Raw genomic sequence first — 115,343 nt, forward strand, 5'->3', positions numbered from 1 at the left:
GCGCATTCCTTGTCGCTTTTGCCGTTCACCTGCAGGCCGATCGCCTTAGCGATACTTCTGAACTTCTCCGGTACATATTTGGCATTCTCTTCTTCTACATATGGCAGTAGCATCGCATTGCACACCCCATGCGGCAAATCATATACTCCGCCAAGCTGATGCGCCATGGCATGTACATATCCGAGTCCGGCATTGTTGAAAGCCAGGCCTCCAAGGAAAATTGCGTAAACCATCTGCTCACGCGCTTCAATATCATGGCCGTCTCTCACCGTGCGGGCCAGATTGGCAAATATAAGCTCCACCGCAGCCAATGCCGTTGCATCGGTGACCGGATAAGCTCCTGGCGTCACTAATGCTTCAATAGCATGAGTCAGGGCATCCATTCCTGTTGCCGCAGTAAGCGCGGCCGGCTTGTCGACCATAAGCTCAGGGTCATTCACCGAGATGGTGGCAATGCTGTTCTTATCCACCATAACCATCTTCACCTTGCGTTCCTCATCCGTAATGACATAATTGATCGTCACTTCGCTGGAAGTTCCGGCGGTAGTGTTCACCGCAATAATAGGCAGCGATTTATGCTGTGACTTGTGTACACCTTCGTACTCTGCGATATGTCCTCCATTGGTAGCAACGATGCCGATGGCTTTGGCTGTATCCTGCGGCGAACCACCGCCGATAGACACCAGATAGTCGCATTCATGCTGCTTCAGGAAATCAACGCCGTCATGGACATTTTTACAGGTCGGGTTAGGCTTGACTTCATCATATACGACATAATTAATTCCTGCTTCATCCAGAACAGCCAGCAGCTTGCCGGCGATTCCGCTCTTGACCAGAAACTTATCGGTGACCACAAGCGCTTTCTGCAAATTCAGCTCTTGAATGTACGGGCCGATTTCCTTCAGACAGCCTTTTCCCATAATGTTGATAGAAGGAACATAATAAACATGAGTACTCATTGATTGACCAGCCTCCCAGGCAATTTATATACAGCGTTTACAAGTTAACACTCTTTCCTCTGCAAGCTTGGTTTCATTCGGCTGTGGCACTTCAGGCTGGTCTCTGAAGATTCGCAGCGGACCGGCTCTGGCGCTCCTCTAAGAGGCATGCGCTTTCAAAGGAATAATGATATCCTCATCGTATCGCCCCCGATCTTTGTTGTCAACATTTAAAATAATAATTATGTTGTTTTTATTTGTTTATTGTCTGTTTCGCGAAGGTTATAATAGAATTAATGTTGTTTCTCCTTAGTTTATTGCAAAACACAGATCGTTAGGTCTATATTTATAAAATAGTTCTAACTCCGGAAAGGTGATTATATGCTCGCAGCTGAAAGACGCAAAAAAATAATAGATTTGGTGCATCAGGATAAAAGAGTTCTGGTCTCTGATTTAAGCCGCATGTTTGAAGTAACGGAAGAAACGATCCGCAGGGATCTGGAGAAGCTGGAAAAGGACGGCATTTTAAGCCGCACATACGGGGGGGCTATGCTGAACAGGCATACCAATGAGGATCTGCCGTTTGTCACCCGGGGCGCTATCAATACTGATATCAAACGCAACATCGCGCTTAAGGCGCTTGAGCTGATTAATGACGGTGATACGTTGATGGTCGATCCCAGCTCGACTTCCTTTGAATTCCTCAAGCTGCTGGGCAACAAAAACAATCTGACGGTCATTACGAACTCCATCAATATTTTGCATGAGTTCGCCAGCTCCGGTATGAATATTATTTCCTCCGGCGGATCTTTGCGCCATCGTTCACTCTCTCTTGTGGGCCCAGTCGCCCATGACACAATCCAGCGCTACAATGTCGACACTGCCGTGATCAGCTGCAAGGGTATTGATATGGAACGCGGTATCACCGATTCCAACGAACCGGAGTGCGAGCTTAAGAAATACATGCTGCGGCAGGCCGAAAAGGTTGTGCTGCTCGCCGACCATACCAAATTCGACAAAACCGCCTTTACACAGCTTGTTCAGCTTAGCCGAATCGACGTGCTGATCACGGACCGCAAACCGTCAGAAGCCTGGCTCAAGCGGCTCGCGAAGGAGCATGTTGAGGTGCTGTACTGACCTCTGCGGGAAGGCCTGGACGCCCAGGAAGATAGTTGTGGCAATAGGAGACGTATGAAAGCAATGGAAGAGTAAAAAGTGGCAATACGAGGATATTACTGGGGCAATAACAGGGCTACAATAGGGGTGTTATAAAAAATAAGAGCGGCACTTCCCTCCTTTAAGGATGAGAAAGGCTGCTCTTATTGGGATAGTTCATGCTTAGAGTCGGTAGTCTGTACACGGTAGGGTTTAGACACGACAGAGCGGAGCTTCATTTGCCGCATGTACACACTCACGGTGCGTTCGGTAACGGTATAGCCCTCTTGGTGCAGCAGACGGGTGATCTTCGGACTTCCATAACGCTTTTTATGATCGGCAAAATGATACTGGATTCGCTCCATGATCGCTGCTTTGCGGAGTTTCTGTGTGCTGGTTTCTCCCGTCCGCCACTTGTAGTAACCGCTCCTTGAAACGTGTAGGGTGTCGCACATCTTCTCCAAGCGAAACTCGGAGCGATGGTCCTCCATAAACTGGAATCTTAGTTCCTTGGTTTGCTGAAGATGTGCACCGCTTTTTTTACAATCGCCAGTTCTTCTTCTGTATCGGCAAGTTTGAGTTCTTTCTCCTCGAGCTGACGGGTCGCCTCTTTCAAATGTGCTTCGAGTTCCCGTACCCGGTCCATACTCGCCACCGGTTCATTCTTTAGCTCCCGATATTGACCCATCCACTGATGCAGCGTACTTTTCGGGATGTTAAGCTCTTCCGCTAAGTCACCCAAGGTCTTCGTCTGTTCTTGAATGAACTTCACGGTTTGCTTTTTGAATTCTTCGTTATACCGTTGTCTTTGTTCTCCCATGTGAACACACCTCCGTTGCTATCATTATCGGTCCGTCCGTTAACGGGTATCCACTATTTATTCTAATTGCAGCGCAATATGTGCATGGCGGCGGTTCTATACAATGCGTACCGGACTCCAGTGACGTTATTTCGGAAAATACCTTGTTTCCGGTCACAAAGCGGACTCCAGAGATGTTATTTTTCATTCCCAGCGCCATTTCGCCGTTTTTTCCGGGAATAACGGCTATACGGTCCATAAGAAAGACATTACGGCCTATTATTATAGAATAGCGGCTTTACGGTCCGTTAGCCGGTCTGGTAACGCAGAATGCTGTATCGTTTGAGCTTAGACAACAGTTGCATGAGTTGCGTCAGTCGTATCAGTCGCATCAATTTACGTTAGTCACGCCTTTCACATCAGTCACACTTCTCACATCAGTCACATCAGCCACCCATTCACAGCATCTAAAACGTCAGACAGCAGCCTCGTCTCACTACCTACCCAATCTGCCTGATTACATTACCTCTCCCTTAGACAGCATGATGTTAAGAATTGTCGTATCCGTTGCGGCAAGGCCTTCCTGGACCAGCCTCTCCATGTTGCGGATCGTATCTTCCACCTCTTCAAAAATCACCCCATCCCTATCGGTGGGCGAAATATTGTTCATGGCCAGTGTAGCTGCCTGAATTGCTGCATTGGTAGCTGTGGAGATTTTCAGCGCGCAGGTGGATTTCGCACCGTCGCATATCATGCCTGACAATGAGGCTATCGTATTCTGTATCCCGTGCTTAATCTGCTCCAGGCTCCCGCCCATCAGAAAGATGATCCCGCTGTTGGCCCCTACTCCGCCTGCGATGCCCGATCCGCATAGCGGGGACAGACGCCCGATATAATGTTTGACATGGACGGTGATCAGATTGCTGAGGGCCAGTGCCCGCGCCAGCGTCTCCTCGTCTTTGTTCATGAGCCGGGCGAGCTCAATCACCGGCAGCGTACACGCTATGCCCTGATTCCCGCTGCCTGCCGTTGTCATCACCGGCATTGCACTGCCGTCCATCCGCGCATCGGAGGCTGCAGCCGTAGCAGCGATAACCTTGTTGGCCACATCATTGCCAAACAGATTGACCGCCGATTGCTGCAACATTTTTTTACCCACCTGCAGTCCGTAATCTCCCCGTAATCCCTCATCGGAGATGGCCTTGTTCATTACCGCACCTTCCAAAAGAAACTGAAGGCTGGAGAAATCGGCGGTCCGGACGAACTCAAAAATCCCGTCCAGGGAAACCGCATAAACCTCAGGGTCCAATTCCTCGGATCCCTCACAATCCGCCTTGTCTTTTGGCAGATCAAGTGCGATCCCGTCCTTGGACAGAAAGATCACATGCGTATGCTCTTTGGCAATAATCGCTGTAGCTGTGTGGCTCTCACTGTGTACCCGCGCCTCAATATACAGTTTCTCGGGCGTGTTTTTCAGCTCCACTTCAAGCAGCTTCCGGTCAATGATCTCGTTGGCTTTACTAAGCTCTGCCTGGGACAGCCCTGACAATATCTCGAGCTTCTTATGGGACCGGTGAATCACCGCCCCCAAGGCAGCTGCAATGGGCAGACCGTTTTGTCCGGTACCGGGGATACCTACCCCCATAGCATTTTTAATAATATTCCCGCTAAGAAACAGCTGAATCGACGTGATTTCTTCCTGAACCAGCTCCGCTGCTAAGGAGACTGCATAAGCGACGGCGATCGGCTCCGTACATCCCTCCGCCGGAACTACTTCCTTTTTCAAAACATCCAATAAATTAACCATGTTCGATATCACCATTTCCTCTTGTTGTCGGAGCATTTCTTATATAGTACAGGAATATTGCCGAGAGATCGACCTTTCTTCTCTGGAAATTGTCCGTTCATGCCATTTCTCTGGCGGTCTTAACCTGTTTGCATTGCAAAAAAGCAGCAAGCCCCAATACCGCGATGGTATTAAGTCTTGCTGCCTATTGTTATCCTATGTGCTTCCAGAACTTCTTATTTGCTCTCCACTGCATGGCCGCCGAATTCGTTGCGCAGTGCGGCGACCACCTTGCCGGTGAACGTATCGGTTTCAAGCGACCGGTAGCGCATCAGCAGCGCCATGGCGATGACCGGTGTCGCTGCCTGCAGGTCAAATGCCGTTTCCAGCGTCCATTTGCCCTCACCCGAGGAGTGCATAATCCCTTTGATCTCGTCCAGCTTGGCGTCTTTGGAGAAGGCGCGTTCTATCAGCTCCATCAGCCATGAGCGGATGACGGAACCGTTGTTCCACACGCGGGCAACTTCTTCAAAGTTGAAGTCATAACCGCTTTTCTCCAGCACCTCAAAACCTTCGCCGATTGCAGCCATCATGCCGTATTCAATCCCGTTGTGCACCATCTTCAGGAAGTGGCCGCTGCCGGACTTTCCGGCGTACAAATACCCGTTCTCCACAGACGTATCACGGAACAGCGGTTCGACCACTGCCCAGGCTTCCTCGTCTCCGCCAATCATATAGCAAGCGCCATTGCGGGCGCCTTCCATCCCTCCGGAGGTTCCTGCATCCAGGAAATAGATTCCCTCCTTGCTCAACGCCTCATGGCGGCGGATCGACTCCTTGTAATGTGAATTTCCGGCCTCGATAATGATATCGCCTTTAGACAGCAGCGGTGTAAGCTCAGCAATAACAGAATCGACAAACTGATGCGGAACCATAATCCAGGCAACCCGCGGGGTTTCCAGCTTATTAACAAGCTCGGCGAGACTTTTCGCCATAGCTGCACCTTTAGAACCCATCTCCTCCACCGCAGCGGCATTCACATCAAACGCTACAACTTCATGATCATGCTCCAGCAGGTTCTGGCCCAGATTGAAGCCCATTTTTCCTAAACCGACTAATCCTACTTTCATTAGATATCCCTCCGAAAAATATTAATTGGATCTTATAAAACCAAGTGCGCAAGTAGTTACAAAGGGTCTAATCAAGCACCCGGCCGGATGGCCACAGGATCGGTCTCATGAACATCATTCGGCTCATGCTGCTCCGCAGGGAGCTCTTCATCCAACCACCAATGATCCTCTCCAAGCAGCTCATCGGCTGCATCTGGTCCGTAGGAGCCCGCAGCATACGAATGAAGCGGCAGAGTGCCTTCCTCAGCGGCTTCAATAATCGGCTGCACCCACTGCCAGGACAGCTCGACTTCCTCCCAATGGGCAAAGAAAGTAGCATCTCCAAGCATAGCATCGTAAATCAGGTTCTCGTAAGCTTCCGGCAGATCCGGATTGCCGGATTCATGCTTGATGCTGACCGGCTCCAGCTGCCCGTGCTGGCGCGGATTTTTGGTGTTCAGCTGCAGCGAGATGCCCTCGCCGGGACCGATTTCGATCACCAGCAGGTTAGGATCAAGATCCAGCTTCCCTCTGTTTTTGTTATGCAAATCATTAAACGGTTCTTTGAACTCTATAACGATTCTTGTTGATTTCTCTTTCATCCGTTTACCGGTACGGATATAAAACGGCACCTCACTCCATAATGGATCATCAATCCAAAGGCGGGCCGCGATATAAGTCTCATTCTGCGAAGAAGCTTCAATACCCGGCTCGGAAGTATAGCCGGCTACCTCATTGCCCCGGATTTCACCAGCGGCATATTGTCCACGGACCACATGCCGGTCCACATCTTCTTTCAGCAAGGGACGCACCGAGCGGATCACATGCCGCTTCTTGCTGCGGACATCTTCCGGCGTACTGCCCTTGGGAAGCTGCATCGCCATCATCATCAGCAGCTGCAGCATATGGTTCTGGAACATATCGCGCAGAGCGCCGGCTTTGTCATAATAACCTGCCCGTTCCTCTACCCCAACCGTCTCAGCGGCTGTAATCTGAACATTAGCGATATAGCGGTTCTGCCACAACGCTCTCAGCACCGGGTTCGAATATTTCAACACTTCTAGATTCTGGACCATCGGTTTGCCCAGGAAGTGGTCGATCCGGAAGATTTCCTCTTCTGTAAAAGCTGCATTCAGGCTGTCATTCAGCTCCTGCGCCGATTTCAAATCTCTGCCGAACGGTTTCTCGATGATCAGGCGTTTCCAGCCTTTGGTGTCACCTAGTCCGCTTGTGTTAATGTTGCCGGCAATCGGTCCGAAAAATTCAGGACCCACAGACAAATAAAACATCCGGTTCTCCGGAATGTTCAGCAGTTCCTCACGGCGCTGCACATGCGCCAGCAATTTCTTATAATCCTCCGGACGTCCAACGTCCAGGACGCTATATTCAAAAGCCAGCAGGAAATCCTGCAGCTCCGCCGATTCTTCTACCTTCCGCCGGGAAAAGGTGCGCAGCGAATCCAGCACTTGCGCTTGGAAGGTTTCGTTGCTGAGCTCTCTTCTGCCGAGACCAATGACCGAGAGAGGACCGGAAAGCTTGCCATCTGCGAACAAGTTATATAATGCAGGGTATATTTTACGTTTTGCCAAATCTCCTGTGGCGCCAAAAAGTACAAAGGTTGATGATTCCACTTTCATTCCTCCCGTTGTTATCAAATGTTTATGAGGTTACTTATTATTACTCGCAAACTTTTATAACACCCATCATACGACTGCAAAAAGTATCCGTCAACCTCATTCTGACATTTACGAAAAGTACTTATTTTCACGAACTTATCACTATGTTATAGTAAGAAGGATATTAATAATAACTGTTAGGGGTGGGAAAGGCTATGAAGCAGGATTTCAAACCGTTGCTCGCCAAGGTGGAACATGCCTATCATATCATCGGGAAGAAATGGGTTAATCTTATCATCCACGTTTTAATGGAGGGGCCCAAGCGCTTCAGCGAGCTGCATGCCATCATCCCGGATTTAAGCAAACGAATGTTGAATGAACGCTTGAAGGAGCTTGAAGAGTGCGGGTTGCTAAATCGTGTGGTCATCCCGGACCGCCCCGTAAAAACGGAATACTCGTTAACGGAAAAAGGGCAGGAGCTTGGAGCAGCACTCTGCCATGTGGAGGTATGGGCGATGAAATGGTTGTAGCTCCAGCCCCCTACCGCAAAAAAGAGGAAGTACCCAAGCCTTAAAGGCTTCTGGTTCTCCCTCTTTTTGGGTTACTATTGCTTGTAAATGTCTTTCAATTTCTAAATACTGTTCAGAATGTACTCTGCCAGCACGTCTTCCGCCGAAAGCGTATTGCTATAGACCTTCAGTTCGTCGATTAATCCTTTGAACGGTGGATTCCAGTAATTAATGCCCAAAGTAAACACGGCATTCTTATTGGTAAACACATCCGGGAAACCCGTGCCGGAGAATTTCTCCGATCCGTTGATGTACACTTTGACTTCACCTTCACGCACTGTAAAAGCGACATGTGTCCACTCATTCAGCGGGATTAGCAGACCGGTCAAAGCATCATACCAGGCCGTTCCTGACCACAGCAGCGTCTGTCCGCCGGCATTTTGCAAGACCAGGCTGATCCAGCTGTCCGTGGTGCTTGCACCGAAAAAGGTGGTCGTGAAATCCGTCAGCTGCGCAGGATTTAACCACATGGAGACAGAGTAGGTGCTGCTGTTCAAAAGCCCGTCAGGCAGCCGGATCCCGGATGCACCATCGAAGACAGCCGCCTGTCCGGCAACACCTGTCCCATAGGTAATACTGCCGACCGTTGCACTGTCCACTTTGTCACCAGTTACCTTGCCCGCCGCAGACAGCTGCAGCGAATCCTGCAAATTGCCGTCAAACGCATAATAGGCTATTTTCCCGTCTGTAACCTTCACTTGATAGCTGGACGTAACCGTGCTGCCATCTGTCGCCTTTGCAGTAATACTTGCATCCCCGACCTTCAGAGCCGTTACTACACCTGTAACTGCATCGACAACTGCGACTTCGGGAGTGCTTGAGCTCCACTCCAGCTGCTGGTTGCCGGCATTGGCAGGCAGTATGCTGACCACCGGGGTATAACTGTTGCCTACAGCTACTTGTTGAACTGCTGTACCGAAGGATATCGAGGTCACCTTCGTATCCGTTTCCGGCTCACCATTCACCAGCCAGCCCACGGCTTCCTCTGACAATGCTTTTTCATAGACCCGGAACTTGTCAACCAGACCTTTGTACGGGATATCCCAATAGTTGACGCCGAGGGCAAACACGCCGGAATCATCTGTAAATACGTTGGTAAATCCGCTTTTCGTCGATTTCAGCACACCATTCACATACATTTTGACTGTACCGGCATCGTAGTTAAAGGCCACGTGAGACCATACACCTGCCTTAATCTGCAGGCCCGTATCCGCATCCATCCAGGCCTCGCTGCCAAACCACAGCCGGGTGGTTGCGACACCGTTGCCGTATGGAAGCAGACTGATCCAGTTCGTATCGGACTTTGCTCCGAAGAACGCAGTCGTAAAGGCGGTCAATTCATCCGGATTCAGCCACATGCCCACGGTATAGGAGCTTCCGGAAATCAGGCCGTTTGGCAAACGGATGCCGGAGCTGCCATCCAATTGTGCTGCCTGTCCGTCTTCACCGCTTACATAAGTGATCGTACCGCCGGTGTTGTTCACCCGGTTCCCCGTTACTGTCCCCGCTTCAAGCCGTCCGCCGCTTTCCTCGAGATTGCCCTCAAAGTCATAGGCGCCAACTAAACCGTCCTCCAGTTGACTGCCGCTAAGTGCTACAACACCTACTGTGAAGGTTTTGGTAGCGCTCGCATTGCCAAGCCGAATCGTAGCCGTCATTTCCACAGACATGTCACCGCTGCCAACCTCCGGCCGTGTTACCTTCCCGTCATTTTTAACAACAGCTTCATTTGATGAAGACCAGGAAATCACAATACCGCGTACACCTTCGCTCGGCAGGGTTAGATCCTTGTACACTTTACTTGTGTTGCCAAGTGTCAGGCCGCTTGTAGCATTGGCCACCAGTTGCTCATCGCTCAGTGTTTCCAGCGCACTGCCCCAGACGGCAACACCTTGATCCGACATGGCAGTGAAGGTCATGACATGACCTTGGCGCGTGGAATCCCACAGCTTGACGAATACACCTTTGTACAGCCGTTTAACGGCAGTGCCGTTCTGTGTCTCGTTGATGAGCAGATCAGCATAATAATCGTCTTTCAGTTTCCAGGTCCCGGTCACCGGTCCTATAATGGTTCCGTCTGCCAGGAGTTCAATACCAACGCTTGATTTAATTTTGGCACTGATATCCTTGCCATGGTTGATAAACTGGTAGGCACCGGCAATGTCTTCCGCCGCTACTTTGCCGATAGTTTCGCCGGAATAACGGTGCGGCGCGGCCACCGGCCAGCCGTCCTCGTTCATAAACATCTGATGTACGCGAAGCTCATGAGCTTCGCCCCGGTAAGGGAACCGGGTATGGAAGAAGTTAAACGTCTTCCCGCTGTCTTCATCGTAATATACCGAATTGTGGCCGGATGAGACATAGCCATAGACCGGGAATTCCGGATCGCCATTCACGTTGGTGAACAGGAAGTTGCCCAGCAGCTTGTTGCCGTATGCCGAGTGGTCACCATCTGTGGTGAGCACAGCATCCTGCCCTGCTGCATCCTTGTAAGGTCCGCTTGGGCTGCTCGAACGGAACTGCCGCATACTGTAGCCGCCATCTGCCGCAAGACCGCCATAGGTTACATACAGATAGTAGTAGTCAGTCTTTTTGTCGAACATTACATACGGGCCTTCACCGGATTTATAATTGCCTCCCGAGATTTTGGTTCCAAAATAGCGGTCGATGATTCTGCCGTCCGCTGTCATCCCGTCTTCTCCGGGATACTTTGGCCCCCCGGTTGCAGGATCAACCTCCAGCACGAAAATCCCGCCCGACCATGATCCGTAGGTCATCCACAGCTTGCCGTCCTTGTCATAGAACAGCGTAGGGTCAATGGCGTTTGTGTACATTTTATTGTTATACGTACCGTCGGTATTAAACCAGGCCGGATTCATTGCCTCCAGTGTTCCATCATCTATCAGCGCCTGAATGTTGGTATTCGTCCATTTTTTGTTAACATCACTGTTCGCATCATAAGCTTCGCCTGCCGTGAAGCCGGAATACAGCACGGTTCCCCCGTAGGTGTAAGGTCCTTTAATATTTTGCGAAACGGCGTAGCCAATGGCTGAACGAATATAGGTGGAGGAAGTGGAATAATACATCATATAAGCGCCCTTGGTTCCATCCTCGTTTACATAGTCCGTATTCCAGAAAACATCAGGTGCCCAAACGGAGAAACCGCCTTTGCTGTCGGAATCGTTCTCCCCGGCCCAGGCGAAGGATTCCGCCAGATTCGCGGAAAGATCACCGTAGAGTACATTATCCGGCGTTTTATAGCCGTTGGTGAAAGTGCTCCAATTCATCAAATCTTGCGACTCAGCCGCCTCGATATGCGAACCGAAGACATAATACGTATCGCCGTCCTTCACAACTGAGGGATCATGCACAGATACATTGCTGAACACCGGCGCGGTCGCTTCCGGCGAAACCACCGGTGTCGCCGTTGGTGACGGCGTTGGTGTCACACTTGGTGTCGCACTTGGCATCGGACTTGGTGTCGCTGTTGGTGATATCGGGGTCCCTCCCCAGCTGCCCGCAGTCGCCGTAGCCGTTGCCGTTGCCGCTGGTGTTTCCAGCTTGATCAGGGAACTGTAGGCCGGGTCAAAAATCACTTTGCCGCTGCCTTGGACAGTAATCTGCTCCTTCACGCCGACCTTCAGATTTTTGATCTCTGTGCCCGCTTCCACACGCAGTCCCGTCTTACCGTTAAGCGTCATGTCCGTGATGCTGCCTCTGTTTAATACCAATGTCGGCTCACCCAGTGCATTCACGACTACCGAGTCGAAGCTGCCGCTAAGCTGTACCACCGAATTTTTGGACAACGTCTGTTCCACTGTAATTTTACTGAAGCCCGTCCCGGTTGCAGCTGCATCCTCCTCAAGCTTGACGCCGGACTGAACAATGACGTCCGTTACAGAGCTGCTGCCTTTGGCTATGACGCGCAGCTTCCCGTTCTTTTTGTTCACCTCCAGCCTGGAAGCCGTTGAATTGCTCATGACAACGCTGTTTTCACCGCCGCCAGTGACAACTATTTTGCCTTCGACCTTTACGTTGTCGAGGGTAATGTCCCCTTCAGCAATGCCTTCGGTGAGATACAAGTTGCCCGCAATGCTGGCGTTCTTGAGCTCCACTCCGGCGGTGCTGACAATAACATTCCGGGCAGTCAAATCGCTGTAGGTTCCGCTCTTAAGGATGATTTTCCCGGACAGCTTACTGATTAACCGTAGTGCCTCAGCTCTCGTTACCGCTCGTTTCCCCTTAATGCTGCCATCCTCATACCCGCTGAGGAAACCGTCTCCCAGCAAAGTAAGTACAGCTTCCCTGCTCCACTCCGGCAGCTCCGCGGCATCCTTCGGCGCTGTAGCAGCGGCCGAAGCATCAAGCTGGAACAACCGGTACAGCATCACGGCCGCTTCCTGACGGCTGACCGTTTGGTTGGGACGGAAGGTTCCGTCGCTGTAACCCGACAAAAAACCGGCTGATACCGCTTTCATAACATCGTTATAATAAACGCTTCCTTCCGCAACATCACTAAACCTGTTCTCGCTCAGAGTCAGCAGATTAAAGACTCTGCCTACAAGTGAAACCCACTCTGCACGGGTGATGTTCTGCTCCGGTTTATAAACACCGTTCCCATAACCCGTGAGCAGACCATTATCTACCCATGTCTGAAAATCATCCTGTGCCCAGTGGCCTGTATAGTCAGGCGCTGAGATTTTGGCGGTAAGCTGCCCCGCCTTGCTGTTATCGTTCACAGTCCCGGAAGCCGCCATGATCGGCGAAGGTACAAGCAGCAGCAGCGCAAGAAACGAAGACGTTAGCTTGCCAGTCATCTTGTTCAAATGTGAGATCCTCCGATTCTAAAAAATAGTCATGCCTGGCCTTGCGATTACAATATCAGGAAATTAGCGGACTACTTTCTGGTATGCGGCACCTCCCCTTTTATCACCTACAAATAAAACGCTTTCATGTAGTCATTAAAAAAATGTTCTGCCGTAAGGTTTAGTTTATTTTAGATAAATTAAAACTAAAATATCATAAGCCGGCTTGAACGGTTTTATTTTAACGGTACAATCGACAATTAGTCAATTAGAATTTTATATTAAAATAAATCGTTTTATATTTATGTTGATTATAAACTTCAGCAAAATAAAAAATATGAAATGAAACGCTGTGATAAGCTTCAGGCTAGCAAACGAATGTATATCACTGCTACAGGAGTCGTTGACGAGGGAGTGCTTATGATACAATAAGAACACTAACGAAAGCCAAAATGTGGAGGTGGAAGTTCGTGTCAAAGTTTGAAACAACCGGGGTCATCACGGCGAATGTGTACAAGGTAAGCCCGGAGCAGAAAGAACAGCTGGAGCTTCTGGCAGAGGAACGGCTTCAAAAGGCACGTGAGGAGGCAATACCGAATATTCTCAAGCGGTACGAACAGCGGCAGAAAGAGATCCGGCAGTTAAAGGATTCATCGAAGAAATAAGCAAAAACCGATGAAAATTATAGATCAAGTCGGCATTAAATGATAACGGAAACATTTATGTCGTCGCTATATCAAAGAAGCCTGTAGGCACAAATGCGCATGCAGGCTTCTTTGATAACTATCCATGTACAGAATCCAAAAAATGCGAAGACTGCACTCCGCTTACTTACCGCAAGCAATGGAGGTCCTTGGGCTAATTCACTACGGTAATCCGCAAGGCCATATATTGCTTATTAGGCAGCTCGATGCGGTAGTCTCCTCTTACTAGCTCCTGCACAGCAGTGATGGTCATATTCCACGTATCGATAATTTCAAGCCGGTAATCATGATCGGGTGGCAAAATCAGCTTCTTAAAAGCCGGCCGCTGATTGCCGTAATAATAGAGATAATATTCGCCTGCCTTCCCTGCACCTCCATCCAGCATGGGCATGGGGAGCGGGTCGATACCCTCTTCAGGTCCCTCCTCCATGATACTGCGGAGGAAGGAGATCCGCTCGGCACTGTCCCCGTGAAGTTCTCCCCCATGAGACCACCATAAAATATCGCCGGGATGCACATAGGTTTCGCCATGTCCGGCATATCCGCCCCGCACCGCCGCCTCCCAAAAACGCCGCACTAGCTCCTGGGCTGTGATATTGCCCCAGTCATGGTTGATATTGCCCTCATAACAACATTCATCAACAAGTACCGGCTTGCGGTAGGTATTGCGCCATTCCTTGACCCGCAGAAGATCAGGATGCTGAATACTGCAATGAGTCACCCACGGTTTGCCGTGATCATAGAAGCCCTGCCAGTTATGATTGGAACGCAAATGCTGGTATGGATCAAGCTCCTGCACCAGCTGAAAATAATGATCCCAGTCTTCCGTTTTTTTCGCCCGCATCAGATCATGTTCATTGGCCATCGACCACCAAATATTCCGGAAAGCCGCCAGCCGTGCAACGACATAACGCAAATAGAAGTCATCACTTTCACGGTCCATTGAGGAGAAACCCCAGCGGTCATACGGATGGAAAAGAATAATATCCGCCTCAATCCCCAGCTGCTGCAAATCCAGAATACGCCGCTCCAGATTGGCAAAAAAGACGTGATTAAATCTGCGGAAGTCCCAGCCCCCGGATACAGAGCCCTGAAAAGCATAGTCCGCTGGATCAACCAGATTATAGTCATAATGCTTGGGGAAAATGCACATGCGGATTTTATTGAACGGCCCGGACTTCAGCGTTGCCAGGGTCTGTTCCTGCAGTTCTTCCCTCTGATGAGTCCAGGCATAGCAAGTGGTGCCGAAGGAAAAATGTGGTGAGCCATCCGCATAGGCAAAATGATATTGATTGCTCACACGTACCGGCCCATGGTTACCTTCTCCAGCTTCCACGCAGACAAATTCTCCACTGATACCATTCAGCTCCGCGATGTTGCTGCGGGTTCTATATGTCCAAGTCCCCACGGTGTCAGGCATGAAACGGACTTTATAGCGTCCTTCGCCATCATAGAAACCATCTGGCCGGAGCACACGGTTGTTGTATTTAAACTCGGCGGTCAGGTCAACATCCACAAATGGATTGCCGCTGCAAGGCCCGTTCAGTTCCAATTCAAACAAACCCCAGCGTTCAGCTTCCCGTTTCATTCACAAGCCCCATTTCCTCTTATTACCTGCGCCATTATCCTTCCAGTGCTTTATATTCAAAAAAGTCAAAATACGCCTTTTTACTCTGCTGGTCCAGGTCCTGGGCGCAGACTCCTGCATAGGAGCCGGTGAACCCAAGTTTGCCGCCGTATTCATCGGACAGTGTGCCGAAATCAAGCGGTGTGCACATCGCTGTCCAGGCCTCTCCATCCGGGGAAGCGTAAAATACGATATCCCGCCTGTTGATCTCTGCCTTGAGATAATAGCGCTCCCAACCCTTCACCGAGATTTGCATGGAGGAGATTTCATCGTATTTACCGGCTCTGCACAGCACAACGCCAAGGCTTACGCCGCGGATCTCATCGGCCGTTACCCGCAAATAATAATAGTCACTGTCATCGTAATAAAGTACCAGTCCCGCCATTTCCATCATGCTAACAGGCTTGAACTCCATACAGGTGGACACCCTGCAGTCAAAATGCTGGATCGGGCGGGCGATCAGACTCTGATTATGCAGGGAGGCCAGCGATTCTCTGCCAGTCAGTCGCAGAAAACCCGGACGCTCCGTCAAGCTGACCCATGAAGGATCAAAAGGAATACGAAGTCCCTGATAGGGATACCCCAGCTCTTCGCCATCGAACTCATCGCGTTCCGGCAACGATTCAAAAGGATGCGGTGGCAGATCCGGCGCCTCTGTCACAAGAGCAGGCAGCTTCCCGCCATGCGCCAGCCGCAGCCAACCGTCTTCGGTCCATACACAGTGCTGGATCGCCGTCTCTCTGCCGAGCGGATTCATCGTCCCCGTCCCGGGAATCGGGCGTGTGCACAAATGGGCCATATACCATTCGCCATTCTGTGTTTCCACCAGTGACCCATGACCGGCCTGCTGGAAGGGATAGGTCAGATCATGTGCGGTCGTCATTATCGGATAATCGGGATCCGTTTCGTAAGGTCCGGTCAAACTGCGGCTTCTCGCCATGGTGACCATATGGTTCACACCTGTGCCTCCTTCAGCAACAAGCAGATAGTAATAGCCATTGCGTTTGTACAATTGCGGACCTTCTGTAACACCGGTCGGCGTCCCTTTATAGATTTCGTGCACCGGACCGGTCAGCTTGCCGGTTGAGAGATCATATTCCTGCATAATAATGCCGGAGAAATTGCTGTGGCTCTTGCGGAAATCCCAGCGCATATTGAGCAGCCATTTCCGGCCGTCTGTATCATGGAACAGAAAGGGATCAAATCCGCTGCCGTTCAGCCGGACCGGCTCACTCCATGGCCCCCTAATATCGGGCGCTGTAATGAGGTAGTTATGCAGATCCTTATACACGCTCTTGCGGGATTTCACATCCGTAAACAGCAGATAATACAACCCGTTATCAAATGAAAGCGCCGGTGCCCAAATGGAACCAGAACTTACGTTGCCGCGCAGATCAACCTGCGAAGACTCCGTCAGTACACGGGTAAGCGAGTGCCAGTGAATCAGATCGCGTGAATGGTGGATTTCAACACCCGGGAACCATTCAAAAGTGGATGTAGCAATATAATAATCATCCCCAACCCGTAAAAAGGACGGATCGGGATGAAAACCAGTCAATACCGGATTCACAATCGGTTGCGCCATAAATTCTAAACCTCCAGGGATGATTGGATTGTCTATTTAAATTTTGGATTTACAGTTAATATTGTAGCGCTTGCAGCGGTTGAAAGTTATAATGGGTTATTATAAAATGTTTGTATTTTGTCATGATGGAGGGGCTATGAAGCAGCTATTCGAACCTGTTATTTTCACGGACCACAAGTCACTGATCTGGGACTATCAGCTATACACTGATGACTATTACAAGGGCTACTACCACTGGCACCAGTGCTGCGAGATCATGTATATCCACAGCGGTCAGGGCAATGTTGTCGTCAATCAGCAAATGTACGATATCCGCTCCGGCATGCTGTTTTTTTTCCAGCCTTATCAGCTGCACCGGATTTATTCGGAGGTCTCTGCGGAATACCCATTTGTGCGCAGCATTTTCTATGTGGATCCGCATACCGCCGAGAATCTGCTGAAGGACTTCCCCAAGCGCAAGGCGCTCTTCTCTGCCTTATGGCAGGGCAAGAACACCTATTGCGGATTTGATCTCGGCAGTCAGAATGAGGCCATACAATGGATTTATAACCAGTATGATCAGTGCCGGACCCATTCCCCAGTGGAAGATTCCGAGGATATTACAATGCTGCTTACGCAATTACTGAGCTGCCTGGGAACCGGCGGCAACATGTTGATCCAACCGGAGGAACGGCGGAATCTCCGCTATTCCGAGCAGATCATGAACTGGATCGAGGAGCATTACCAGGAAGAGGTGAACCTCGAGCAGCTCGCAGCGGAGACCCATTTGTCGAAGTCTTATGTCTCGCGGATCTTCCACCAGGAAACGGGAAGCCGCCTGGTCGACTATCTGACCGCCCGGCGGATCAAGCAAGCCTGCCGCCTGCTCAGCACAACGGACATGCCTGTGGAGCAGATCGGTATCACGGTCGGTTTCCCGAACGCCTCCTATTTCAACCAGTTGTTCAAAAGAGTCCTCGGCACCACTCCCCTAAAATACCGGAAGAGTAATTAACGGGTATCTTCGCTCACAAAAACAATATTGCGCGCATATTCATTGATCAGCATTAGGTCTGTGCGCGCCTCTCCTATCACTTCGCCATTGATCTGCAAATTGATAAATGATACACCGTCTACGCCCCGTTTTCCATCGTATCCATAAATACGGGAAGGTTGGATGTCAGCGCCGTCGAAACGTACATTGCGGAACGTAATATTTTCGATGCCCGAGCCCGGTTCCGGATTGTAATCCTTGTTCATCACCACACGCAGATCCAGCAGCTGACCCTGCTCAATCCGCTCCACCCTGATATCGCTATACAGGATATTCCGCACCGTATTGCGATCCCCCACATTAATAGCCAATGCTCCCCAATAATTCTCCTGAGGTTCATGATGCTCCAGAATATCGATATTCTCGAACACAATGTTCTCGATCAAATCCCCGCTCCGCCGGTGATCTCCATGGGTGCCAATCATCAGCGGATGAGCCACATCGGCCCATAGAATGGAGTCCCGTACACTAATGTCCCGGCTGTCTCCATAGAAATCCCATCTGGAGCCGTAAATGGCGATGCAGTCGTCGGAATTCCGCATGAAGACATCACGGATGTCAATATCGCTGCTCGCCATGATGTCGATTCCGTCGCTCCAGCCCCGTGTGCTGAATGACTTCAGGTTGTTGATCGAAATCTTAGCAGACTGCCCGATAAACACACTGTAATGCGGCGGATCAATGACGGTAATTCCTTCCACATTCACCCGTTGCGAGAAGACAATTCGCACACCGCGAAAAGCCGAAAACCGGTGGAAGTCCGCCAAATAAATGACACCCCGCCCGTGGATGGTTACATCCTCTACTCCTTCACACACCAGTGAACCTACTAGGATTGACCCTCCGGCAAGATATACGGTCGTTCCTGAGGGCACCGGAAATACCGTTTCTTCGATGTAATGGGTGCCTGATGCAAAATAGAGTGTTTGCGGCATTCCGCCTTCGGCCTCTCTGGCCGTTGCGAGCAGGCTTAACAGATCGGGGGTCCGGTGAATGCCAGGCTGAATCAGGTGCACGTTGGCATACCCAGGCTGAGGCACATTTTCCTCCTGCTCATTCGCGAACAGATGCAGATTACGGAAACGGTCGCCGTTAATTTCCACCGAAAGCTTTTGCGGGCCGTTCAACAGGAAAGAGAGTTTGCGGCCATCCTGCTCAAATTTGATATTTCTTGCTGCCGGAGCAATGTTCACATGAGTAATTTCTGTATAGAGGCATGTGATTTCCACTTCAGCCATACCCTGCAGATCAAAAAAAGCGAGCGATGCCGGGCGGACCTGATGCATGTCCACTTTGACCTCGTAAATCAAAAGCGGCTGCCATTCCCCTCCAACCGGACGAACCTTAACCCTGAAATCCTCCCTGAGCGGTATGTTATTGGGAGCGTTATAGATTTGCACTTGGTTCATTGACCTGAGTCCCCCCTGTAATTTTCCTATTTATATTATAAAGTTCAGGGACTGCACAAAAGTTTGGCAACGTTATAAGAAAATGTTTGTATTTTGTCGCTTTAGCAGTAGTTGTGGAATTAGCGAGTGATCTTTATCCAGCTATGATCATGACAATATTTCGATATTTTCGAATATCAAATCACAACTTTGACCGTACGGATAGCGATATACTGGGGGCACATCTAATCCAATGGAGGAATCGCAATGAGTAAAACGTATTGGCAGGAAGTCATGGACAGACTCGATACTAAGGTAACGCGCATGGTGGAGCAAATCGGCGGCAAATGTCCGCATTTCGCCGGAGCAGACGGCAAATTTGACGATATCGGCTCAGACTGGTGGACGACGGGCTTTTGGCCGGGCCTCCTGTGGATTATGCATGATATGACCGGAAAGGACCTGTACAAGGAAGCCGCCTGGCATTGGGACGCCACACTTGAGGAATGGTTTGTTAAACCGACCGTTGAATTACATCATGATGTAGGTTTTCAATTTCTGCCGACAGCCGTAATTAAGCATACTTTGACCGGAGATGAGGATGGGCTGCGCAGAGGACTTGAAGCCGCCAATTTCCTCGCTGCACGCTACAATCCGGTGGGCAAATTCATCCGTGCGTGGAATGAGGATAAATACGGCTGGGTGATTATCGACTGCATGCTGAATATCTCTCTGCTGTTCTGGGCGAGCAAGGTCAGCGGCGATCCGCGGTACAAGCATATTGCTGTGAGCCATGCCGAAACGGCGATGAAATATGGCGTCAATGAAGACGGATCGACCAAACATATTCTTTCCTTCGATGCGGAAACCGGAGAATACATCGGGAACTTTGGCGGGCAGGGCTATTCCGCCGAATCCTGCTGGAGCCGCGGGGCAGCCTGGGGACTTTATGGCTTCATCAACACTTACCGCCACACCGGGGATGAGCGTTTTCTGGATACGGCCAAGCGGATTGCCCATTATTTCATCGCGGCATTGCCTGAGGATCACGTGCCGTATTGGGATTTCCGTCTGGAGGATGACAAGCGGATGTTCAGAGACAGCTCGGCTGCATCCATCGCTGCCTCCGGATTGCTGGAACTCGCTGAAGTTGTTCCACCCGGTGAGAAGAGACTTTACGCTAATGCTGCAGAACGGATCTTGCGCTCGCTGACAGAGAACTACGCCACCTGGGACCAGCCGGAGCATGAAGCCATTTTGCTGCACGGTACGGGCAGCGGAACCTCCTTCATCGACGTGTCACTGATTTATGGAGACTACTACTATGTGGAAGCTGTCTCGAAATTGAACGGATGGCAACATCGCATTTTCTAAGCTTGAGAATGAATGATGTGACAATAAGAAACGCCTTGCTCTCCAAAGAGGACAAGGCGTTTTGTATTGACACTTATAGATTATTGTTGCTGTGCAGTAGCTTCGCTGATCAGTTTTTCCGCTTCCATCTGGGTTAACTTTCCAGCTTTCACCTGTCTCTCGCAATAAAGCTTTATTGCAGCCAGCAATTCTTCTTTGGTGTCATAGGGACCGATGTCTGATGTATTCCCGTTGTCATCAGAAATTGTCATTTCGTGAGCTGTAGATACTTCTATTTCTCCAGGGTTATACGACAATATCATGTCATCTTTTCCATCCACCGATTTTGAAACCTTTACACCCTTCTTAATATCCTCCAATATCCCCTCATACATAGCTATGGCCTTATTAACCTTCTCAGGTGTCCATTCATACCAGCCATCGGTCGGATTCCAGCCTTTTCCGCCAATGATGGATTTCAGCGATTTCTTTTCTTCCGCAAGCCATGCTTTATATTCTTCATAGGTCCACCATACAACCTTTGGCTGTGGATTTGCTTGTTCATAGGCTTCTTCACTCGTCCACGTTTTCCCGTCATCGGTGCTGATTTGAACTGCCCCAGTTTCATCGCTATAGGAATAAGCAGTACCAGACGACTGACCCGCTGCACCTGCCTGACCCTCAGAATCATCCGAATAGGCGAAGTCTTCATTGTCTGCAATACCGAGTTCCTTTCTTTTCTCTGCGAATTCCTTCTGCAATGCTTCCTTCTCGGCTGTTGTCTTGCTGAACTCTTCCGTGCTCCGCTTTTTGATTCCGGCCAGTTTGCCATTCTTATAGACTGCATATACATCTACAGTTCCATCCATCATAGACTGGCCGACTCCCGCCTGTTCATCAAAGAAATCACGGACTTCTTCATTTTGATACATTAACTCATGGCTTTTGGCATCATAGACCAGGCCGTAGGGTTCATAAACTGCCATCGAATTCTCTTCAAAACCACTGCCGGAAACAGGCTTAGCCGCACTGGTTGCAAAAGCAGTAACGGTACCCGCAATCAGCAGCAATGCCGCAGCAGATCCAAAGACTGTCGTTTTTTTCATTTTCATAATCGCGATAATCCTCTCTTCAATTGAATTTTTACTGAAGCTGTTAAATAACGGAATCGCCTTGCTTTTCTTCTCCTCCATCCCAATCAGCGTCATGGCATACGCCGCTTTTATGGGTTCTCCGAATGTCCTCACAACGGTTTCATCACAGGAGAGTTCAATATCACGATTGACCAGGATATACATCACCCACACCATAGGATTGAACCAGTGCAGACACAGGGCAAATGTCAACACCAGCTTTGTCAGAGCATCAAAACGCCGGATATGCACAAATTCATGGGTAAAAATATACCGCAACCGCGTTTCATCGGTCCAATCCATATCTTTAGGCATGAGAATTACAGGCTGAAAAACCCCATAGGTCAATGGCGCTTTGATTTTATCAGATTGTCTGATTTGTACCTGCCGGCGCAGGGGATGTTCCTGCAGCCATCGAGTGGCGAAATCATTCTCGACCGGCAAAGAGGTTTGAAATTCTCTGCGGCATTTAATATAGGTCACGATAAAAAACAGGGCAAAGGCACACATTCCCAGCAGCCCAATGACCGCAAGGAGTGGAATGGATGCTGGTGCTGGTGCCGAAGCTGGTACTGAAGACGCGACATTTCCAATGGACTCCGCTGTCCCAGAAAAATTCACATTATGTAAGATTCTTGTTGCTTCTGCAGGAGGCGGGGTTGATGATGTTGTCTTCAATACCCGTTCCAGCCTATCTAAGCCTGTGTAGAAACTGAAGGTAGACGGGATCGAGAACGGAATAAGCAAGCGGCAGAGCACCACACCCCAAAGTACAAGAAACGTTTTCTTCGGCAGCTTATGCAAGGTCAATGCACGAACAACCACGATCGCAATAATGAGTACAGCCGCAGTAAGGCTCATTTGAAAAACATCCATAAGCCAGCTCATTTCAGTTGCTCCACTAGCTGCTTGAGTCTGGCAATTTCATTAGCGGATAGTTTTTTCGTGTTCAAAAGAGAAGCAAACAGCAGCTCTGTGGAGCCGTCAAAGACCTTGTTAATCAATTCAGCCGTTTCTTGTTCCTGTACCTGTTCTTTAGGAAGAATAGCCCGGCAGAGGAAATTAGGTTCAAGCCGTTCTATGGCGCCCTTGTCGATACATTTTTTGATTACGGTGTAGGTGGTGTTCTTGTTCCAGCCCACCTGCTCACTCAGGATTTCAGCAAGCTTCTTGGCGGTTATGGTGCCTTCCTTCCATAAAACATCCATGACTTTGAGCTCAGAGTCAAAAAGTTTAATTTGAATGTGGATCATCTCCTTTCAGACTATTGCAATAGTTTGTAACACCATACTACTACGATCGTCTACAATAATCAAGACTATTACAGTAGTTTCTAAATATTTTTTCTCTTACAGGATTTCCAAATCTCAAAATAACAAAAACGGTTCCCCGGTCATGATCTAACCGGAGAAACCGCTTATTCTGGTGTTTCTCTATATCAGGTACCCGCTTGTTGCTGGAGCCCTCTGCTTATTGTTCATCCAGCCACAGGATAGCTGTTACCCCGCGAGGGTAATATTTGCTGCCGGTAATTTCCCCGGAGATAATCTGGTCGCTCCAGCTCCAGATGGAAAGCTGCGGATGTGTGAGCCATTCCACATGCGCCCGGTCCGCTTCCCGGCCGGCTTCACTCCATTCCAGCCCAAGAATTTGTCTGGCGATGAATTGGCAGAGATACACTTTGCTCAGCCAGCTGTTGTTGCTGGTGGAGGAGATTTTCCAGCCGCCGTTCTCGAACAGGCAGACACCCTGCACAAGAACCGCCTCGAGATGCCGCTCCAATGCCGCGATATAAGCGCCGAACCGGCCTCCGCGTTCCAGTGCTTCCTTGCAGCCTGTGAAATACGGGAAGACCAGACCTTCAATAGCCGGGATGATCTTCGAATCATTCCCTTCCCCAATCACTGCCGGGATATAACCCTCTTCTGTCACGCTGGCAACAATCGTTGCTGCGCAGCGTTCCGCTTGAACTCCGGCTGTTTCTGACAGTTCTGTGTTTCCATTCTCCCGGAAAATCTTCTCCATGGCCAGATAAGCCGCCCAGCACTTCCCGGCGAGATAGATGTTGTTGCGGGCCTGGCCAAGCGAAACATCCAGGCTGTCATAGGTGGTAATTTCGGCACCACCCATTGTGCGCGAGCTGTCGAGGCCCATAATTCCGTTCCTTTGCTCCGGGTCCGGATGATCACGGTTCAGCATACTTTGCAGGCAGCTCTCCAGCACAGTCAGATTCCGCTCCATCCAGGAAAGATCGCCTGTATGCTCCAGGTAGACGGCCGACGTAAGAACCCAGTTGACCAGCTGTTCATGAGTCATATGCGAGAAGCAGCCGTCAATGCCGTACATCTCATAGGCGGAATAGCCAGGACGTGATACAGCATTTGCCACCCCCATATCATGGGTAAAGCTGAGACCTCCAGGGTACTCCGTTTGGTCGCCAGGGAAGCGGACCGTATCGACGTAGCTGAATCTGTCCACGAACATATCCAGCTCGTTGCGCACCGTCCATGGATTCATCTTCAGTTCATAGAACAGCTGATCGACGGTAAGGTCGAAGGTGTTCATCATCCGGTATTCGCCTTCATTTACGATCCAGAACGGCTTGCCCTTGTAGTCCAGCAGCTGCGTCGAGCCGTAATAGCTGCGGATAGCGTGAGCCAGCATAAAGGTCTGATCCCTACTAAGGCCTGTATTTTCCAGAAGGCTGTTCGCCTGCAGCGCCTGCTGCTTCAATTCATCAAAATGCGACAACGCATATTCAGCCACGGACTCCACATTGTTGAAATAGCGGTTGTAGTAATAGGAAGCATCCATACCGGAGGTAACGTAACCTGACCGGTGGAAGCTGACAGCGAAACGGTAGGTCTTCCGGACGCCAGGCGGAACATCCATGACAAGAGCTCCTACCCGGCCAAGGCCAAAGGTCCAGTTCTCCTCCAGCTCCGACAGCAGAATATCCTCCAATTTGAAATGCATGGCCGACCTTGCCGTTCCCTGCTCTGCGGCAATCGCCACAAATCTTCCTTGCCCGACACCGGCAAGCTCTGCGGAGCAGTCATCCAGTCTTCTCATCGCACTATAGGGATCGTTGCCCTGGAAGCCAAAGAATGCACGCCGCTCAACTTCACCGGCAGTGTTATCTACTTCAAATTCCACCAGCAGCGCCGGCAGCAAAATCCCCTTCAACTCTTCTTCTGAGGCCGTCTCGGGGTCCGGCACGGACCGCACCGGCGAATAAATGCGGAAGGTCAAATCACCGACCTGCCAGCTGTCTGTAGTCAGCTTGAAATCCCGGACAATTTCCCCGTCCGCAAACGGAAAGAGGATCCGCGGTTTAGACGGTTTAGGATCAGGATTCTCGATATCGTAGCGCTTGCTCTCATCCTCCCCGTCATGCTCGTGAAACGGCAGTGTATCAAAGCCGCTGCCATCCTTCCGCTGCAGTCCGATAAATATATTCTGTCTGGGCGGCTTCCCGGCTTCCAGATCAAAGCCGCCTCCCGCACCCTTAAATCCTAATGTAAAGCTGGCAAAAGAGCCGATCGGTGAATGATGGGCGTTGAAAAACTGATTCTGCGGCATATCGTAAAAACACTCCCTCCAGGCTGATTCCCGGCGGCGGCCGGGCTCTATCTCTATGTTATCTATGCCGCCCTGGGTGCGACAGGGCCAAAGCCGCCTATTATTTGGGCAAATCAATCGCCTGGAGCAAGCTATGCTATAATAAACCCATATTCTATTCGAAAATGAGGATGGCAATGAAGTCAAATGATCCCGGCATTCAGCATTCCCTGGACGGCCGGATGTCTCCGGACATCCAGGCAGCTTTTCATATTTTTGCCGCCCACTGGCGCAAAGTAAATACGCAGTGGCAGTATCCAGTACATACCCACCCAATGTTTGAAATCAATATAGTTCTGCAGGGCAGGCAGCAAATGACGGTCGGCGGCCGCTCTTATGTTCAGGAAAGCGGAGATATTCTATTCATCCGCCCCGGTGTACAGCATTCCAGCCTCGGCGCGGATTCCGGCAATGAAATGACTTATTTCTGCCTGCATTTTGATATTGATGATCTGATTCTGCGGCGTTCCCTAATGACGATGGATACGGTCAGTCTCAGCGGGAGCAGCCCGGAGCTGCGGTCTATCCGTTCCGCGCTGGACATTATCATCAGCAGGGTGATTCTCTCCGAAGCCAGCGATTCGCAGTTGAACCGGTTAATGATACTGAACGCCTCATTGCAGCTATTCACCGCACTCAGCGGCTGGGTCTTGGCCGAAATGCCTGTTGCTTCTGGAAGCGCACTTCCGGGAGTCACGGAGAATACCGTTGCCCTGGCGAATGCCATCGAAGGCCTGTTGCAGGAATCCGTCTTCACGGCAGAAGCTACAGGCAGCCGTGGCGACGGTATTGAAGGCATCGCAGCACAGCTGGGTTATAGCCCGAATCACTGCAACCGGGCCTTCCGCCAGATCTACGGGATGTCTCCGAGACAATATCTCTCCGATCTGATTATCCGCCATGCCAAGCTGCTGCTGCTTGACAACAGCCTGTCCGTCGAAGCGATTGCCCATCGGCTCGGTTATCGCGACGTCTCCCATTTCAGCAAACAATTTAAGCGCTGGACCGGTCTGCCTCCAATGGGCTACCGCAGGCTTACAGCTGATCCTAAGCTGTCAAACGATAAATCAAGCTAAACATCAGGAGCGCCTCAACAATATAATTATGCTTAACCTTTGGTAGCGCCTGCGGCGATACCTTTAACAAAATACTTTTGCAGCGATACAAAAACAATCAGCACAGGCACAACGGACATCGCCGTTCCGGCAAAAATCATATCCCAGCGGGAGGAAAATTCACCGATATAGCGGTAGATTTCCACGACCATCGTTTTGGCTTCGCCTGAAGGAAGCACGAGCATCGGGAGCAGAAAATCATTCCAGATCCCCAGACCGTTAAGCACAACCATGCTTGCCGTAACCGGTCCCATAAGCGGGAAGACAATTTTCCAAAAAATCCCGTAACGGGAGCAGCCGTCAATCTCTGCCGCTTCCTCAATTTCCTGCGGAATGCCTTTGACGAAGCTGGTGTAGAGCAGGCAGCCAAAGCCGACGGCCCCGGCCACATAGACCAGAATCGGACCGGCAAGACTTCCGTACAACCCGAACATTCTCAGCTCTTTGAACAAAGGGATCATGTATGCCTGAAACGGAATCATCATCCCGGCCAGGAAATACAGGAACATAAATTTGGTCCAGCGGACATTTCTGCGTTCGATGGCGTAACCTGCCATAGGAATGATCAAGACCTGAGCAACGATCGAAACCAGTGTTAGAATCAGACTGTTCAGGATCGCCCGGGGAAATTCGGTTTCTGTGAGCAGATATTTAAAGCTGTCCAGATATAATCCCTTAGGGAACGCAATGGCATCCTTCATGATTTCAGCGTTGCTTTTAAAGGCAGACATCAGGTTAAAGAAGATCGGGAAAAAGAAAATGATCGCCAGCAGCAGCGTTACAATAAACAGGGAAATCTCCCAGAGTCTTTTTTTCGTATGAATCGTCATATTACATCTGCACCTCACGTTTCCGGAGGAATTTAACCTGGATGACCGTAATAATCATAATGATCAGGAACAGCACCATTGCCAGCGCCGTACCAAAGCCCTGCCTTAGTTCGCCAAAGCCGACTTTATAAATAATATAGGTCAATGTCTCGGTATCAAAGCCGGGGCCCCCATCGGTCATTACTGCAATCTGATCAAAAATCTTCAGCGCACTGATCATGGAGAGCACCATACATACGGTCATCGATCCGGCTAACAGCGGGAAGGTAATGTGGCGGAATTGCTGCCAGCCGTTCGCACCGTCAATGCTTGCCGCTTCATTCAGCTCAGCAGGAATGCCTTGCAGCCCTGCCAGATAGATGATCATGTAATACCCCGCGCCTTTCCACACCGTGGACAAAATGATCGAAATCATCGCATACTTCGGATTCCCGAGCCAGTCTACCATCCAGCTTCCCAGCCCGACACTATCCAGAATCTGATTAAACACACCAAAGTTGTAATTCAAAATCATGGCCCAGACAAACCCCATTACAATCCCGCTGAGCAGAGTAGGGAAATAAAAAATACTTCTGAACAGATTGCGGAACCAGCGCACTTTATCTACGAGAATGGCCAAGGCAATAGCGGCGATATTCTCCAGCACGACCAGGCTGACCGTCATAAGCAAAGTATTCTTCAGCGCGTTGTGAACGCGGGGGCTATGCCAGATTTCCACAAAGTTAGCGAACCCGATGTACCTCACATCTTCGCTGATGCCATCCCATGAGGTGAAGCTTAAATATATACTTCCTACAGTAGGAACAATAACGAACAATGTATAAATCAAAAATGATGGCAAAATAAACATGAATGCGTAGGACTGCCACTTCTTCTTTTTCTTCGGAACGGCTGCCGCCAGCGGCTTGTCTGCTCTCTCTATTGCTGTAGCCATAGTTACTCTCCCTCCCGGAGATGCGCCGGTGAAGAGGAGTGGTTCACCTTATACGAAGGCACTCCTCTTCCGGACGCTCTTTCTTTACTGTTGGTTAGCCTTCACTTGTGCATCGTATTCTGTATCGGCTTGTTTCATATAACTAGCTACATCTTCATCATTCACAACCAAATCCTGCAGCAATTTATAGTACCAGTTGCGGAACTGCGGCGGAATCTGGTTATCCCCCCACCAGTTGTTGATCGCCAGGGATTTGGTAACGTTAGGATCAGCAATCAAATCCAGGGCTATCTTCATTTGCTCGCCCGTCTCGTAGGTTACCTTCTCTTTAGTGGATGGAATGGCATTGACGCTGGCCAGATACGGTGAATATTGTTCAGGTGCAAAGAAGAAACGGATAAAGTCTTTAATGGCTTGTGTTTTGTCGGCGTCTTTGGCGGCTTCAGCGGACAGAGACCAGCCGGCAGGTGACGGAAGGCCAATTACGTTCACTTTGCCTTCGCGGTCAGGAATCGCATAGAACCCGAAATCGAAGTTTGGATCGGCCTCTTTAATTTGTGAGAACATCCATGTGCCGGAGTAGAGCTGAGCGGCTTTGCCGGAGACCAGAATAGATGCCGTCTGGTTGTCACCGGTGCTTAGCCAGCCCTTGTCGACGTAATTCTTGAACAGGTCTTTAAAATCCGTCATGGCCTTAACCACATTGGCATCTGTAAAGCTGACTGTTTTGGCCGTACGTTTGGAGTTCCAATCCGGATCCTTTGAATACACATCGTCGATCAGGAATTTATTCACCCAGAAGCCCATGTGGAAAATATCCTTACCGCCAACCACCAGCGGGGTGATTCCGCCAGATTTCAGCTTTTCCTGGATCGCCAGGAACTCATCATAGGTTTTGGGGAGTTCAGTAATTCCGGCATCGGTATAAGCTTTTTTGCTGTAAATAATGCCTTGTGGCACGTTGACGGACAGAGGAGCGTTCCAGACCTTGCCTTCTACTTGCGGAGGATTATCGAATAAATCCAGCAGGTCGGTTGGCAGCTCGACAATTTTTCCGGCATCGGCAAATACCTCGGTATCACGCATTTCCACCAAATCCGGGAATTCGCCTACCGCATCTTTGGTTTTCAGCCAATCGAGATAAGCGGCGGAGGTCGTTTCGCTGAGATCTTTAATCTTCACATTCGGATTAGCTGCCATAAAGGCTTTGACCGAATTGGCAATCGCCTGTTTCGTTGCAGGATCACCGGCGGCGTATCCGATGGTGAAACTAACCTCTTTCTTCGTATCCGTCGCTGCCGCGCTCGGAGCATTGGATGCCGCCGACTTATCACCGGTATTGGCATTCCCGTTATTATTGTTGTTGCTGCCGCAAGCCGACAGGATAGCCGTTGCAGCGAGCAGCGTCACAGACAGCTTTGTCATTGTTTTTGTAATCATCTGTAGGACAACCCCCTAATATTTTGTTAGCATCATTACAGGAAAACACTTCGTACCTTCGTACAAAACTGACTATGAATTTTGGAACCTGCTGTGGAACCGGAAGTAGGCTTCAGACTGGAAACTGGGGTTTGATGTGCGCATCATCTTTTCGAAAGCGTTTCCTTGCTACTAGCATAGCACCCGCCGATTCGGGTTAGAATGAAGTTTCTTAAGGCTCATGTGCGGTAAATTTAAGAGAAATAACCAAGCAGCAATGGCTGGTCCATTCCCAAAAAACTCAAAAAAACAGAGGTCCGGGGACCTCCGTCTGTATAAATAGGCTACTTTATAATCAAGTTTCTTCAAGATACTTGCCCTTATTAAGGCTGGTTTTCCTTTACCTGCCTGTCGTATTCTGCATCCGCTAGCTTCATATAATCTCTTACGCTGCCCCCCTTCACTACCATCTCCTGCAGCAGCTTGTAGTACCAGTTGCGGAACTGCTGAGGGATAAGATTGCTGCCCCACCAGTTGTTGATCTTCAGTGATTTGATCACCTTCGGATCCTTGATCAGGTCCAGAGCTGCCTTCATTTGTTCACCCGTATTATAGGTAATCTTGTCTGTGGTTGAGGGAATCACGTTCAGCCGGGCCAGGAAGGAGGAATATTGTTCGGGGGCAAAGAAAAACCGGATAAAGTCTTTAATCGCCTCTCTTTTGTCAGGGTCACCTGCGGCTTCCGCCGACAAGGACCAGCCTGAGGGAGACGGCAGTCCCACAATATTTATGTTGCCTTTACGGTCTGGTACAGCATAAAAGCCATATTCGAAGCTTGGATCAGCCTCCTCTATCTGCGAGAACATCCAGGTTCCGGAGAAGAGCTGTGCCGCCTTGCCGGATACGAGAATGGAAGCCGTCTCGTTATCTCCGGTGCTGAGCCAGTCTTTATTCACATAATTAGTGAACAGATCCTTAAAATCACTCATCGCCTGAATCACATTATCATCTGTGAAGCTGACGATTCCCGCAGTACGCTTGGAGTTCCAGTCCGGGTCCTTGGCGTACACCTCATCAATCAGAAATTTATTCACCCAGAAGCCCATGTGGAATATATCCTTACCGCCGACAACCAGGGGAGTAATGCCGCTCGATTTCAGCTTTTCCTGGATGTCCAGGAATTCATCGTAAGTTGCCGGCAGCCCGGTAATCCCGGCAGCGGCATAGGCTTTTTTACTATAGATAATCCCTTCTGGCATGTTTATGAAAAGCGGTGCGTTCCAGACCTTGCCCTCTACCTGCGGCGGGTGATCGAACAGTTCCACTAAATCGGACGGCAGCGGGACAATTTTGTCGGTAGCAGCAAAGGCTTCGGTATCACGCATTTCAACCAAATCCGGGAACTCGCCCACCGCATCCTTGATTTTCAGCCAATCCAGGTAAGCGTTTGAGGACATCTCGGCAACATCGTTGATCATCACATGGGGATAGAGCTGCATGTAGCTTTTGATCGCCGCCGCAATAGCCTGTCTGGTTGCCGGGTCACCGGCTGCATAAGCGATGCTGAATTGAACCTTTCTCCCGCTCTCTGCTTCAGCATCGTCAGCTCCTGTAACGTCAGCCCCATGATTCGCAGAATTACCGTTATAGCCATGATTACTTTCACAAGCTGTCAGAATGCCGGTGGTCATTAGCAGCAGTAAAGACAGCAGGTTAAACATTTTTTTACAGAACATAAGCAGGGACCTCCCGGATGTAATGTGGGATTATTCGCTAATCGGAAACAGCAGTGTAATGGAGGTCCCTATATGCTCACGGCTGCTGACGGACAATCCGTACGCCTCACCGAAGCTGGATCGGATACGCTCATGCACATTTTTCAAACCAACATTTTTGCTGGGGGCTTCGGCGTCATTCAATGATTGGGTAATACGCGCCAGTTCTTCCCTGTTCATGCCGATACCATCATCGTACACGGTGACCGCAAGGACATTCCCCCGACGTTCCACCGTGATGCCTACCTTACCTTTTCCTTTTAGCCGCAGGCCGTGCTGAACCGCATTCTCCACAATGGGCTGCAGCGAAAGTTTCAGAATCTGCCAATCCATCTGAATGTCAGCAGCAATGTCCAGATGAAGCTCATACCGGTTCTCAAAACGGACGGAAATAATATAAAAGTAATTCTGCAAATGCTCCAGCTCACTGCCAAGGCTTACACGGTCTTCCCCGTAATCAATGACATATTTCAGCTGGTTGGAGAGGGCAAGAATCATATCGGCTACTTCCCCGGCTTCCTTGTCCACCGCATTCATACGGATAACTTCAAGCGTATTATATAGATAATGGGGGCGGATCTGGCTTTTCAGCGCATTCAGCTCTGTTTGCTTCTGCTTGATCTGGGCCACGTACGCCTCATCAATATAGACCTGCAGCCGCTCCACCATCCGGTTGAATCCATGCGCCAGCCGGCCCATTTCATCATTGGTGTTCACGCTGACCTGAATGTCCAGTTTGCCCGATTCCACCACCGTCATCTGCTTTATGAGTTCACGGATCGGAGCGGCAAGCCTGCGGGAAAACCAGACCCCCATAATAATCATTACAAAGGCACAGATCAGAATGGCGATGTATACGGTGGTTCTGGCAGACAGAAGCTGCTCGAACAAGCTGCCCCGGTGGATCTTGGCGATTAACTTTCCCTGCAAAAAAGGGATATCCTCACTGAGGATAATCATTTCATTGTTCTGCTGAACTGGCTGTGCGATGACGTCTGAAGTCTCTTTTTGATTGCTGAAATAGACTCTGCCTTCACCGTCCAGCAAATACAGTTCATCCTTCTCCCCAAGATTCAGCTCTCTGAAGAACTGCTGGAACAAAGCGGTATCGATATCGAGAAAAAGTGTTCCTACAACCTTCGGTTCTTTAGTCACACGCCCTGAGGTATCAATCAGACTGCGCCCGATGGTGAACACTTGTCTTTGCGACTGGAAGAAATAGTTATCTATATGTGTAGGAAAGATTTCTACCTTCGAGGGGTTCTCTTCCATCTTCGCCAGCCATGCCGGGATTGGGACCGGTTCCCCGGATAACGAGCGGTTCTCTTTCTCCTGGGAATATATCTTGCCGTCAGACTGGCGGACAAATTGCACTCCTGTAATATAAGGATCGCTGAATAGCAGCGTCTTCAGAAAGGAGTCGATCGGAATGGTGTTGATCTGCTCCCGCTCATTGACATTGGTCGCCTGGTTCTGTGTATAGCTCTCAATAAAACCTTCATAACGGCCGGTATACATCAGCTTAGAGGTTTCATTATATTGATTAAATGCGGTATTCAGATTGTAGCTCATATACAGTACCATCTGCTGCAAATTACTGGTAGTATAGCGCTCCACATAGCCGGAGAAGGTCTTCACGGAGAAGAAGCTGAGTGCAAGCAGCGGTATCAGCCCGACCAATAAAAAGGAAGCGGAAAACTTCACGAAAATGCTCTTGGATCTGCGTCCCCAGATCAGCACGAACACCCCTCTTTTCTCTAAGAAAAATATCTGTTAATTTCTGACTGAATGTTTATATTCCTGCGGCAGCTTGCCATATTTCTTCTTGAACATATCACTGAAATGCCGGGCATTATTATAACCCACCAGTTCGGCAATTTCATACACCATCAGGTCGCTCTGCAGCAGCAGGCGCAGCGCATGGCCCATTCTGACTTCTGTGAGATAGGATTTGAAATTTTGCCCGGTATGCTTTTTGAAGAAACTGCTGAAATAATATGGATTCATATAAACCAGTGACGCTGTTAACTCCAGAGTAATGTTCTCCGCATAATGCTCCTCCACATAAGCCTTCACCTGCATGAGCTGCGGCATCTCTTTCCCGCCAGCCTTACAGGCCAGCTGTTCATACATCTTATTGACGACATCCTCAAATGCCTGCTGCAGCTCAGCATAGGTTGGCACATCGGTCAATTTCTCCAGCAGCGGCTTGTCGTCCTGAACCAGCAGCCCGGCGTCCACACCATAGCCGGCAAGCTCCTGCTCCAGCTGAATAATGGCATTGTAGATATGGGAAACCGCCTGATTCCGGCTGTCTCCTGACAGAAGCTGTACCGCTTCCTGCAGTTTCCCGGAGCTCACAGCAAGCTGCTCCTTATCCAGCGATTTAAGCGCTTCCGAAAGTGAAGCTTGTAGGGAGACCAATTCGGATAATGGGAACGGGGCTTCCTGGCGCTCCGCAATATCCGGGATAACCCGGTTTAATCCGGCAAAATATCGGGCCTTGAGGCTTTTGAGCGCACTGCGGTAAGATTCCACCGCCTCTTCGATGCCACTCACGGACTTGCCGACACCGATAGACACCTGCAGCTTCAGAAAGCTGTTGATTTTGTGGTGAAGATCTTCCATCAAGCGCTGCGGCTCCCCTTCATGCTCGTGTTGAAGCAGAATCCCGAAGCGCTCTCCTTTGCGGAACACATAACCGCTGCCCGCCTCTTCTACGGCTTCCTTGATAATGTTGGACAAAGCGAATTCTACCAGCTTGCGTTCGCGTTCCTCCCAGCGGGTGGGCATCCCGCTATATTCGTCAATCTCCACGACACATACGGTGGCATAACGGCTGATGGCTATATTGCCCATTCGTGCCAGTGCCGCCGCCGCTCCTTTGCTGCCGTCGGTAATCTGTTCGAGCAATTCTTCAATGGTTACGGAATGATTCTTCCGTTCATAGGATTTGAGCATTTCCTTGTTCCGCTCTTCTTCCGTTTCCTGGCGGATTACGGCGACGGCTCTGCTCACGACCTGCTCCAGCTGACCGGTGTTCACCGGCTTCACCAGATAATCAAGAGCCCCGTACTGCAGGGCTTGCCGGGCGTACGAAAACTCCTGATAGGCGCTGATAAACACCACCTTGATCGGAAGCCCCGACTCATGAATATCGCGTATAATATCAATTCCGGTAAATCCCGGCATGCTGATGTCGCTAATTACAAGGTCGGGATTGCAGGCAGCTATCATTGATTTCAGCTCAATGCCGTCACACGCTTCTCCGACAATATCCAGACCAAGCGCATCCCAGGAAATAAGCTTCTTGAGCCCGCGCAGGATTACCGGTTCATCATCCGCCAGCAGCACCCGAATATTTCTGTTCATCGCTTTCCCTCCGCTTGTATGTTCGTTCACTAGTTCCCATCTTAGCAGACTAGCTTCCCCTATTGTACCAGTGTCATTATAACCAGATTAATCCACCTATACTTTACCACGGAAGAAAGGAATGCCGGGTGCAGCTTTTTTAACAGATAAGCGCAGTTTTTTAAGATGTCTTAAGCATCTATATGGAGAGCTTACGTGGTACAATACGGCTATAGCGTATACATATAAAGAGAACGGAGGTTGATCCTGCTGATCTATATTATTAAATTCGTCTACAGCTTTATTCTGCCGCCGGGCCTGTTTGTACTGTTGTTCGCTGCGGTAGCCGTGTGGTTATGGCGAAAAAACCGCCGCCCCGCCCTGGTACTGCTGGGCATCACGCTGCTGCTCTACCTGTCCATGACCAGCCTGGTTGCCGATCCGCTAATCGGCAGTCTGGAGCGGAAATATAACCAGCCAAACACCGTTGACGGCGACGTTATTGTGGTGCTGGGCGGCGGTGCTTCCTCCGGCAACCGTGATCTGGACGGTGAAGGCAACCTGCTGGGACCGGCGGCGAACCGGCTGCTGACTGCTGCGCGGCTGTACCGCGAGACCGGGCTGCCGATTCTATTCTCCGGCGGACAGGTCTATGCCGATAGCGGGAATGAAGCTGACATCGCCAAACGCCAGTTCATCGGGTTAGGAATCCCCGAGGCTGATGTACTGGCGGAGAACCAGTCGCTGAACACAGAGCAAAATGCTGTAAATACGGCTGCGCTGATGAAGGCTCACGGCTTTAGCCGTCCCGTGCTTGTAACCTCAGGCTTTCATATGGCGCGTGCCATGCTGGAGTTTGAACATGCCGGGCTATCTCCGCTGGCCTTTCCCACTGATTACATTGCCAGCCGGGAATCTTCCTTCTATCCCGGCAAGTTCTCCCCTTCCCCCGGTTCAGCGGAGAACACCGGAATCGCACTGAAGGAATATCTGGGGATTCTGGCAGCACATTTTTAAGAGCAGACACAAAAAGACAGCGGCCCAAGCTTCCCCGGGCCGCTGCTTTTTCTGCTTCATTCTATTTAATCAGATCGCCATACTTCGCATTGACCATTCCGGCGAGTTCATCCGGTGCAAGCTCAATCTGCATACCGATCTTACCGCCACTAACCGCTATGCTCTCCAGCTCCTCCGCGCCTTGCTCGATATAGGTCGGATACAGCTTTTTCATCCCGACTGGCGAACAGCCGCCCCGGACATAACCGGTCCATTTCAGCAGATCCTTCAGCGGGAGCATTTCAATCTTCTTCTCACCCGCAGCTCTCGCGGCTTTCTTCAGATCGAGCTCTTCGGCAACCGGAATGACAAACACATACAGGTTTGCTCCGCTATGCGAGACCAGCGTCTTAAAGACGGTTTCCGGCGGTCTGCCAATCTTCCCGGCTACCGCAGTTCCGTGGATGGCCCCATCCTCATTATCATAGCTATGTATTTCATAGCCAATTCCCTTGGCATCCAGCATCCGCATGGCATTCGTTTTGGTTATTTGCATCCTTCATCAACCTTTCCGGCAGCCCCTCTTAGCTACCGATTTTTTGCAGCGTAATTGCTTCTATCTATTATATCATGGACATTTACTTCATCAATAACATCAACCTTAACAAGTTCATGAATGACTTCAAACATTAACAACACCAATTATCAAAAACACCAAAACAGATAAGGTCCAACCTGTAAAAATCATCTACCGCCTAATCAAAAATGCTTAAACATTTGTAGCGGGAATATCACCCGCTAATTATGAATATATCCTTCTTTTGAACTATGTAGCGGGAATCCGTACCGTTAATATTGATGAATATTAAAATTCTATTGTTATAAGAATTATTAGCAGGCGAAATTCCCGCTAGTTACTCCAATCAGATTGTTCAGTTTTACCTAGCGGTAACTTTTCCCGTTAAAAAAGATCGGTGTTATGAGACAGTAGTTTGATGTTATACAACCGCTCATTGCATGCCTTCCTCCTAACCGCCTCCGTGTGGCAAAAAACCGCTGCCGAAATGTGCCAGCGGCTTCTACACTCTTTCCACTAGATCTGTTGGATCAAGGCAACCACACTCATTCCACCACTCCAGCTGGATCACAACATCCGCGCTCATTCCACCACATCGACTGGATCGGCAGCATCTATGCTCATTCCTGATTCAATCAGCGGTTATAATACGATTCTATCCCTATGGACGTACTGGTTTACTTGCTCGTCACTCCGCCAGAACAGCACGAATCGTGATAACCCCCGCCGGCGGAACCTCCATGGCGTAAACCCCGCTGTTCCAAGCCATTGACTGTATCGAAACCACGTTTCCCTGGCAATCCCGGACAATGACCTCCCGTTGACCGGATTCCCGGTCCAGTTCCACTACGATACGGGAGAGCAAGGTACCGTTTATAATCAAAACCAGATCTGGCAGGTCCCCGCTCAAGGGAATAACCGTATCCTGATAGGCAGCCATTGCCCACTTCTGAGACGTGCGGGCAATGACCAGCGGATACAGCAGTTCGGGATGATACGGTTCTAGAGATCCGTCTAACAGCACATCCCGATGCTGGCGCCAGAATGACAGCCAAAAGGCCAGCATCTCCAAATGCGGCCGCGGGAGCCGGTCCAGCCGGACCGAAATCTGCGGAACGGAGAACAACACATTGATAAACTGCAGCGCGGCATTAGCCGCAGACTCCTTCGGATGCCACATCAGCATATCGGCATGAGCCGCAGTGCCGCCGCAGATCAGGCGGATATCCAGTGTTTTGATCCGGTTCTGCAGAGCATCATTCGGGCAGTCGCCGGCACGGAACATATTGCCGTATTTGCGCATCAGCGGTCCGATGTAATTTTGGCGGAATTCGATCAAAATCTCCGGTTTCAGCTGCCGCAGACGGGAGATCACGCCGCCGAGCAGCATATCAACAGCTTCCGGCACGGAATGGGTATCGCGTCCGCTCCCATTCTGCGCTTGAGCATCCAGGGTCTGTACCTCATAAAAGCTGTCTACAAAGTCGAGCTTAAAGCCGTCAAGATCCCACTCCACCAGCGCCTGTTCATAGATGGAGGTCAGGTAAGCCCGCACTTCCGGATAACGCGGATCGACAACTCCAGCTCCAACCCCATCGTCGTAATACAGCAGCTTGTCACCGAAGGTCTGCCAAACCTCACTGTGCTTACCGATGAATGGCACGGCATACCAGAGCAAATATTTCAGTCCCAGCTCATGGACCACGGCCACATGGGCCTTCATATCCGGTATTTTACCGGGACTGATCCGCCAGTCTCCGCAGTAGGCATAACCTCTTGCCTCATCCTCGGTCTGCCATCCATCGTCTACGATAACCGCCTTGCAGCCCAGCTCTGCCGCAATTCTACACTCGGCTTCTATCTCTTCTGCCGTCAGCTGCTGATGAAAGCTGTACCAGGTGGAGTACATTGGCTCCCTGGCAGCATCCGGCACCGCTGACGGCTTGTTTCCTTGAAGGCCAGCCCACCACTCTGCCACCATCGCCAGCGATTCATAATAGGGGATGTTGCGGGAATCCAGACGCAGGACAACCTCATAATCTGTAAACGGAGAGCATGGCTCCGTGAACAGCGTCACAGCGCAATGAAAGGTGGCCGTCTCCTCATGAAGACCTGCATGCAGCCGCAGCGGATGCAGGACATCTGAGCAGGCGAAGCTCAGGACATTGTTACCCGTGTTGCCGTACAGACATACAACTGGTGCAGAGGAGGTGGACCTCGAAGCGAAACCTTCGAGCCAGTCGGGAATCAGTTCTCTGCTGCGTCCGGCTGCCGGATGCCATAAGCCTTGAACATCCAGCGCGGGGCAGCTCCAGCGCAGTGAAAGAGCAGCAGGAACTGCCTGAACGGGAGATTTAAGCGTTAGACGGACATATTGCAAGCTGTCTTCCCCGCTCTCAAGAGCAAGCGAAGTATCGAATCCGTCAGCATGGCCTTCCAGTGTGATTTCATAACAATCCGTGGTTAAGGTCTTCAATGAAATCCGAACTCCTTTAAAGCGGATGAGGCCAGTAACGGGCTACATCCGGCAGGGGATGGTGATCTGTATACAGGTACCTATTCCGGATCGGCTGGCGATAGCTACGCCGTACCCGTTCCCTCCATGCAGTTTGATCCGGGAATCGACATTGCGGATGCCGTAGCCGATCCGGGGTCCTTCCGGTGCCAGAATCTGCTCTATGGTGTCAGCGTTCATGCCCACACCATTATCAATAATTTTGAATATAATGTCCGTTTCCCGCTTCTCCACGACAAGCCGGATTCCGATCGTACTTCCGAACCAGGCATGCTCTAGCGCATTCTCAAGCATCGGCTGCAAAATCAGCTTGACGGTCATATAATCAAGCGCCGCAGGATCAATATCATAATAGACGGACAGCCGGTTGCCATATTTGATGCACTGAATGGCAATATAGGCTTTGGCATGTTCAATTTCCTTGCCGACTGTAGTGAGAATTTCCCCGCGGTTCAAGGAGAGCCGGTAGAATTTCGCCAATTCCTGAACGAGAATGTGCAGCTTCTGAATATCTCCGAATTGTGCCAGACGGTTGATCGAGGACAGGGTATTATATAGAAAATGGGGATTGATCTGCGCCTGGAGCGATTCCAGCTCCGCTTCTTTTTTCTGGAGACCGGCAACATAGTTTTTGTGGATCAGCTCTTCGATATTGCTGCCCATCCGGTTAAACGCTGCAGCAATCTGTGCCAGTTCATCGTTTCCTTTATAGTGGATTCTTTTCTGGAAGTCGCCATCGCGAAAAGCATTCAGTGAACCAACAATTTTTTGGATTCGGCGGGAAAAATAACTGGAGACTCCAATACCCAGGAAAGCCAGCACAAAAGCGCTGATCAGGCAGACGATCAATGTCATCCTCCGCACGTTATTCGCACTTTCGTCGAACAGGCTGTTCGGAATGTAGGCCCGCAGCTCCCAGCCCAGGCCGTTCAGGGGTTCACTCAGCAGCAGCCGGTTTCCGGTCCGGGAACCCTTCAGTTCCTCCGCTACCGGGGCTGATTCCAGCACCACATTTCCGCTGCCGTCCAGCACTTCAAGAGTCGTGTGCTCTCCAATCTTGTGATAATCCACGGAGTCCAGCAGGTCGCTTATTTGGACAGTCACGCGAACCAGCCCGATGTTCTGCCCCCGATGGACATCGTACAACTGTTGCAGCAGCGAAATATTGCCGTAGCTCTCATCACGCAGAATCTGGCGCCAGAGTCTTTGGTCCGCCATGCTTCCTTGGAACTCCAATTCACGGTACCAGTCTGTCTCCTGTATCCGTTTCAGATGATAAATCTCATAACGTTTAATCGAAAGCAGCGGATTCTGATCAATATCTGTGTAGTATAATTCCGGAAGGGTATCGTTCTGGAGGTAAAGGGACAAGCCGATATTGCTGGCTGTGTAATTCAGAAGATTTTCAAGCGTCGGCATCAATGTCTTCGTCATCGTCTCATAGCTGTACCATCCCTGCTCGTAGCGGCGCAGAGCGCTCTGCAGACTGTAATTGTAATACAGCATTTTGGAAATCCGTTCAACATCATCCGTACGGTAACGAATGTTGTCCCGTATCTGCTGCAGCGTGCCTTGTATATTTTCCCGTGTCTTCTCTCTAAGTGAGTTCACGGAATGCGCATAGGCGAACATGCCGACGGTAAGGACGGCAACCAGCAGACAGAGTACATAAGGTACTATCAGCTTATATCCAAAAGGCACATTCAGCATGCGGCGCATGTTATAGATGCCTCCGGTAATCGCCCGGACTGACGCCATAATAATCCTTGAACTGCTTGCTGAAATGAGACAGATTCTTATATCCGACCTGGTGTGCAGCTTCATAGACCTTCAGCTTCGGATCTCCGAGCAGCAGCTTGACGCGTTCCAGCCGCCTTATGGAGACATAATCGGAGAAATAAATGCCTGTCTCATCGTAGAAGATTTGACCCAGGTGATTGGGGGAGAACGAGAAATGGATCGCCGCATCCCGCAGCATGACGTTATTTTCCAGCTCCACCTCAATGTAGGCTTTAATTTCTTCGATAAGCTTGTATTTCTTGCCCTGCCGTTTCCGCTGAAGCCGTTCAGAGAGCTCAAACATCCGGCGGCGGAGCCAGGATTTCATATCCTGGGTTGTCTCAAATTGATATAAAATACTGAGATGTTTTCTGTCCAGCCCCAGCAGAATATAAAAGTCTTCGTTAATCGTATGCAAAAAAGCATCCAGTTTGGAGACAATGTGCAGAAACAGCTGGTAGATTTCCAGCTTGGTTTCCATTTTGCCGACCCATACGAACAGTTCCTCATTGCAATCGTCGACAGCGACTAGGCGGTAAGAAGATACCGCCAGAAATAAAGACTGCAGAATATCATCCAGATCCTTCGCCGTGGCCGAGATCGGACCTTTGGCATCGGTATAGAGAATCAGCTTGCCCTTGCCCAGAAACAGCTTCAGTCCCAGCGCCTCTTTGGCCCGCCGGAAGGAGAGATGCAGCTTTGTAAGACTTGTCACAGGCGGACCAACCCCAATAGTCACCGTTAGCGGTGTCCCGCTGACCGCCATAGTAATCAGTCCCTGCAGCCGGCTGCTGTCCACCCGTTCTTCCACGATGAGGGCAAACCGGAACCGGTCCAGCCGGCAGAACTGAATCCGTTCCTGTGCACAAAATTGCCCGACTGCCGTCTCCAGTCTTCTCTCCATCTCGGCCTTGGCCTCTTCCACAAAGCCGTTCAGTTTCCAGGATAAATCATCCGGTTCCAGCAGCGCGGTGTACAGAGTGGTCCGGTGCCAGGTAATTCCAACCTGCTGCAGCAGAGGCAGCATCTTGTCTGCATCCGGCATGCCGTCGTCCAGCAGCTGCATGAACAGCTCCCGCTTCAACAGGGGTTCCGAATCCGAGAAGCAGCGTTGCAAATGGGAATGCGCCTGTTCCCGGTCTAGCATTCCCCGCACCTCTTCAAGCGTCCTGCGCATATCTGCATCATCTACTGGCTTCAGGACATAGCCGGAAGCACTCATCGAAATCGCTTGCTTGGCATACTGAAAATCCTCATGACCGCTAACAAAGATGATCTTCGGCTTTGGGTTAAGCTCCAAGGCAAGTGCTCTGCGAGCCAGCTCCATCCCCGACATAATCGGCATTCTGATATCGGTGACGATGATATCCACGGTTTGTGACCTCAGCACCTCCAGAGCTTCAAAGCCGCTGCTCGCGGCTGCGCAAACGTCCATGCCCAGGCTCTCCCAGTTCATGAAGCGCTGCAGTCCTTCCAAATCCAGCAGTTCATCGTCAACCAGCAGCACCTTGTACATATCATCCCATCCTTCAAATCTGTATAGATGAGCTTAACCCATACTCTGCCCCGCAGTTCCTCATACAACCTTACATTTTTTAGCAAAAGGGTATACTTGGTTACAGTATACCCCACAGGTACAGTAGACTCTAGCGTTATTTATTTCATCTTGCTGAGGTTGTTTTGCCATCTTTCCGTCTGGAATTTAAGCAGCTTGTCATAGCCGGCTCGTTTAGCATCCTCATTGGCTTTGCTTAAGAGGGAGCGCACTTCGTCATCGCTTTTGGCATACAGCGCTTTAGCAAAAACCTCCTGATAGATATCGTTGACAGCCGTCGCAATCGTTCCCTCTTCCGAATCCGGCAGCGGGTCCAGATTCGCAAACTCCGTAAAGTTCTTCGAAGTATTCCATGTGACTTTTTTCTGGGCCAATGTCGTCCAATTTTGTTTCTCTTCCGGCAGCTGCGCATCCATCAAAGCCTTGGTCTGATCGATGAAGGTGGTATTGCCCACCCAATTGAAACGGCCGATTCTTTCCTTGTCTTTATCAGCCTGTGGCGTATTCAGCCCGGCCTCATTCTGAATCGGCACCCCATCTGCATCCGATTCATCCCAGTAAAGGCCCTGGCGTCCAAAATTCAGGATACGCTGTCCCTCTTCACCCGTTGCCCAGTCCAAATAGGAGAAAATCGCTTCAGGGTCCTTCGCTTTCTTCGTTATCACAAGCACATTCCAGCCGAGCGAGCTGTAATTGTTCGGAGTGATCTTCTTCGCGTCAAGCCCTGCCTTATGAATCGGCCAGATGATGTCGTACCCGGACTCCGGATCAAGGGTCCGCAGCGCGTTGTTCGCATCCCGGCCCGGATTGACCACATCACCCTCCACGAATACAGCAACCCTGCCCGTCACAAGCTTCTCTGTTACTTGATTGCCCGTTTGTGTGAACGCATCCTGGGTGATCAGCTTCTCACGGAACAGCTTGCTGGCGTACAGCATGTTCTCGGTGAATATCGGATCCTCAAAAATTGACTCCAGCGCATTTCCCACCGGATTCGCCTTGGGCAGATAAGGCTTATTCTCGGCAAAACCGCCATACATCGTATCAATGCCCCGGCCCTTAGCCCCAATCTCCAGCGGAATCACATCACTGTACTTTTCCTTGACCTGCTTCAGGTAGGTATACAGGTCATCATAGGTTTCCAGCTTCGGGGAACCCAGCTCTTTATAAATCTTCCGGTTGATAATCCACCCGCCATTGCCATTGGGACTTGAGGTGTACCAGTTCGGGAACTGGTACAGCTTGCCGTCGTCGGAGCGGAGCATGCCCAGCGTGGCTTCACCGGCATTATTTTTCAGATTCGGATATTGATCAAGGTATTCATCCAGCGCCACAAGCATTCCTGCCTGCCGCAAACGCTCCACATTGGCACCACGGTCCATCATAATAACATCCGGAAGACTGCCCGAGGCAATCATCGTGCTGAACTTGGTTTCTGCGGCACCGCTGGACTGGATGGGTGTCATATTTACCTTAAGGGTATCTCTAATCCAGGCGGTTGTGGAATCCTTGCCCCACGGCTCTGTAGTGTCCCAATCGTAATTGCTGTAGTAACTGAAAGTGACCGGCTTTACGGTGCTTCCTACCGCTATGGCAGGCGCAGTATCAGTAGCTTTGGCAGTTTCCGCAGCAACAGGTTCTTTTGTCGGTTCAGCGGTGCTTTGAACGGTTGCATTGTTCGCTCCGCCACAACCCGACATCAGCAGCACCGAACACAATACAGCCGTCATTACCGGCAAGCTCTTGTTACGCTTCAAATGAGTAACCCCTCTCTAATGCTTACTATACGCACGCAAACTCTGAATCATAAGCAAACCATCCGCTTCAAGTGAAGCCGCCTATTCCTTTAATGAACCGATCAGCACACCTTTGACAAAATATTTCTGCAGGAACGGATAGACCATAATAATCGGCAAGGTAGCCACCATGGTTGTGGCCATGATCAGTGATTTGGATGTGACCGATTTCATCAGCGCCAGCCGGTCCTGAGCCGCCGCATTGGCACCGATGGACTGCAGCTGATCCGTTACGATATTGGAATTCAAAATCTGCTTCAGCAGAGTCTGGATCGGAATGAGATTCGGATTATTGATATAAATACTGGCCGAGAACCAGTCATTCCAGTGCCATACCGCAGTAAACAGTGACAGGGTCGCCACAACAGGTCCGGAAATCGGTAAAATAATCCGGATCAGTACACCGATGTGATTGCAGCCGTCAATCCGTGCCGACTCGGCCAGACCTGCGGGCAGCCCCAGAAAAAACGTCCGGAAAATAATCATGTTATATACGCTGATTAATCCGGGAATCACCAGCACCCAGAAGGTGTCCATCATGCCAAACTCGCGCAGCAGCAAGTAAGTTGGAATCAGTCCGCCGCTGAAATACATTGTAATGACGCAGAACACCATGAAAAATTTCCGGCCCATCAGCTCCTGTCTGGATAACCCATAAGCCAGAATGGCTGTGAACAGCACCGACAGAATCGTCCCGGCTATTGTCCGCAGAACGGAGACCAGGAACGCCTGACTGATCCGGCTGTCATGGAACACCACTTCATAATTGTCGAGCGTCGGGCTGCGTGGCCAGAATGTAATGCCGCCAAACGCCGTATCCGCGCCCGTATTGAAGGAGATCACCAGTGAATTCCAGAAGGGATACAGGGTGACGAAACCCAGCAGGATCAGCAGGAAATAGATGATCACTTGCAGTACTTTATCTCCCCGCGACAGCTTCATCATAACCTGTTCCCCGCTTTCCGATAGACTGTACCCACACTAGACCAAGTTTCCAAAAACCCATTCGACGTCCCTTTGCTTACCATAGGCTTGAGCCCATTTTCCTGGCCGCTTTGTTGGCGATAGCCAGCAAGCTGACGCTGACAACCGCTTTGAACAATCCTGCTGCCGCCGCATAAGAGAAACGGCTGTTCAGAATCCCCATGCGGTACACATAGGTGTCGATGACATCCGAGACGTCCCGCAGGATCGGATTGGTAGCCAGAATCAGAATGTCCTCAAAACCGGCATTCAGAATGTTGCCCACTGCCAGAATCATAAAGATGATAATAACCGGCCGGATACAGGGCAGCGTGATTAGCCCAATCTGCTGGAAGCGGCCCGCCCCGTCAATGGAAGCGGCTTCATACAAATGCGGGTCAATGCCGGCAATGGCTGCCAGATAGACAATCGCCGCAAAACCGATTTCTTTCCACACCCCCGTTCCAACGAGTATGCCCCAGAAGTATTCCGGCACTGACAGAAAGCTGATCGGCTCTGAGGTAAGATCCAGGCTCATCAGCAGCATGTTTACGCTTCCATTATCCGTCGAAAGCATCGACCCTACGAACCCGCCGACTATGACCCAGGAGAGAAAATGCGGCAAATAGCTGACAGTCTGAATGATCCGCTTGAACGCCATCCTCCGCACCTCATTCAGCATCAGTGCCAGCAGGATGGGTGCCGGGAATCCGAAGCATAGTTTCATCAGGCTGATGACAATCGTGTTGCGCATCACCGTCCAGAAGTCGGGCGAATTGAAGAATGCCTCAAAGTGCTTCAGCCCGACCCAAGGACTTTGAAAAAAACCGCCGAACAGCTGATAATCCTGAAAGGCCATCAGCACCCCATACATCGGCAGATAGCTGAATACGAAGATAAAGATCATTGCCGGTACAACCATCAGCTGAAGATCCCACTGCCTGATCCATCTGGACCAGGAAGAAACAGAATTCCCTTTCTTGTAAGATAAGGCCCTTGGTTCGATTTCCACATTTGTCATCCTTCCTGTGTCTTTGCTTTACACCTTAATCTTATGTCGCACAGGAAGGACGTACCAGTACCGTGGTCAACGAAAAATGTGGTCTGGCAATGATGACAATCAGCAGCTTGAATGCGGCCCAATTATCTATTCCTCTTCCTCCGGCAGCTTGATGGCCTTCACGTTGTCAATGTACAACGTACCACTGCCTTGGGTTCCGCTGCCTTGGGCCACATAGAAAGCAAATTCCTTGATAGAGCCCAGATCAATCACACCGTTGCCGCTGGTGGCCCACCCCGGTTTGGCAAAACCGGTAAATGGAAGAGTGACCAGCACTGGTGCAGTACCTTGGATCTTGAAGCCGGCTTCCCACACTTCACCGTTCGTCTCATGGAACTGGACAGCCAGCTGGCGGTTCGAGCCATCCGGCTGCAGCCAGAAGGATATCGCTTCCATCCCCGGCCATTCCTTGCCCATGCTGCGGTAGACCCCCGCGTAGCCGGGATTCCCGATCGTGTAATCCAGCTTCAGGCCGTAGGTGCCGCTGTTCGTATGGTAGGTGTCGAGTGTTACCGTCGCTGCGTTGCCTGAGATGTTGCGCTGCCATTTCGCACGCAGACTGCTGTTCGAACCGCCATACTCCTCAAAATCATCGATCATATAGCTGTCCACCGGCGGAGGGACAAACGGACCGTTTCCGGTTTCACCGTTGTTTAATGCGCGGGGATGGCTGTAAAGAGATTGAATGCCGCTGAGTGAATTTTTATCGGTCAAATATCCGGACCAGGTCATGAAATATACGTACCTCGGCTGTTTCTCCTGCAGCATCTCCATATCCGGCAGCTCCCCGTTCTCTCCGATCGCAATGGGTCTGCCGCCGCTCAGCTGCACCAGCTTGTTGTAATACGTATCACGGTAATCGTTGTTGTAAATATCCATCGCCAGCACATCCACCTCATCATGTCCAGGATAATAAGGGGCTGAATCATAGGCCCAGGAGCTTTCCGCATTCGGGCTCCACACCCAGATTAAATTGTCCAGCCCATGCAGGTTGGTGAAGCGGTCGTACATATTGTGCCACAGCTGCCGGAACAGCTCGGGACGCGCCCCCCACCAGAAGAATTCAGCGTTCATCTCGTGATAAGGCCGCCACAGCACCGGGATTCCTTCATCCCTTAGCTGCTGCAGATAACAGGCTACTTCGTCCATTTGTGCCGCCCACTGGTCATACAAGGCTGTACCGGGAGTTACGATATCCGTCATCTGGGCAACCGTAACATCGCCCGTGACACTTTCCCAGCCAGCCGTCGGCGCATCCATCGGCCTAGGCTCATGATAGGTCAGCGTCACCATGGCTCCCTCTTCGCTTTTCACAATGGCCTCGTCGATCATCGCCTGGCGTAATGCCCCGAAGTCCCCGCCGGTGTAATAGGCGAAATCCGAGCCCCACAATGCCGGGTAATACCCGGTCAGCTCTGCTGCCGTGTCATACCACAGGCTGGGTTGTTCGTAATAATTATGCTGCCCTGTATAAACGGCATTGCCCACCGTGGCATACAGTCGGTCCAGCAGCTCCACCGCCTCTTCTGAAGCATTCGGATTCACCGGATACATCTTCTCTGTGGTCACCTGGAGCGCACTCGCAGCTGACACCGCAGCGCCTTCGCTGACCGCCTTCACCTCGATGTCATACAAACCTTCCGGGGACAAGCCCTCCAGTTTGTACGCATATAGTGCTTGACCGGGAACATACGGCACCGTTACATGTTGCCACTCGGTATCGGCTTCTTTTTTATACGAAATCTGGTAAGACTTTACGCCAAAAGGACCTGTAGAAGCTTCCCATTCCAGATCGGCGGATACACCATCCTTACCCGTCACTGAGAATCCCTCGGGTGCCCCGGGTGCAAGCTCCAGCGGAAGCTGCGGAAGTTTGCCGACAACAACCTGATCAAGGAACAGCTCCGCACCCGTAGTGTTACTCACTGCAAGATGCATGGACTGGGCTGCTGCGCCGGTGAGTACCTGCTGCTCCAGCCGTTTCCAGCCTAAAGACGCCTCCGCTGGCAGCGGGTGCGTAATTATGTCGTTGTCCTGATAGACGGCAAGACTTACTGTAGCAGGCGGGACAGACGTGGCAGCTGAAGATCTGCTCCAGTACGAAACCAGATAAGAAGCATCACCTTCGGCGGCCATCTCAGAGGTCTTAATTCCTGATGGGTTCAGGAGCTTTAGCGCATACCCTCCCGAGTACGTGTCATAAGTTACTGTCTGCACGGTCCCCGTGGTTTCCCAAGGTTCTGTACTTCCGCTCTCGAAACCGCTATTAGAGACAAGGTTCGTCCCCGGAGTTGCTTCCAGTCCCATCACCGCATCTGAAATGTTACCTGACGCATCCTTGGAGCGCAGCATAATAGCGTACACTGAAAATGGATCCAGCTGACTTAGCGTATAAGTGTGCATTGTGACTGTCTCCTGATGGGGTATGGTCACTGTGCTCCAGTCCGGCGCGTCTGTTTTTTTGTACGACAGCTGGTAGGATGCTACGCCCATATCATCCGTTGATCCCGCCCAAGTCAGCTTTAACGCTTCCGGCTCATGCTCGGCCTGCCAGACACCGGGCGTTGTCGGCCGTTCGATATCCACATTTTCACGAATGACTGCATCGTCAATATAGTAATCCTTGCTGGTGCTGTTCCAGAACGATAGACGGACATGCTGATCCCCGGGAGCGGGGGTATACAGCAGCTGACGGTATTCCCAACTCGTCGAACCCGAGAACTGAAGACTTTGTTTGCCCTGCTGCGTGCCGAATGAATCCATATCAATTACAGCATGAGTCACTCCTGCTCCGGCGAATTTGACCCATAAACCGACACGATAGGTTTTGCCTTGCTGCACCGCCACAGACGCCGAGGCTCCCCCGGTATTCCGTTTCACCTGAAGACTTTTATCCCCTCCATGCTTTTCACTGGCAGTCACTACAGGGCTACCCCACTTCTCCCAGCCGACATCACCTGACTCAAAACCCGGATTACCGAGCAGATTCTCTCCTGCCGCACGCGATGGAGCAGGAAACACAGCGATCGATGCAATAAACAGAGCGACGGCCAGCCAACCATGGAACCATTTTTTGCCCGTTTGTGCAACCACTTTGTTCAGGCCTCCATTTGAAAAAGCCGGTTTATATTCGATATTGACATCGTCCGGCCCCTTCAATGTAAGCGTTACCATTTAACTGAACAAGAATCATTTGCAACGAAAAGTTTGTTTTAGCAACGACTAATTTGAAAAGGTCCCCCCTGCTGCTGTTTATCCCTGTCCGCAACTGCCGATGTACGAAAAGCTCCGTTGCCGCAGGAGACGGCGAGCACCTGTCCGCCTGCACAATCGACAGCAATCCCCTTCCAGCGGGGGGCGCCAAGAGATAGATTCTCCCACTCCTCCCAGGACAAACCTCCATCCCGGCTGCAGACGACCCGGGCCTCCGTTCCGGTACGAACCATCGGCTCACAGGCCAGAATCAGCAGGTCCTTGCCGGAGTTCCCCTTCCCCACAGCAAGCGCCGACACATTGAACCGTTCTCCCTCCCCGGCCGGGAACAGCTTGCTCCAGCTTTGCCCGTTATCCTCGCTGCGCCATAACCCTTCCGAGATAAATCCCGCATATAGGGTGCCTGCATGAGTGGGCGAAAACGCCACTGCATTTAATACAGAGGACGGGCTGCTGTACTGAAAAGGAAGTCCCGCACCGATGGATTGCCAAGTGTCCCCGCTATCCTTCGAGCTCCAGATCCCCTCCGTCCATTCCCCGAGCATAAGATGTCCTGCCTGATGGTAATCCGTGTCCAGCAGTTGATTGGCTCCACAGGCATTTTTGACCTGATAGACAACTACCGGCAGCAGCTCAGCTTCAATCCACTTCTTCTGATGCGGCAAAGTTGTTATATGCACCGGAGGACGGAATGCCGTCCGTTCCCAGGATTCTCCCCCATCTCTGGAGCGGTAGATTCCAGCTCCGGAGGCCATCTCACCGTCCACAAAAGCATAGAATGTCCCTGGCTTGCCCCTATCTTCACGCAGTGCCTGGACGAACAGACCCGGACCAAGGGAAAGTACGGCTGCCGCACTGCCGCCTCCGTCACGGCTCCGTGCAATGCAGGCCGTTCGCCCATGTCCGACAAGCCCGTACAGATAATGCTTGTCGTCTGTTCCGGACATGACGGCAGCAGTACTGCCTGAGTAGCCATCCAGACCCGGTAAATTGCGGAAGGTCTGCCCGCCATCCTCCGTGATCTTGGGCGGATGGTCTGCCATCGTGACGCAGAACTTCCCCGGCTGCACCGTGTCAGCGATCACCGCTTCCATGCAGGTCGTTTCCAGCCCCCGGAAATGATTCGCCCGCCAGCTCTTCCCCCCATCCTCGCTGATTGCAACTCCATACCAGTTGCATAGATAGAGGCGGTCCTTGCTGAAGCGGTCTACGATGATTTTGGAGATCGCCCAGCCTGTTGCCGCCGCCCGGGACCCTCCGCTGAAATGATCCATATACGCCGGAAAGCCGCTTAGGTCTTCATCGGAATAAGGATGGAGCAGTTGCCAATGTCCACCCCCGTCACAGGAAACATACAGTGGAATCGGTGGACACTCCTTCATATGCGGCCGCAGATCCGGGGCCGTGTACCATCTTTCCGTCCGATGGCAGTCCTGCACAACGGTCCCGTATCTCTGTCTGCCGGGCAGCAGACCTTCTTCCGTGGAAGACCAAGTCCTGCCGCCATCGGTGCTGCTCCGGATTCCACCCCATATCGTAGCCGCCAGCAGATGCTGGTTATCAAGGCTGTCGAATGACAGCTCGGCAAAGCTGGGCCCTTCCTGCAGCAGCTCCCAGGATTCTCCCAGATCAGAGCTGACATACAGCTTGCCTGACCTGCCACGGGGCTGATCCTGAAGCAGACCCAATACACCGCCTTCGCCGACTTCTACATAATCCATGTTCAAATCGTCATCGCTTATTGTTCCGGCATACAAGACACCGGGAACAGAGGGGTGAAACGCAACGCAGCCAAACCGTTCCTCTGGAAGCCCCGTGCGTCTCCAGGTCTCGCCTTCATCCCGGCTGATCCAGAAGCCGCCGGTATACCCTCCGGCGGCCATTATGTCCGGGTGGTGAGGGTCTGCCGCGATCACCTCACCGTACATCCTGGTAGGACCATTGCCGTAGAATCCCATACCCGTGCAGACTTCCCGCCAGCTATGCCCGCCATCGGCGGATTTATGGACCGATCCGTAGAACTTCCGGCTCCTGACCTCCCCGGAGCAGCGAAACAGCACCTCCGGGTGATGCGGACTGATCGCAAAGCTCTGCACCTGATGGTGATACGCCTTCGTCAGCCCGCCATTCAGCGTTTCCCAGGTCTCCCCGCCATCGGAGCTGCGGAAGACACCCGCGACATCGCAGCGGGCGTACACAATCCCGCTTATGCCCGGGTGCTGAATAAGCCCCGTGATATACCCGCCTCCACCCAGTGTAGCCGGAGTCCAGACATGCGCGGTATTTTCGATATTATCCATAATGCTTAATACCTCCTCTACATCTCTTCAAGCTTACACCCGGGCTTCAGTTATGGGCATCCCTGCGAACAACGAATTGTGCCGCTGGGCAAGGAAGATATTTTCATCAAAAAGTTATAAAACTACCCATTCACACAAACAGAAATGGTAGTCATTGCATCTCTTATACTATCCAACCGGAAAGAGGTGTTAACTATGACAGAACGTGCAAGAATTCGCAGGGCCATTGCTGCACTGCGTGCGCAAAGAGCCATTCTGCGCGAACAGCTGGAAGAAATTAATGAGAATTTACGCAGAGTGCCTAATCCAAGCCGGGCCAGACGGGAACTTTTGGCAGCGAGGGTAGCTATCAGAGAAGCATTGCGTTTAAATGCCATCGCCATTCGGCTTTTGCGCAGTGTGCTGTAACCGGATTATGCTGAAGTTAGTGCAGTAGCAGGTATCCTGTGAAATAGTTTATCGGGCATCCTTTGGGATGCCCTTTTTTTGTAGGCTGATCCTTTATATCCGAAAAAAAAAGAGCACCGGGACTCTCCCCGAATGCTCTGTTCTCTGTTGCCAAGACGGCTTAAGCACGGCTTTCCTGCTCTTCCGGCTGTAGCCGGAGTGCCAGTTCTGGAAATCTATCTTCGCATGCTTTAATCTCTTGGATAATCCATTGCCATTATATCCATAAAAGGCACCTTGACCAGCTCTTCCTTACAGCTGAGATGCACCTTACCCGTGCGCGGGTCCATGCCGACAATCTGCCCCCGGACCTGATCTTCCTTGCCCCAAACCGTCAATAGCACTTCAGAGGCCTCCTGCATCGCTTCCGTCAGTTGATTGCCGATTTCCTCCAGCACAAATTCATCTCTTGTCGGCCGTTTGGCCACCTTTGCTTTTGCCACACTATTCCTCCGTTAAAATAAAACTGTTTCCACTCTACGTAGCTTAACATTTCCTGCAGGTCTGAACAAGGTAATCGTGATTTGCTCCTTCTGCTGTAGAGAGTAGTTCCACTCATGTCACGAATCTCAGAATCGACCTGGGAAGCTGATCGGTGCAACTCATCAGCTCCAGTTCGCGCTCAAATAAAAGGAGTCGCTGGCGCTTCCCTGCCAACAACTCCTTTTGTTATTTTCTTTTATAGCTCTTAGCCCAACTTAATGTCATTTCTTGAAAACTCACCTGTCTGCGCCAAGTCCTATGAGTGGTTTCCCACTCGTTAACAGCTTGCTTATAAGGTGTGTAAAATCGCCAATCACTAATATCCCAGGAACAATAAATTTTTCGATAAAATTTTCCGAATGGAATGTCTTGAGAGTATCTTCGTACGGCCTTACTTGCCTGTCGTTTTATCCAACGACTTGCCTGGTCTTTACTTACGGGTGTTTTCTTAATGCTTCTACTCAAATCAACTCTAACCTCCTTCAGGGAAGCTAGAGTCCGTCTAGTAATTTCATTGATTCACCCCTTATTTTTCCATATCCAGATAATAAACCGATTAACTCACTGAAGCAACTATTCTTTTAGCATGTAATCCAGAAACTGCTCGATGAAATCAAAATCATTTACGGATCTTTAATTCGCTCTGATTCTGCATGCTGCTTGCTCCAAAGAAAAAAGCCGCTGATTAATCAGCGACCTCCTCTCAAAACATTAAAATATATTTGTGGGGCTACAAATGCTAAGAACCAAAATAAAATAAATATGAATAATGAAGCTTGCCCCTAAAATTAGAAACGGCATGATCAGTAAACATAGTTCACGAATGGATAACATGCCAAAAACCCCTCCTGCTCAATAGTTCTGCAAAAGAGATTCCATACCTCGAAAGTATGAAGAACGGCTCCTCTGGCGAATGCGAAAACGTGTTGGACTCAATTCCGGAACTTGTCCACAAGCGCACTATACACCTCATATCTGTTCTCCCATACTATTTTCCGGTTATCGAATGGCTTACCGTCCAGCAGCGCTGAGATCACCTCCAGACAGACATGCCACCCGGAGAGGTCTTTGGCTGTATGGTCCGTAATTTTGCCTATGGTTTCGATTAATTGCAGGCGGCAGCCTTCCCGCTCCGTAAGCAGCTCAAAACGAACCTTGTCCTCTCCCCATATAAATTCCAATACGGAGTTCCGCTCAAAATCAGTAATCTCTAATTCCAAAAAGGTACCGTCCTGCATATCAAATTCGATGATCCCGCCAGTCCGTAAATCCTTTACCCTCAGCTCGGAGAACCATTCCTTCAGCAGTTCATTTTGAGTCAACATCGCCCAAACGCGATCCACAGAATGCTTGTAATGGAATTCAAAGGTGGCTGTGAAGCCTTTCTTAACCGCTATAATCTCAGCAATCATTGATAGTCCCCCTTTCCTGTGATCAATAATATGCTTATCCTTTAAACTGTAAAGTGATCCGCAAGAAGAAGTGATGCCTAAAGTTCAATAAATATAATTTTGAAAAAACCCAGATATTTCTTTTTTTCTTGAATATCACCTATAAAATGAGTATTGTCTTTTACATCAGGAACGCTGTAGACGGAGAACAAGATAAAATTTTCTCTTAAAGTCAGTGAATCCAGCAATGATTTTGCGATCTGGTTCATAATTGCTCCTGACTCCCCGACTTTAAATATCTCATCTGGCCGATTCATTGCATAATCCACAAAATCAGCTCTAGTCGGATTTGAGACTGCCAGTAGGATCAGAATGATTATCAATCCGAGCACCATACCCGTCTTTTTCTTAGTGGATCTGTGAGTAGTTCTTCCTGGGTTTACATCATAAGTCTTCTCCATTTCATCCCCTCCTGTGAAAACCTTAAACCATTTGGTTCTTTATGTAAATTGCAAACCTCTCCTTCAGTTTATGGTGCAGCGTACACGCAAACGGACAACCGCAAGGTTGCCCGTTCATTTAACCCGTATTTAGGAAAGAAGCTTATTAAACAACATAGTCTTCCAGTGAAATCCGGCTGCCGCCCAGACTGGCTTGGGGTCCCGCACCCACCCCAAGGGTCAGCTGTACCTGATCGCCGCTTAAAGTCCGGTATTGGACCGACAGGTCATCTCCGGTGCTAAACTCCGGCGCTTTATTCGTCATTGCCTCAGCAAAAGCAGGCAAGTCGCCAAATCCCAGCTCTGTTGCCTCTTTCACCGGAACAGCCTCCACGACGGCTCCTCCCGGCATTCCTGTAGCCGTAACCTCCAGGTAGTCCTGCCGTTCTTTCAACTCGTAGCCCTGGGACAAGTAGACAGCAAAGTAGACTTTGCCTGCCTTCCCGAACAGCGCCTCCTGCGACTTGATCCATTCCCCTTTGGGCAGAACCCCTACGATGGAGTCTTTCTCTCCTTCCGGAACGGGATACAAGGAAAGGACCGTACTCCTGTGAAACAGCACCTCCATATGCGGACTCTGATGGCGGGGATCGCCTTCCCGATAGCCTTGACCGGGATGGAAGAAATACAGCCGGTTGCTCCCTCCCTGTACGCCAATTGGCAGTGAGAAGGCCCAGCGCAGCTGTTCGTTGTCAAATTCCTCTACCCGCTCCCACATACCTCCAGCCGCATAAACCTCCGTGATATAAGCGTATGAATGCAGCAGCGGCTGAGGATCCGGGTCACTTGGCACAACCTTCCGGGTCAGCTTCTTGACTTCGGCAGGTACGCTCCGGTCCAAAGCAGCGGACCGTACCTGCTCCGGCGCTTCATAGAATAATAATCCGGCATATTCGGTTCGCGGCATCTCCGCAGGCAATTTGAAGTCTCCAAACTGCACATAATCATGCAGCACATTGCCGTCCGCCGGAACATCATGCGGCCACCCCCGGGAATGTGCGCCTACCCAGGCGCCCTGCAGGTAGAAGTGCCCCCGTTCCTTCCACAGATAATCCAGCATTTCTGCCAGAATGTCTTTGATTTTAGGGTCCTCTTCCAGCTCCCAGGCACAGGTAAATGCCTGCACCCAATGCCAGAACCACGGCAGGCTGCCATACTCCGGCATGCCATTCCCACGGATATAGGCCAGTGTATTCTGCAGGCTGAGCAGTCCGTCTTCGCATAACTCCTCATCATCAAACAGCTTGCCGAAGATCAGCTTCGCTGCAGTATATTTAGCTTCATGATGCCCGAAGGTCACCACCGGTTTGCGGTAAAATCCGCTACGGTAGATATGGCCGATGGCCGTATGAAAAGCAATTCGGAGTCCTGCACTGAACTCGCTGGAATACCGCTTGCAGAACCAAGCCATCAGGCTGCCCATAATTTCCACCGGAAGCTCATGCGGCAAGGCCTCCCGCGGCACCGGGTTCAGGCCAAGCGGCCAGTGTCCGTATAGCGCAGTCCCGGGCTGTCTGTTCTGCAGCAGAACGGTTTCCAGCAGCACGGCTTCTGCTTTCTGCTTCGCTGCTACACGGTCAAAGGGCAGCTCGCGAGACGGGTCTGCGGCAGCTGCGAACAGGTAAGAGGCATAATAAAAATTATTACGCACATCATCGTGGAACCAAAGACCGCTCTCCAGCAGCGGACGGCTCTCCGCTTCCAGCGCTACATTATATATAATTTCATCCTGTCGAATTTTATAAGGACTCTGAGTATGATTGAAATCCACCATTACCGGCTTCACCCTCCATATTTTAAGTTTCTTTTTATCGATCCTTGCCCACTCTCAGGAATCACGACTTCAACAACATCCCCTTCACTCTCCCTGAACCTTGTATTTCAGTCTATTGTGCACGCTTTCGGTTCATATGGCAATCTCTAAAACGACAAACGAACTAAATTAAACGCACTAAAAAAGATTATCACTTGCCAAATGAACGTAAATGGATTAAATTGTACCTATACGAACGAAAATACGTTTTTGAAGGAGATTGAATATCCAATGGAAAGACGTTTCGCCTCACATCCCAACGAAGTTAAGCAGTTTGATACTGAGCGCCTGCGCAAAGAGTTCCACATTCCCGTTATTTTTGCTCCGAATGAACTGAAGCTCGTGCTTACCCATGAAGACCGCATGATCGTCGGCGGTGCCAATCCCGTAACCGAAGATGTTGTGCTTACCACGGATCTGAAGGAACTGGGAGTCACTTACTTCCTGGAACGCCGTGAACTGGGTATCATCAATGTCGGCGGCAAAGGTTCAGTTGTTGTAGACGGAACAGAATATGAAATAGATTTCAAAGAATGCCTGTATGTCGGCCAAGGTTCCAAAGATGTGGTGTTCAAAAGCGCAGACAGCGCCAAACCGGCGAAATTCTACCTGAACTCCGCTCCGGCTCACCAGTCCTATCCTACAACCAAAACTACACTTGCTGAATCCGAATCCGGAGCAATGGGTGGTTTGGAGAACTCCAACGAGCGTACGATTCACCGCTTCATTCATACCAATGGCGTACAAAGCGCACAACTCGTCATGGGTATGACACAGCTCAAACCGGGCAGCATGTGGAATACAATGCCTTCGCATACTCATCCGCGCCGAATGGAAGCCTACTTCTATTTCGATCTTCCGGATGACTCTATCGTGTTCCACCTGATGGGCGAACCTACCGAAACCCGCCATATCGTGATGCACAATGAACAGGCCGTCATTTCCCCAAGCTGGTCAATCCACAGCGGTGTAGGCACACATAACTATACCTTCATCTGGAGCATGGCCGGGGACAACAAACGTTATGATGATATGGACCCCGTAGGTATGAAAGAATTACAATAGAAAGAAATCAACTACGGAAAGATGAGGCAGGCGGATGAACCCGATACGGAGACACGAGATGATTATGGAAGTTATGCTGAACCAGAAGGACGTAACGGTAAACGAATTGAGCGACAAGCTCCAGGTGACGGGAAAAACAATCCGCGAGGACTTAAGCAAGCTGGAGGAACAGGGATTGATCGTGCGTGTACACGGCGGTGCTGTATTGGCCCAAAGTGATCAGTTCGGCATTCTGCCTTCCAAGAACCCGCTGGATAAATATTCCGACGAGAAAACGGAGATTGCGCTGCGCGCGCTTGCCCATATCGAAGAGGATGACATCATTGCGCTGGACGGCGGGAGCACCACGCTTGAAATTGCCCGGCGGCTGGACAATATGCCTCTGACGGTCGTCACCAATGATGTGTACATCATCAGCGAACTGGTTCCCAAAGACAACATACGTCTGGTCGTTCCCGGAGGCTACCGCGTCCGCAACATGCTCGCAGGTCCCGAAGCTGTCTCATACGTGCAAAAGCTAAATATAGAAAAAGCATTTCTGTCGGCTACAGCCGTGCATATCGAGCATGGGCTGTCTATTTACACCGGTGATTTAATTGATTTCAAACAGGCCCTGGTCTCCACGGCCCGCAAAGTATTCGCCGCCTGCGATCATCATAAATTCGGGCATACCGCTTTGCGCACCTTCGCTTCACTGCAGGAAGTGGATGTGCTGCTTACGGACAGCGGCCTTGCACCCGAAACGGTGGAACAGTTCCGCAGTGCGGGCGTCAATATTGAATGCGGATAATAAATTGCACTTTATTTAAAAAACTTAAGTACAAATTCCACAATCCCCACTCAAAGGAGAGAATATTAATATGTCATCATTATTCAGTCTGGCTGGTAAAACAGCCATCGTAACGGGCGCTGCCCAAGGTCTTGGACAAGGTATTGCCCTTGCTTTTGCGGAAGCTGGCGCAGACGTTGTTTCTGCCTCCCTGAACACAAGTGCGGAAACCGTTGAAGCCGCCAAAGCTTTCGGCGTGAAAGCTCTCAGCATCGAAGCTGACCTGAGTGACCACACTACCCTGCAGGGCATGTTCGACAAAGCGCTAGAATTGACCGGCCACGTTGACATTCTGGTCAACTGTGCAGGCATGATCCGTCGTACTCCGGCCAAAGACCATAGCGAAAAAGACTGGTTCGATGTCATCAACCTGAACCAGAATACTGTATTCCTGCTGTCGCAAATTGCCGGCCGCCACTTCCTGGAAAGAGGGTCCGGTAAAATTATCAACATCTGCTCCATGCTTTCCTACCAGGGCGGGATCAATGTTCCGGGCTATACTGCAAGCAAACATGCTGTTGCCGGTTTGACCAAAGCCTTCGCCAACGAATGGGCCGGTTCCGGTCTGAACATCAACGCAATCGCACCAGGCTACATGGCTACAGAAAACACAGCTCCAATCCGTGCTGACCAGAACCGTTCCGACTCCATATTGGACCGCATTCCTGCTGGACGCTGGGGAACTGCTGAAGATGTTAAGGGACCTGCCGTATTCCTGGCTTCCGCTGCTTCCGACTACCTGAACGGTCATATCCTGAATGTAGACGGCGGATGGCTGGCCAGATAAGTATTTTACTGAACTCAATAATAGAAACAGCAGCAGTCAGGGATGAGAAAGTAAAGTCCCAGATTGCTGCTGTTTTTTTGACAATCGTTCTCCGACAACTTCATTCTGCCCCTTATTCACCATAGTTCAAGAATGGCTGTACTCCATCCGACTTCTATATAAATTCAAGATTCGGACCTGCTCCTCGCTTAGCTCTTTAGCATTCCAATACATATGCATTAAATTATATTCGAACAATTCTTTTAATTTCATGAACAGCGGTAGTTTCGTAAGCATCTCGGAAGAGAGCTCATTCTCCTCTTTATATCCATCTACTAACGCCCTGGTAATGGATCTTTCATAATCTCTAAGGTTCTCTCCCCCTGAGAAGGAGAACTCCAGTGCAGAATAGATAGGAACGGCTAAATCGTATACATAATAATGTTTTTCACAATCTTGAAAATCAATCATCGTTAGCTTGGAGTCACTGTCTACAAGGATATTTTCCAGCCACAGGTCTCCGTGTATTAAGCCATAATTTGAATACTCCTGCGGTAGTTCCTTAATTTTATTTACAACATCGAATGCAATTTCCCGTATGGTCTTCTCTTCTGTAGGAATGTACTTGAGAAAATCGTATTCTTTACACTCATGCCAATGATTGATATGTGCAGTAGTCTCAGAATTCATATATCCTTTACTGACTCGATGCATTCTGCCTATTTGTTGTCCAAGATCTCTAAATACTTTTTTGTTCCATTTTGAACGTGGCAGATGGATTCCTGATGCAGCCTGAAATACAACGACCCGCTTCTCTTCCTCTAACATTATTTTCCCAATGAATGAATTATTAATAGTGCCTATAACCTGGGGAACCCCTATGCCTTGGTTAAAAAGATAATTCGTCCAATTCACTTCATCTAATTGTTCTTGATAGGACTTATAATTCGTTATCCGAACAAAAAAAACACCTTTTTGAGATTGGCAACGGTACATTTCATTTGTTACGGCTTTAACATCATAAAAATTAATAGGATATGTATTATTTAGAAATCGCAAAATTCTTTCTTCCATTCGTTGTTTACCTCAACTTTCTAAATGCTGCTTCATCATTCAACAAGATTATAACAAGCAGACTCCCTCTATGGCAGGTAAAGTTTCTTTATAAATAATTGTGCGTTAATTTCAAGCTGAATCGTCAATCTAAGCACGTACGAAAAAACACCCCGGTATCACAGGCAAGTGAGTTTGCACAGGTTACCGGAGCGTGGAGATTGATGCAGTATGAATCTTATCACACTGCCGGCGTTACGATTGGTAAGGTGACAATGAATGTTGTTCCCCTGCCAGGTTCGCTTTCTAACCGGATGTCACCTTGATGAAGCGATACGATCTGTTTAACGATGGCAAGCCCCATACCGCTGCCCTCATACTTACGGCTGTGGGAACGATCTGCCTTAAAAAACCGCTCAAATATACGTTTCTGGTCCTCGGGGGAAATACCAATGCCAGTATCGGATATTGTAACTGTCACGTTAGTGTTATCCTGTGTAATGCTGACGGTAATAACGCCGCCATCTTTGGAAAATTTAATGCTATTGCCGAGAATGTTGGTCCATACCTGATTTAGCTGGTCATGATCTCCCGTTAGCATAACTGCCTTCAAATCGAGCTCGAAGGTGATGTTGCGAGCCGACCATTGCGGCTGAATCGCGACAATGACCCGCCTGATCTGTTCATCAAGACTGAGTGTTGACAGAGTCAATTGCTGTGACTGCGATTCAAGCAAACTCAGCTTAAGCAGGCTAGCGCTCATCTTGGACATCCGATCCGCTTCATTGATGATAATATCGAGATAACGTATTCGCTCATGAACCCCGATGTTTTCTTGTTTGAGCGCTATAGCATAACCGGATATCGAGGTGAGCGGTGATTGGATTTCGTGCGACACGTTCGATACGAATTCCCTGCGCAGCTGCTCCAGCTGCTGCAGGTCGTGCGTCATTTCTTCAAAGCTGCGAGCCAGAGTACCTAGCTCATCCTTTTGCTTAATATTCAGCTTCACACTGAAATCTCCATCAGCGATACGCCTAGTCGCTATGGTCAGCTTTTTGATCGGTCTGACTAAGAACATGGCTGCAACCAGAATCAATAGGCTACCTGCAATCAACGAATAAGTTATAAAATTCAAAATCCACTTTCGGGTGAAAGCGGCAGAAGGGGGGCCGATTGATTCTAAAAACATCGCTTTCGTACCCGTTTCAGTTGTCAAAGGCAGCCCTAAGAGAACAGTAGCATAACCACTAGGATTTACTTGAACTATCTCTCCATCTATTACTTTTTTCAGTTGTTCCATACTCACAGTGACAGGTTTGTCTCCGTTAAGCGATCCAAAAGACTTGAATTTACCCGTTTCTTCGTAAATTCGAACATAAAAAGATTTGAGCTGATACATTCCACTTACGAACTCGTCCGCTTCAGTCAATGGAAGGGTTTCGTAAAGCCGGGCGACATCCTGGCCAAAGTGAAGTAAAGGCATTAGCATGTTTTCGTTCAATTTATCTTTATATACCCAAACGGCCACATACAGGGCAAGGACTGTGCCCCCGATGACGGAGACTAGAAATGTCAGGACGATACGTGTATATAAGGATCTGATCATTCGTAAACCTCAAGCCGGTAGCCAAGCCCGCGCACCGTCTCGATGCGAAACTGTGGTGTAGTCGCGAACCGTTCGCGCAGCCGTTTAATATGTACGTCGACCGTTCGGTCATCTCCAGCGTAATCGATCCCCCAAATTTGATCAATCAGCTGCTCACGGGTATACACTTGCCCCGGTGTTCCAGCAAGCTTATACAACAGCTCGAATTCCTTGAGCGGCAACGTGAGCGACTCCGTCCCTCTCATCACCTTATAGGTTTGCCGGTCAAGGATGACGTTGCCGAACTGGATCGGTTGCGTAGAGCCAATCCGGTATCGTTTCAGCAATGCCCTGACACGAGCGGTCAACTCTAACGGATCGAATGGTTTCGTCAAATAATCGTCCGTCCCAAGTTCGAACCCTTTCACTTTCTCCCAGGTTTCACCTCTCGCAGTCAGCATAAGTAATGGAAGATCAGGATTGGCTCTTCTGAGCTCCTTGCATAACGTCCATCCATCCATAATTGGCATCATTATATCGAGCACGACAAGATCAACATGCGTTGCGGCGTAGACGTTCAGTGCTTCTTTGCCGTCCACAGCTTCAACTGTCTCAAATCCGTCGTTGCGCAGAAACAAGCAAACAAGTTCGCGAATGTTCGCATCGTCGTCAGCAACCAGTATAGTAGGCATTCGTTCCCTCTTTTCCTGTTGTAGATCCTAGCATTATACTTTGAATCAAAAATAAACGTTCAACTAAAGGAACCGTCTGTTAAATGCAATAACACAAACTCCTCGGGACGGGAACGAATATATTTCGCAATAATGGAGTGGGTCATCGGGGCAACCTGCTCAAATCGGTCAAACAGGGATTTTATCATTTGCATCAGTTCGTCATCCCGCTCCAGATCCATAAGCGTTGCATCTCCCCAGTTGACCTTTAACCTGCTGTTTCTCGCTTCAAGCTGCCCCCTGGTTTCCTCCAGCAGCGCTCCCATTCCCGGCTCGTCAAAAAACCGCACCCCCTCCATCATCCGGTCCCAATACCCCGGTATACTCAGCATGTAAGAGATCCAGGCATAATACTCGGCCGCCGATTTATAACTGTGACCATACATCACCCGGAACATGCAGAGTGCCTGTTGTCCCCTTGTCAGCTGCGAGATCACCTCTGCCTTAACCGCCGGCGATTTACCGCGTATCTGCATAAAAGTCGGCTCCATACACGCACTCCCAAGTTTTTCATCACCTAAGCTATAAAAGGATTCCCGATTCATCGTCACTAAACTCATTACATTCCCCTTTTCTCATTTAATAAAACCGAGAGCGAATAATTATCATACACTCCACAAGTCCGGCTGTTCACTATTTTATTTTACTGCCGATAGCTGCCAGTTCAACTTTGATTTTCTCTGCCGCTTCATTGTCCATTGCATTAAGGGGATTCAGCACAAGCTTATCCGAGATGATAATCAATCCCCGATGATAATACGTTTTCTTGCTAAACACATCCATTATCACTCTCAGGGGGACAAACGTCCGTCCGTTTTTTGTCACGATCATTGTGTTTTTTGCTGGGGAACGATCATTGACTGAAATGGTGGAATCCGCTTCATTGATTATGATCTTATGATTTCTGTATTGAATCGTGACCTCATGCTTCTTGGAATCAAACTGTACTGCGGCACCGAACTGATCTGATATAAAACGCAGTGGAACCATTGTTGTCCCTTTCCGCAGATAAGGGGTGATCTTTGAATTCGTATCATCTATCATTGTCTGCTTTCCTTTGGCAAGCACGTTACCCTGGCCGATAGACAGAACGATAGCGTCTCTCTTAATATCATCCACCAAGGAATTGATTGCTGCCTGCTGCTGGCCACCGTTTTGACATCGTTCACCCTTATACAGTTCCATATACTTAACGATAATGTCGATAGCTTCTGGTCGAATATCCTGTTTCAGACTTTTATCGGCAAGGACCGCCTCCGTATTATTCCAGCTGCACTTTAAGCTCTCTTGGGACACGGCAAGCGCATGGATCAGGGCTACCGTCATACTGTCCGGCGACGCCTTCTTGGCCTCAGTGATCCAATACAAATCAGGATCAAGATAATGATCCAGAACCTTCATATAGCCAAGGACAAAAATCTCCTGCGGTGTCAGCTTCGCTTTATCCAGCGAATCTGCTTTCTTTCCATAAACAGATAGTGAATACTCCTCTGTCAGATCTCTATCCTCCCATCCTTGAACTGAATACAGCGCATTTATTACTGCCGCTTTTTGATCCAGCGGTGTGGTTCCCGACGATAAAAAATCGTTAACTTTCACACCTAATCCGTTCTTCAAGGCCTCAGTAACCATATCTACATCAAGATAAGCTTCATAAATTGCCGTCGAGGTTATGGGCGAGTCTGCATGCACAGTCTCCTGTTTATTTCCAAAAAAACAACCAAAAAAAACTATTGAAGCTACCAGAAACAATTTGCCTAGCCTTGAATGTAACGAGTTGCTCATAAAAATTCCTCCTTGGGATGATGGGATATTCTTACTCGTTCATATCGGGATTCTATGTGGACAAGCCGTTGCCTGTGCGGCAAATGCTATGATATATTTAGCCGACGAAGCAGGATCGGCATCACCAGATGTTAACATTAATAAAGGAGCCTTCGCATGAATGACGAGCTACTGACCACTTTTGATGACAATGGCAATATTACCGGGACCGCACCCCGTGATGAAGTTCACCGTTTGGGACTCTGGCACGAAACCTTCCACTGCTGGTTCGTCAGCAAGGAACAGGACATGCTCCATATTTATCTTCAGCTGCGCAGCGAACTCAAAAAAGATTATGCCGGTCTGCTGGATATCACGGCCGCCGGACATTTATTATCTGATGAGGTTCCGGAGGATGGCGTCCGTGAGGTGCAGGAGGAGCTTGGAATCTGCGTTGCTTTTGAGCAGCTGATCCCCCTTGGGATCATCCCTTACAGCATGGACAAGGAGGGTTTTCTCGACAGAGAGCGGGCGCATGTCTTTTTGTACACAAACACCACCCCTTTAAGTGACTTTAAGCTGCAACAGGAAGAGGTTGCGGGAATTGTAACAGCCGATTTCACCGGCTTTCGAAGTTTGTGGCTGGGAGACAGCGCTACACTGCAAATCCAAGGATTTAGTGTGGAAAGCAGCGGTACGCGGATTCCAATCAGCCAGACTGTGGACAGGAGCCACTTTGTGCCGCATGAGATCAATTATTATCGGCGCATCATTGAGGGCATTGAGGCAGCCTTTGGCTGATTAGCCTTCTTCAATCATTACCTATTTTACCATTCCCTTATGGCATAGCAAGATTCTACCCTGCACCCGCAGGCTGCTTCCGTTTCCACAATGAAAAGGCAGGACCCTGATGACCGGGTCCTGCCTTTTGTAATTCTATCTATTTCTGTGCTACTTTCCGTTTCAGCATGACTAGCCCGTTCACAGGAAGTGCAACAACTCCCGGGGCTGGCTCGCCTGATTCCAGGTCTGTATAAACCAGACCATCCAGTGTCACTGACGCTTCAGTACCGCTAAAGTTCTGCAGGAAAATATAGTCATGTTCACCGTCTGTACGAAGCTGCGCCGTTACACCTGCTGGCAGTTCACTTTCCAGCACGCGGCCAATTCCCGCCTTAGCGGTAATTGCAGCATACAGCTCTACGTAAAACGCCGCGTCTTTGACGCGGGTAGCCAAATGGTACGCTCTGCCTGCTCCGAGCTTGTTGAGTGTCAATGCCGGCTGCCCGGCGTAGAAATCGCTGCGGTAATGGCCTAGTGCCTCCGCCCCCTCCAGATGGATCAGCTCGGCAATTTCATGCGCATCGTAATCGCCCGAGAGCTTCAAGGCGTTGCCTGCCTGCAATACAAGACCGTTCACATCCCGGCTGTGCAAGCCTTCCGTCTCTTCAGCCCAAATGCCGAGCGTTCTGCGCAGCGGTCCCGGGAACCCGCCGAGGTGACACAAATCTGTTTCGCCTACTACTCCAGACCAGTAGGTTGCCAGGAAGGTTCCTCCCTGCTCCACATATTTCTCGATTCTTTGACCGTTCTCTTCACTGATCAGGTACAGCATCGGAGCGATGACCAGCTTGTAGCGTGTGAGGTCATCTCCTGAACCAATCACGTCAACTGGAATGCCCATCTCCCAGAGGGCACGGTAATGCTGCAGCACGGTCTCTTCATACTTCAGTCCGGAATTACGGATCCCTTGGGCATCCTTGATTGCCCAGCGGTTATCCCAATCGAACAGGATCGCCGTCTCCGCCGGTGTGACGGTGCCCACTACTTCGGTTAATCCCGCCAGAGTTTTGCCAACCTCGGCGACATCCCTGAATACACGGGTTTCTGCATGGCCGCTGTGATCGACCACAGCACCGTGGAACTTCTCGCTGGAGCCGCGGCTCTTGCGCCACTGGAAGTACTGCACAGAATCAGAGCCATGAGCGACCGCCTGCAGGGAAGACAGCTTATGCATGCCCGGCCGTTTCAGCTTGCTGACTGACTGCCAGTTCGTGAGCGAAGGCGTACTCTCCATCAGCAGGAACGGCTTATGCTTGAAGCTGCGGAACATATCATGGTTCAGAGCTGTCCAAGCCGCCAGCCGGACATCATCATCGTCCTCGGTGTAATGCCATTCCGGGTATGCATCCCAGGAGACGACATCCAGAATTTTGGCCAGCTCACGGTAATCAATACCGTCGATCATATGCATGTTGGTGGTCACGGGCAGATCCGGGTTAAAATCTCGTACGGCTGCAATTTCATGCCGGCAGAAATCAATCGTCCGCTCACTGACAAACCGCCGCCAGTCCAGGTTCAGGCCATGGACCTGTGTCTCCCCATGCGGTGCCGGTGAATCAATCTGCTCCCACGAAGTGTAGGTATGGCTCCAAAAAGCGGCCCACCAGGCATGATTCAGTTCGTCGAGGCTGCCCTTATATTTGGCCTTCAGCCATTCCCGAAAGGCGGTCTGGCACAAATCACAATGGCACTCGCCGCCGAACTCATTCGAAATATGCCAGCCGATGACCGCCGGATGATGAGCATACCGTTCAGCCAGCTTGGCATTCAGCGTTGCCGTTTTGTCCCGGTAGACCGGGGAAGTGTAGCAATGGTTATGCCTGAATCCATGCAGATTTCGCACACGGTTTCGTTCCACGCGCAGCACCTCAGGGTAGTTCTCGGACATCCAGGCTGGCCGTGCTCCGCTTGGAGTAGCCAGGAAAGCATATATACCATTATCAGCAAAAGTGTTCAGCACATGATCCAGCCAATCGAATGTAAATACGCCCTCTTCAGGCTCCAGCGATACCCAGGAAAAAATCCCGACAGACATCGCATTGCAGCCCGCCAGCTTCATCAGGCGGATGTCCTCGCGGAGAACTTCAGGATATCTCAGCCATTGCTCGGGATTATAGTCGGCCCCATGAAGCATCACGGGAGCCTTGCTGCTGACCGCAGGGAGTTTTTTGCTCATCATTGTATATTCATCCTCTCATTTTTGATCCGTGTCAGAATGAGACTTTTCTCTGATTCAAGTCATTCTGTGTCTCTGTCTTTTTCACGGACAAACGTTTATACTATTTATAATATAGGATAACCGCAGATTCACAGTAGGATTATACTCGCGATTAGATAGCACAAAATGAATATGAGGTGAACAGCTTTGCTGCCCTTTTCTTTGGTTGAAATGCCGCGTAACCTGGAGGACTTTCCCCTGTACCCTTATTCTGTCGGCAGGCACATTCAGTACCATCATGTCCGCCCGGCTGGATTCCCTGTCCATCAGCTCTTCCTGATCCGCAGTGGAAAGGGAATATTCCGTGATCTCACGGACGGAACAGAAACGGTGCTGGCACCCGGAATGGCTTTCGTTTTCCCGCCTGACCGCGGACATGAATATTACCCGTTGTCTCATGAGCCGTGGCATGTAGCTTTTACCGGCATCTACGGCAGCCAGACAGGGCCAATGCTTCACAGCCTCGGCTTATTGCCGCCCTCCGCCTATCATCTTGCGCGCTTCGAGGAATGCTGGGAAGCCATCGGCGGAATCTGGCAGACCGTAAATGGAGGGAATGTCAGCCGCCAGGAGGAACAGGCCACGCAGGAACTGTCCGTCAGCCTCTACCGGCTGATCCTTATGATGCGCCGGGGCGATCCTTCTGCCGGTACAGCCAGCCGCCTGGAAAATGAGCATGTCCGCAACGAGGCACTGCAAAAAGCGGTGAGACTAATCAATGAGCATTTCACCGAACCGTTACTGGTCGCTAATCTGGCTGCCGCCGTCGGCTATTCCGTGCAGCATTTCCAGCGACTGTTCTTGCAGGAGTATGGCGTAACCCCGCATAAATACCTCCAGAACCTGAGGCTGGAGCGGGGGCTTCAAATGATGACTGAAAGTCCCGGCATCCCTGTGCAGGATATCGCTTTGAATCTCGGGATGGAAACAAACTATTTCATCCGGGTATTCCGCAAGACTTACGGCTGCACCCCGGGTGTAATGAGGGAACGGCTGCAGCGAAGCCAGAGTCAAGCAGCGAACCGGCAGAAGCAATAAGTGCTTTTGCTCCAGATACTAGGCTCTAGGGCTATTTTTAAAATAACAGGTAAGATAATATAAAAAAACTCGTTGGAGCTGCCCCCTTTTTTATGGTATATTTTCTAGATCCAAATTTTAGGATGTCGAAGTCAACTAAGGGGGATGCAATTTGTTTTACCACAATCTCAGAAGAATGGGTCTCATTTTTGGGGTTCTGATTCTCTTGTCAAGCTGTTCCGCAAAGGAACCATCGAACTTATCAAAGGAAGTAAATGGCAATAAGGGTGTAAGCCCGGCAAATCCGGTCAGGGAATACATCATAAAGGACAGTAACAAGGTATTGCTGAGTGCCGACAACGTTAGTAATATGGATAGTCATATCATGGAATTGGCGCGTAATGAGATTTATGCCCGGCATGGATATATATTCAAACGTAAGGATTTGACTGACTACTTTTCTTCAAAGAAATGGTACAGAAAGAACCAAAACTATAGGGAAACTTTCACGGACATAGAAAAGAAAAATATCGAATTATTACATACCTATGAAGCAAAGTACGCAGCTTATCAGTTAATCGCAACACATACGGATGATTATCGTGTCAAAAATTACGAGGGTTCCAATACCTTTAAACAGCAACATATGGTTATTGATCTTAATGGAGATGGAATTAGTGATAATGTTGAGCTAAAGATCCCTGCTGCGAAAGGCGATACAACATGGACGCTTAAAGTAAATGGAGCATCTCTTCAATTTGACGGTGAAGACATGTTTCCTTATTTTGAAATTGTCGATCTTAATATGAATGATCCTTACTTTGAAATCGCTTTTCAATTTGATAGTCAGTATGATTTTTTTAGAGAGACTTATTTTTATTACTATGACGGTCACAAAATCAGATCCGTTGGTACCGTTCCCGATTTCGCCGCACATTCTTCTATGATTGACGGGCTTGGCACTGTTAAAGGGATTGACCGAGCGAAGGAGCTGCAGACATGGTATCGTGAACTCGTATTCCGGTTAGATGCAGAGCATCAGCTTCGTGAAGAAGAACAAGATTTCTACTCTATGTCTCCCCCTACTGTGTTAACCGCCAAAAAAGAACTAAAATTGCAAAAACTAAGAAACTCAGATGAAGAATTTCTTCAAATCAACCCTGGTGATCAAGTGAGTTTCTTAGGAGAAGACAACCGGGGTTATATTAAGTTTGAGCTCTCCACAGGATTAACTGGTTGGTTTCAGGTAGGGGATAAGTATGATTTCACGGATTATTTCGAAGGGCTGATATTATATGATTGAAGCAGCTTAAACTAACGAAGAACTAACTCTCAATAAAACAGCGGCAGTCCAGGACGTTTCTTTACCGTCCATGAACTGCCGCTGTTTGTATATATGGGGTCAATAAAAGAGCGTAAGCTCTGCCAAAGTAGCAACTCCTCCTCCATAACCTGCCACGTTAAGCCGTTACACCACCGTAAACTGGCTGTTGTACAACCGGGCATAGTGACCCCCGCTGTCCAGGAGTCCCTCATGTGTGCCGCTCTCGACGATGTCTCCATCCTTCATGTAGAGAATGAGATCGGACTCGCGGATCGTGGACAGCCGGTGGGCAATGACGAAGCTGGTGCGCCCTGAGATCATGGCGAGAAAAGCCTTCTGAATCCGAATCTCCGTCAATGTATCAATGCTGCTGGTTGCTTCGTCCAAGATGAGCATCGGCGGATCCACGAGCATAACGCGGGCGATGGTAAGCAGCTGCTTCTGTCCCTGGGACAGATTGTCTCCAGAACCGCTGATCTTCGTAGCGTACCCTTCCGGCAGCCGTTTGATGAAGCTGTGCGCATTCGCTGCTTTGGCTGCTGCTATGACCTCTTCCTCTGTCGCATCCGGTTTGCCATAAGCAATATTATCGCGGATGGAGCCTCCGAACAGCCATGTATCCTGCAGCACCATTCCGAAATTCCGCCGCAGACTGTCCCTGGTGATCTTATTAATGTCTATTCCGTCAATTTGGATTGTCCCGCTGTCTACGTCATAGAAACGCATAAGCAGGTTGACCAGCGTCGTCTTCCCTGCCCCAGTCTGTCCTACAATCGCTATACGGGTACCCGGCTTCACTTCCAGGCTGAAATTCTTGATTAGCGGACGCCCGGGATCATATGCAAAACTTACTTTATCGAAGGTGATTGTGCCCTGGCTGGTGTCCATGACGTGAGCCCCTGCAGCATCCGGCGTCTCCGCCGGGAGGTCTAGAATGGCAAAGATCCGCTGTGCCGAAGCCGTCGCTGACTGCAGCTGGGTGATGACACCGGTAATCTCATTAAACGGCTTTGCGAACAGGTTCGAATAAATCAGGAAACTGGACAAATCCCCGACCGAAAAATGCCCACCAATTACAAGCGCGCTGCCGATCATCGCAATGACCGAGAAGGTAATATTATTGACCAGCCGTGTTGTCGGATTAGCCAATGAACCGTAAAACTGGGATTTGACGCCTGTCTGGTACAGTTCATTATTACGGTCCGAGAAACGGGCGAATGAACGGTCCTCGTAGTGGTAAGCCTGCACCACCTTTTGCCCGCCGATAATTTCTTCCACATATCCGTTTAATCCGCCGAGGATCTTTGCCTGCTCACGAAACAGCTTCTGGGAACGCGTAGTGATGAACCGGGCGACAAAATAGGTTGCCGGAGCCGACAGCAGCACGACTACCGTCATCACCGGACTAATGTACAGCATCAGCCCGATTGCACCGGCAATGGTCACAATACCGGTCAGCAGCGTGGAGAAACCCTGCAGCAGCCCGTCCGAAACAGCGTCCATATCATTAACAAAACGGCTGATGCTGTCGCCCTGCGGATGATTGTCATGGAATTTCAGCGGCAGCACATTTAGCTTGTCAAACAACTCACGGCGCATATCGTAGACCGTCTTATAAGCTATCCGATTGGTGTAATAAGTCAGCAGCCAGCCAAAAAAGCTGCCCACAATATATACTGCAGCCAGGATCAGCAGCAGCCGGAGGATTCCGGCGAAATCAACATCGCCCGGACCCGCCATATGATCGACAGCCCGGCCGATCAGCAGCGGCCCGATCAGACTGGCAATCACGCTGATGATGGCGCAGATTACCGCGGTTATGGTCATGCCTCTAAAATGACTTGTATAGCCAAACAATCTCTTCCAGGTATTATTGCCCCTCATTGTCCCGCCTCCTCGCTGGAAAGCTGGGACTGGCAGATTTCCTGATAAACCCCGCAGCTCTCCAGCAGTTCCTGATGACTGCCTTTCCCAACAATCCGTCCTTCGTCAAATACGATAATCTGATCCGCCTGCCGCACCGTGCTGACCCGCTGGGATACCAGCAGCACGGTCGTATCCCTGCTGCTCTCCTTCAGTGCCCTGCGCAGTGCCGCATCAGTCGCAAAGTCGAGCGCACTGGAGGAATCATCAAGGATAAGGATCGGAGGGGTACCCACGACAGCGCGGGCAATGGTAAGCCGTTGCTTTTGTCCGCCGGATAAGTTCAACCCTCCACGCGCGACTGGTGTATCCAGACCTTCCGGCAGCTTGCGGATGAATTCATCGGCCTGGGCTACAACGGCTGCCTGCATCATTTCCTCCTTCGTCGCATTCTGCTTGCCCCAGCGGAGGTTATCGGCAATCGTCCCGGTGAACAGGAGCGCCTTCTGCGGCACAATGCCGATCAGGCTCCGCAGCTGATCCAGCCGGTATTCTTTGACGTTGACGCCGCCTACTCTGACTTCCCCCTCCACCGCATCATAGAAACGCTGAATGAGATTCACGAAGGTGGACTTGCCGGAGCCGGTGCTACCGATAAGCCCCACCGTTTCTCCGCGGTTGATCACCACTGAGATATCCTGCAGTGCAAGCTCTCCAGTCTTGTTGTAACCGAAGGATACATGCTCGAAAGAAATAGCAGGAGCTGCCGCTTCCATCACTGGCAGGGCGCTGTTCCCTTCATCCGAGATTGAGGTTTCAGCCGCCAGCACTTCATTCACACGATTCGCAGAGGACGCAGCCTTGGTAAAGAGAATTACCAGATTCGATACAACAATCAGCGCCAGCAGAATCTGGGTTACATAGTTGATAAACGCAATGATTTCACCCTGTGATAAACGGCCGGCATCAATGTGTATGCCGCCAACCCACAGAATGGCAATAATCGCTGCGTTCACCACCAGAGTAGTCATCGGGCCAAGCCAGGCAGAGATGCGTCCAACCCGGATCGCCGTTGCCGTCAAATCATCCGAAGCTTCATTGAAGCGCTGCTTCTCCCGCCGTGCTTCGGCAAAGGCGCGGATGACGCGGATACCGGAAAGATTCTCGCTCAGCACCAGTGCCAGATGATCCAGCTTCTGCTGATATTTGCGGTAGAGCGGCGAGCTGCGGGTAATGATAAAGTACAGGATGACGCCAAAAACAGGTGTGGCCGCGAGCAGAATCAGCGATAGCCGGAAATCGAGAATCATCGACATTATGATGGCCCCGATACAGATAAACGGCGCACGGACTACGAGACGGATCAGCATGGCCACAGCAACCTGCAGCTGATTCACATCACTCGTGATCCGGTTGATTAGTGACGGTGTACCGAAGGTATCCAGCTCGGCATAGGACAAGGAAGAAATATGCTTGAACATCTTGTTGCGCAGCGAAGTGCCAAAGCCTTGGGATGCCCGGGCGGCATAATATTGGCAGACCATCGAGCAGCCGAAACCGAGAAGCGACATCAGCAGCATAAGCCCGCCCATCCGGTACACATAGGCACTATCCTGCCCGCCGATTCCGTTGTTCACGATCAGCGCAACGATGGTCGGCAGCAGCAGCTCCAGGATCGCCTCCAGCAGCTTAAAGATCGGCCCGAGTATAACTCCTTTTCTGTACGGTTTAAGAAAAACGGCAATTTTGAACACAGTAACCCTCACCTAACTTATGTAGTATGTAATCACTATGAAATAGCGTTAAGACCCGTTATGATTATGTCATACCTGTTTACATATTAATAATATTGGTTTCGTATCAATGCCATACTTAATTCATATGCCAAATCCGGAGGTTTAACAAATGGATATCCGACAGCTCAAATACTTCTTGGCGATTGCTGAGGAAGGACAGATTACTTCCGCTGCACGGAAGCTGCAAATGGCCCAGCCCCCGCTCAGTCAGCAGCTGAAGCTGCTGGAGGAGGAGCTTGGCGTAAAATTGGTGGAGCGCGGACCGCGCAGTATACAGCTGACCGATGCCGGAGTAATTCTGCGGGGCCGGGCACAGCAGATTCTGGAGCTGGCCGATGCCACCACGCGTGAGATTAGTGATTTTGCAAGCGGGCTGCGGGGAACGCTCTCCATTGGGACAGTATCCTCCTCCGCGGCAACTCTGCTGCAGGATCGGCTCTTTGATTTTCACAAAATCTATTCCGGCGTCAAATTCGAAATCCATGAAGGCAACACCTATAAGGTGATTGATCTGCTCAGCAAAGGAATCATCGAGGTCGGCATTGTTCGAACGCCCTTTAACAGCACAAGTCTCGAATGTGTATATGCCGGGGCTGAACCTATGATTGCCGTGATGACTCAGGGTTATGACTGGACGGGCGGAGAGTCCTCCATTGATATCGGGGAACTCAAGGATAGGCCGCTGATTATTTACCGCCGCTTCGAGCAGCTGATCCGTGAAACCTGCCTGGAGCACGGATTCAATCCGGATGTGTTCTGCATGAACGACGATGCCCGCACCACGCTGCTCTGGGCCAATGCCGGTCTCGGCATCGGCATTCTTCCAAAATCAGCCTTCGGCCTCATGAGAAGCGACAATCTGCGTTATAAAGAAATCCGTGGCGAATCGCTCCGCACCCGGGTCGCCGCTGTCTGGATGAAGGATAAATATTTGTCGTCGCTGGCCGAGAAATTCATTGAATGCTTCAGAGCGGAGTAGGCATGGGTATGGATACACAAAATGAAAAAAGCGCTGAACCGGCATTACCCGGAACAGCGCTGGCATTTCGCTTAAGCTTATTGGCTTGCCGGCCTATCAGCCAGATGAACCTCATCTCCAACGCAGACGCGCCCGGTTTGGATAACGGAAGCGTACACGCCGAAATGAAGCCCCAGCTCTTTGTTGACAATTTTCAGAAGCGAGGGGGTTTTCTCTGCAGTATCCGGGTCCATCGTCGTCATGACGCATCGCTCGCACAGCTCATTCACCTGCAGCTCTACCCCGCCAATCCGCAGCCTCCGCCCGGTCCAGTCTCCCTCAAACAGCGACTCATCGCTTAATGCAATCACAAAATTCCCGCGGAACCGGCGCTGATCGACCTCGCGTCCCCAGAGCGCCTCCAGTTTTCTCAGACTGCCATCGGTAACAAGCAGAATACTGGCCTCATCCACCGACAGCAAATGCGGATTCTCCGGGTGCGGTTGCTTCAGGCCGGACATGCTGACCGGGATTTTTGTCTGGCTTTGAATCTCCACAAGCAGCTGCTCGTCCCAGCGAAAGGTCCGCCCGTCCGCTGCAGTGACAGCCACCTCCCCCTCCCGGTAACGCGCTTGATAAGTGAGCATATCCGGTATATTGCGGGCCGTAACGAATCGCTTCCAGCCCTGCTTCCCTTCATCATAAAAAGAGCAAACCCGATCGCCTACGACGCCGTAGGATTCAATGTCGCAAGCCTCCAGCTGCTCTCCCGCGAACGATTTGACCGGATACCGGTTGATTTCACGGATCACACCAACAGTCAATGTCAAAGTCTGTTCCTCCATTTGTTCTAGAAATTACATAAGCTTATTGTACGCGATTTCGCTTTAAATTGTAGCTCTCTTGAAGCAGGCCCTCAGGCCCCCACAAAAAAAGGAAGCCTCATCTTTACGATGAGACGTCCTCTCTCCGGGCAGCCGTTGGGCGAAGCATTTTAGTGATGCTCCAGTTCGGCAAATGCCGCCATTCTATACCATGATTTTGCAAATATCATTAGTGAACTGTACAGGATCATTAACCTGCAACCCCTCGATCAGCAGCGCCTGATTGTAGAGCAGGTTCGTGTAAAGGCCCAGCTTCTCCTGATCCCCTTCGGCAGCAGCCTTCAAGGACTTGAAGACATCGTGGTTAATATTGATTTCCAGTACCTTATCCGCCTGCACCTCTTGTCCGTTCGGCATCGCTTTGAGGATTTTTTCCATCTCGATGGTCAGCTCGCCTTCCGTGGACAGGCAGACCGGATGACTTTTCAGCCGTTTGGAGGCTTTGACTGCCTTCACTTTGCCTGACAGAATACCCTGCATCGCGTCGAACAGCCCTTTGTTCTCGTTCTCCTCTTCTTCCGAAGGCTTGTCAGCGGCATCCGCTTCAATCCCCAGATCACCGCTGGATACATTTTTGAATTCTTTTTCCTTATAGTTCATGATCATCTTGATGGCGAACTCATCAATATCATCAGTGAAGTAGAGCATTTCATAACCCTTGTCCAATACCATTTCAGTCTGTGGCAGCTTCTCGATCCGCTCTACCGATTCCCCGGAAGCATAATAGATATACTTCTGGTCTTCCGGCATTCTTTCCACGTATTCAGCCAGCGTAACCAGCTTCTTCTCCTTGGAGGAGTGGAACATCAGCAGGTCCTGGAGGGTTTCCTTTTCCATGCCATAGTCATTGTAGACTCCGAATTTAAGCTGTCTGCCAAAAGACTTGTAGAATGTCTCATATTTCTCTCTTTCATCCTTCAGCAGGCTCAGGAGCTGGCTCTTAATCTTGCTCTTGATGTTCTTGGCAATCAGGGTCAGCTGGCGGTCATGCTGCAGCAGCTCTCTGGAGATATTGAGCGACAGATCCTCGGAATCGACCATCCCTTTGACAAAGCTGAAGTAATCCGGCAGCAGATCCCCGCATTTGTTCATAATCAGCACACCGTTGGAGTACAGCTCAAGACCTTTTTCATACTCCTTGGTGTAATAATCAAACGGTGTATTTTCCGGAATGAACAGGATCGCATTATAGACTACAGCACCATCGGCACTGATATGGATATTCTTCAGCGGTTTATCGAAGCCGTAGCGTTTCTCGGCATAGAAGTTGTCATAGTCCTCTGTGGTCAGCTCGTTTTTGTTCTTGCGCCAGATCGGCACCATGCTGTTCACAGTCTGCTCTTCTTTGGTTTCCTCGAACTCGCCTTCGCTGCCTCCCTTAGGCTGTCTGCCGGTAATATCCATCTTGATCGGGAAACGGATAAAGTCAGAATATTTCTTGATGATGGATTTCAGGCGGTATTCTTCCAGGAACTCATCGTAATTGTCTTCTTCACTGTTCTCTTTAATCTTCAAAATAATCTCGGTGCCGACGGCATCCTTCTCGTACGGTTCGATTGTATATCCATCCGCGCCCTGGGACTCCCATTTGTACGCCTGGTCGCTGCCCAGCGCCTTGCTGATTACAGTAACATCGTCCGCTACCATAAATGCAGAGTAGAACCCGACACCGAACTGGCCGATAATATTGTGGCCGTCCTTCGACTCGTTGTCCTTTTTGAATGCAAAAGAGCCGCTGTTCGCGATAATCCCCAGGTTGTTCTCCAATTCTTCCTGTGTCATCCCGATCCCTGTATCAGAGATGGTCAACGTGCGGCTGTCCTTGTCGGCAGTGACTTTAATGAAATAATCCTCTTTATTGAACACCAGCGCATCGTCTGCCAGCGCTTTGTAATAGATTTTATCAATGGCATCGCTTGCGTTGGAGATCAGCTCCCGCAGGAAAATTTCCCGCTGTGTATAAATGGAGTTAATCATCATCTCTAGTAGTCTCTTCGATTCGGCTTTAAACTCTTTTTTGGCCATGAATAAAATAATCTCCTTTCAAAAATAACTCTTCTGTTTGCTCTCTGGAAATTAGCACTCCACTCGAATGAGTGCTAACACTTCCTTTTATATACCATATTCTCGTTTTTGATGTCAATATCTTGCTGCATACTATTTAGATTGAACTTATATTCTTTTATTTTGGGATTGGCCGTGACTCCAGAGAATGTTTGGACTTCCGGCCGCTGTTAGGTTTGGATTTCTTGAATTAACCACGAATCGCAGTAGAAATCCAAACCTAAAAGCGGACGCTGTCGCTCCTCCAGTTCCAAAATTCCCCTCCGCCACTTTTCCCTACATGTAATTCTCAAGTTCAATCTATATAGCCCATTAAAAATCCACTTAACTGTCGTTCATCCGAGCATTTCACAGCGCCACCGTCTTCGCCTTTGCATCTGCCAGCAGCATCTGAATCAGCGATTGCAGCGGCAGTGATTTCCACTTCTTGGGATGGAGCAGCAGCTGCAGATCAAAATGAATTTCCGGATGGGCAAAAGACAGCTCCGCCAGGTTCCCCCGCTCGATCTCCTCCTCGGCGACGATTCTTGGCAGCAAGGCTATGCCCAGCCCGTTGCGTACGCAACGCTTGATCGCCTCCAGATTCGACAGCTCAAAGCCGATGCGGAAAATAATCCCGTGCTCCCGCAGCAGATTCTCGAACAGGCTGCGGTAAATGCAGCTCTCCTCGGAAACGATCAGCTCACAGTTGTTCAGATCCTGCAGTGTCACGTCCGCAAGTTGGGCCAGCGGATGGGTGGCAGGTGCAACCAGCACCAGGGGCTCATCTCTGATGATCGTCCGCTCAAGCACGGAGTCATTGGCATTCCGGTCCAGCATTAAGCCGATGTCCACTTCACCGTCCCGGATCTTCGCCACCAGATTGGCTTCCTGCTCGGTCTGCAGATGAATGTTCAGTCCGGGAAAAGTCGTGCGCAGCTGCTGCAGGAACGGCGGCAAATAAAACGCAGCCAAGGAATCAATGGTCCCGATCGTCAGCGTCCCGCCAATTTGCTGGGCGATCGTTTCCTTGGAACGGTCATACAAATCCAGAATCTCCACAAACAGCTTCAACAGCTCTTCTCCAGGTGGAGTCAGGCGCAACGCACGTCCATGCCGCTCTATCAGTGGAACCCCGTATTCCTTCTCAATCTTCTGAATCTGCATCGTCACACTGGACTGCGCATAGCCCAGCTCTTCAGCCGCGCGGGTAAAGCTCTGCCGTTTCGCGACTTCGCGGAAGGTCCGCATATATGTTAAATCCATAACCTCACCCTAACATCAATATTATTGATAACCCACATCATTTATTATAGCTAACGCCGATGGAATATTCCATGCTACAGTAAGATAAAAGGATTTCAACATTTTGGAGGACGATATTCATGTTAACAGAAGAACAGATTTATGGAATCTATGTTCCCGTGGTAACCCCGTTCAATACAGCTGGCGAGATTGATCTGGAATCATATCAGCGTTATGTGAACAACATCATCAAGAACAATATTCATGGTCTGGTCGTCAATGGAACCACTGGAGAATCGCCGACAGTCAACATACAGGAATTACAGACTCTCGTGGATGCATCACGGGAATTATTGAAATCGAGCCCGGTTCCGCTGGTGGTCGGCACAGGCACTAATGATACGGCCTCCACTATAGCCCGCACAGAGCTGGCTGCCGATTCAGGTGCTGATGCTGTACTCGTGGTTGTCCCTTATTACAGCCGCCCTTCCCAGCAAGGCATTATTGAGCATTTCCGCAAAGCCGCCGAAGTGGGCATTCCGGTCATCGCCTATGATATCCCGGGCCGCGCCGGAGTCGGCATGTCGGTTGATACCGCACGCACCATCCTTGAGATGAATAACGTAGTAGGTTTAAAAGACTGCTCCGGCTCTCCGCTGCTAGTCTCCGAGCTGTCCCGGCTGGGATCGAAGCCGGTGCTGTGCGGCGACGACCTGCAGTTCCTGCATATGCTGGGCTGCGGAGCCGCCGGGGGCATGCTGGCCTCGGCCAACGTGCATACCGCGAAGTTCCTCGGTATCTACGAGCAGTTCAAAGCCGGGCAGACCGCTGAAGCTACAGCAGCGTTCGACCAGCTGCTGCCGCTGATGAAGCTGCTCTTCAAGGAGTCCAATCCGGCTCCGATCAAATGGCTGCTTAGCGCCTACGGAGAGATTTCCTCTGATACGCTCCGCTTGCCGATGACCTCGATCAGCTCTGAGCTGCGTGAGGAACTGGGGGCTTATCTGGCCGGATAACACCTGAATCCATAACCGGATATTTACGCATAACAACAACCGCTACGGTGCAGTCACAGACTGTCCAAGGCGGTTGTTGTTATGACTACCATTTTCAGCGTAATCTAGGTATTATTGATTATCCGCTGCAACCGGATTCACCGCAAAAATAGAATGAATGTTGTCTTCCGGATCTGCGAAGAAGCCCGTGGTATGCCCCCAAGACATCGGCTTCGGTGCAGTGATCCCTGTAGCCCCTTTTGAAATAAGCTCCTCATACATCGTGTGAACAGCCTCCGGTGAATCACATTCGAAGTTAAGCTCGAAGGCTTGCCCTTTACGCTCTTCTATAAAGGAATAATGACCGTTTGTGTTATCCGCCATCAATGGTGTTGAACAAATCGCAAGCCGTATGCCGCCATTTACAAATTCAGCATAATGGTTTTCTTCAACAACGGTCTTAAATCCGAGTACATCACGATAAAAGCTAGTCAATCTAGGAACATCATGCGCCAAAACCGTAATTCCTTCTAATTTCAATCTCATACTCCCAATTCCACCTTTTCAGAGATATCAACTGTTTTATAATCTTTAACCATAATCTTCAATCAATGCTATTTTTCCATTTTTAATTTCAAATACCGACTTCCCTTTTAGTTGAAGTGTATCTCCAGTCTTTAATCCATTTGGTAAATCAACAGCCAGTATTGCTTCATAATCAACTTGTATTTCTATTCTGTCATCTACAGCGCTGTAATGGGTAATGGTCTGACGACGATTAGAGAAAACCTGTGAAGACTTTTCTGCCAGTTCTTTAAACTCTTGAATTCCCCTGGTCTCTGTCGTGATTTCACCATTGGAAACATCTTTAAACAAAATATCAGCATCTACAAGTCTAACCATGCCCTCGACATCAAACGCATTGTAGGCCTCAACATAATTATCAATGATTGCTTGGTTTTCTCCACTAATCATAGTCATACTCCTCTCTTAGATTGTACTCTAATCCATATTCTTCAGATTGGGTAGTTTTCCCTTTATTTGCTGTGTCGTGAAGCTTTCGAACCGGATAGCTAGCTGCCTGTACTCCTGCGATACCAATATAAAAGCTGTTCGGAGAAAATAAAGTATTAGACTGCCGCTGTTTTTGTGTAACTGACGAGACTCGCAAGCTTAGCAACAAATTTACTCAGCTTCACTTAGAACCATCTTTAAAATGAAAATGTTCATGGTGGATCCCGTCCATACCAACCAATTCACCACTCTTTTTATGATAGTATGCGAAGCTATTATTTATCGGCATTCGAAGTAATTGATAATTATCAGACGACGAAAATTCCCCAAACAAATTCATTTATCACATTGCTCACCTCATTACACTTGATACTACCCCTTACTTTTCTCTATATCAGGAGCTCCTCTTTTATTCCAGTTTAGCTTACAGCTTCGAAAAGCAGAACTCATAACGCACAAAAAACAGCCTCCCGCTCAGGGAAGGCTGCTGTCTAATCTATGAGCATCCGTTTATTGCGATCTGCCCGCTTTGGCTGCAGGTCTGCCGCCTGGGCGGTTGCTGTGGTTGTTACCGGGTCTGCCGCCTGGGCGGCTGCTAGCACTTGCTCCGCTGCCGTTCCCTCCGCTTACTCTGCCGCTAGAACCAGCTCCACTGGCCGAAGCGCTCCCGGGTCTTGCACCCGCTCCTGCTTGATGAGCCGTTTCTCCGTTCGGTCTGCCGCCCTGGCCGCTGTTCTTGCTTCCGCCGGAAGTGCTGCCTGAACGGTTGCCCTGTGTGAACCATTCCGACTTTGGCTTGCGTGCCGGATTGGTCTTCGCCTTGGCTGCCGGCTTCGCAGGAGCTTTTGCCGGGCGTTCATTCAGCAGAGCCTGTGCGCTCTTAGACATCGGATACGCATGGTCCTTAACTTCAGGGATCGTCTTGCCGATCAGCTTCTGAATATCCTTGAGGTACGGGATCTCTTCGGCCTCACAGAGAGAGATGGCGATTCCGCTCATACCGGCACGGCCCGTACGGCCGATCCGGTGGACATAAGTTTCCGGAATGTTCGGCAGATTGAAGTTGATGACATGCGACAGCTCGTCAATATCAATCCCCCGGGCGGCAATGTCTGTAGCAACAAGCACGCGGGTAGCTCCGCTTTTGAAGTTGCGCAGCGCATTTTGCCGGTCATTCTGGGATTTGTTGCCGTGAATCGCTTGAGCAGTTATATTAATCCGCGTCAAATCACGGGTAACCCGGTCAGCACCGCGTTTGGTGCGGGTAAAGACCAGTGCCGAGACAATCGATTTGTCCTGAAGAAGGCGGTTTAATTGATTCTGCTTGTTGCCGTTCTCCAGCAGATAGATCGACTGCTCAATTCTGTCCACGGTGGAGGAAACTGGCGTAATCTCGATTTTCACGGGGTTTACCAGCAGTGTTTTGATCAAATTCGAAATTTCTGTCGGCATCGTAGCCGAGAAAAATAATATTTGTTTTTTGCTTGGCATTTTGGCGATAATCCGCTTCACATCATGAATGAAGCCCATGTCCAGCATGCGGTCCGCTTCATCTAGTACAAGAATCTGCACATACTGCAGATCAACATGCTTCTGGGTAATCAGGTCGATGAGCCGGCCTGGCGTGGCAATCAGGATATCCGCACCCTGGCTTAATGCCCGCTCCTGAGCTTTTTGCGATACACCGCCAACAATAGCTGTTGAACGGATACTGGTGAATTTGCTGTAGGCCTGAATATTTTCCGAGATTTGCAGTGCAAGCTCTCTTGTCGGTGTGAGAATCAGCGAACGAATCCGGCGTCTGCCGCCGGTTGCAGAAGGCTGCTGGCTTAGCAGCTGAATAATCGGCAAGGAAAAAGCGGCTGTTTTGCCTGTTCCGGTCTGTGCGCAGCCGAGAACGTCTCTGCCGGCCAAAGCCGCGGGAATAGACTCCTCCTGGATAGGGGTGGGTGATGTATAATTTTCTTGGCTTAACGCCTTGAGGATCGCTGGGATCAAATTCAAATCATTAAAAGTCATGTTGTCTCCTTAATTTTAAATACATATATTATCAATCAGGTAACTGCTGTACCTTGTTTGCAGCGTCTCCACATAGCGCTCATCAAAGTCATAACACATAATGATAACACAAATTGAACAATAAGAGAAACATCATCGGAAATTTTTTACGTTAGTCCTAGTGTAACCGTCGTCCATTCCTTTCACGCCTCCTATTCCATCAGCAAAGCAGGGTTGTTCAGATTTGGTTTAGATTGCTGGTGTACAGTAATTATGCAAATCACAAATGACGCAAAGGAGCGCTTTGAATCATGGGTAAAAAAAGAACAGCAAATCCATCATTATGCACAATCCCCAACTGTTCAGCGAGACATTATGCCAAGGGCTATTGCAAGAAGCACTATAGCTATATGTGGTACAAAAACCGCGCCGCTGCCAAACTCAGCAAGACTTTGCTCGAAGAACGCAGCCCGTAGGAACCATCGTAAGCACTGCAGCTATATCAAAATAACCACTTTCTCATCTCACTACCCTCAACTCCAGGCATCATCCTAAACCCATAAGATAACAGAACATAAAAAAGCGGAGGATGGCTCCTCCGCGTCTTGACCTACTTATAAATAAATACTAATCTACAATTTCAGCTGTGTCGCCGTTGTTAGCACCTGCAGCATTGGCTTCGTCGGTGTCGATATGCATATCAAGCGCAAATTTGTCCGATACGCGGGCAAGAACATTTTCCAGTACCAGGCCGCGTTCGCCGCCCAAACGTACTTTTAGAAGCTGCTTGTCGGCGATGCCCCAAGCTTCTGCTTCAGAAGTGTGGAAGTGAATGTGACGTGCAGCAATAATTACGCCAGTCTCCAGTTCTACTTCACCGGCTGGTCCCTTAAGGGTAATGCCCGGTGTGCCTTCGATATGTCCGGATTCACGGACAGGTGCTTTCACGCCGAGGCTGAAAGAATCTGTGCGGGAAATCTCCAGCTGTGATGCCGGACGGACAGGTCCTAGAATTCTTACTTTGTCGAATTTACCTTTGGTGCCGATTACTGCTACTTGCTCGTTAGCTGCAAATTGTCCGTGTTGGGAGAGTGGTTTGAACTCAGTCAGTTGATAACCTGCGCCAAATAACGCTTCCACATGCTCTTGCGTAAGGTGAATATGTCTAGCCGACACACCTACGGGTACAGTCTTGCTCATTGTAAAGTCACTCCTTGTATTTTCTCTAGTATCTGTACAAGCCATTGAACATTATACCTCTTATTACCCAAAAATAAAAAGACCCTCTGCACAATGAGAGTCCCTTTTTCGACATTTTGAGCTTTCGAAGCTGGATTGTCACGATTTTGTCATGTTCTGCAACTTTATGGTATTTTATGGTCGTTTAGTTTTGGCGGCAAATGCAGGCTTAAAAAACTCCAAGCATTTTCGTACAGCCACCCCTTCACTTGATCCTCCGGATAGTAGCGGAGCAGCAGCTCAGCAAACTCGGCGTATTTCCCAGGATGCTCCAGTCCCTCTACCCAGACATCAATCCCGTCAAAATCGGAACCAAACATCAGCTGCCTTGTCCCCCCCAGGCTGCAGACATGATCGATATGCCTTAGAAGATCATCAGCTTTGGCGCCGCCTCCATTTTTAACAAACCATGGAACAAAGGTAAGTCCCATCCGGCCGTCCATGGCAATCAACGCTTTGATCTGTTCATCGCTCAGATTACGCGGATGGCCGCACACAACTGTGGCGTTGGAGTGGGAGGCGATAAACGGACGCTTGCTCCGCTCAGCCAACTCCCAGAAGCCTGCCGGGGCCAAATGAGACACATCCAGCAGCATACCGCTGCTGTTACACCACTCGATCAGCTCCCGGCCTTTTTCGGTAAATCCTCCATTCCGCTGTTCCAGTACGCCATCCGCTGCCCAGTTCGCATAGTTCCAGGTGACTCCAAGGAAGCGCACACCGAGATCGAAACACAACTGAGCATAGAATAGATTCCCCTCCAGACCGTCTACGCCTTCCAGAGACAGCAGCCCCCATCTGGGGGGCACTCTAACCAGTTCCACTGCTTCCTCCTTCCAGCGCAGCCACTGTAGGCCTCCTGAGCCTAGTACTTTGCCCTGGAATAGCTCAATTTGTCCCAGCACACTTTCAAAACTAGGTCTCCCTCTAACCATAGACAGATAAATCGCAAAAACTTGCAGGCCGACGCCACCCGCTGCAAGCCGTTCTGCAGTTACATCAAGCCGGCTGTCCTTGTCGAAATTAAGATGGGGGGAAGCCTGCAGTTTGCTCAGAACATCACAATGAAAATCCGCCACCCGTAGTTGCTCCGCTCTTCCCATGAGATCGGCCTCACTTTCTTACTTGTCATCCAGTTGCCGCGCCACTTCGCATCCAGCGCTCCTGCTTATAGTTTATGCAGAGGATGACCCGCACTTCACCTGCACAGCAAAAAACCTGTTTACATAGGTAAACAGGTTCATCCCGTAAGTTCTGGCATTCATTAATTATCTAGGCTCTACAATGAGTTTAATCGCCGTCCGATCCTCTCCATCAATCACTATGTCAGTAAATGCTGGAATGCAGATCAAGTCGACACCGCTTGGCGCGACAAATCCCCGGGCGATGGCAACTGCTTTGACTGCTTGGTTCAGTGCTCCTGCTCCAATAGCTTGTAGCTCGGCCGATCCACGTTCACGAAGAACACCCGCTAGTGCGCCGGCAACGGAATTCGGATTGGATTTAGCTGATACTTTTAATACATCCATAGTAAGTACCTCCCCTGGGAAAATGATGGTGTTCTTCCACTACTGTAGATGTTATTCGCGAGAGAAGAAATAATTCCTTCTTTTTGCGGACTACTCCGGAGAAAATGGTACAAAAGATACTCTTTTCCGATATAAAAAATATCACACTTTACCCAAAATCAGCGATTATTCCCGAAAAGCCTAATTCCTTGATGCCCTCATTAACTCATTACCCATTCATCTTCACGCAGCCGAATCTTCTCCAGACGTGTTGCCTTGCCCGTAGCCTCGTCAATCTCTGCGAATAAACCGTGCAACTGCCATTTACCTTCGTCAACCACAAATCTGGCCGGAAGCTGGGTAGTAAACTTATAGAGGACCGCATCCTTTTCCATACCCAAAATCCCTTCTCTTGAACCAACCATGCCGGCATCCGTCAGATAAGCAGTGCCTCCCGGCAGGATAACATCGTCATTGCTCTGCACATGTGTATGGGTACCTACAACAATGGAAGCATGCCCGTCCATAAAATAGCCCATGGCGATCTTCTCGGATGTAGCCTCAGCGTGAAAATCCACCAGAATACACTTGTGATTCCGGCGCAGCTCGTCCACAATCTCTTCGCCCACCCGAAACGGATCATCAATTGCCGGCAAAAAGGTCCGTCCTTGCAAATTGACAATCGCCAGCTCTTTGCCATTGCCTTTAATAATCGTATATCCTCTGCCAGGTGTTCCTGCAGGGAAATTAGCCGGGCGGATGATCCGGGGCTCGTCGTCGATAAATTCGAAGATGTCCTTGTTATCCCATGTATGATTGCCCATTGTAATGCCATGAACGCCCCAGTTGAAAAATTCATTGGCAATAGCGGATGTAATACCCCTTCCCGCTGCGGCATTTTCTCCGTTCGCAATGATTATATGCGGCTGGTATTTGTTCTTCAGCGAAGGCAGCATTTCGCGCAGCGCTTTTCTGCCAGTATTGCCTACAATATCACCTATAAATAAAACTTTAATGTTGTTCTCCTCCTAAAAGTTTTAATGGGTTAATCCGTGCTGAATGTTCTTCGTACACATCCGGCTTCGTAAGCATATATTCTGTATGAAAGAAAAAAGGCCCCGCAGGGGGGCCGATTTCCTTGCTTATTTAGCGTATTCAACAGCCCGTGTCTCGCGGATTACGGTAACCTTGATATGACCCGGATAATCCAGTTCACTCTCGATCATCTTCGTAATATCGCGGGCCAGACGGAATGCTTCCGCATCGTCGATCTTCTCAGGCTGCACCATCACACGAACCTCGCGGCCCGCTTGAATGGCGTAGGACTTCTCGACGCCGTCGAAGCTTTCGGAGATTTCCTCCAGCTTTTCCAGACGTTTGATATACGTTTCCAGTGTCTCACGGCGTGCGCCAGGGCGTGCAGCCGACAAGGCGTCAGCAGCTCCAACCAGCATGGCAATAACCGAAGTAGCTTCGCAGTCACCGTGATGAGACGCGATACTGTTGATAACAACCGGATGCTCCTTGTATTTCTTCGCCAGTTCGACGCCAATCTCGACGTGCGAACCTTCCACTTCATGATCCAGCGCTTTGCCGATATCATGCAGCAGACCAGCACGTTTAGCAAGCACGATGTCTTCCCCAAGCTCACCGGCCATAAGTCCAGTCAAATAAGCAACCTCCATGGAGTGCTTGAGTACATTTTGACCGTAGCTCGTACGGAATTTCAGACGGCCCAGAATTTTGATCAGATCCGGATGCAATCCGTGAACGCCAACCTCGAAGGTAGCCTGTTCACCGTATTCGCGAATCCGCTCATCCACTTCTTTGCGGGATTTCTCCACCATCTCTTCAATCCGTGCCGGATGGATACGTCCATCAGCGACCAGCTTCTCAAGTGCCGTACGGGCCACTTCGCGGCGAATTGGATCAAAGCCCGACAAAATAACAGCTTCCGGCGTATCATCAATAATGAGATCAATACCAGTTAGAGTTTCCAGTGCACGGATGTTGCGGCCTTCACGGCCGATAATCCGGCCCTTCATTTCTTCATTCGGCAATGTAACTACTGACACGGTTGTTTCCGCCACATGATCAGCTGCACAGCGCTGAATAGCCAGTGTAATGATTTCGCGGGCTTTCTTGTCCGCTTCCTCTTTGGCCTGCTGTTCAATTTCCTTAATCATCTGAGCGGTCTCGTGGCGAACTTCCTGTTCTACATTGCTAAGAATGATACTTCTGGCATCATCGATGCTCAAATTGGAAATGCGTTCCAGTTCAGTGACCTGGTTCTTGTAAATTACATCAATTTGCTGTTGTGTTTCGTCAATTCGTTTCTCTTTGTTAGCTACTTGTTCTTCTTTTCGTTCAAGCGATTCCATTTTTTTATCCAGTGATTCTTCCTTTTGCAGCAAACGTCTCTCTTGCCGTTGGATTTCATTCCGACGTTCACGAGTTTCTTTCTCAGCTTCAGTACGGATTCTGTGGACTTCGTCCTTAGCTTCGAGTACCGTTTCCTTCTTCAGCGCCTCCGCCTCTTTCTTCGCGTTCTCCACGATGACTACGGCTTCTTTCTCTGCGCTTGAAATCTTAGCTTCTGCAAGGGATTTACGAATAAAATAACCGAATCCAAAGAATAATGCAGCTACAACGAGAACGATTATGACCCAGATTGCAGTTACCATCTGTTCACCTCCTCGTTGGTTCCTCCAAGGGAAATGCCTTGGGAATTGTGCAGTTGTTAAACTATCCGTTCATCACCATACAAAAAACCGGTAATACACCGATTGCCATACTGCACATGCTGCACATGCACACTGCCCGCCTTATCCGGCGATTACATTTCATATGAGTTGTACGCGAACCGGTACATAAGAGTCTGCTTTTTGGGAAGGAAAAAGGATTCTTAGTTTATGCCGATTCATGTTATATTTTATTATTTATAAAAAGACCTTGTCAAGAGAGTCGATAACCGCATTTAAGTCAAGAGAATCAGTCAGGGAAGTAAATCTCCTCTTCTTCACCCTCAAAATCCTCTTCCTGGCGTAAAACATTCAGTACCTGCCGTACCATTTCACCGGAATATCCGCGCCGCATGAGGAAGGCTCCGGTCTTTCTGCGCTTGTCATTAACGTCTCCGCGAATCAGATTCCATTTCTTGCGCCCTGTCTGCAGAGCACTCTCCAGTTCCTGTTCCGGAGAGATATTCTCCAGCGCTTCCGAGATCAGCGACTTGTCGATTCCTTTCTCCCGCAGCTCCTGACGGATCCATAGCTTGCCCTTACGCTGGTTTGCAATGCGTTGTTCCGCCCACTGCTTGGCATACAAGGGATCATCAAGGAAACGCTCTTGCTGCAACCGCAGCAGCACCTCGGCAATAATAGTCTCTCCTATTTCTTTCTCACGTAAACGACGGGCCATTTCCTGAGACGTCCGAGGCTTTCGTTCCAAATACCGCAGTCCCTCTACATAAGCACGCTGCCGTTCATCCGCAACAACAATTTCCACCAGATCTTCCTTCATGAACGAACTGCCGGTGATCATCCGATATTTAATCATGACATCTTCATGAACAGTCATGTTATATGCGCCGAAATGAATAATGTAACGGTGATCGGACTTCTTCTGCCGCTCAACCCGTGTGATGACAAGCAGCTCGCCTTCAGGGAAATTGTCCAGCGGTTGTTCTTCCTGTTCTTCCGGTTCAGGGTTCAATTGTATTACCATGGCTGTCTGTCACCTCATAGCTATTGATTCTTATACTCTTCTGATCTTATGAAAAAGCACCCTGTTAAGATCATTCACAGGGCGCCTAATACCTTATATATTATTCACTTAAATTTATTCGATTTCGAGCAGCAAGTTTTCTTCTTCCTCTTGCTCTGCAGCAACCTCAGATTCACTCGGAGCCGCTACAATCGTCGACAAATTGCTGGCTTCACGAATCTTATTCTCGATCACCAGAGCAATGTCCTGATGCTCTTTCAGGAACTGCTTGGAATTCTCACGACCTTGGCCTAAACGTTCACCCTCGTAGGAATACCAGGCACCGCTCTTGTTAACGATATCCATCTCAGTACCGATATCAACAAGGCTTCCCTCTCTGGAAATACCCTCACCGTACATAATATCAACATCAGCCTGCTTGAACGGAGGTGCAACCTTGTTCTTCACGACCTTGATCTTCGTACGGTTACCGACAACATCATTTCCCATCTTAATGCTCTCTACGCGGCGCACATCAAGCCGAACGGAAGAGTAGAATTTCAATGCCCGGCCGCCTGGAGTTGTTTCCGGGTTACCGAACATAACGCCAATTTTCTCACGGAGCTGGTTAATGAAGATGGCAATTGTATTCGACTTGTTGATCGCTCCGGACAGCTTACGTAAAGCTTGAGACATCAGACGTGCCTGCAAGCCAACGTGGGAATCTCCCATATCGCCTTCAATTTCCGCTTTCGGCACCAGTGCCGCTACGGAGTCCACGACGATAATGTCTACTGCGCCACTGCGGACGAGCGCTTCGGCGATTTCCAGTGCCTGTTCGCCTGTATCCGGCTGGGAGAGCAGCAGCTCATCAATGTTTACGCCGAGAGCATTAGCATACTTAGGGTCAAGCGCATGCTCTGCATCGATGAAAGCAGCTTGTCCACCAAGCTTCTGAACTTCTGCAATCGCATGTAGAGCAACAGTCGTCTTACCGGAAGATTCCGGTCCGTATACTTCAATAATGCGTCCTTTAGGAAGTCCGCCAATACCTAAAGCAATATCAAGTGCTAAGGAGCCGCTAGGTACGACTTCGACTTTCATATGCGAGGATTCTCCCAGTTTCATGATCGAACCTTTACCGAATTGTTTTTCTATTTGACGAAGCGCCATATCAAGCGCTGCACGACGATCTGACAATCAGACCACTTCCTTCACTGTTTATAGTAATATAATAACGTGTTTTGGAGGTCTTGCCAAGCTTTTTTTCGAACATACATTCGTTTTTTTTGTCTTCCGGGAGAATACTCCCTTTTATTGTAAGCCTCCTTCCGGATGTTGAATTCAATACAAATCCTTCAGTCACCGGAAATCAACGGCCTATGCTCGCAGGAGCTCCGCTGTAGTCCACGGCGCCGCATAAAACAAAAAACCGCAGCAGAGAGTTCTCAGTGCTACGGTTCTTCCGTATATACAATTATATACCGTCTTAGCAGGTTATTGCAAGGCTGATCCATCCGGCGGAGTAGCCACCTTGCGCTCCTCGAGCCTGCGCCAGAGACGGTATAATAGCGCTTTGACTGAACGCAGCCGGATGTTCTCACGCGTCCCTTTGAGATTGAGCTCATACACCTCAGTCTTTTGCCCCCGTTCGGCTAAGCCGACATAGACAAGCCCTACCGGCTTGCGTTCGGAATAGCCGGGACCGGCAACGCCTGTAACTGATAACCCGAAATCACTGTCCCCTATCATTCTTACCTGTTCCGCCAGCACCTCAGCCACTTCGCGGCTGACCGCTCCGGCAGCATCAGGACCCTCAAGAAGAGCAGCAGGCACATTCAGCAGCTTCTTCTTCATGTCATTGGAATAGCAAACTATACCCCCATTGAACATGGTTGCGCTGCCCGGAATATTCGTGATGCTCTCCATCAGCAAACCGCCTGTACAGCTCTCTGCGGCGCTTAAGGTCAGTCCGGCATCTGCCATCCAATCGACAATAAGCTGTTCCAGCGGCACATCTATATTGGCATACATATGCTCCGGCAGAATATCCTTGATTGTCTTCTCCAACACATCCAGCTTCTCCATGGCACTGTGTTCAGAAGTCGCTTTGGTAGAGATGCGGACCGTCACTTCCCCTTCCTTGGCATAAGGAGCGATAGTTGGATCAGTCTGACTCCGGATCAAATCGATCAATTTGTCCTCCAGCAGCGACTCGCCGATGCCGGCAAATTTGAGCATTTTGGAGTAAATCGGCATTTCGTCTGTCAGTGCGTGCTGCAGCAGCCATGGTTTAGCCTTGTCCGTAAACATTGGCTTCATCTCACGCGGCGGGCCTGGAAGCACGATATAATACTTCTCTTCATGGGCGAACGCGATCCCGACAGCAAGGCCGATTTCATTGGAAAGCGGCGTAGTTCCTTCAATAATAAGTGCCTGCTTACGGTTGTTCTCTGTCATCACAATTTTTCGGTCATCAAAAAAACGCTGTACATGATCCATCGCAAGCGGGTCGATATAAAGCGAACGGCCCAGCGTTAACGCCAGTGCGTCTTTGGTCAGGTCATCTTCGGTCGGACCGATTCCACCGGTGAACAAAATGACATCTGCACGGCTCTTTGCAATCTCTGTTGCTTCCTGAATACGGCCGCTGTTATCCCCGACCACAGTTTGAAAATATACATCAATTCCCATCGCGGCCAGCTCTACAGATAAGAACTGGGCATTGCTGTTCACGATTTGTCCAAGTAAAAGCTCCGTCCCGACGGCAATTATTTCCGCTTTCATAGCTGGCTTTCTCCTCCTGGTTATAAAGTGGATGGGTGATTAAGTTCTAAGCATCATGAAGTTGGAGCAGATCCTTGTTCTTCACGAAATAATCAATCCCCGAATAAATAGTGATGAGCGCAGCGGCCCAAATGGCAATATCATCAAGAGGGATACTGACGAACTGGAAGGGAAAGTTGTTGAGCAGCAGAAGGGAAATGGCGACAATCTGCACGACTGTCTTTATCTTGCCCCATTTGCTGGCGGCAACCACTTTGCCTTCGAGCAGCGCTACCTGGCGCAGCCCGGTTACGGCGAACTCACGGCTGATAATCACAATGGCGATCCATGAATCGCATCTTCCCAGCTCAACCAGAGAAATCAGCACCGCAGAAACCAGCAGCTTGTCCGCCAGCGGGTCGAGCAGCTTGCCGAGATTAGTGACCATGTTATATTTCCGGGCTATATAGCCGTCTATACCGTCCGTGCTGGCCGCGAGCAGGAAGATTACAGCCGCGATCAGATGATTAATTGAAAGCTGGAACGAGCCCCAATGTAAAGGCTCCGGATAAAATCTGAAATCCACCAGCAAAAAAAACATCATAATCGGGATAAGGCAAATGCGGGCTAGCGTGATGCGGTTGGGCAAATTCACTGAAGTTCCTCCCCTGATCGTTACGAATCCGAAATTCCACTATTTTCTTCAAAACTGCTTAAGCAAGTATATTATAGCTATATGTACGTGTCAAAAAAACAGAAAGCACCCCGCAAAAACCGGTGCGTAAGCACTGCGGGGTACAAAAGCTTACTTTAAATTGTTAAACTGCAAATCCAGCGGCAAATCGGCTTTGCGCAAAATCTGAATAATTTGCTGCAAATCATCGCGGCTTTTGCCGGTAACGCGGATTTGATCTCCCTGAATCTGACTCTTCACCTTCAGCTTGGAATCCCGGATCAGAATATTGATTTTCTTGGCGTTCTCCTGATCGATTCCCTGCTTAAGGCCAAGACGCTGGCGCACTGTCCCAAGGGAAGCCGGTTCGACTTTTCCGAAATCCAGATTCTTGAGGGTAATCCCACGTTTGACCATCTTGGATTGCAAAATATCAATGACTGCGCCCAGCTTATACTCGTCCTCTGAGGCGATCATAAGCGCATCCTTTTCCAGCTTCAGGCTGCTTTTGCTGTTCTTGAAGTCAAACCGGTTATCAATCTCCTTCTCGGTCTGGTGAACAGCATTGGTCAATTCCTGCATATCCATTTTGGATACAATGTCAAATGAACTTTCTGAACTCATGAATCCACGTCCTTTGCTAACAATTATTCTGCTCCTATTATATGAGAAAGGGCTTCTTAAGTCTAATTATGGCAAGAATAAGGCACCCGCACCCCCGCATGCAAAACAGCCCCACAGATGTGGAGCCAAGTGCAAGCCTTTGATAATCAAAGGCTAAAAACACGCCCCCCGGCAATAACTACTGCCGGGAGACGTTCATACAGCGGCTTTATCTGCTGCGAGCGGGAGACCGAAACATATCCAGAATCCCCAGCACAATATGTGCCAGTCCGAAGCCAAGAATTCCATAGCCCCAGGCGCTCGGCGTCAAGTAATAACCGAGGAGACTGACGATAATGCCCAGCCCTGTTACAATCCAGCTAACGGTCATGAGAGTATACACCTCACTTTGGCGTAAGAACTGTAAATCACTCTTATATTCTCCAAAAAGCCAAAGTCTATACGTGGTTACCTTTATTGACCTGAATTGCTATTCTGGCTAGTAACGCTGTCCTGTGACTCATCTGTGTTTCCGGATTCACTGTCGGCTGAAGTGCCCTCATCCAGTTCAAGCAGAATGCGGGAGGAGGTTTTGCCGTCAGTGATCACTTGTCCGTTAACAGTAATATTTGTAGCTGGCGAGTAACCGGATTTAATATAGATCCCTTCACTGCCGAGTGTAAAGCTCTTATTCTCACCGGCAGCAGTGTTGCCAAAGCTGAGCTTCTCACCTTTGGAATTTTCACCCTTGTAAACTTCAAGCCAGCTTACACCGGTTGCTGCAATCTCAACCTGCACAGCGCTTCCGGAAGGAGCAGAAACTTTGTAAATCGTCGTTTTGCCCGATTTACGGTCCTGTGTGACCGTAACCGCCTGAGAGCTTGGTGAAGGAACTGGTGTAGCCGTCGGAGTCACAGTAGCCGTTGCAGTCGCTTCAGGGCTACCTGCTGATTCCGAAGGAGACACCACTCCGCCCCCGACCGCTGTCGGGGAAGGCTGATTCTTAGAAGGATCCTTTTGTTCGTTGGTCAAATTCTCGGGAGCAGCATTTTCAGGATCAGCTTTGTTCATATTCGAAGAAGCGTACAAATAAATTACTACAATAATCAATATAGGGAAGGTCCACATCAGGACTGTCGGAAGCCACTTCGCATTCCGTTCCGTTTCAGGTCTGCGGCTGCGCTTCTGAATCACGGTCTCCATCGTTGTTGTTTCTACCGGGGCAGCCGGGACATTGCCATGCTCTTCCATGAGCTCGTCCGGGTTCACACCCACTGCCTCAGCGTAGGTTTTGATAAACGCCCGAACATAGAAGCTCCCGGGAAGCACTTTATAGTCACCCGCCTCGATGGCTTCTAAATATTTTTTTCGAATCTTTGTTACTTCCTGGACATCGTCAAGACTCATCCCTTTTTGCAGACGAGCCTCCTTCAAATGCCGGCCCAGTTCCGACATGCCATCACCTCCTAAAAGTTTTGTCAGCATTTGCTTTCTTGAAGAGCATCGTACAAAACCCGCTTCGAAAGCATCCGCTTTGTTTTATATTCTAAAGATCATCACTGTAGCTTGTCGTAAACGACTCGTACAATATCTCTTCGTTCGGCATATTGCGCAGCTCAATAATGATATCAAAATCATCAAAGGTATATTCGGATTCCCGCACAAAAATATCCGGATGCTCAATTACTTTTGTGCTGGGCATACTCATCACATTCTGAAGCAGATTATAATGCTTCTCATTGGAGCGGATCGTGCTTACAATCCCGTCAATAATAAAGACATTATGAGGGTTCATCTCATCCTCAGCCAGCTGGCTGCGGACCGTTTGCCGCAAAAGCGTCGAAGAAACAAATGTCCAGCGCTTCATGGCGCAGACACTACCGGCGATAATAGACTCCGTCTTGCCGACGCGGGGCATTCCCCGTAGTCCTATAACCTGATTCCCTTCCCTTTTAAACAGTTCGCCGAGGAAATCCACGAGCAGTCCCAGTTCATCCCGGGTAAAACGGAACGTCTTGCGGTCATCCGAATCGCGGTCAATATATCGTCCATGCCGGACAGCCAGCTTATCCACAAGCCGTGGAGAACGCAGCGCCGTAACCGTAATATTATCTACTTTTTTGAGCATTTCACCCATCAGCATAATCTTCTCGTCATCGTTTGTTTCCAGGAGCATTCCGCGCGTCTTGCCTTCCACACCGTTGATAGTCAGGATGTTGACTTCAAGCATTCCGAGCATAGAAGCGATATCTCCAAGCAGACCAGGTCTGTTCTTATGTATCTTGTACTCCATATACCATTGTTTATATTCCACTTGTTACACCTCATAGATTCCTTTTCCCTGCACTTTGCCATACATTAAAAAAACCTGCTTCGGCAAGCGTTCTGAAACACGGGTCATGTTAATGATATATAAAATGAAATTGAAAGGCAAGGACACTACTGTAATAATTGCAGAAAAGCTCCCGCGAGGGGAGCTTGTTCCGCATGCCTATGCGTTTTTCTTCGCCAGCTTGACCATGAGGGAAGCAATGGTATGCTTCTCATCGTCTGTACCGACATCCCACAGCTCTTTGATTGCCCGGTTGGAATAGTTTCCCGGATCGACTTTCTTATCAAGGAATTCCCCGATTTCGAAAGCCAGCTTGGAAATGGTATCTTCGCTCATCCCCATTTTTTCAGCCTGAATGACCCGTTCACCCAAAAAGCTTTTCCAGGTATCAAAGTTTTTCACTACGGTTTCTGTTGACATCTTAAATCCTCCTTCATGTTTACGGTCCGCCCGCCTTGTTCAGGTGACAGCCGCCTTACGTGAGATTTAAAAGCAACAGTTATAATATGTCTCGGGCGGTACGTTTTTATGCTGGAGCATTTCTCCAAGCCTCCACGCCAGTAACCGGATTCATCAGGTGATCCATCCGCCGTTCGGACTGATTACCTGGCCGGTAATGTACCCGGATTCAGGCAAGGCGAGAAAATAAACAAGCGAGGCGATTTCATGAGGGGAAGCCAGTCGTCCCGCAGGAATCTCTTCCTCAAGCATCCGCATCTCATCCTCCTGCAGATTGGCCAGCATGGCCGTATGGACAGCACCGGGAGCCACGGCATTCACCGTGACTCCTGAGGGTGCCAGCTCTTTGGATAATGCCTTAGTGAAGGCATTCACCCCACCCTTGCTGGCGGAGTAGGCAACCTCGCAGGAAGCGCCTGAGATGCCCCAAACGGAGGAGACATTAATAATCCGCCCATACCGCTGGCTGACCATATAAGGCATAAAAATCTGGCTGCACAAAAAAGTGCCTTTCAGATTCACCGCCATAATATCGTCCCACTCTTCCTCCGTCACATCAGCCAGCATGCCATAATGTGCTTTTCCGGCGTTATTAACCAGAATATCCGGCTGCATTCCGCTGCTTTCCAGCTTTTCTGCCATGCGGACAAGCTGGCTGCGGTCCTTCATATCAGCGGTCACAGTCAACACCTTGGACCCCAGCGCCATACAGCGCCGGGCCACATCATTCGCCGCTTCGTGCGAGTTCATATAATGAATAACAATGTTCATCCCCACGGAAGCAAAACGTTCGGCGATGGCCCCGCCAATTCCTCCGCTGCCTCCAGTGACAAGCACGGTCATTTCTCCTATAGGCTTGCTGCCCTCTCCCGATAACGCCATTAAGGACTCACCACAAGCGACACAGCGAGTTGTTCCCAGTCTACATGATCACGCAAGCGGGCATTGACCTCATCCAGCGTAATGGATTCATAAAGCGGCAGCACTTCAAACAAATCGCCGCCTCTAAACTGGTAGCGTGTGAATTCGTGAGCAATGCTCTCCGGCGAGTTCAGCATGCGCAGATAGCCGCCGATTTTCTTTTTGCGCGCCCGCTCGAAATCCTTCTCGGCGAAGCCAGTCTTCAGAATAACACTGATTTCTTCCTTCAACCTGCTGATGAGCCGATCCGGATCCTTCGTATCGCCGCCAATCGCCGAGAACGCGTACTGCGGTGAGCTGTTGAATTCATGTCCGAAGCTGTCGGAGATCAGTTCCTCGTCATAGAGCTTCTGGTACAGCGTCGTACTGCTGCCCAGCAACAGATCCAGCATTAGCTTAGTGGTCAGATCACGGCGGACTGCCGCTTCACCGGTGAGGCCTTCTACCTTCTCTTTAAAGCCGAAGAGACATTTCGGCATAGATACGGCGAGACGGCTTTCCTTATGTTTCTCTGCAACATGAACGGGCTCCTCTTCAAAAATACGCGAGATTTCACCCTGCTTTTCGTATGATTTACCGGCCTGGTTGCTGCGGATCAGCTCGAATACCTTCTCCGGTTCTACGCCGCCGACTACAAACAGCAGCATATTGCTGGGATGATAAAAGGAATTGTAGCAGGTGTACAGTGTTTCTTTGGTAATGGTGGCAATTGATTCGATCGTTCCGGCGATATCGATATGTACCGGATGTTTGGCGTACATGGCCTCAATCAAACCAAAATAGACGCGCCAATCCGGATTATCCGCGTACATATTGATTTCCTGGCCGATAATTCCTTTTTCCTTTTCGACATTCTCGTCGGTGAAATAAGGCCGCTGTACAAAATCAACGAGGGTACTGAGATTGGTCTCAATATTTTCTGTGGCCGAAAAAAGATACACTGTCTGGTCAAAGCTCGTGAAAGCATTTGCCGACGCACCGTTAGAAGCAAAGGTGGCAAAAATGTCACCTTCCGGCTCTTCGAACATTTTATGCTCCAGAAAGTGGGCAATACCGTCAGGGACAGTGGTTTCTTCACCGCCGGCAACTTTGAAGTGATTGTCCACAGAGCCATATTTAGTGGCGAAGGTGGCATAGGTTTTCTGGAAAGCGGGCTTAGGAAGCACATAGACCTGCAGACCGTTATCCATAACCTCGTGGTACAGTGTTTCTTGAAGTCTTTCGTAATGAATCTGTTTCACCGCTATTCCTCCTTCCCTGTCAGGAAATAAATCGTATCCAGCTGGAACGTGTCGGCAGCCGCCTTCACATCTTCCACTCCGGTGCCATCGACTTGAGCCAGCAGCTCCAGTGCGGAACGGTCTTTTCCGGACAACTGACGGTTGAAATCAAACGAGATCAGTTCAAACGCCGAATCTTGAATTTCGGAAAGCAGATTGCGGATCATTGCCTTGGTCTGGTTCAGCTCCAAGTCACTGATATTTCCAGCCTTCAATTCCTCCAGCTGTTTGCGGATAATATCGACGGCCTTGCCGTAATTTTGGGTTTCGATCCCCGATTGAATGGTTCCAATGCCTTTATGTCCGTCATAGCGGGAGGACGCATAATAGGCAAGGCTCTCCTTCTCACGAACGTTGACGAACAGCTTCGAGTGAGGATAACCGCCTAATATTCCGTTATACATCAGCGCGGAGGCGTATTTGTCATCCTTGTAAGTTATGGAAGTGCGGAGCCCCATGTTAAGCTTGCCCTGATTAACATCCAGCTTCTCTTCCACAGTCCGGACCTCTGTAACGGCTACCGGTGAAAAGTTGGAGGAATACGCTGTGGTCTCCTTGTGTGCACGGCCAAAATGGCGAACGACCAGCTTTTCAACTTCCTCAGGTGTAGTGTCACCAACGACGTAAAGATCGAGGATCGCTCCGTTCAACCAGGAATTGTAGGATTTATACAGGTTTTCTGGAGTAATGCTGTCAAGGTCGGCTCTTTGGCCAAGGGGATGCAGACGGTAAGGCTCCTTACGGCACATTTCTTCAATACAGCGTTCAGCCGCATAGCGGATCTTATCGTTAACAATCGCTTCCAGCTTTTTGCGTACCGTCTCACGTTCTGTTGCGACATACGATGCACGGAAGCTTCCGTCCTCCAGCAAAGGCCGGGTCAGTACTTCTCCTAGGAAAGCAAAAGACTCCCCGAGAAGGCTCTCTTTGCTCTGCACAAAGGAGTCGTTGATCGTATCCATCCGGAACTGGACAATCTGATAATCGCCTCTTTTGTAGATATCAAAACCAAATCCGGCACCATAAAGTTCCTCCAGACGTTCACGGAACTGGGTTGTTTCCGGATAGTTGGCTGTACCTCTGCGAAGCACAAAAGGAACCAGCGCTGTGGAAGTGACCGTACTTTCGTCCAGCGGAACCCCAGCATAAAGTGAAATGGCGAAGGTCTTGAACGCCTTGGTCGGCAATACATGAATGCGCATGCCTGCGGCGTTGCCATGTTGAAATCCATTATTTGTCAAGTCTAAAACTCCTTTACGGCGTGGATAGATGCTCTACAACAAGTTTATGAAGTATTATCCATTCTAAACCATTCCAAAGTAAGGAAGCAACCGGAAGAAAAGCTTACCGGTTGCTCTGGGTCGGTTTTATACAGGGGGTTAAATTGCGGCAAGTACAGGTCTGCTGCTACATGCAGAAAATATGCTCCCCGATTGTTTTCACCTGCGGACGGGTCCAAATCCATTTGGAAGTAGCCGTCTTCGGATTAAAATAATAAAGGCAGCCGCCTGAAGGATCCCAGCCATTAAGCGCCTGCTGAACAGCTTTGCGTGCCTGCTCATTGGGTTCTAGGTAGATCTGCCCGTCAGCTACGGCCGTAAACGCCCCTGGCTGAAAAATAACGCCGGAAGGTGTATTCGGAAAGCTTGGGGATTTCACACGGTTCAGAATAACCGCAGCAACGGCAACCTGTCCTTCAAACGGCTCACCCCGCGACTCCCCATAAACGGCATTGGCCATGATTTTCAAATCATTTTCGGTCAGGCCCATTGTATTCCCTGAGGACAGTTCCGCTGTATTCGACTTGCCGGAATCGGCAGTTTTACTTTTGTTTCCGGTATTTTTATTTGCTGTGCTGGTTGAAGGCTCTGTCGGCTTCCAAGCCTTGGTGGCATTGTACAGTTTCAACTTTGTTTTGGCACCGACGATACCGTCAGATTTTATGCCGAATTTCCACTGGAACCAGGTTACCGCATTTTTCGTTTTAGATCCAAATTGGCTGTCTATTTTGCCCGAGAAATACCCCAGATGCTTCAATCTTCCCTGCAGTTCGTAAACATCTTGTCCGGAAGAGCCGACCTTAAGCGGTGTTGTTCCAAAAGCAGGCAACGCCTCACCATCGGGAGCAGCAGTTTCCGACAGATCAGACGAAGCATGATACGGACTGGCGTAGACCGCACTCTGATCCTCAAAGAATAGACCTGCAAGCGGCAAGGTGGCCAGTGCAAGGGTTAAGCCGGCAAAAATCCATTGCTTATGTTTTTTCATTGGGTTCGCTCTACCTTTCTCTTGTAAGTTCAACATTGATGGCTAAAGTTATTATGACGACTGACAGGTGATCCTATGCATTGCAACCCGGAGAAGGCAAAAGATGAACCGACAGGAGTTGAGATACGGCCATGAATTTGCAAGATCATATTTTGCTGCGGAATAAAGCACTTATAAAAATTATAGAAATTATAGATATCCGGCAGAGTTCCTTCTGGATCATCCTATGACGGCATGGCTGATCTGACCGAAGATCCGCTGTGGAACAGCATTACCGCGGTAAAAGCGGGCCGCTTAATGGAAATAGACTTTGGACTGGCGTACTACAGCGACATCTTTTCGCTTAATGCTCAGCTCGAATACATCGTTGAACGTCTCCTTGCAGCGCCAAAAGCAAACTAAATATCACATGCAAAAAAGAGCTGATCCCGGGTAAGGGGACAGCTCTTTTGGCTATATTATGAGCTTATTCTGTTCTGTTGATATTGCTCCAGTGACATAAGTACTTCCCGCGGCTTGCTGCCTTCGTACGGCCCGATAACCGCTCTGGCTTCCATGGCATCTATCAGCCGCGCAGCACGGGTATAACCTACGCGCATCCGCCGCTGGAGCAGCGATACAGAGGCCTGCTTCGCTTCCAGTACAATTTGTACCGCCTGCTCATAGAGCTCGTCCTGCGGCTCCTGGTCCTCTGTGACCATGTCATCTACTTCAGGCACCAGGGTCTCGTCATAATTGGCTTCCCCTTGGCTGCTGACATACTGCACGATGGTCTCGACTTCCTGATCGCTCATGAATGCCCCCTGCACACGGATTGGCTTAGATGCGCCCATCGGCAGGAAGAGCATATCTCCGCGTCCAAGCAGCTTCTCGGCCCCCGGCATGTCCAGGATCGTCCGGGAATCCACATTTGACGACACACCGAATGCGATACGGGAGGGAATATTTGCCTTAATAAGTCCAGTAATAACATCCACCGATGGACGCTGGGTGGCAATAATCAAATGAATGCCTGCCGCCCGGGCCATCTGCGCCAGCCGGCAAATGGCATCCTCAACATCATTCGCTGCAACCATCATTAGGTCGGCAAGCTCGTCCACAATAACAACAATATAAGGCAGAACTGCAGCAGGATTATCCTTCATCAGTGTATTGTAGCCTTCCACATTGCGTGTGCCCGATTTGGAGAAGAGCTCATATCTCTTTTCCATTTCCACGACAATCTTTTTCAGCGCCAGACTTGCCCGTTTAGGATCCGTAACTACCGGGGCAAGTAAATGGGGAATCCCGTTATATACATTCAATTCAACCATCTTCGGGTCAACCATCAGAAATTTGACCTCATTTGGTTTCGCTTTGTAAAGGATACTTGTGATGATACCGTTGATACAGACAGATTTACCCGATCCGGTAGCACCGGCTACGAGCAGATGGGGCATCTTGGCTAAATTGCCGACAATCGTCTGGCCGGAGATATCACGTCCGAACGCGATCGACAACCGGGACTCGGCATCTTGGAACACCTGTGTTTCCATAACCTCCCGCATGGTTACGACGGATACCTCAGAGTTAGGCACCTCAATCCCGATTGCTGATTTGCCCGGTATTGGCGCCTCCATACGGATATCCTTCGCTGCAAGCGCAAGCGCGATATCATCCGTAAGATTGACGATCCGGCTTACCTTCACACCGATATCCGGCTGAATTTCGTAACGGGTAACGGCCGGGCCTCTTACCACCTCAAGTACCTTCGCCCGGACACCAAAGCTCTCTAGTGTAGCTTCCAGCTTGCGGGCAGTCTGCATGTAATCGTTCTGGTCTCCCGCCTTGGCTCCATTGTTAGGCTTGGCCAGAAGCCGGAAGGAAGGTAGCTTATACGGTTTGGGCGGCGGAGGAAGCGGGGCAGCAGGCACAGGGACTCCGTCTTCGCCAGCAGCCAGCAGCCCGTCCAGCTCCACAACCACAGGATCTTCCGGCGCATCCCCATCAGTAGCTTGGGTATCTGCCGGAACTCCGTCTAACACAGAACCTCTCAAGCCGTTCCCGCTTCGCGCCGCAGGAGAGAATTCGCTCCAGTCCTCACGGTCTTCTTCATTCAGTCCTTCTGAACGGATATGCTCGAAGAAATCGCGGATAATCGGTGTAACGGGCTCCAGCTCTTCTCCAGCGAAATCATCCTCCAGATTATCGAGGGAAGCACGCCCTCTCCCGGCATCGAGTCCGCTAATAATCGGGCTATTGGGCGGACCGTTAAGCAAATCTGCTGTGAGATCTTCCTCCCGGTCTTCTTCGCCTTGCCCTTCTGTCCGTGAAGTCCCGCTCAGCCAACCCCCAATCCGCCGGAAAAACAGCGGTTGACTTCGTCTTGGCAAAGCCTGCTCGTCCTCCTCCTCTTCATCCTCCTCAAGCTCTTGAACAGGATGTGGTGCTGGTGTTCTGCCTGTTCTGGAGGAACGGGCCGCAACGGGAACTGCAGCTGGACGGTTGGCCGCTTTCAGGCGAATCCCTTCCAGCAGCTTCCCAGCACGGACCCGCAGCAGCGAGAACAGCTCTACATATGACAGATTCGTGACCAGCATGAAGCTGATGGCCATCATTACAATCATTAGCAGCTTGGCACCAAGCGTGCCGAAAAGCCACAACAGGGCTGCGAACTCCAGCGCCCCGATATAGCCTCCGCTAATATCTTTGCCAAGCATATATACGCTGCTGTTGCTGGAACCGGGCGAAAGTGCACCGGAAAGATCAGTATGTATTTGCGCCATAACATTGCCAGGATGCAGCATCGACAATGGACCGAGCTTCTGCTCCATCGCTGAGATCGAACTCATCAGACACAAGGACAGCACAAGCAGCAGCACGCCGGAATGGCGGCTGTTCCAACTCGAAGGCCATCTTCTGTGAATCATCACCATCAGCCCGTAAAAAATACCGGCCAACGGCAGCACAAAATAAAAACGGCCTAATAAATAACCTGCCATACTCGAAAGAGAACGTCCAACCGCAGCCTCGCCGGACAATGCAATGACGGAAATCGTTATCAGCATAATGCCGTAAATTTCATATTTTAGAACACTGCCGAGCAGCGCTTTTTTCTTCTTCTTTTTTCGTTTAGCCACAACAGCCACCCCCGGAACAACATTATACCATATAATGGCGTGGCGTACCTATGTTCTGTTTTGTCAGAAAATGCATCTTTATGTTCTCTGTTCGCATTTCCCTTAAGGATTCCGGGGGTAGTTGTCATCTATCGTAAAACACGACGGCTCCCGGAGCGAATGCCGGGTCCAAATATTTGTCCAGCGGGCATTGAAGCAGCCTTACAATCCGTGCTTGTCCCCCCTCCAGCGGTTCAACCTGCATCAACATTCCCTGAATGCTGACCTCCCGCAAGGGCTGTGAAAAGTGGATCGCCCCTTCAAAAACTTGTTCCATCGGAAGCACCGTATAGAAGGTCATTGAGTCAGCCCCCCCGGCAGCAACACATCTGTTCTTTGGAGATCATCCTTGGCAATCAGCCTATTCAGATGCGCCAGCGCTGCTCCGATACCTCCTACCTCATCCATCAGACCATATTTGACGGCATCAGAGCCGCCAACAGCTGTACCGATATCACGATTAAGCTCCCCTGTCTTAAACATTAAATCTTTAAATTGCTGTTCTGAAATATGTGAATGGGAAGTGACGAATCTGACCATCCTCTCCTGCATGCGCTCCATGTATTCAAAGGTCTGGGGCACACCTATAACAAGGCCGTTCATGCGGATTGGATGAATCGTCATAGTTGCGCTCTCCGCAATAATGGAATAGCTGGAAGACACGGCAATCGGAACTCCGATGCTGTGGCCCCCGCCAATGACTACGGTCACCGTCGGTTTCGACAAAGACGCGATCATTTCTGCAATCGCCAGCCCTGCCTCCACATCACCGCCGACCGTATTCAGAATTATCAGCAGCCCTTTTATATTTTTGTTCTGTTCGGCAGCCACCAGCTGCGGAATTATATGTTCATATTTAGTCGTTTTGTTGTGCGGAGGCAGTACGAAATGCCCCTCAATCTGCCCAATAATCGTTATACAGAAAATATCGGGTTCTCCCGTTGGAACTACCGTCTGCCCCAGCTCCTTCAGAACCCCCACAGTACCCGGTGGGATGGGTTCACTCGTTACGGGCTTTATTTCTCCCGGAAGGATCTCTTCATTCTTGCCAGTATCAGTATCTGCTGTAAAGTCCATTATGCACAGTTCACCCTTTCCGCTTACAGCGCTAATCTGCTGCAGCCGTACTATCTTTCAATAGTATGACATTCCAGGGGACTCCCTTATGCAATGAACTTCTACAAAAAATAGCTTGGTTCCTCCTATCTTAATAGTTATCCGCAACGGCTCCCAGCACAACACCGCGGATATAGGACTGCCCATTCAGGTTCTTCAGACCGGCTGCGGAGCCGGTGACCACGACACCCAGAATGCGGACATCTCCGGCTTCAGGTTCATTTTTGTCTTTTTTTAGGTATTGATGGATCCGCTTGTATTCACTGTGGTAATTGTCCTTTAGTTTAAGCCCGCTCTTGATGTGCTCAAGAAAATCATCCGGTGACGCCTCATCCCGGTTAGGCCCGATCCCAAAACCGTATACACCAGATGAAGATGCCATAGGCTCTGGGTCTATCATCCCGCCGTTCCCGTCTTCATGGGGTTCCAAATTGAACCGTGAGGTTTCATCATACGTATCGACCCAATACCATACAGGTCTCACTCCTTCAGGCAGCATCTTCTTCACTTCATCAAAGGAATAAGGCTTATCGAAAGATAAAGCCATCTCCATCAGTTCGTCAGGCTCCATCTTCGTAAGCAAGGAAAGGTCATTCAGGATTTTACCGTAATTCACTTCTGGAATATAATAAGCCATCTCCCTCTGTCCGTTGTAGGGATTGTACTGCCTGTTGTATTTATAGCCCTCCACTTTCATCTGCGGGTCAGTCCCACTAAGATGGGTTGTACCTCCATATGCACCGGTAGCAAACGGAAACCACCACTCGTTGTAATTGAACCATTTCTCATTCCACGGAACAGGTACACCTTCAATGATTTTGTACGTATTCACTTCCATGACACCCGACAGAAATCCACGGTTGTCTCTAAATCCGGACGGAAATTCATTGGGACTGCTGATCCTCATATACATCCATTCGCTGTAGCGGGACTCAGCCGATCTCCGCTCCACCAGCTGTGCAGCACCGAAGAAAATAGCTACCAGTGTAAGAATACTAACAAGCAGCGAAATGACAATGCTGCGGAACAGGCTTTTGCGTTTGGCTTGTTTCAGTGTATATACCAGATTCTGATCCTCTTGTTCTTCCCATGGAGCAGTCATTCAGCCTCACCTCCGTAAATTTGTTGAAACTGCTGTCTGGCGCGGTATAGTGAAGCCTTTACCGTCCCTTCCGTTATGCCTAGAAGCGCCGCGATTTGTTTATAGGAGAATTCCATCTCATATTTCAGCAATATCAGCTGGCGGTTCGCCGGATTCAGCTTTCCAAGAACCTTTTCGATAAGCACCTTTTGCTCCTGCTGCAGCAGCATTGATTCGGGCAGCTCATTTGCAGGTGCCTCAAGATCGATTTCTTCGGAATACTGGAACCGTGTTTGCCTTCGGCATAAATCATAGTAGCTGTTAATTGCCACCTTGTAGAGCCACGCGCTGATCTTATGTTCGTCAATCCCGTCAAGATACAGCAGTGCCTTGTACACAGTGTCCTGCACGATATCTTCCGCATCGGCGGTGCCAGCGCCCAAGCGGATTAAATACTTGCGGATTTCTGCCATTTTGGATTGAAGCTGCTGCTCCTTCAGTTTCGGGCCCATCTTGCACCTCCTTGGCTATATAACGATTGAAGGGCCTAAATGTTGTCCCTGCCAATAAATTATTTGGGCACATCGGCATCGGAGCCGGACCTGCCATTCAAATTTTGCATAGACACAGGGGATAATGCTGCACAACACAAAGACCCCTCCTCCCCAAGAAACCGTCCAATATTTCCGGGGAGAAGGGGCCTTTGGCCCTGCATATTTATATTATAAGAAGCTAGTTGCTTCTTACACTTCCATAATGATCGGGAGGATCATCGGTCTGCGGCGTGTTTGCTCATAGAGGAAACGGCCGAGTGAATCTTTGACGCTTGTTTTGAGCGAAGCCCATTCATTGACCTTCTCGCTCATCAGGCGCTGCAGCGTACTGGAGACAATCCGGTTCGCTTCATCCAGAAGTCCTTCGGACTCGCGCACGTAGACAAAGCCGCGGGAGATAATATCCGGTCCGGATACGATTGCTCCGTTCTGCTTGCTCAGTGTCACAACGACAACAAGGATACCATCCTGGGACAGCAGCTTGCGGTCTCGCAGTACAATATTGCCGACATCGCCAACGCCAAGACCGTCAATCAGCACGTTGCCTGCAGTAACCTTGCCGGCTTTGCGGGCTGATCCGCCCTGAATTTCAACAATTTCACCGATTTCGGTAATGAAAATGTTGCTTGGTTCCACTCCGACTGATTCTGCCAGAAGCGCATGTTTGCGCTGCATCCGGAATTCACCATGGATAGGAATAAAGTATTTAGGCTTCATCAGGTTGAGCATCAGCTTCAGCTCTTCCTGGCTGCCGTGACCGGAGACGTGAACGCCGGAATTGGAACCGCTGTAAATCACGTTAGCGCCAAGACGGAACAATTCATCAATCGTACGGCCTACATATTTCTCGTTACCCGGTACCGGCGTTGCCGCAATGATAACGGTGTCGCCCGGAAGAATATCCACTTTGCGGTGGCTGGAGCGCGCCATGCGTGTAAGAGCTGACATCGGTTCGCCCTGGCTGCCTGTGCACAGCACAACTACACGGTTGCCGGCCATTCTATTCATTTCCTCCGGTTCAATCAGCATGCCGTCCGGCACATGCAGATAACCCAGCTCGGAAGCGATGGATACCACATTCACCATACTGCGGCCAATAACCGTAATCTTGCGGCCAGTGGATTCAGCGGCGTTAACCACCTGCTGAATACGGTGCACGTTGGAAGCAAAGGTTGCCACAACAACACGCTGTTCAGCCTTGCGGAAGATATCTTCCAGTACGATGCCGACATTCTTCTCCGAAGGCGTGAAGCCTGGCTTCTCTGCGTTCGTGCTGTCAGACATAAGCGCCAGTACGCCTTTCTGGCCGATTTCAGCCATACGGTGGAGATTGGCAAATTGACCATTGACTGGGGTGTGGTCAAATTTGAAGTCACCTGTATGGACAACATTGCCTTCCGGTGTTTCGATGCATACTCCGACAGAGTCAGGAATACTGTGATTGGTTCTGAAGAAGGTTGCTTTCAATGAAGTTCCCAGTTCAATTTCCGAATCTTCGTTAATTAGAATCCGTTTCGTTTCTCCGAGCAGATTAGCTTCCTTAAGCTTGTTCTCCACAAGTCCAAGGGTAAGTCTTGTTCCATAAACCGGAACATTCAGGTTCTTAAGCACATAAGACAATCCGCCGATGTGATCCTCGTGTCCGTGGGTAAGCACAATACCTCTTACCTTGTCGCGGTTTTCTGTCAGGTACGAAATGTCAGGTATTACAATATCAATACCGAGCATATCTTCCTCCGGGAACTTCAGACCGGCATCCACGACTACAATGTCGTTTCCGTATTGAACGACATACATGTTTTTCCCGATTTCTCCGACTCCGCCCAATGCGAATATCAGCAATTTATCGTTGTTGTTTTTTTTGGACAAATGAATCTAACCCTCCTATGATGTTGGACGTCATACTTTTTATTTGTAAACAATGAGCTTCATTATTTCAGCGGCGCTGAACACATTCTTCAAATTGCCGATAGTTTCCACGATGAACAAGAAATTCCGTAAGTCTGCATAATTACGCAAAGCGAAAAACCCCCGAATTCGGGCAGTGAGCACCTTCTTGAAGCGGACAAACACCGTCAAACTTCACCGCCGCGCCCCTCGCGCGTAAATCTGGCAGCAATTGCACAGACTTATACAAGGACCTATCCTGTCACACAATGTAAAATTACATTGACGGAAGATTACCGCATATTTAATTTTTGCCGCACCCAGTCACTTAAGAACATTATACATGATTTTTTTGGCAAAAGACAAGTCATCGGCTTCGTAAGCCTATTCTTTCCTTAAAGAACCTGCATTATTTGAGGAAAAGACAAGCAGAAACTATGTTGCAATCCTTAACATTTGCGCTTATTTCACAACATTTCGACTGTTTGAGAATTAACCGTCAGCTTACAGTTTTAATACAAAAAGCAAGAAGCCGGTTCCCCACGCGGGAAGCCGGCTTCTTGCTGCAATGCTTATTCAAGAGATTTGACCTTCTAATTCAGCAGCGCTTTAATGAACTCGGCTTCATCATCGCTCGGTCCCACCAGTGGCAGACGCACGGATCCGACAGGAATACCCCGCAGTTCCAATGCATACTTAACAGCCGAAGGGTTCGGCAGCGGCTGCGGGCACTCAAACAACCCTTTGAACACAGGGAACAGTTGGCGGTGAAGCTCGCCGGCCCGGTGCACATTGCCGGAGATAAAGGCTTCGATCATTTCCGACATCTCAACTCCCACCACATGGCTGGCAACGCTAATAATACCGTGACCGCCGACGGCAAGTGTTGCCAGTCCCGCAGAATCATCCCCCGAATATACGTGGAAATCATCCGCACAAGCTGAAGCGATCAGAGTAATCTGATCGACTGAGGCACATTCCTTGGTCGCCACAATATTGGGAATTTCAGCAAGTCTTAATGTCGTCGCCACACTCATGCTTACGCTGGTACGGCTTGGAACATTGTAAAGAATACAGGGCAAGCTTGTTTCCGCAGCGATCGCCGAAAAGTGCCGGTATAGCCCCTCCTGGTTCGGCTTATTATAATAAGGAACGACGAGAAGAACACCATCTACTCCGATTTTCTCCGCTTCCTTCGTAAGATGAATCGAATTCTTCGTGCTGTTGCTACCCGTTCCGGCAATGATTTTACAGCGTCCGTCCGCTTTCTCCAGAACGTAGAAAAAAAGCCGGAGCTTCTCCTCTTCGCTTAGTGTGGGTGATTCTCCAGTGGTACCACAGACTACCAGCGCTTCGGATTTCTGTTCCTCAATCAAATAGTCAACAAGGCGTGAAGTTGCTTCCCAGTTGATTTCTCCATCCCCGTCAAAAGGGGTTACCATCGCGGTTATTAATCTTCCGAAATCCACTTTGAATTCCTCCTTGTCAGCGGTGCAATTCAAACTTGGCATGCAGTGCGCGCAGCGACTGTACCATATCTTCCTTCTTCACCAGTACCCAGATTGTTGTATTGGAATCGGCAGACTGTAAAATCTGAATGTTCTGCAAGGTTAACGCCTCGACAATGCGGGCCATAATCCCCGGAACGCCGTTAATGCCTCCGCCGATTACCGAGACCTTGGCACAGCCGGACAAGCTCTTGGGACGAAGCCCCAACTCTTGCAGCGCAGCGATAGCCTGCTCCGATTTGTCATCGTTCACAGTATACAGCGCCTCCGAAGGCGTTACATTGATAAAGTCCACACTGATTTCATTGTCGGCCATGCTTTTGAAGATTTGCAGCTGTACTCCGGTACCGTTGCCGTCCGGACATTCCACGGAGATCTGTGTAATGTTACTGACATAAGCAATCCCTGTCACATAACGGTCCACTACCCCATGTGAAACATCGCTGAACCCTTCAGGATGAGTGACAAGTGTACCTTCGGCTTCCGAGAACGTTGAACGCACACGTACAGGAATCTGGGCCTGCATGGCAATTTCCACCGCACGGGGATGTATAACTTTAGCCCCTTGATAGGCCATGTTGCAGATTTCTGTATAGCTGACATAGGTCAGTTGCTTCGCATCCTCGACAATCCGCGGATCGGCTGTAAGAATCCCGTCCACATCGGTGTAAATATCGACCATATCCGCACGGAGCGCTGCACCAAGCGCAGTTGCTGAGGTATCGCTTCCTCCGCGTCCAAGGGTCGTAAAATCACCGGCTTCGGTCTGACCCTGAAACCCGGTTACTATAACTACTTTATGCTCTCGCAATTCCCGTAGAATGCGTTCGGTCTGCACATCAAGAATTCTTGCGTTGCCGTAGTTGTTGTCGGTAAGGAAGCCAGCCTGTGCGCCTGTAAGCACAGTAGAGCGGATGCCCTCCTGCTCCAGCAGACCACACAGTGTAGTGGCGGAGATTATTTCTCCGCAGCACATCAAAAGATCTTTCTCCCGGTCCGGCAGGGAATTCCCGTTCTGCACTGCCCAGTCAAGCAGCGTATCGGTTGCGTAAGGCTCCCCTTTGCGTCCCATAGCGGAGACGACAATAACCAGATCAAAGCCGCTGGCCATCTCCCGTTTGACGTGGCGGATGACATGCTCCCTCGCTGCCGGTGTGGACAATGAGGTTCCGCCGAACTTTTGCACCAAAATACCCATTTATAATTCCTCCATTACTTCTCTAAGCAAGCATGCGTTATATGCACTGAAGAACTGTCTCTATCCAAGGAACGGCTCATGTACGCAAGATCTTTACTTTGAAATGCTGAATAATAATATAACCTACTCATTTATAAGCCAATTCATTTATTGTCCGCTGTGCGCAATGTCTCGTCAGATATCGACTGCACCAACGCATTAGCCATAATCATCCCTGCGCTTTTTGGGGCAAACCTTCCAGGCAGACCTGGAGCCAGCAACGCCTTGATTCCATGCTTCTCCGCATAGCGGAAATCGCATCCGCCCGGGGCGGAGGCCAGATCGATAATTACACAGTGCTTCTGAAGACGTGAAAGTACCTGCGCGGTTATAATCATGCCCGGTACGGTATTAAAGATGAGATCAGCCTCCGGCACATGCAGCAGCAGTTCTCCGGTCATAAATGGCTTCCAGCCCATCTCCTCCGCACGTGCGTAATGCTCTTGCCTCCTTACGCCTATCTTTACACTGGCACCGAGTCCCTGCAATACCTTCGCCATTGTAAATCCGGTTCTGCCCATGCCGAGCACCATCGAAGAGGAGCCGTGAATTGTAAAATCGGTATTCTGGATGGCCATAACCAGTGCACCCTCTGCTGTTGGAATGGAGTTGTAAATCGCCACATCGTCCCGGTTCAGCAGTTCCACGAGCTTAATCGAATGTCTGGCGCACAGGTTGCGCAAATAACTTTTGGCTACACCGGCATACACTGTGCAATTCGGCGGCAACGCCGCGATATGTTCGTCAAGCAACTGTAGGCGATCCGAGGAAAATACGGCATTAATATTTCCTTCCTCGTCACACCCCACCGTAGGCAGCACCAACACATCCGCGCTGCTGAGCAGTCCGGCCGAAAGCTGACTCATGTTCACTTCCGGACTTGGAGTTTCCCACTTATCAAACCCGGCGGCGCTTACCGTCGCTTCCATCTCTACGCATTTACGAATAACCTCCAGCTGTCTTGCGTCCCCGCCCAGGAACACGATCCTGATGCCAGTAAACATAAGGATGACGCTCCTTTCTAATTACACGGGACCTGCCCAAATCAAGTAATGACAATAGACGCGGCCAGGTCCAACCTTTGAAAGCTAAAAAAGAGCTGAACCGCCCTCAGAATGAGGGCGGCAAAAGTGAAGCCTATGTTCGAGCATGATTACTGTATCGAAACATGCTAATTATGCTGAATGAAACCGTTCGATAATCATCGGCTGCAGCTGATTGCCCTGCAAAGCTGCGTAGCAGGCCTCGGGTATGAGATCCATACGTGCTACAAGCGAGTTGGGCTTGCCTACAGGATTATCCTGGCCGAACGGCACAAAATAAATATGTTTGGCTACCAAAAGCTTTGCAATATTCGCCGCATTCAGGCCAAGGCCGTCATTCGTGGAGATGGCCAGCACTAGCGGCCGACCGTTACGCATCTGGGACTTTGCTGCCATCAGTACAGGGCTGTCTGTCATGGCGTTCGCCAATTTGCTCGTCGTATTCCCCGTGCAAGGGGCGATCGTCAGAACGTCCAGCAGCTTGGAAGGACCCAGCGGTTCCGCTTCAACAATTGTAGAAATGATATCATTCCCTGTTATATCTTTCAACTGTTTTAACCAATTTTCCGATGTGCCGAAGCGGGTATCCGTGTTCAGCACCGATGCGGAAACAATCGGCACCACATTTGCACCGTCGTCCATAAAGCGCTGAATCTGCGGCATCACTTCGGCAAACGTGCAATGTGAACCGGTAATTGCATAACCTACTGTTTTACCATGCCAATCCATTTAATCGTCCCCCCTGATTGTAGTCTCGTCAGATATCGACTGTACCAGCGCACTACCCATAATAATTCCGGCGCTCTTGGGGGCAACGATCCCGGGCAATCCCGGAGCCAGCATCGCTTTAATCCCGCGCTTCTCCGCATAGCGGAAATCACATCCGCCCGGTGCGGAGGCCAAATCAATAATTACGCAGTGCCTCTGAAGGCGGGATAACACCTGCGCGGTAATAATCATGCTTGGGATGGTATTGAAGATTAGATCAACATCCGGCACATGAAGCAGCAGCTCACCTGTCATAAAAGGCTTCCAGCCCATCTCTTCCGCCCGCGCATAATGCTCCTGTCTTCTTACCCCCACCTTTACGCTGGAGCCGAGCCCTTGAAGCGCCCGCGCCATCGTAAACCCGGTTCTTCCCATCCCGAGTACCATCGATGTGGAACCATGAATAGTAAAATCGGTATTCTGAATGGCCATAACCAGCGCACCTTCTGCTGTAGGGATGGAGTTGTATATCGCCACATCGTCCCGGTTTAGCAGTTCCACCAGCTTTAGCGAATGTCTGGCGCACAGGCTGCGCAAGTAGCTTTTGGCCATACCGGTATACACCGTGGATCGGGACGGCATCGCAGCGATGTGCTCATCCAGCAGCTGCAGACGGTGAGAGGAGAACAGCGCATTAATATTCCCTTCATCATCACAACCAACGGTTGGCAGTACCAGCACATCCGCATTGCCTAAGAGCTCTGCCGACAGCTCTGCCAGGTTCACCCCCGGGCTAGGGGATTCCCACTTATCGAATCCGGCAGCACTTACCGTCGCATCCATTTCCACACATTTCCGAATCACTTCAATCTGTCTCGCGTCCCCGCCCAGGAACACGATCCTGATGCCAGTAAGCATAGGGATGACGCTCCTTTCCACATACACTATCGACTATAAATCATCTTATGCCGGGGGCCGCCCATGGGTGAAGAGCAGAGAAGAAATACAGGGGAAACTGATAAATGAATTGACTCAAATCAAGGTCAATTCAACAAAAAAAGCCTGCGAAGAAGGCCTTTACAGGCTACATCCGCAAGCTCCAGGTATGAGTAAAACAAAAATTCCGTCTGCTATTTGCCCGTATGGCCAAAGCCTCCGGCGCCGCGTTGTGTCTCGGACAGCTCGTCCACCTCCACTATGTTCACGGACGGCACGGCCTGGAACACCATTTGGGCAATCCGCTCATTGCGTGCGATGGCAAAAGGCTCCTGACCCAGGTTAATCAGTAATACTTTAATTTCACCACGGTAATCGGCATCAATCGTTCCCGGAGTATTCAGACAGGTAATGCCGTGCTTTAGAGCAAGGCCGCTGCGCGGACGGATCTGCGCCTCCAGCCCGTCCGGCATCGCCAGCGAAATTCCCGTAGGGATCAGGGCCCGCTCGCCCGGAGCAAGCACAACCTCACCGTCCACAGACGCATACAGATCATAGCCGGAAGCCTGTTCTGACATTTTGCGGGGCAGCAGCACATCTTCGTTGCCGGGCAGTTTATTAATTTGAACGTAATAAGACAAGATCATCTCTCCTAACATTGGCAATAGCTTTATCAGAGGAGCCGACCATCGCTAATGCGAGGGGCTCAGCAAACATGTGGTCCAGTAATCGATTGATATCATCCATAGTGACGAGTCCGATTTTGGTGATCATATCGTCAAGTGTATCATGCCTTCCAAGCATCAGCTCATTTTTGCCAATCCGGTTCATCCGGCTGCTGGTGCTCTCCAGGCTGAGGATCAGGCTTCCCTTGAGCTGCTCTTTGCCTTTTCTCAGTTCATCTTCGCTAAGACCGTTAACGGCAAGATCATGCATCATTTCCTTGATCAGCTCCGTCACCTCTTTGGTCTGCTTCGGCGCAGTGCCGGCATAGACGGTAAACAGGCCGCTGTCTGCCTGGGAGCTGTGATAGGAGTATACGGAATAGGCTAAACCGCGTTTTTCGCGAATCTCTTGGAACATTCTGGAGCTCATCCCGCCGCCGATGGCATTATTCAGCAGCACCATGGCATATTGCAGCGGCCCGCCGCCCTCTACGCCCGGGAGGGAAAGGCAAATATGGTTTTGCTCCGTCTTTTTGCGGTGAAACAGCAGTTCGCCATGGAAATCAGGAGCTGTCAAAGGCGCGGATTCACCATGATTATCGAATGATCCGAAATGGGCCTCCAACAGTTCAACCAGTCCGTCATTGATATTGCCTGCTACGCTGATTACCGTATTCTCAATGGTATACTGCTGTTTCATATACGCGTGGAGATCATCGGCCGTCATGTCCGCCAGCCGTTCCTTCAAGCCCAGAATGGAATAAGCCAGCGGATGCTCGCCGTACGCCGCAGCGCACATCAGATCATGTACCAGATCATCCGGCGTATCCTCGCACATGGCGATTTCCTCCAGGATGACATTTTTCTCCTTGGCCAGCTCTTCGGCATCAATCCGCGAGCGGAAAAACATATCGGACAGCACATCCACGGCGATCGGCAGATGCTCATCCAATACTTTTGCATAATAACATGTATATTCCTTCGAGGTAAATGCGTTGACGTTGCCGCCAATCGCATCAAACTGCTCGGCAATATCCTTGGCACTGAACCGGTCGGTGCCTTTAAAAAGCATGTGTTCGATAAAATGAGAAATCCCGTTATTCAGCGGGTTCTCATTGCGGGAGCCATTCTTGACCCAGATTCCAAAGGAAACGGAGCGTCCGGTAGGAATTTTCTCCGTAACCACCCGCAGGCCGTTCGACAATACTATTTTTTCCACTTCTACGTCCTCCTGGCATAGCCCTGTATCTATCTTTGTATTTGTTACGCGCGACTCTTATCCTACCAGAAATTAACCGCTCACTCAACTTCTGAAGGGGCCAGCCGCTCCGCTGACAGTGTTTCACTGACCGTACCCAGCTGAAGACCTTTAGCTTTAATCCCCCGGATCATGCCTCTCAGCGCTTTGGAGGAGGAAGCTGTCGGATGCATCAATATCAATGTGCCCGGCTCGGACTGGCTGCTGATTTTAACGACAACGGATTCTGGAGAAGGGTTACGCCAATCGACGGTATCCAGTGTCCACAGCACCGTTTTCAGCCCCAATGAGGCGGCGATATCCACTGTTTCCTGATCAAAATCACCGGACGGAGGCGCAAACCAGGTATTGGTTACTCCAAGACTCTCTTTCAGCAGACTCTTTGTTTTCTCAATCTCGGCGGTCGCCCGG

At 49.9% G+C, this 115,343-nt stretch carries 95 protein-coding genes (2 of these 95 only partly in view); 17 read left to right on the forward strand and 78 right to left on the reverse strand.

The genetic code is table 11. From position 1 onward, the window contains the following. Positions 1-959, reverse strand: the 5' portion of a protein-coding gene (locus tag NST07_RS19390) for an iron-containing alcohol dehydrogenase (RefSeq protein ID WP_342479964.1). The gene continues 193 nt to the left of window position 1, outside the view; 959 of the gene's 1,152 nt are visible here — the first part of the coding sequence; its start codon is at positions 957-959; the stop codon falls past the left edge of the window. A gap of 360 nt (positions 960-1,319) precedes the next feature. On the opposite strand from NST07_RS19390, the gene NST07_RS19395 reads away from it, so the two are divergent. Next, positions 1,320-2,075, forward strand: a complete 756-nt coding sequence (locus NST07_RS19395; RefSeq protein ID WP_341093881.1) for a DeoR/GlpR family DNA-binding transcription regulator — start codon at positions 1,320-1,322, stop codon at positions 2,073-2,075. 182 nt (positions 2,076-2,257) lie between these two features. Here NST07_RS19395 and NST07_RS19400 read toward each other — a convergent pair whose 3' ends face one another. The 5 genes from NST07_RS19400 to zwf form a co-directional block, all read right to left on the reverse strand. Next, complete coding sequence (locus NST07_RS19400) at positions 2,258-2,584, reverse strand: IS3 family transposase (protein WP_341093882.1); 327 nt, start codon at positions 2,582-2,584, stop codon at positions 2,258-2,260. Between the two features lie 11 nt (positions 2,585-2,595). Continuing rightward, positions 2,596-2,913 (reverse strand): transposase, encoded by a 318-nt coding sequence (locus NST07_RS19405; protein ID WP_342479965.1) that lies wholly within the window; start codon positions 2,911-2,913, stop codon positions 2,596-2,598. Positions 2,914-3,409: 496 nt separating this feature from the next. Beyond that, positions 3,410-4,678 carry an L-serine ammonia-lyase, iron-sulfur-dependent, subunit alpha gene (locus NST07_RS19410; protein WP_342479966.1) on the reverse strand — a complete coding sequence of 423 codons (1,269 nt, stop codon included), beginning with the start codon at positions 4,676-4,678 and terminating at the stop codon, positions 3,410-3,412. Positions 4,679-4,914: 236 nt separating this feature from the next. Then, positions 4,915-5,808, reverse strand: coding sequence for a phosphogluconate dehydrogenase (NAD(+)-dependent, decarboxylating) (gnd, locus tag NST07_RS19415; RefSeq protein WP_038593194.1), 894 nt, complete (start codon positions 5,806-5,808; stop codon positions 4,915-4,917). A gap of 71 nt (positions 5,809-5,879) precedes the next feature. Continuing rightward, complete coding sequence (gene zwf / locus NST07_RS19420; RefSeq protein WP_342479967.1) at positions 5,880-7,418, reverse strand: glucose-6-phosphate dehydrogenase; 1,539 nt, start codon at positions 7,416-7,418, stop codon at positions 5,880-5,882. A 200-nt stretch (positions 7,419-7,618) separates the two neighbouring features. Here zwf and NST07_RS19425 point away from each other — a divergent pair, with 200 nt between their 5' ends. Beyond that, a complete protein-coding gene (locus tag NST07_RS19425) occupies positions 7,619-7,933 on the forward strand; it encodes a helix-turn-helix domain-containing protein (protein ID WP_038593196.1) in 315 nt (104 codons plus the stop codon). 101 nt (positions 7,934-8,034) lie between these two features. Here the strand turns inward: NST07_RS19425 and NST07_RS19430 are convergent, their stop codons facing one another. After that, positions 8,035-12,789 (reverse strand): LamG-like jellyroll fold domain-containing protein, encoded by a 4,755-nt coding sequence (locus NST07_RS19430; RefSeq protein ID WP_342481959.1) that lies wholly within the window; start codon positions 12,787-12,789, stop codon positions 8,035-8,037. A gap of 458 nt (positions 12,790-13,247) precedes the next feature. On the opposite strand from NST07_RS19430, the gene NST07_RS19435 reads away from it, so the two are divergent. Then, positions 13,248-13,442: a hypothetical protein gene (locus NST07_RS19435; protein WP_341093886.1), complete on the forward strand. Its 195-nt coding sequence runs from the start codon at positions 13,248-13,250 to the stop codon at positions 13,440-13,442. A gap of 193 nt (positions 13,443-13,635) precedes the next feature. Here the strand turns inward: NST07_RS19435 and NST07_RS19440 are convergent, their stop codons facing one another. Together NST07_RS19440 and NST07_RS19445 are read right to left on the reverse strand one after the other, a co-directional pair. After that, positions 13,636-15,069 (reverse strand): DUF5060 domain-containing protein, encoded by a 1,434-nt coding sequence (locus tag NST07_RS19440; protein WP_342479968.1) that lies wholly within the window; start codon positions 15,067-15,069, stop codon positions 13,636-13,638. Positions 15,070-15,103: 34 nt separating this feature from the next. Continuing rightward, positions 15,104-16,693 (reverse strand): glycoside hydrolase family 43 protein, encoded by a 1,590-nt coding sequence (locus tag NST07_RS19445; RefSeq protein WP_342479969.1) that lies wholly within the window; start codon positions 16,691-16,693, stop codon positions 15,104-15,106. Positions 16,694-16,829: 136 nt separating this feature from the next. Here NST07_RS19445 and NST07_RS19450 point away from each other — a divergent pair, with 136 nt between their 5' ends. Then, positions 16,830-17,687: an AraC family transcriptional regulator gene (locus NST07_RS19450; protein ID WP_342479970.1), complete on the forward strand. Its 858-nt coding sequence runs from the start codon at positions 16,830-16,832 to the stop codon at positions 17,685-17,687. Here NST07_RS19450 and NST07_RS19455 read toward each other — a convergent pair. Next, complete coding sequence (locus NST07_RS19455; RefSeq protein ID WP_342479971.1) at positions 17,684-19,135, reverse strand: glycosyl hydrolase family 28 protein; 1,452 nt, start codon at positions 19,133-19,135, stop codon at positions 17,684-17,686. The two genes, NST07_RS19450 and NST07_RS19455, sit on opposite strands and share 4 nt — an antisense overlap. A gap of 246 nt (positions 19,136-19,381) precedes the next feature. Here NST07_RS19455 and NST07_RS19460 point away from each other — a divergent pair, with 246 nt between their 5' ends. Beyond that, positions 19,382-20,488, forward strand: a complete 1,107-nt coding sequence (locus NST07_RS19460; protein ID WP_342479972.1) for a glycoside hydrolase family 88 protein — start codon at positions 19,382-19,384, stop codon at positions 20,486-20,488. Between the two features lie 80 nt (positions 20,489-20,568). Here the strand turns inward: NST07_RS19460 and NST07_RS19465 are convergent, their stop codons facing one another. The 3 genes from NST07_RS19465 to NST07_RS19475 form a co-directional block, all read right to left on the reverse strand. Further along, positions 20,569-22,488 (reverse strand): M56 family metallopeptidase, encoded by a 1,920-nt coding sequence (locus NST07_RS19465; RefSeq protein ID WP_342479973.1) that lies wholly within the window; start codon positions 22,486-22,488, stop codon positions 20,569-20,571. Continuing rightward, on the reverse strand, positions 22,485-22,844 hold the full coding sequence (locus tag NST07_RS19470; protein ID WP_341097701.1) for a BlaI/MecI/CopY family transcriptional regulator: 360 nt from the start codon (positions 22,842-22,844) through the stop codon (positions 22,485-22,487). The genes NST07_RS19465 and NST07_RS19470 overlap by 4 nt, the downstream gene beginning before the upstream one ends. 226 nt (positions 22,845-23,070) lie before the next feature. After that, a complete protein-coding gene (locus NST07_RS19475; RefSeq protein ID WP_341093894.1) occupies positions 23,071-25,182 on the reverse strand; it encodes a glycoside hydrolase family 52 protein in 2,112 nt (703 codons plus the stop codon). Between the two features lie 176 nt (positions 25,183-25,358). Here NST07_RS19475 and NST07_RS19480 point away from each other — a divergent pair, with 176 nt between their 5' ends. Further along, positions 25,359-26,297: an AraC family transcriptional regulator gene (locus NST07_RS19480; protein WP_341093895.1), complete on the forward strand. Its 939-nt coding sequence runs from the start codon at positions 25,359-25,361 to the stop codon at positions 26,295-26,297. Between the two features lie 32 nt (positions 26,298-26,329). Here the strand turns inward: NST07_RS19480 and NST07_RS19485 are convergent, their stop codons facing one another. The 6 genes from NST07_RS19485 to NST07_RS19510 form a co-directional block, all read right to left on the reverse strand. Then, entirely contained in the window at positions 26,330-27,166 is an 837-nt protein-coding gene (locus NST07_RS19485) for a carbohydrate ABC transporter permease (RefSeq protein WP_341093897.1), read from the reverse strand. 1 nt (position 27,167) lies between these two features. Further along, the gene (locus tag NST07_RS19490) at positions 27,168-28,100 is read right to left on the reverse strand and encodes a sugar ABC transporter permease (RefSeq protein ID WP_052092152.1); all 933 of its coding nucleotides are present in this window, start codon (positions 28,098-28,100) and stop codon (positions 27,168-27,170) included. A gap of 84 nt (positions 28,101-28,184) precedes the next feature. Then, positions 28,185-29,540, reverse strand: a complete 1,356-nt coding sequence (locus tag NST07_RS19495) for an extracellular solute-binding protein (RefSeq protein WP_341093899.1) — start codon at positions 29,538-29,540, stop codon at positions 28,185-28,187. 362 nt (positions 29,541-29,902) lie between these two features. Further along, positions 29,903-31,255 (reverse strand): extracellular solute-binding protein, encoded by a 1,353-nt coding sequence (locus tag NST07_RS19500; RefSeq protein ID WP_342479974.1) that lies wholly within the window; start codon positions 31,253-31,255, stop codon positions 29,903-29,905. Positions 31,256-31,285: 30 nt separating this feature from the next. After that, positions 31,286-33,034 (reverse strand): sensor histidine kinase, encoded by a 1,749-nt coding sequence (locus NST07_RS19505; RefSeq protein WP_341093901.1) that lies wholly within the window; start codon positions 33,032-33,034, stop codon positions 31,286-31,288. A gap of 33 nt (positions 33,035-33,067) precedes the next feature. Continuing rightward, on the reverse strand, positions 33,068-34,666 hold the full coding sequence (locus tag NST07_RS19510; protein ID WP_342479975.1) for a response regulator: 1,599 nt from the start codon (positions 34,664-34,666) through the stop codon (positions 33,068-33,070). Between the two features lie 249 nt (positions 34,667-34,915). Here NST07_RS19510 and NST07_RS19515 point away from each other — a divergent pair, with 249 nt between their 5' ends. Then, positions 34,916-35,662 carry a YdcF family protein gene (locus tag NST07_RS19515; RefSeq protein ID WP_342481960.1) on the forward strand — a complete coding sequence of 249 codons (747 nt, stop codon included), beginning with the start codon at positions 34,916-34,918 and terminating at the stop codon, positions 35,660-35,662. A 61-nt stretch (positions 35,663-35,723) separates the two neighbouring features. Here the strand turns inward: NST07_RS19515 and ybaK are convergent, their stop codons facing one another. From ybaK to NST07_RS19560, 9 genes are all read right to left on the reverse strand, one after another. Beyond that, positions 35,724-36,197 carry a Cys-tRNA(Pro) deacylase gene (gene ybaK / locus NST07_RS19520; protein ID WP_342479976.1) on the reverse strand — a complete coding sequence of 158 codons (474 nt, stop codon included), beginning with the start codon at positions 36,195-36,197 and terminating at the stop codon, positions 35,724-35,726. A 709-nt stretch (positions 36,198-36,906) separates the two neighbouring features. Further along, on the reverse strand, positions 36,907-38,694 hold the full coding sequence (locus NST07_RS19525) for a glycoside hydrolase family 36 protein (RefSeq protein WP_342479977.1): 1,788 nt from the start codon (positions 38,692-38,694) through the stop codon (positions 36,907-36,909). Positions 38,695-38,736: 42 nt separating this feature from the next. Beyond that, positions 38,737-40,491: a sensor histidine kinase gene (locus NST07_RS19530; RefSeq protein WP_341093904.1), complete on the reverse strand. Its 1,755-nt coding sequence runs from the start codon at positions 40,489-40,491 to the stop codon at positions 38,737-38,739. Continuing rightward, a complete protein-coding gene (locus tag NST07_RS19535; protein ID WP_341378899.1) occupies positions 40,454-42,028 on the reverse strand; it encodes a response regulator in 1,575 nt (524 codons plus the stop codon). Before NST07_RS19535 ends, NST07_RS19530 begins: the two co-directional genes overlap by 38 nt. A gap of 140 nt (positions 42,029-42,168) precedes the next feature. After that, complete coding sequence (locus NST07_RS19540) at positions 42,169-43,824, reverse strand: extracellular solute-binding protein (RefSeq protein WP_341378901.1); 1,656 nt, start codon at positions 43,822-43,824, stop codon at positions 42,169-42,171. 81 nt (positions 43,825-43,905) lie between these two features. Beyond that, a complete protein-coding gene (locus NST07_RS19545) occupies positions 43,906-44,808 on the reverse strand; it encodes a carbohydrate ABC transporter permease (protein ID WP_341378902.1) in 903 nt (300 codons plus the stop codon). A 76-nt stretch (positions 44,809-44,884) separates the two neighbouring features. Beyond that, positions 44,885-45,847, reverse strand: coding sequence for an ABC transporter permease subunit (locus NST07_RS19550; RefSeq protein ID WP_341093908.1), 963 nt, complete (start codon positions 45,845-45,847; stop codon positions 44,885-44,887). A 126-nt stretch (positions 45,848-45,973) separates the two neighbouring features. Continuing rightward, on the reverse strand, positions 45,974-49,060 hold the full coding sequence (locus NST07_RS19555) for a glycosyl hydrolase (RefSeq protein WP_342479978.1): 3,087 nt from the start codon (positions 49,058-49,060) through the stop codon (positions 45,974-45,976). 38 nt (positions 49,061-49,098) lie between these two features. Then, positions 49,099-51,399 carry a hypothetical protein gene (locus tag NST07_RS19560; protein ID WP_341093910.1) on the reverse strand — a complete coding sequence of 767 codons (2,301 nt, stop codon included), beginning with the start codon at positions 51,397-51,399 and terminating at the stop codon, positions 49,099-49,101. A gap of 195 nt (positions 51,400-51,594) precedes the next feature. On the opposite strand from NST07_RS19560, the gene NST07_RS19565 reads away from it, so the two are divergent. Continuing rightward, the gene (locus NST07_RS19565; RefSeq protein WP_076109421.1) at positions 51,595-51,807 is read left to right on the forward strand and encodes a hypothetical protein; all 213 of its coding nucleotides are present in this window, start codon (positions 51,595-51,597) and stop codon (positions 51,805-51,807) included. Between the two features lie 230 nt (positions 51,808-52,037). On the opposite strand, the gene NST07_RS19570 is transcribed toward NST07_RS19565, so the two are convergent. The 4 genes from NST07_RS19570 to NST07_RS19585 all read right to left on the reverse strand — a co-directional run bounded on the left by NST07_RS19570 (position 52,038) and on the right by NST07_RS19585 (position 55,994). Further along, on the reverse strand, positions 52,038-52,289 hold the full coding sequence (locus tag NST07_RS19570; RefSeq protein WP_341093911.1) for a YolD-like family protein: 252 nt from the start codon (positions 52,287-52,289) through the stop codon (positions 52,038-52,040). A 972-nt stretch (positions 52,290-53,261) separates the two neighbouring features. Further along, positions 53,262-53,741, reverse strand: a complete 480-nt coding sequence (locus NST07_RS19575) for an SRPBCC family protein (protein ID WP_341093913.1) — start codon at positions 53,739-53,741, stop codon at positions 53,262-53,264. 77 nt (positions 53,742-53,818) lie between these two features. After that, positions 53,819-54,181 (reverse strand): hypothetical protein, encoded by a 363-nt coding sequence (locus NST07_RS19580; RefSeq protein WP_341093914.1) that lies wholly within the window; start codon positions 54,179-54,181, stop codon positions 53,819-53,821. 145 nt (positions 54,182-54,326) lie between these two features. Beyond that, positions 54,327-55,994, reverse strand: coding sequence for a hypothetical protein (locus NST07_RS19585; RefSeq protein ID WP_342479979.1), 1,668 nt, complete (start codon positions 55,992-55,994; stop codon positions 54,327-54,329). 270 nt (positions 55,995-56,264) lie between these two features. Here NST07_RS19585 and kduI point away from each other — a divergent pair, with 270 nt between their 5' ends. From kduI to kduD, 3 genes are all read left to right on the forward strand, one after another. Beyond that, positions 56,265-57,098 (forward strand): 5-dehydro-4-deoxy-D-glucuronate isomerase, encoded by an 834-nt coding sequence (gene kduI / locus NST07_RS19590; protein ID WP_038593270.1) that lies wholly within the window; start codon positions 56,265-56,267, stop codon positions 57,096-57,098. Between the two features lie 34 nt (positions 57,099-57,132). After that, positions 57,133-57,888, forward strand: coding sequence for a DeoR/GlpR family DNA-binding transcription regulator (locus NST07_RS19595; RefSeq protein WP_076110042.1), 756 nt, complete (start codon positions 57,133-57,135; stop codon positions 57,886-57,888). A gap of 70 nt (positions 57,889-57,958) precedes the next feature. Continuing rightward, the gene (gene kduD, locus NST07_RS19600; RefSeq protein WP_341378909.1) at positions 57,959-58,714 is read left to right on the forward strand and encodes a 2-dehydro-3-deoxy-D-gluconate 5-dehydrogenase KduD; all 756 of its coding nucleotides are present in this window, start codon (positions 57,959-57,961) and stop codon (positions 58,712-58,714) included. A gap of 126 nt (positions 58,715-58,840) precedes the next feature. Here kduD and NST07_RS19605 read toward each other — a convergent pair whose 3' ends face one another. From NST07_RS19605 to NST07_RS19625, 5 genes are all read right to left on the reverse strand, one after another. Next, positions 58,841-59,767 (reverse strand): phosphotransferase, encoded by a 927-nt coding sequence (locus NST07_RS19605; protein ID WP_341378910.1) that lies wholly within the window; start codon positions 59,765-59,767, stop codon positions 58,841-58,843. A gap of 220 nt (positions 59,768-59,987) precedes the next feature. Next, entirely contained in the window at positions 59,988-61,355 is a 1,368-nt protein-coding gene (locus NST07_RS19610) for a HAMP domain-containing sensor histidine kinase (RefSeq protein ID WP_342479980.1), read from the reverse strand. Continuing rightward, positions 61,352-62,026 (reverse strand): response regulator transcription factor, encoded by a 675-nt coding sequence (locus NST07_RS19615; protein ID WP_341093919.1) that lies wholly within the window; start codon positions 62,024-62,026, stop codon positions 61,352-61,354. Before NST07_RS19615 ends, NST07_RS19610 begins: the two co-directional genes overlap by 4 nt. Before the next feature lie 59 nt (positions 62,027-62,085). After that, complete coding sequence (locus NST07_RS19620) at positions 62,086-62,556, reverse strand: hypothetical protein (protein WP_341093920.1); 471 nt, start codon at positions 62,554-62,556, stop codon at positions 62,086-62,088. A 142-nt stretch (positions 62,557-62,698) separates the two neighbouring features. Further along, entirely contained in the window at positions 62,699-63,850 is a 1,152-nt protein-coding gene (locus NST07_RS19625) for a stalk domain-containing protein (protein ID WP_342479981.1), read from the reverse strand. A 156-nt stretch (positions 63,851-64,006) separates the two neighbouring features. Between NST07_RS19625 and NST07_RS19630 the strand changes: the two genes are divergently transcribed. After that, positions 64,007-64,630: an NUDIX domain-containing protein gene (locus NST07_RS19630; RefSeq protein ID WP_341378914.1), complete on the forward strand. Its 624-nt coding sequence runs from the start codon at positions 64,007-64,009 to the stop codon at positions 64,628-64,630. A gap of 139 nt (positions 64,631-64,769) precedes the next feature. Here NST07_RS19630 and NST07_RS19635 read toward each other — a convergent pair whose 3' ends face one another. After that, entirely contained in the window at positions 64,770-66,848 is a 2,079-nt protein-coding gene (locus NST07_RS19635; protein ID WP_341097703.1) for a beta-galactosidase, read from the reverse strand. A gap of 213 nt (positions 66,849-67,061) precedes the next feature. Between NST07_RS19635 and NST07_RS19640 the strand changes: the two genes are divergently transcribed. Continuing rightward, positions 67,062-67,928 (forward strand): AraC family transcriptional regulator, encoded by an 867-nt coding sequence (locus NST07_RS19640; RefSeq protein ID WP_341093923.1) that lies wholly within the window; start codon positions 67,062-67,064, stop codon positions 67,926-67,928. Positions 67,929-68,079: 151 nt separating this feature from the next. Then, positions 68,080-69,210: a YARHG domain-containing protein gene (locus NST07_RS19645; protein ID WP_341093924.1), complete on the forward strand. Its 1,131-nt coding sequence runs from the start codon at positions 68,080-68,082 to the stop codon at positions 69,208-69,210. 165 nt (positions 69,211-69,375) lie between these two features. Here NST07_RS19645 and NST07_RS19650 read toward each other — a convergent pair whose 3' ends face one another. Both NST07_RS19650 and NST07_RS19655 read right to left on the reverse strand, forming a co-directional pair. Continuing rightward, on the reverse strand, positions 69,376-71,115 hold the full coding sequence (locus tag NST07_RS19650; RefSeq protein WP_342479982.1) for an ABC transporter ATP-binding protein: 1,740 nt from the start codon (positions 71,113-71,115) through the stop codon (positions 69,376-69,378). Then, positions 71,112-72,848, reverse strand: coding sequence for an ABC transporter ATP-binding protein (locus NST07_RS19655; RefSeq protein WP_342479983.1), 1,737 nt, complete (start codon positions 72,846-72,848; stop codon positions 71,112-71,114). The genes NST07_RS19650 and NST07_RS19655 overlap by 4 nt, the downstream gene beginning before the upstream one ends. Positions 72,849-72,999: 151 nt before the next feature. Between NST07_RS19655 and NST07_RS19660 the strand changes: the two genes are divergently transcribed. After that, entirely contained in the window at positions 73,000-73,869 is an 870-nt protein-coding gene (locus NST07_RS19660; RefSeq protein ID WP_341093928.1) for a LysR family transcriptional regulator, read from the forward strand. Positions 73,870-73,946: 77 nt separating this feature from the next. Here the strand turns inward: NST07_RS19660 and NST07_RS19665 are convergent, their stop codons facing one another. From NST07_RS19665 to NST07_RS19675, 3 genes are all read right to left on the reverse strand, one after another. Continuing rightward, complete coding sequence (locus NST07_RS19665; RefSeq protein ID WP_341378922.1) at positions 73,947-74,678, reverse strand: MOSC domain-containing protein; 732 nt, start codon at positions 74,676-74,678, stop codon at positions 73,947-73,949. 198 nt (positions 74,679-74,876) lie between these two features. Next, positions 74,877-76,757, reverse strand: coding sequence for a molecular chaperone HtpG (gene htpG, locus NST07_RS19670; protein ID WP_342479984.1), 1,881 nt, complete (start codon positions 76,755-76,757; stop codon positions 74,877-74,879). 387 nt (positions 76,758-77,144) lie between these two features. Further along, positions 77,145-78,041, reverse strand: coding sequence for a LysR family transcriptional regulator (locus NST07_RS19675; protein ID WP_341093931.1), 897 nt, complete (start codon positions 78,039-78,041; stop codon positions 77,145-77,147). A 119-nt stretch (positions 78,042-78,160) separates the two neighbouring features. Here NST07_RS19675 and dapA (NST07_RS19680) point away from each other — a divergent pair, with 119 nt between their 5' ends. Then, positions 78,161-79,036 carry a 4-hydroxy-tetrahydrodipicolinate synthase gene (dapA, locus tag NST07_RS19680; RefSeq protein ID WP_341093933.1) on the forward strand — a complete coding sequence of 292 codons (876 nt, stop codon included), beginning with the start codon at positions 78,161-78,163 and terminating at the stop codon, positions 79,034-79,036. A 111-nt stretch (positions 79,037-79,147) separates the two neighbouring features. Here the strand turns inward: dapA (NST07_RS19680) and NST07_RS19685 are convergent, their stop codons facing one another. The 21 genes from NST07_RS19685 to sleB form a co-directional block, all read right to left on the reverse strand. Beyond that, entirely contained in the window at positions 79,148-79,561 is a 414-nt protein-coding gene (locus tag NST07_RS19685) for a VOC family protein (RefSeq protein ID WP_341093934.1), read from the reverse strand. Positions 79,562-79,606: 45 nt separating this feature from the next. Beyond that, a complete protein-coding gene (locus tag NST07_RS19690; protein ID WP_341378925.1) occupies positions 79,607-79,990 on the reverse strand; it encodes a nuclear transport factor 2 family protein in 384 nt (127 codons plus the stop codon). A 549-nt stretch (positions 79,991-80,539) separates the two neighbouring features. Next, positions 80,540-82,048 carry a DEAD/DEAH box helicase gene (locus tag NST07_RS19695; RefSeq protein WP_342479985.1) on the reverse strand — a complete coding sequence of 503 codons (1,509 nt, stop codon included), beginning with the start codon at positions 82,046-82,048 and terminating at the stop codon, positions 80,540-80,542. A gap of 606 nt (positions 82,049-82,654) precedes the next feature. Continuing rightward, positions 82,655-83,227 carry a phosphate propanoyltransferase gene (locus NST07_RS19700; RefSeq protein ID WP_341093937.1) on the reverse strand — a complete coding sequence of 191 codons (573 nt, stop codon included), beginning with the start codon at positions 83,225-83,227 and terminating at the stop codon, positions 82,655-82,657. Positions 83,228-83,391: 164 nt separating this feature from the next. Next, positions 83,392-84,369, reverse strand: a complete 978-nt coding sequence (locus NST07_RS19705) for a membrane dipeptidase (protein WP_342479986.1) — start codon at positions 84,367-84,369, stop codon at positions 83,392-83,394. 165 nt (positions 84,370-84,534) lie between these two features. Further along, entirely contained in the window at positions 84,535-84,795 is a 261-nt protein-coding gene (locus NST07_RS19710; RefSeq protein ID WP_019910496.1) for a stage V sporulation protein S, read from the reverse strand. Between the two features lie 200 nt (positions 84,796-84,995). Continuing rightward, on the reverse strand, positions 84,996-85,790 hold the full coding sequence (locus tag NST07_RS19715; RefSeq protein WP_038593324.1) for a TIGR00282 family metallophosphoesterase: 795 nt from the start codon (positions 85,788-85,790) through the stop codon (positions 84,996-84,998). Positions 85,791-85,916: 126 nt separating this feature from the next. Next, positions 85,917-87,458, reverse strand: coding sequence for a ribonuclease Y (gene rny, locus NST07_RS19720; protein WP_038593326.1), 1,542 nt, complete (start codon positions 87,456-87,458; stop codon positions 85,917-85,919). Between the two features lie 307 nt (positions 87,459-87,765). Next, positions 87,766-88,500: a RecX family transcriptional regulator gene (locus NST07_RS19725; protein WP_038593328.1), complete on the reverse strand. Its 735-nt coding sequence runs from the start codon at positions 88,498-88,500 to the stop codon at positions 87,766-87,768. A 114-nt stretch (positions 88,501-88,614) separates the two neighbouring features. Beyond that, positions 88,615-89,679 carry a recombinase RecA gene (gene recA / locus NST07_RS19730; protein WP_341093939.1) on the reverse strand — a complete coding sequence of 355 codons (1,065 nt, stop codon included), beginning with the start codon at positions 89,677-89,679 and terminating at the stop codon, positions 88,615-88,617. A 297-nt stretch (positions 89,680-89,976) separates the two neighbouring features. Next, positions 89,977-91,266 (reverse strand): competence/damage-inducible protein A, encoded by a 1,290-nt coding sequence (locus NST07_RS19735; protein WP_342479987.1) that lies wholly within the window; start codon positions 91,264-91,266, stop codon positions 89,977-89,979. Between the two features lie 46 nt (positions 91,267-91,312). Then, positions 91,313-91,900: a CDP-diacylglycerol--glycerol-3-phosphate 3-phosphatidyltransferase gene (gene pgsA, locus NST07_RS19740; RefSeq protein WP_038593337.1), complete on the reverse strand. Its 588-nt coding sequence runs from the start codon at positions 91,898-91,900 to the stop codon at positions 91,313-91,315. A 150-nt stretch (positions 91,901-92,050) separates the two neighbouring features. Continuing rightward, positions 92,051-92,542 (reverse strand): YajQ family cyclic di-GMP-binding protein, encoded by a 492-nt coding sequence (locus NST07_RS19745; RefSeq protein ID WP_038593340.1) that lies wholly within the window; start codon positions 92,540-92,542, stop codon positions 92,051-92,053. 208 nt (positions 92,543-92,750) lie between these two features. After that, positions 92,751-92,912, reverse strand: coding sequence for a hypothetical protein (locus NST07_RS19750; RefSeq protein ID WP_341093941.1), 162 nt, complete (start codon positions 92,910-92,912; stop codon positions 92,751-92,753). 83 nt (positions 92,913-92,995) lie between these two features. Next, a complete protein-coding gene (locus tag NST07_RS19755; protein WP_342479988.1) occupies positions 92,996-93,976 on the reverse strand; it encodes a RodZ domain-containing protein in 981 nt (326 codons plus the stop codon). Positions 93,977-94,067: 91 nt separating this feature from the next. Continuing rightward, the gene (locus tag NST07_RS19760) at positions 94,068-94,835 is read right to left on the reverse strand and encodes a DUF3388 domain-containing protein (protein ID WP_038593346.1); all 768 of its coding nucleotides are present in this window, start codon (positions 94,833-94,835) and stop codon (positions 94,068-94,070) included. A 177-nt stretch (positions 94,836-95,012) separates the two neighbouring features. Then, entirely contained in the window at positions 95,013-95,273 is a 261-nt protein-coding gene (locus NST07_RS19765) for a DUF3243 domain-containing protein (protein ID WP_341093943.1), read from the reverse strand. Between the two features lie 153 nt (positions 95,274-95,426). Next, entirely contained in the window at positions 95,427-96,194 is a 768-nt protein-coding gene (gene fabG, locus NST07_RS19770) for a 3-oxoacyl-ACP reductase FabG (protein ID WP_038593352.1), read from the reverse strand. Beyond that, positions 96,194-97,474, reverse strand: a complete 1,281-nt coding sequence (locus tag NST07_RS19775; protein ID WP_341093944.1) for a pitrilysin family protein — start codon at positions 97,472-97,474, stop codon at positions 96,194-96,196. The genes fabG and NST07_RS19775 overlap by 1 nt, the downstream gene beginning before the upstream one ends. Positions 97,475-97,476: 2 nt before the next feature. Beyond that, the gene (locus tag NST07_RS19780) at positions 97,477-98,715 is read right to left on the reverse strand and encodes a pitrilysin family protein (RefSeq protein ID WP_341380383.1); all 1,239 of its coding nucleotides are present in this window, start codon (positions 98,713-98,715) and stop codon (positions 97,477-97,479) included. 205 nt (positions 98,716-98,920) lie between these two features. After that, positions 98,921-99,781, reverse strand: a complete 861-nt coding sequence (sleB, locus tag NST07_RS19785; protein ID WP_341093945.1) for a spore cortex-lytic enzyme — start codon at positions 99,779-99,781, stop codon at positions 98,921-98,923. 234 nt (positions 99,782-100,015) lie between these two features. On the opposite strand from sleB, the gene NST07_RS19790 reads away from it, so the two are divergent. Further along, on the forward strand, positions 100,016-100,183 hold the full coding sequence (locus NST07_RS19790) for a hypothetical protein (RefSeq protein WP_341093946.1): 168 nt from the start codon (positions 100,016-100,018) through the stop codon (positions 100,181-100,183). A gap of 56 nt (positions 100,184-100,239) precedes the next feature. Here the strand turns inward: NST07_RS19790 and NST07_RS19795 are convergent, their stop codons facing one another. The 14 genes from NST07_RS19795 to NST07_RS19860 all read right to left on the reverse strand — a co-directional run. After that, the gene (locus NST07_RS19795; protein ID WP_341093947.1) at positions 100,240-102,900 is read right to left on the reverse strand and encodes a DNA translocase FtsK; all 2,661 of its coding nucleotides are present in this window, start codon (positions 102,898-102,900) and stop codon (positions 100,240-100,242) included. Between the two features lie 124 nt (positions 102,901-103,024). Next, the gene (locus NST07_RS19800; protein ID WP_341093949.1) at positions 103,025-103,240 is read right to left on the reverse strand and encodes a YlzJ-like family protein; all 216 of its coding nucleotides are present in this window, start codon (positions 103,238-103,240) and stop codon (positions 103,025-103,027) included. Further along, positions 103,237-104,016, reverse strand: a complete 780-nt coding sequence (locus NST07_RS19805; RefSeq protein ID WP_341093950.1) for an ATP-dependent Clp protease proteolytic subunit — start codon at positions 104,014-104,016, stop codon at positions 103,237-103,239. The genes NST07_RS19800 and NST07_RS19805 overlap by 4 nt, the downstream gene beginning before the upstream one ends. A 130-nt stretch (positions 104,017-104,146) precedes the next feature. Continuing rightward, positions 104,147-105,157 carry an anti-sigma factor gene (locus NST07_RS19810; RefSeq protein ID WP_341093951.1) on the reverse strand — a complete coding sequence of 337 codons (1,011 nt, stop codon included), beginning with the start codon at positions 105,155-105,157 and terminating at the stop codon, positions 104,147-104,149. Further along, positions 105,154-105,648, reverse strand: a complete 495-nt coding sequence (locus NST07_RS19815; RefSeq protein WP_038593373.1) for a sigma-70 family RNA polymerase sigma factor — start codon at positions 105,646-105,648, stop codon at positions 105,154-105,156. The genes NST07_RS19810 and NST07_RS19815 overlap by 4 nt, the downstream gene beginning before the upstream one ends. 231 nt (positions 105,649-105,879) lie before the next feature. Continuing rightward, positions 105,880-107,559, reverse strand: coding sequence for a ribonuclease J (locus tag NST07_RS19820; protein ID WP_038593375.1), 1,680 nt, complete (start codon positions 107,557-107,559; stop codon positions 105,880-105,882). Positions 107,560-108,170: 611 nt separating this feature from the next. Beyond that, a complete protein-coding gene (gene dapA, locus NST07_RS19825) occupies positions 108,171-109,046 on the reverse strand; it encodes a 4-hydroxy-tetrahydrodipicolinate synthase (protein WP_342479989.1) in 876 nt (291 codons plus the stop codon). A gap of 16 nt (positions 109,047-109,062) precedes the next feature. Continuing rightward, positions 109,063-110,283: an aspartate kinase gene (dapG, locus tag NST07_RS19830; RefSeq protein WP_341093954.1), complete on the reverse strand. Its 1,221-nt coding sequence runs from the start codon at positions 110,281-110,283 to the stop codon at positions 109,063-109,065. 143 nt (positions 110,284-110,426) lie between these two features. After that, entirely contained in the window at positions 110,427-111,326 is a 900-nt protein-coding gene (gene dpsA, locus NST07_RS19835) for a dipicolinate synthase subunit DpsA (protein WP_341093955.1), read from the reverse strand. Between the two features lie 171 nt (positions 111,327-111,497). Next, positions 111,498-112,094 carry a dipicolinate synthase subunit B gene (locus tag NST07_RS19840; RefSeq protein ID WP_038593383.1) on the reverse strand — a complete coding sequence of 199 codons (597 nt, stop codon included), beginning with the start codon at positions 112,092-112,094 and terminating at the stop codon, positions 111,498-111,500. Beyond that, complete coding sequence (gene dpsA, locus NST07_RS19845) at positions 112,095-112,991, reverse strand: dipicolinate synthase subunit DpsA (protein WP_341093956.1); 897 nt, start codon at positions 112,989-112,991, stop codon at positions 112,095-112,097. Between the two features lie 212 nt (positions 112,992-113,203). Next, a complete protein-coding gene (gene dut, locus NST07_RS19850; RefSeq protein ID WP_342479990.1) occupies positions 113,204-113,650 on the reverse strand; it encodes a dUTP diphosphatase in 447 nt (148 codons plus the stop codon). Further along, positions 113,628-114,893 carry a pitrilysin family protein gene (locus tag NST07_RS19855; protein ID WP_342479991.1) on the reverse strand — a complete coding sequence of 422 codons (1,266 nt, stop codon included), beginning with the start codon at positions 114,891-114,893 and terminating at the stop codon, positions 113,628-113,630. The genes dut and NST07_RS19855 overlap by 23 nt, the downstream gene beginning before the upstream one ends. Before the next feature lie 80 nt (positions 114,894-114,973). Continuing rightward, on the reverse strand, positions 114,974-115,343 hold the 3' end of the coding sequence (locus tag NST07_RS19860) for a polysaccharide deacetylase family protein (protein WP_341378933.1). It continues 617 nt past the right edge of the window; the window shows 370 of its 987 coding nt (coding positions 618-987); its start codon lies beyond the right edge, outside the window; the stop codon is at positions 114,974-114,976.

The organism is Paenibacillus sp. FSL L8-0340, from assembly GCF_038593145.1.
Taxonomy (GTDB): Bacteria; Bacillota; Bacilli; order Paenibacillales; family Paenibacillaceae; genus Paenibacillus_AQ.

Bases quoted from the DNA above. Each gene is read 5' to 3' on its own strand.
- NST07_RS19395 (WP_341093881.1), top strand. From the start codon at position 1,320: ATGCTCGCAGCTGAAAGACGCAAAAAAATAATAGATTTGGTGCATCAG.
- NST07_RS19400 (WP_341093882.1), bottom strand. From the start codon at position 2,584: ATGGAGGACCATCGCTCCGAGTTTCGCTTGGAGAAGATGTGCGACACC.
- NST07_RS19405 (WP_342479965.1), bottom strand. From the start codon at position 2,913: ATGGGAGAACAAAGACAACGGTATAACGAAGAATTCAAAAAGCAAACC.
- gnd (WP_038593194.1), bottom strand. From the start codon at position 5,808: ATGAAAGTAGGATTAGTCGGTTTAGGAAAAATGGGCTTCAATCTGGGC.
- NST07_RS19425 (WP_038593196.1), top strand. From the start codon at position 7,619: ATGAAGCAGGATTTCAAACCGTTGCTCGCCAAGGTGGAACATGCCTAT.
- NST07_RS19430 (WP_342481959.1), bottom strand. From the start codon at position 12,789: ATGACTGGCAAGCTAACGTCTTCGTTTCTTGCGCTGCTGCTGCTTGTA.
- NST07_RS19440 (WP_342479968.1), bottom strand. From the start codon at position 15,069: ATGAAACGGGAAGCTGAACGCTGGGGTTTGTTTGAATTGGAACTGAAC.
- NST07_RS19445 (WP_342479969.1), bottom strand. From the start codon at position 16,693: ATGGCGCAACCGATTGTGAATCCGGTATTGACTGGTTTTCATCCCGAT.
- NST07_RS19450 (WP_342479970.1), top strand. From the start codon at position 16,830: ATGAAGCAGCTATTCGAACCTGTTATTTTCACGGACCACAAGTCACTG.
- NST07_RS19455 (WP_342479971.1), bottom strand. From the start codon at position 19,135: ATGAACCAAGTGCAAATCTATAACGCTCCCAATAACATACCGCTCAGG.
- NST07_RS19460 (WP_342479972.1), top strand. From the start codon at position 19,382: ATGAGTAAAACGTATTGGCAGGAAGTCATGGACAGACTCGATACTAAG.
- NST07_RS19465 (WP_342479973.1), bottom strand. From the start codon at position 22,488: ATGAGCTGGCTTATGGATGTTTTTCAAATGAGCCTTACTGCGGCTGTA.
- NST07_RS19475 (WP_341093894.1), bottom strand. From the start codon at position 25,182: ATGCCGCAGAATCAGTTTTTCAACGCCCATCATTCACCGATCGGCTCT.
- NST07_RS19480 (WP_341093895.1), top strand. From the start codon at position 25,359: ATGAAGTCAAATGATCCCGGCATTCAGCATTCCCTGGACGGCCGGATG.
- NST07_RS19485 (WP_341093897.1), bottom strand. From the start codon at position 27,166: ATGACGATTCATACGAAAAAAAGACTCTGGGAGATTTCCCTGTTTATT.
- NST07_RS19490 (WP_052092152.1), bottom strand. From the start codon at position 28,100: ATGGCTACAGCAATAGAGAGAGCAGACAAGCCGCTGGCGGCAGCCGTT.
- NST07_RS19495 (WP_341093899.1), bottom strand. From the start codon at position 29,540: ATGATTACAAAAACAATGACAAAGCTGTCTGTGACGCTGCTCGCTGCA.
- NST07_RS19500 (WP_342479974.1), bottom strand. From the start codon at position 31,255: ATGTTCTGTAAAAAAATGTTTAACCTGCTGTCTTTACTGCTGCTAATG.
- NST07_RS19510 (WP_342479975.1), bottom strand. From the start codon at position 34,666: ATGAACAGAAATATTCGGGTGCTGCTGGCGGATGATGAACCGGTAATC.
- ybaK (WP_342479976.1), bottom strand. From the start codon at position 36,197: ATGCAAATAACCAAAACGAATGCCATGCGGATGCTGGATGCCAAGGGA.
- NST07_RS19530 (WP_341093904.1), bottom strand. From the start codon at position 40,491: ATGGCGTCAGTCCGGGCGATTACCGGAGGCATCTATAACATGCGCCGC.
- NST07_RS19535 (WP_341378899.1), bottom strand. From the start codon at position 42,028: ATGTACAAGGTGCTGCTGGTTGACGATGAACTGCTGGATTTGGAAGGA.
- NST07_RS19545 (WP_341378902.1), bottom strand. From the start codon at position 44,808: ATGATGAAGCTGTCGCGGGGAGATAAAGTACTGCAAGTGATCATCTAT.
- NST07_RS19550 (WP_341093908.1), bottom strand. From the start codon at position 45,847: ATGACAAATGTGGAAATCGAACCAAGGGCCTTATCTTACAAGAAAGGG.
- NST07_RS19555 (WP_342479978.1), bottom strand. From the start codon at position 49,060: ATGGTAACGCTTACATTGAAGGGGCCGGACGATGTCAATATCGAATAT.
- NST07_RS19560 (WP_341093910.1), bottom strand. From the start codon at position 51,399: ATGGATAATATCGAAAATACCGCGCATGTCTGGACTCCGGCTACACTG.
- NST07_RS19565 (WP_076109421.1), top strand. From the start codon at position 51,595: ATGACAGAACGTGCAAGAATTCGCAGGGCCATTGCTGCACTGCGTGCG.
- NST07_RS19575 (WP_341093913.1), bottom strand. From the start codon at position 53,741: ATGATTGCTGAGATTATAGCGGTTAAGAAAGGCTTCACAGCCACCTTT.
- NST07_RS19580 (WP_341093914.1), bottom strand. From the start codon at position 54,181: ATGGAGAAGACTTATGATGTAAACCCAGGAAGAACTACTCACAGATCC.
- NST07_RS19585 (WP_342479979.1), bottom strand. From the start codon at position 55,994: ATGGTGGATTTCAATCATACTCAGAGTCCTTATAAAATTCGACAGGAT.
- kduI (WP_038593270.1), top strand. From the start codon at position 56,265: ATGGAAAGACGTTTCGCCTCACATCCCAACGAAGTTAAGCAGTTTGAT.
- NST07_RS19595 (WP_076110042.1), top strand. From the start codon at position 57,133: ATGAACCCGATACGGAGACACGAGATGATTATGGAAGTTATGCTGAAC.
- kduD (WP_341378909.1), top strand. From the start codon at position 57,959: ATGTCATCATTATTCAGTCTGGCTGGTAAAACAGCCATCGTAACGGGC.
- NST07_RS19605 (WP_341378910.1), bottom strand. From the start codon at position 59,767: ATGGAAGAAAGAATTTTGCGATTTCTAAATAATACATATCCTATTAAT.
- NST07_RS19610 (WP_342479980.1), bottom strand. From the start codon at position 61,355: ATGATCAGATCCTTATATACACGTATCGTCCTGACATTTCTAGTCTCC.
- NST07_RS19615 (WP_341093919.1), bottom strand. From the start codon at position 62,026: ATGCCTACTATACTGGTTGCTGACGACGATGCGAACATTCGCGAACTT.
- NST07_RS19620 (WP_341093920.1), bottom strand. From the start codon at position 62,556: ATGGAGCCGACTTTTATGCAGATACGCGGTAAATCGCCGGCGGTTAAG.
- NST07_RS19625 (WP_342479981.1), bottom strand. From the start codon at position 63,850: ATGAGCAACTCGTTACATTCAAGGCTAGGCAAATTGTTTCTGGTAGCT.
- NST07_RS19630 (WP_341378914.1), top strand. From the start codon at position 64,007: ATGAATGACGAGCTACTGACCACTTTTGATGACAATGGCAATATTACC.
- NST07_RS19635 (WP_341097703.1), bottom strand. From the start codon at position 66,848: ATGAGCAAAAAACTCCCTGCGGTCAGCAGCAAGGCTCCCGTGATGCTT.
- NST07_RS19640 (WP_341093923.1), top strand. From the start codon at position 67,062: ATGCCGCGTAACCTGGAGGACTTTCCCCTGTACCCTTATTCTGTCGGC.
- NST07_RS19650 (WP_342479982.1), bottom strand. From the start codon at position 71,115: ATGAGGGGCAATAATACCTGGAAGAGATTGTTTGGCTATACAAGTCAT.
- NST07_RS19660 (WP_341093928.1), top strand. From the start codon at position 73,000: ATGGATATCCGACAGCTCAAATACTTCTTGGCGATTGCTGAGGAAGGA.
- htpG (WP_342479984.1), bottom strand. From the start codon at position 76,757: ATGGCCAAAAAAGAGTTTAAAGCCGAATCGAAGAGACTACTAGAGATG.
- NST07_RS19675 (WP_341093931.1), bottom strand. From the start codon at position 78,041: ATGGATTTAACATATATGCGGACCTTCCGCGAAGTCGCGAAACGGCAG.
- dapA (WP_341093933.1), top strand. From the start codon at position 78,161: ATGTTAACAGAAGAACAGATTTATGGAATCTATGTTCCCGTGGTAACC.
- NST07_RS19685 (WP_341093934.1), bottom strand. From the start codon at position 79,561: ATGAGATTGAAATTAGAAGGAATTACGGTTTTGGCGCATGATGTTCCT.
- NST07_RS19690 (WP_341378925.1), bottom strand. From the start codon at position 79,990: ATGATTAGTGGAGAAAACCAAGCAATCATTGATAATTATGTTGAGGCC.
- NST07_RS19695 (WP_342479985.1), bottom strand. From the start codon at position 82,048: ATGACTTTTAATGATTTGAATTTGATCCCAGCGATCCTCAAGGCGTTA.
- NST07_RS19700 (WP_341093937.1), bottom strand. From the start codon at position 83,227: ATGAGCAAGACTGTACCCGTAGGTGTGTCGGCTAGACATATTCACCTT.
- NST07_RS19705 (WP_342479986.1), bottom strand. From the start codon at position 84,369: ATGGGAAGAGCGGAGCAACTACGGGTGGCGGATTTTCATTGTGATGTT.
- NST07_RS19710 (WP_019910496.1), bottom strand. From the start codon at position 84,795: ATGGATGTATTAAAAGTATCAGCTAAATCCAATCCGAATTCCGTTGCC.
- rny (WP_038593326.1), bottom strand. From the start codon at position 87,458: ATGGTAACTGCAATCTGGGTCATAATCGTTCTCGTTGTAGCTGCATTA.
- NST07_RS19725 (WP_038593328.1), bottom strand. From the start codon at position 88,500: ATGGTAATACAATTGAACCCTGAACCGGAAGAACAGGAAGAACAACCG.
- NST07_RS19735 (WP_342479987.1), bottom strand. From the start codon at position 91,266: ATGAAAGCGGAAATAATTGCCGTCGGGACGGAGCTTTTACTTGGACAA.
- NST07_RS19745 (WP_038593340.1), bottom strand. From the start codon at position 92,542: ATGAGTTCAGAAAGTTCATTTGACATTGTATCCAAAATGGATATGCAG.
- NST07_RS19750 (WP_341093941.1), bottom strand. From the start codon at position 92,912: ATGACCGTTAGCTGGATTGTAACAGGGCTGGGCATTATCGTCAGTCTC.
- NST07_RS19755 (WP_342479988.1), bottom strand. From the start codon at position 93,976: ATGTCGGAACTGGGCCGGCATTTGAAGGAGGCTCGTCTGCAAAAAGGG.
- NST07_RS19765 (WP_341093943.1), bottom strand. From the start codon at position 95,273: ATGTCAACAGAAACCGTAGTGAAAAACTTTGATACCTGGAAAAGCTTT.
- fabG (WP_038593352.1), bottom strand. From the start codon at position 96,194: ATGGCGTTATCGGGAGAGGGCAGCAAGCCTATAGGAGAAATGACCGTG.
- NST07_RS19780 (WP_341380383.1), bottom strand. From the start codon at position 98,715: ATGCGCATTCATGTATTGCCGACCAAGGCGTTCAAGACCTTCGCCATT.
- sleB (WP_341093945.1), bottom strand. From the start codon at position 99,781: ATGAAAAAACATAAGCAATGGATTTTTGCCGGCTTAACCCTTGCACTG.
- NST07_RS19790 (WP_341093946.1), top strand. From the start codon at position 100,016: ATGGCTGATCTGACCGAAGATCCGCTGTGGAACAGCATTACCGCGGTA.
- NST07_RS19800 (WP_341093949.1), bottom strand. From the start codon at position 103,240: ATGACCTTCTATACGGTGCTTCCGATGGAACAAGTTTTTGAAGGGGCG.
- NST07_RS19805 (WP_341093950.1), bottom strand. From the start codon at position 104,016: ATGGACTTTACAGCAGATACTGATACTGGCAAGAATGAAGAGATCCTT.
- NST07_RS19810 (WP_341093951.1), bottom strand. From the start codon at position 105,157: ATGACTGCTCCATGGGAAGAACAAGAGGATCAGAATCTGGTATATACA.
- NST07_RS19815 (WP_038593373.1), bottom strand. From the start codon at position 105,648: ATGGGCCCGAAACTGAAGGAGCAGCAGCTTCAATCCAAAATGGCAGAA.
- dapG (WP_341093954.1), bottom strand. From the start codon at position 110,283: ATGGGTATTTTGGTGCAAAAGTTCGGCGGAACCTCATTGTCCACACCG.
- dpsA (WP_341093955.1), bottom strand. From the start codon at position 111,326: ATGTTTACTGGCATCAGGATCGTGTTCCTGGGCGGGGACGCAAGACAG.
- NST07_RS19840 (WP_038593383.1), bottom strand. From the start codon at position 112,094: ATGGATTGGCATGGTAAAACAGTAGGTTATGCAATTACCGGTTCACAT.
- dpsA (WP_341093956.1), bottom strand. From the start codon at position 112,991: ATGCTTACTGGCATCAGGATCGTGTTCCTGGGCGGGGACGCGAGACAG.